This is a genomic window from Pseudomonas sp. CCI4.2, assembly GCF_034350045.1.
Lineage (GTDB): Bacteria > Pseudomonadota > Gammaproteobacteria > Pseudomonadales > Pseudomonadaceae > Aquipseudomonas.
Map to the genome: position 1 here is coordinate 1 of NZ_CP133781.1, position 115,343 is coordinate 115,343.

Sequence of the window (115,343 nt, forward strand, 5' to 3'; positions counted from 1 at the left end):
CCCCCCCCCCCCCCCCCCCCCCCCCCCCCCCCCCCCCCCCCCCCCCCCCCCCCCCCCCCCCCCCCCCCCCCCCCCCCCCCCCCCCCCCCCCCCCCCCCCCCCCCCCCCCCCCCCCCCCCCCCCCCCCCCCCCCCCCCCCCCCCCCCCCCCCCCCCCCCCCCCCCCCCCCCCCCCCCCGGTAAATCAAGAACAAGGACAAGCGCACTATTTTCCACTAACGTACTCACCGACAAATCCAAAACTGATAGATCCATCTTCAACAATAAGAACGTTTCCTGTTCTATTGACTGATTTCTCAATCAAACTTATATCGAGTGGATGTAACTGAGTTACACAAATTAATTCAGGTATATAATCTGTCTCATAAAAAAATAATTCAAGATTATCTGCAATGTGACGGGCTGATTCACCATAAGAGACGATTGTAATTGTTGGAGTGGCCCCTGTGGGGCTTAATTTCAAGGCTCCAAACGCCTTTTGCTCTCTAAATACACTATGGGTTGTAGTATCAGTCCATAAAAACTTACCGTAGTCACTCTTGCTTTCTAAAATCACCAATGGGCAATCAATATACTTAGTTTCCTCAATAACAAGCGCTGGATTTAGCAAAGAAGAAAGCGCAATCACTCCAACATTGTCAATTCCCAGCAAGTGCTTTTCCAATGACTGTGAATGTGTAGGTCCATATCCTCTTTTCCCGCCCATAGGCGTTCTAATCCTAAGCGGTACTGATGTCTGAAACGCATACATGTGATGCATTTTTGAAGCATTACTAATTAGCTGATCAAATGCGTGAGTCATGAAGTCGCCGAACATTATCTCGGCGAAACTTTTCGTACCCATCAACGCCATTCCCGTTGCAACCCCAATCAAACCAGCTTCACTTATAGACGAATTCCTAACGTAATCAGGAAACTCAGTTGACAAACCTTTTGTAACTTTAAATGCACCACCATAAGGGTCTGCTATATCTTCCCCTATATGAAATGATCCATCTAACAAGGTTTGTCTATACGCTTCGTTTAGAGCCTGAACCATTCTAATTTTTGGATTTAGGACTTGCCCTAACTTTGCCGTTGTATCTCTTGGCAACTGGTCCTTAGCATAATCACTATAATGAAGCGTTTTTCTTGGCGAACTATTAATATGGTTTTCTATTTTTATTGAAATCCCATTAGAAACATTTCTCCATTCTTCATCTTCTAAGAAAACATTCAAAAGATCTTTGGAATTGAAAAAATTTAGCTCATCCGCATCTCTATTGTCATCGCCTTTGGAATGCGGATTTAGTCTATAAGTTCTTATAATGAGAAAAGCAGGATTACCTTCGCGAACAAACTGAATTGCATCCTTAGCAACTCTAAACAATTTAGTAACATCCCAAGTATCAGCTTCAAATGTTCTAATACCAAAAGCCTCTGGTCTTTCTTTAATGTTTCCTGCTACGCCATCAGCTTGTGACGTTGATTGGGAATAGAAATTATTCTCACAAACGATTAGATGCGGTACTTTATATAACGATGCCAGATTAAAAGATTCATACAGAACCCCCTCCCCCAAAGTACCTTCGCCAATAAAGGATACAGCGATGCCTGGAAGCTTATTTAATTTTTTATGCAGTGCTATTCCTGTTGCCACAGGAACTAATGCGGCTTGAGGTCCATTAGACATGAACCCTTGCGCATACAAATGCTGACTACTCCCTATGCCTTTGCATACGCCACTTTCAAGACCCATTAATTCATCAACTAAACCTTGCCAATTTTTTGTTTTTGAGATGAAATGACCATGGCACCTGTGATTTGATGTTACCCAGTCATCTTCAGTTAATTGCCCGGCGACTGCAACTGCACTAAACTCCTGCCCAACGCAAGTATGAACAGTACCATTGACCCTACCTTTTGAAAATAAATCAAGGAATTTTTGCTCAACCAATCTAATCAATAAGGCTTCTTCAACAACGTGTTTAGGTATTAAAGAATGGTCACTATCTTTGTTTGCTAAATGTATAAGCTCGCTAAACTGCATTTTGATTCCTACCCAACTATTGTTACATTTTCGGACCATATTGCGAGCAACAACCCCTTGCTTTATATCATCAGGATCAAATCGCCATGATCCATCTACCTTGAAACCGCCCCCCTCTGCGCCATCTGAAGGTGTAGTTCATCAGCATCAGATATACAGCAAGGTCTTTAACTGTATGTCTGGGGTATTTCTTTAAATGCAGTTTATTCATCAATTCCTATAGCATACATGAAATTTTCGTAAATTAGTCCAAGTGAGTGCACGTTTAGCCCTAAAACGTCTCACAATCGTGAGTTTTTTATGATGGGACACCGCTTTGCAGACTGATAAAAATGACAAACTGAGGCCAGCACTATTGAACACATGAACTCTGTAAACCTGCACTTTTAGTGTTTCGAAGCCTCAAGCATTGATAACTTTAGTGCGCAACCCCCCACTAGCAGCGCTATAACTCAAGCAGGTAGATATGGCCTCACCTTTGTGAGTGATGGCCACCCTATGAGCAATGGTGCGTAGCTGGATTAAAGAACTGCACGAAGGCATGCGTCCGCAAGATGCAATGTCAGTATAGTCTAGCGCATACAATGTAAAAAAATGAATTGTAGGTGGCTGTATACATATGCGGATTAAGCAATGACATTTAACATGCTGCTATGGTCGACTGACACCAAGCAAGATACTCCCCATTTATTAATGCACTATTACAAAACTGCTAGACGTGACGGCTGACAACCCTAAACTTGCCGATCTGAATGGCACAGAAAAAAATACAAATTCGTACAACTTAGTGCGGGAAATGCATAAGCATATCTAAAATTTAATGGGATGGCGTTAAGTTTTAAATGATCAGGTACGAGCCAGTCATTACCACACGAAAAACGAATTGTCATTTCCCTTCGGCACCTTTCACCGTAAGGGGCAATACAAGATGGAATAGGCAGCGCAGCACCTTGATCGGTCAAAAACCCTTATAATCCTGCGTCTATTATCTTCAGATGCGAGAAATGCCGTGAGCTTACCGCCGTGCCCCAAATGCAATTCCGAATACACCTACGAAGACGGCACCCAATTCGTCTGTCCGGAATGCGCCAACGAGTGGACTGCTGACAGCGCAACTGACGTCTCTGACGACGTCAAAGTCATCAAGGATTCGGTAGGCAATACCCTACAGGACGGCGATACCGTTACCGTTATCAAAGACCTCAAGGTCAAAGGCTCGTCACTGGTGGTTAAAGTCGGCACCAAGGTCAAGAACATTCGCCTGGTTGACGGCGACCACGATATCGACTGCAAGATCGACGGCATCGGCGCTATGAAACTGAAATCGGAGTTTGTGAAGAAGGGTTGAGGCATCAGTTTTGAACTGAATAAAAAAGCCCGACGCAATGCGCCGGGCTTTTTTTATTCAGATATCACCAAAGAGTGCAGACCGAATGATCATTCCCACTCAATAGTCGCTGGCGGCTTGCTCGACACGTCGTAGGTAACGCGAGAGATGCCTTCGATTTCATTGATGATGCGGCCACTGACCACTTCCAGCAGTTCGTAAGGCAGGTGCGCCCAGCGTGCGGTCATGAAGTCGACGGTTTCAACGGCGCGCAGGGCGACGACCCAAGCATAGCGACGCGCATCACCGACCACGCCTACCGATTTCACCGGTTGGAAGACCACGAACGCTTGGCTGACTTTGTGGTACCAGTCCGCTTTGCGCAGTTCTTCGATGAAGATGTGGTCAGCACGACGCAGCAGGTCGGCGTATTCCTTTTTCACTTCACCCAGGATCCGCACGCCCAGGCCTGGGCCTGGGAATGGGTGACGGTAAACCATGTCGTACGGCAGACCCAGCTCAAGACCCAAGCGACGAACTTCGTCCTTGAAAAGCTCGCGCAGTGGCTCGACCAGTTTAAGGTTCATCTCGTCCGGCAAACCGCCCACGTTGTGATGCGACTTGATCACATGAGCCTTGCCGCTTTTCGCGCCAGCCGACTCGATCACGTCCGGGTAGATGGTGCCTTGGGCCAGGTACTTGATGTTGTCCAGCTTGCAGGATTCGGCGTCAAACACATCGATGAAGGTGCGGCCGATAATCTTGCGCTTCTTCTCTGGGTCGCTTTCGCCCGCCAGGTTGCCGAGGAACTGATCCGCAGCGTTGGCGCGAATCACTTTGACGCCCATGTTCTCAGCGAACATGGCCATGACTTGCTCGCCTTCATGCAGGCGCAGCAGGCCGTTGTCGACAAAGACACAGGTAAGCTGGTCGCCAATGGCTTTGTGCAGCAAGGCCGCGACGACGGAAGAATCGACGCCGCCAGACAGGCCGAGCAGTACGTTGTCGGTACCCACTTGCGCGCGGATGCTGGCGATAGCGTCGTCAGCGATGTGCGACGGCGTCCACAGCGCTTCGCAGCCGCAGATGTCGAGGATAAAGCGCGACAGAATGCGCCCGCCCTGCTTGGTATGGGTCACTTCCGGGTGGAACTGCACGCCGTAATAGCCGCGCTTATCGTCAGCCATACCCGCGATTGGGCAGCTTGGGGTGCTGGCCAACAGATGGAAGCCTTGCGGCATTTCAGTCACTTTGTCGCCGTGGCTCATCCACACGTCGAGGCCGAGAACGCCATCGAGGTCGATGTGGTCTTCGATGCCGTCGAGGATGCGGCTTTTGCCGACGACATCAACGCGAGCGTAACCGAATTCGCGCATCTCGGAGCCTTGCACGCGACCGCCTAGCTGTTCCGCCATGGTCTGCATGCCGTAGCAGATGCCGAAGATGGGAACGTTCAGGTCGAAACACGCTTGGGGTGCCCGTGGGCTGCCGGCTTCATGAACAGACTCTGGTCCGCCAGCGAGGATAATCCCGCGCGGGTTGAATTCGCGAATCGCTTCGTCGTCCATGTCGAACGGATGCAGTTCGCAATACACGCCGATCTCACGCACGCGGCGGGCGATCAGTTGGGTGTACTGGGAGCCGAAGTCGAGGATCAGGATGCGGTGGGCGTGAATGTCGAGGGCCATGACTCTTCTCGTTCTCGTCGGAAAATCAGGAACAACACGGGGCTGCTAGCAGCCCCGGATTAACTGTAGAAGCGAATTTATTCGGGAAGCGGACAACAGGGTCTGTCTGCTAGACCAGGTTGTCGCTTTCCCGAATGAATTCGGTCCCACAGGAACAGCTAAACAGCGCTTTTAGCCGACGCGGTAGTTCGGCGCTTCTTTGGTGATCTGCACGTCGTGGACGTGGGATTCAGCCATGCCAGCACCGGTGATACGCACGAATTCAGGCTTGGTGCGCATCTCTTCGATGTCGGCGCTGCCGGTGTAACCCATCGAGGAGCGCAGGCCACCCATCAGTTGATGAACGATAGCCGACAGCGAGCCTTTGTAAGCAACACGGCCTTCGATGCCTTCCGGCACCAGCTTCTCGGCGCCTTCCGAAGAATCCTGGAAGTAGCGGTCGGAAGAGCCTTGGGCCTGGGACATGGCGCCCAGCGAACCCATGCCGCGGTAAGCCTTGTAAGAGCGACCCTGGAACAGTTCGATTTCGCCTGGAGCCTCTTCGGTACCGGCGAACATCGAGCCCATCATGACGCAGGAAGCACCGGCGACGATGGCTTTGGACAGGTCACCCGAATAACGGATGCCGCCGTCGGCGATCAGCGGAACGCCCGTGCCTTCAAGGGCAGCAGCAACGTTGGCGATGGCGCTGATTTGCGGCACGCCCACGCCGGCAACGATGCGTGTGGTGCAAATGGAGCCAGGACCGATGCCGACCTTCACAGCGTCGGCGCCAGCGGCAACCAACGCTTTGGCAGCGGCGCCCGTGGCGATGTTGCCGCCAACGACCTGCACTTCAGGGAAGTTTTCTTTAACCCAACGGACGCGATCAATCACGCCTTTGGAGTGGCCGTGGGCTGTATCGACCACCACCACATCAACACCCGCCAGCACCAATGCGGCAACGCGCTCGCCGGTGTCTTTACCGGTACCGACCGCTGCGCCAACGCGCAGACGACCTTGGTCATCTTTGCTCGCCAGCGGATAGGCCTTGGCTTTTTCGATGTCCTTGACGGTCATCATGCCCTTGAGCGCGAAGTGAGCGTCGACGATCAGGACTTTTTCCAGGCGGTGTTTGTGCAGTAAATCACGCACTTCGTACTTGTCGGCGCCTTCACGTACGGTGACCAAACGCTCTTTAGGCGTCATCACTTCACGAACGGTGGCATCCAGACGGGTTTCGAAGCGCACGTCACGGGACGTCACGATGCCGACCAGGTCGCCATTGTGCAGCACCGGTACGCCGGAGATGTTGTGCATGCGCGTCAGTTCGAACAGGTCACGAACCGTGGCATCTGCCTCGATGGTGATCGGATCTTTGACGACGCCAGCTTCGAACTTCTTGACCTTACGCACTTCGGCAGCTTGCTGCTCGATGGTCATGTTCTTGTGGATAATGCCGATGCCGCCTTCCTGAGCCATGGCAATTGCCAATCGGGCTTCGGTAACAGTGTCCATTGCGGCAGAAACCAGCGGAATGTTCAGCTCGATGCCACGTGTCAAACGTGTCTTCAAACTAACTTCGTTAGGAAGTACCTCGGAATAACCGGGCACGAGGAGAATGTCGTCGAAGGTTAGAGCTTCTTGGCTGATACGCAGCATGCGGGGGCTCCCGAGCGGGAAATTGGAAGCGCGTTATTGTACCCAGACATGCCTGTCGGCTCAATGTAAACCTTAGGCTATTTTTACGACCGCAACCCACCCCTGCAGGAGCCAACTTATTGGCGAGCAGTTGTCGGGCAAGCCGCGTCAGAGCGGACATCGCCAACAAGTTGGCTCTACAGAGGTGTGGAGGTCAAAGCTCAACCTTGACCCAGGCCACCGGGCTGTCGAGCCAGTCAGCGAATTCGTCGATGAAACTCTGCTTGAACCCGGCTTCTGCCCAGTTATTGAAGATAAAGCCCAGGTTGGAAAACGCGCAGGGCTGCAAGAACAAGAACCCGTTGATGTCGTCTTCGTGCCCGCATTCCGGGCAGACGAAGTTGTCGGTGCGCCCCGGCATCCAGTCTTCAAGGCTTTCAAATAACGCCTCGCCCACTTCTTTACGGCATTCGGCGCAGCCCGCCTCTTCAAGAAATCCCTTAGCCGGGGTGTAGATGCAGCGATGGGTGATGATTTCCAGCCCGTTGATTGGCTCATTGAAAGGCAGCGCTTCGGGGTGCAGCACCACGCTGGCCGCACCCGGCGCAATGGCGTGGGCCATGCGATTGCCGCTTCGGCCGCAGGTAGTCGGCGCTTCTTCAACAATATTTTTGCGCACTAACCAACGTAAAATGGCCCGCGCCCGGGGCTCGTGAACGGCCAGCGTAGAAATCTTCGGGACAATAATGCTCTGCGAATTCATGGTACTGCCTGTTGCGACGCGTTGAGAACACGGCAGCTTAATCCCTCGCAGCATCAGGTCAAGTGCCAGCCGAAAGGGAAAAGTAGCGAGCAATCAGCGCAATTCCACTGGCCAATACCAACCAGGTGATTAACCGCACAAAGGCTTCACGGGACAGCTTCATGGTCAGCGAGCGGCCCACCCATGAACCAAGCACCATGGCCGGAAACAAACAGGCGGCCAACATCAATAAAGAAACGTCAGCGTAGACGCCCGCGATCAGAAACAAGCTTAAACGGACAATGGTGCTGCAACTGATCAACGCGGCTTGGGTCGCCCGCACTTGCTCTTTGGAGGTCAAGCGGCTGTTGAGGTAGATCGCATATAAAAAACCGCCGCTGCCGAACAGCGCCCCAAACAATCCTCCAACCGTACCCATTGGTATCGCCCACCCCGCCGCCAGTTGCGCCGGGCGCACTTTGACCAACAGGCTATAGAGCGCATAAACGGTGATGAACAGTCCCATCAACAACAGCAGCACATTGGATTTCAAATTAAGCAGAAACACCACGCCGACGGTGCAGCCAATCGCCATGCAGGGTAGCAAGCGCAGCAGCTCGGTTTTGACCACGGATTTGCGCGAGGGCAGCAGATTGCCGAACGCGGCGATGAAGTCCAGCAACACCAGTAACGGAATGATCCGCGACAGAGACATGAAGTTGATCAAGATCGGCCCAGCGATTAGCGCGGTGCCGAATCCGGCGATGCCAAACACGATGTACGCCGCCGTCGCGCCCAATTCGATCAACAGCCAATCCAGCGGCGAGAAGGCCAACTGATCGAACAACGTGGCGATATCGGAAAGGGCCATGGGTTCGCGTCCTGAATACCGGGGGGCTGACTTTAGCAAGCTTGAGCAACCTATCGACAGTGCGACGGTCCGGTTTAGCGATCCCACCCGCTCCGTGTATCATGCCCGCCATGATTAAAGACCCCTTCGCAAGACTCGGCCTCGACCGGGAAGTCCTCACCGTTAGCCAGCTCAACGGCCGTGCGCGCGTGCTGCTGGAGGATGTGTTCAGCAATATCTGGGTGGAGGGCGAAATCTCCAACCTGTCGCGCCCGGCCTCCGGCCACGTGTATTTCACCCTCAAGGACAGCGGCGCCCAAGTGCGTTGCGCGCTGTTCCGGCAGAACGCGGCACGGGTTCGGCAGGTGTTGAAAGACGGCCTGGCGGTGAAGGTACGGGGTAAGGTGTCGCTGTTCGAAGGGCGTGGCGACTACCAATTGATACTCGACACGGTTGAGCCTGCCGGCGAAGGTGCGCTGCGCTTGGCCTTCGACGCGCTGAAAGAAAAGCTTAATGCCGAAGGCCTGTTCAGCGCCGAGCGCAAAGTGCCGCTACCGTTGCATCCGCAGCGCATCGGGATTATCAGCTCGCCGACGGGCGCAGTGATTCGCGACATCATCAGCGTGTTCCGCCGCCGTGCGCCGCAGGTTCGGCTGACGTTGATCCCCACTGCCGTGCAAGGCCGCGAGGCCATTGCGCAGATCGTCCGAGCGCTGAAACTGGCCGACGCACGAGGTTTCGACGCCTTGATTCTGGCCCGAGGCGGCGGTTCGCTGGAAGACTTATGGTGCTTCAACGAAGAAGCCGTGGCCCGCGCAATTGATGCTTGCGTGACGCCCATCGTCAGCGCAGTTGGGCACGAAACCGATGTCTCGATCAGCGACTTCGTAGCAGACGTCCGCGCTCCGACGCCATCGGCCGCCGCAGAATTGCTTGCACCAGACTCCAGCGACTTGCATCGCCGGGTCGACAGCTTGAAACGCCGACTGGTCGCGCGAATTCAGGACCGGCTGATGCGAGACCGCTTACGCCTGGAAGGCATGTCTCAACGCTTGCGCCACCCCGGCGAACGTCTGCGCCAACAAGCACAGCGTCTGGATGATTTGGACATGCGCCTACGTCGAGCCTTCGAACAGCACGCGCACAAACGCGCGGTACGCTTGGCCCATCTGGAGACCCGACTTGCCGCACAACATCCGGGACGCACCTTGGCGTTTTTGAAGCAGCGGTTGGACGGTTTGTCCGAACGCTTGCCGCGTGCCATGCGTGAAACGCTTAAAACCCGCCGTTTACAACTGCAAAGTCAGGTCCAAACTCTGCACGTGGTCAGCCCGTTGGCAACCTTGAGCCGTGGTTACAGCATTTTGCTTGATGAACGCGGCCATGCCATTCGCAGCGCCGAACAAACCCATAACGGTCAGCGCTTGAAAGCACGGCTGGGTGAGGGTGAACTACATGTGCGGGTCGAAGATAACCATTTGGCGCCGGTTACCCTTTCCCTTTTGGATTGATCTACATGCTGCGTTTCATTGCACCGATTATTGCCTTGCTGCTGGCTCTACCCGCCCACGCCGCTTCTGACAGCTACATCGCGCGCCTGCTGAACAAACCCGTGCCCGGTGGCGTGGCCGTGGTTGACCTCGGTCCCAGCGCGCAAACGCCCAAGGCCAGCTATCAAGGCAAACCGGTGTTGGTGGTTAAACAACAAGACGCCCACTGGGTGGCGATCATCGGCGTGCCGTTGACGATCAAACCTGGCAACCAGCAAATCACTGCAAAGACCGCGAGCGGCACACACACCCTGCCCTTCACTGTCGGCAACAAGGCGTACCCAGAGCAACACATCACGCTAAAGAATCAACGTCAGGTCAACCCTAATCCGGCTGACTTGAAGCGCATCGACATTGAGCTTGCAGAGCAAATCCGAGCCTATCGCAGCTTTAGCCCGGGCACTCCAAGCAATCTGCAACTCGACAAACCGGTGAACGGACCGCTATCCAGCAAGTTTGGCGTGCGCCGGTTCTTCAATGGCGAAGAGCGCAATCCCCACGCAGGGCTCGACTTTGCGGTACCGGCTGGCACGCCGATCAAATCGCCAGCGGCTGGGAAAGTGATTCTGACCGGCAATTACTTCTTCAACGGCAACACCGTCTTTGTTGACCATGGCCAAGGGTTTATCAGCATGTTCTGCCATATGTCGAAGATTGACGTGAAGGTGGGAGACGTTGTGCCGCGCGGCGGTGTGGTGGGACGCGTGGGCTCAACCGGTCGGGCTACGGGGCCGCATATGCACTGGAACGTCAGCTTGAATGATGCACGGGTTGATCCGGCAATATTTATTGGGCAGTTTCAGCCCTAATGCCTTCCAAACCGTTTCAGGCGCTTCCACCTAAGAACCACCCACCGCAGAAACATGCGACCCGCTGGGTCGATGCGCAATAACAAAGCAGAATTTTGCTAAGTCGCGCTACAAAATTCTTTAAAAACCGAAAGATAGAGAATTTATCTCAATTTTTCAGCACAGCTTGCCAACGTTAACCCCAGTGGTTACGGTTGATGGCATGAAAACGCCAAATACCCTCATTCTGCTGCGCCAACACAGCTGCCTTAGCCTGGTCAGTGCACGACTGCCACGCTAATCGCTATGCCTCAGCCCTCTCATTCGTTTCAACGGTAGGCCGCCTTTTTCCGGCCCGGACACAAAAGGATTTCCCATGACTATGCTTAACGATCCGTCGACCAAGTACCGCGCATTCCCAATCATCGACCTGCCTGATCGTACATGGCCGTCGAAGACTATTACGACGGCGCCGATCTGGTGCAGTTCCGACTTGCGCGACGGCAACCAGTCGCTGATCGAGCCGATGGATGCAGTTAAAAAGCTGCGTTTCTGGAAGACGCTGGTGGCAGTGGGCGTGAAGGAAATTGAAGCATCGTTCCCGGCCGCATCGCAGACCGACTTTGATTTCGTTCGTACCCTGATCGAAGGCAATCACATCCCGGACGACACCACCATTCAGGTGCTGACCCAAGGCCGTGAAGACCTGATCGCACGCACCTTTGAATCGCTGCGCGGCGCGAAAAAAGCCATTGTTCACCTGTATAACGCTACGTCGCCGTCGTTTCGTCGCATTGTCTTTAATCAGGACAAAGCCGGCGTCAAAGAAATTGCCGTTAGCGCTGCCAAACTGTTCGTCAAGTTTGCCGCCGAGCAGCCAGAGACTCAGTGGACGTTCGAATATTCGCCGGAAACCTTCAGCGCCACCGAACTCGACTTCGCCAAAGAAGTCTGTGACGCGGTGATAGAGGTGTGGAATCCAACGCCGCAGAACAAGGTCATCCTTAACCTGCCGGCCACCGTTGAAGTGGCGACACCTAACATTTACGCCGATCAGATCGAGTGGTTCGGCCGTCATATCAACCGTCGTGACAGCGTGCTGATTAGCCTGCATACCCACAACGACCGTGGCACGGGCGTTGCGGCCACCGAGCTAGGCCTGATGGCAGGCGCGGATCGCGTCGAAGGCTGCCTGTTCGGTAACGGCGAGCGCACTGGCAACGTCGATCTAGTCACTGTGGCACTGAACCTCTATACCCAGGGCATCAACCCTCAGCTGGATTTCTCTGACATCGATGGCGTGCGTAAAGTCGTTGAAGAGTGCAACCAGATTCCGGTTCACCCGCGCCATCCGTATGTGGGCGATCTGGTACACACCGCGTTCTCTGGCTCGCACCAGGATGCCATCCGCAAGGGTTTCACTCAGCAACAGCCTGACACCTTGTGGGAAGTGCCTTACCTGCCAATCGATCCGGCTGACATCGGCCGTAGCTACGAGGCGGTTATACGGGTCAACAGCCAATCGGGTAAAGGCGGCATCGCTTACCTGCTGGAACAGGAATACGGCATCTGCCTGCCACGCCGGATGCAGATCGAGTTCAGCCAGGTGGTTCAAGGCGAAACCGACCGTCTAGGCTTGGAAATGAGCGCGCAGCAGATCTACAACTTGCTGCACCGTGAATACCTGCAAGCCAACGCCCCTTACGCCCTGCTCAGCCACAGGTTGCAGGAAGAGAATGGCAACAGCGCCGTCGATGCCGAAGTTCATTGTGAAGGCGAAACTCAGCACTGGCGCGGTAAGGGCAAAGGCGCGCTTGAAGCACTGGTCGCCGGTCTGCCGGTGTCCGTGGAAATCATGGACTACAACGAACACGCGATTGGTGCAGGGACCACGGCCAAAGCCGCTGCCTACATCGAGCTGCGCGTTAACGGCGACCGTGCGGTGCATGGGGTGGGTGTCGATGAAAACATCACCACTGCGAGCTTCCGTGCACTGTTCAGCGCACTGAACCGTTCGCTGTGCCAAGCCGAGGCCAAAGCGGCTTGATCTAAACGCCTTAAATAAAAATGGCCCCGAAGTGATCGCTTCGGGGCCATTTGTTGTCTGTTAGATTCAGACGCTTGTGCGGACGCCTTCGTCGGCAAGCCACAGACTCATAAGTCGATCACACTGTGGGAGCAGGCTTGCCTGCGAATGGAGCGACGCGGTTTGCAGGTAAACCGCATCGGCTGCTTCTCGACTCCCAGAAAAAAAACCTATCGCAGCTCAAACACATCCGCATCCAGATTCGCCGGAAAACGCGTGCGGTAGGCAGCTAACTCGGCGGCGTTCAGGCTGACGTGGAATACTCCATCGGCCTCACCCGCACTCAACAAACTCTCTCCCTGAAAATCAAACACGTGGCTGTCGCCGGTGTAGGCGAAGCCTTTGCCATCGACCCCAACGCGGTTAACCGCCGCGACGTAACATAGGTTTTCGATGGCGCGCGCAGGCAGTAACCGGTTCCAGTGCAAGCGCCGGGCGCCCGGCCAGTTCGCGGTGTACAGCAGCAAATCGGTGTCTTGGGCGTCGCGACTCCAGACGGGGAAACGTAGGTCGTAGCAAATCAACGGCCTGATCCTCCAGCCTTTCAATTCGAATTGAACCTGGCGCTCGCCCGGTGTGTAGTGTTTGTGCTCGCCCGCCATACGGAACAAATGGCGCTTGTCGTAATGCAGAAGCTCGCCATCGGGTCGCGCCCACAGTAGGCGGTTGCGATGGCTACCGTCGGCAGCACGGACGATGATGCTGCCGGTGATCACGGCGTTAAGCTTTTTCGCCTGAGCCAACATCCAAGTTACTGTCGGCCCCTGCTCAGGTTCTGCTTGAGCTTCGGACTCCATGGTGAAGCCGGTGGTGAACATCTCCGGCAACACCACCAAATCGGCGCCTAGGGCCTGATCAAGTAACAACTCGAAATGGTGGTGGTTGGCCTGGCGGTTATGCCATACCAGCGTGGTCTGAACCAATGCAACATTGAGATTAGGTAACTCGCTTAGATCGCGCATAGTTTTGTCGCTGCCTGACGCAGCGTCTCCTCGCGTTTGGCAAAGCACAGGCGAATCAGCCGCTGACCCTGCGGCGGGGACTGATAAAACACTGAAACGGGAATGCTTGCGACGCCATGCTCACGGGTCATCCACAACGACATGTCGACGTCATTCAAATCAGGACGAATGTTCGAATAATCCACTAACTGAAAGTACGTTCCGCCCACACGGTCGAAGGTAAAGCGCGAGGGTGCCAGCAAGTCGCAGAACAGGTCGCGCTTGGCTTGATAGAACGCAGGTAGCTCTTCCACGTGCTCGGGGCACTCGGCCATGAAGTCAGCCAACGCGTATTGCAACGGCGTCACACCACAGAAGCTCACGTATTGGTGGATCTTGCGCAACTCGGCAGTCAAGGCCGGTGGCGCAACGACGTAGCCGGTTTTCCAACCCGTGACGTGGTAGGTCTTGCCAAACGAACTGACCACGAAGGCGCGCTGATAAAGTTCTTCATGGGCCAGAACGCTGGCGTGTTTCACCCCGTCAAAAACCAGGTGTTCATAGACTTCATCGCTGACCAGGTAAATATCGCGGTTGGCGATCAGAGCGGCCAGTTGATCAAGTTCATCACGGGTAATCAACGCACCCGTTGGGTTATGCGGGCTGTTGAGGATGATCATCCGGGTGCGCGGACTGATGGCCTCGCCCAGTTTTTGCCAATCGATTGTGAAGTCATTGGCACTCAACTGAACATGCACACAACGCCCCCCGGCCAGTTCAACCGAGGGTTCATAGCTGTCATAGCACGGGTCGAACACGATCACTTCGTCGCCGGGGTTTATCACCGTCTGGATTGCACAAAAGATCGCTTGAGTGGCACCCGGAGTGATAGTGACCTCGGTGTCGGCATCGACCTGACGCCCGTAACTGCGGGCGATTTTGGCCGCAACTTGTTGGCGCAACGCCGGCAGTCCGGTCATTGGCGAGTACTGGTTGTGGCCTTCGGCGATATGGCGGCCCACTGCATCGCGCAGCGATTGCGGGCCATCGAAATCCGGAAAGCCCTGGGACAAGTTGATCGCACCCGTCTGGGTGGCGAGCTGAGACATGGTGGTGAAGATAGTGGTGCCGACGTTCGGCAATTTACTGATGATCATCGGCTATTTCCTTGCTGGCACCCGACTCTACGACGGCGTGAGAGAGAGCAGGATAGCCCATACCGCGCGCTTAAAAAAAGGCGCCATTGGCGCCTTTCTTGAGAAACTCCGTTACACAATCAGCGTTTATCTTTACGCTTTTTGTCGGCTTTCTTGTGGTGCGACATCATCCGACGCTTCTTGTTGACCTGACGGTCTGTCAGCGTGTTCTTGTTGCCTTCGTACGGGTTTTCGCCGCCTTTGAACTCTATCCGAATTGGCGTACCGACCAGTTTCAACACACGGCGATACGTGTTTTCCAGATAGCGGACATAAGACTTCGGTACTTTTTCAACCTGGTTACCGTGGATCACGATCAACGGCGGGTTGGCACCACCCAAGTGGGCATAGCGCAACTTGATCCGGCGGCTGCCAACCATCGGCGGGGCGTGCTCGCTAACGGCGTCTTCGAGGATCTGGGTCAAACGGTTAGTCGGCCAGCGGGTAACCGCAGACATGAACGAGTTCTGCACCGACTGGTAAAGATTACCTACGCCAGTGCCGTGCAAAGCAGAGATGAAGTGGATGTCGGCGAAGTCGACGAAGAACAACCGACGTTGTAGCTCGACCTTGACGTAGTCGCGCTCACTCGGCGTCATGCCATCCCACTTGTTCAGCGCGATAACCAACGCACGACCCGATTCCAGCACGAAGCCCAACAGGTTGAGATCGTGATCGACCACGCCTTCGCGTGAATCCATCACAAAAATCACGACGTTGGAGTCTTTGATCGCCTGCAGGGTTTTGACCACCGAGAACTTTTCAACTTCCTCGTGGACCTTGCCGCGCTTACGCACACCAGCGGTGTCGATCAGCGTGTATTTCTCTTCGCCGCGTTGGAACGGGATGTAGATGCTGTCGCGGGTGGTGCCTGGCTCGTCATAAACGATTACCCGGTCTTCACCGAGCATGCGGTTGACCAGTGTCGATTTACCGACGTTAGGACGGCCAATGATTGCGATCTTGATGCCGTCTTTTTCACTCGGGCCTGGAATGCGCTTGGCTTCCTGACCTTCTTCAACGTGTTCTTCGTCGATTTCTTCTTCAGGGTCTTTCGGGAAATCGCCCAAGGCGATTTCCAGCATCTGCGTGATGCCACGACCGTGTGCGCCAGCGATAGGAATTGCGTCGCCCATGCCCAACGGACTGAATTCTGCGCGGGCCATTTCCGGGTCGATGTTGTCGACCTTGTTGGCAACTACATAGGAACGCTTGCCACGCTTGCGCAAGTGTTCGCCGATCATCTGGTCGGCGGCGGTGAAACCGGCACGGGCGTCTACCAGGAACAACACAACATCGGCTTCTTCGATGGCCAGCAGCGACTGCTCGGCCATCTTTTCGTCCATGCCGTGCTCATCACCAGAGATACCGCCGGTGTCGACCAGAATGTAGGAACGCCCTTGCCACTTGGCCTCACCGTATTGGCGATCACGGGTCAGACCGGACAAATCGCCGACGATAGCGTCGCGAGTCCTGGTCAGGCGGTTGAATAAGGTGGACTTGCCGACGTTCGGTCGACCCACCAGGGCGATTACGGGAACCATGCGGCTCTCCACTTCGTTATTTCAGAAAATACAAAGGCCGCTGCAGAGCAGCGGCCGGTGTTCGGAGCGGCACTTGAAGTGCCGCGAGCCTTGCCGGAGCAAGGTTACGAGAGACCCTATGCGTCAACGCATAGACAGCGGCCTCACGCTTAGACAGTTACTGCTTGATCTTCAGGGCTTCCAACTTGCCGCTGTTACCAAACACGTAAATTGTGTCGCCATCCACCAATGGACGGGCGCGCAAGCCGTCACTGTCAATTTTTTCACGACCAACGAAACGCCCATCCACTTGGCTCAACAGGTGCAAATAGCCTTCCATGTCGCCAACCGCCACGTAGCTCGAAAACACTTCCGGCGCACCCAGTTGGCGACGAGCCAACAAGTCATTGCTCCAGAGAGCGGTCGTCGAACGTTCGTCGATGCCTTGAACAGTACCGTTTGCCAGGCTCACGTAAACGCTGCCAAACCCTTGGGCAACACCCGAGTAGCTTGATGCATCACGCTGCCAAAGTATGCGACCGCTTTCCAAGTCCAGAGCAGCAACGCGGCCCTGGTAAGTCGCGACGTAGAGCTTGCCGGCCGACAGCAGCAGACCGCCATCGATATCGACGACACGATCCAGTTCCGAGCGACCTTGTGGAATCGCTACACGCTGCTCCCAGATAGGCACGCCGTTGCTGGTGTCCAAAGCAACAACCTTACCCGTCGACAAACCGGCCAACGCGAGGTGGTTGGTGACGATGGGGGCGCCAGTGCCGCGCAGGGTCAGGAGTGCCGGGGTGCTCTCGTAGATCCAACGCTGGTTACCGGTAACGGCGTCATAGCCAATCACACGGTCATCCTGAGTCTGGACGACGACGACATCACCGTTAGTAGCTGGCGCTGACAATACCTCGCTAGTAGCGTGGGCACGCCATTTAATGTCACCGGTAGTGGCGTCCAATACGACGACTTCACCTTTAAGCGTACCGAGCATGATCAACCCGTAGCCCGTGCCAACGGCACCGGAAACAGGCAAATCAAGGTCTTTCTTCCAGACCACGTCACCGGTATTGCGGTCCAGCGACATAATCACGCCCTTCACGTCGGCAGCATAGATATGCTCACCGTCGATGGCTGGGGTCAGCATGTTATAGATCTCGCCTTGACCGTCACCGATCGAGCGGCTCCATTGCTTTTGCAAAACCACTTCTTCTTTGAAGTCAGTCAGCTCGGCTGGGGGCAATTCTTTTTTACCATTGCTGCTGCAACCCGCGGCCAAAAGGGCCAGAGCCAGCAATGCTGCATGTTTCCAACGCATCACGTCACGCATCCCCTTTCGCCAAGTCGTCGAGCTTCATTTGTAGGCCACCTACCGCCGCTTCTTCAGACAGCGCGGATTTGGCTTTTTCATAAGCAGCATGAGCGTCATCGGTACGGCCTAGCTGTACCAGCAAATCGCCTTTAAGTTCTTCGCGGCTGGCCAGGAATGCCTTGTCAGCATCGCCATCAAGCAGCTTCAGGGCGTCAGCAACCTTGTTCTGTGCCGCCAGGACGCGAGCCAAGCGCTGACGCGCCACTTCACCCAATGTCTCGCTCACTGGCTTGTCGACTATGCCCTTGAGTTCAGCCGCCGCATCATCCAGCTTGCCGGTATCGACCGCAACTTTTGCGACAAACAGGCTGCCATATTGGGCATACGCCGTGCCGCCAAACTCGCTTTTCAGCTTACTGGCAATGTCCGAAACGCGTGCGGCATCGGGCTGACCGTTTGGGGTCAACGTGGTTTCCAGCAATGCTTGATAAAGCATTGATGCGCCTTGTGACTGATTAGTTTGATACCTGTGCCAAGCCTGCCAGCCCAGCACCAAGATCGCCGCGACCAGACAGCCGGTGACCAAGGGTTTGCCGTTGCGCTGCCACCAGTCTTTCATCACTGCCAGCTCTTCATCTTCGGTACGCGACACCCCAATACTCCTTTTCGCTAAATCGGCTGTTTATCAGCTTCAACCCTGCACAATGCAGGAGGCCAGGTGCTCTGAGAGAGCATCCCAAGCAATATTTTGTTGTTCGCCCTGGCCACGCAGGGGTTTGACACCAACCACTTGCTGAGCCAACTCGTCGTCGCCCAGGATCAGTGTGTACAACGCACCGCTCTTGTCGGCTTTCTTGAATTGGCTTTTGAAACTGCCAGCGCCGGCATTGACCTGCAAACGCAGGTTCGGTAACTGGTCACGCACACGTTCGGTCAGCGTCAAGGCAGCCAATTCGGCAGCTTCACCGAAGGCACACAAATAAACGTCGACCTGACGCGAAATTTCTTCCGGGATCTGCCCGAGTGTCTCGAGGAGCAATACCAAGCGCTCGATGCCCATTGCAAAACCAACGCCGGTCGTAGGCTTGCCGCCCATTTGTTCGACCAATCCGTCATAACGACCGCCGGCACACACAGTGCCTTGGGCGCCCAGTTGGTCGGTGACCCACTCGAAGACGGTCTTGCTGTAGTAATCGAGCCCGCGTACCAACTTGGGATTGATCACGTAAGGAATACCGGCTGCATCCAGACGTGCCTTGAGGCCATCGAAGTGGATGCGCGACTCGTCGTCGAGGTAATCCACCAGTTTCGGCGCATCGACCAGCACCGCTTGAGTCTCGGGATTTTTGGTATCGAGAACGCGCAGAGGGTTGGTCTTCAACCGCCGCTGGCTGTCTTCGTCGAGTTCGCTCAAGCGCGCTGAAAGAAACTCCACCAAGGCATCACGATATCGGGCACGTGCGGCACTGGTGCCCAAGCTGTTGAGTTCCAGTTTGACGGCGCCGCGAATACCCAACAGGCCCCACAAGCGCCAAGTCAGAACGATCAGCTCGGCATCAATGTCTGGACCATCAAGGTTGAAAACTTCGACGCCAATTTGATGAAACTGCCGATAGCGGCCCTTTTGCGGACGTTCGTGGCGGAACATCGGACCGATGTACCACAATTTTTGCACCTGGCCACCACCGGTAATCCCGTGTTCCAGCACTGCGCGAACACACGCGGCAGTGCCTTCAGGGCGCAGGGTCAGGGAATCACCGTTACGGTCTTCGAAGGTGTACATCTCTTTTTCGACGATGTCGGTCACTTCACCGATTGAGCGTTTGAACAGCTCGGTGAACTCGACGATCGGCATACGAATCTGACGGTAGCCGTAATTATCCAGCAGTCGCGAAACCGTACTTTCAAAATAGCGCCACAACGGCGTCTGATCCGGCAGGATGTCGTTCATGCCGCGAATGGCTTGCAAAGACTTGCTCACAAAAAATCCTTAAAAACTAAATTAGCCGCACGTTTAGCCGCGCGCGATAAGCGCTGCGTCGGCTTCGACTTTCTCGGCCGCTCTCTGACGGATCAAGCGTTCAAGCTCATCCACCAGATTGTCATTGGTCAGTTTCTGCGCAGGCTTGCCGTCGATGTAGATCAGGTTCGGCGTACCGCCGGTAAGGCCGATATGCGCTTCTTTCGCTTCGCCGGGTCCGTTGACTACACAACCGATCACCGCGACGTCCAACGGCACCAACAAATCTTCAAGGCGCGTTTCCAATTCGTTCATGGTCTTGACCACATCGAAGTTCTGCCGCGAGCAACTCGGGCAGGCGATGAAGTTGATCCCACGGGAACGAAGGCGCAACGATTTGAGGATGTCGTAGCCGACTTTCACCTCTTCGACCGGGTCAGCGGCCAGCGAGATGCGGATAGTATCGCCAATTCCTTCGGCAAGCAGCATCCCGAGACCTACTGCGGATTTCACGGTGCCAGATCGCAAGCCGCCCGCTTCGGTAATACCCAGGTGCAGCGGCTGGATGATTTGTTTAGACAGCAACCGATAGGCTTCTACCGCCATGAACACGTCACTGGCTTTGACGCTGACCTTGAAATCTTGAAAGTCCAGACGATCCAGATGTTCCACATGGCGCAGCGCGGATTCGACCAGCGCGGCCGGTGTCGGCTCGCCGTATTTCTTCTGCAGGTCTTTTTCCAGCGAACCGGCGTTAACCCCAATACGGATCGGAATACCACGGTCACGGGCGGCGCTGACAACAGCACGCACACGGTCTTCGCGGCCGATGTTGCCTGGATTGATTCTCAGGCAATCAACGCCCAGTTCGGCAACGCGCAAGGCGATCCGATAATCAAAGTGGATGTCGGCCACCAACGGCACTTTCACCAACTGCTTGATTCGGCCAAAAGCTTCGGCAGCGTCCATGTCCGGTACCGAAATTCGCACAATATCGACGCCCGCCGCTTCCAGACGATTGATCTGGGCGACAGTGGCAGCCACATCGTTGGTGTCGCTGTTGGTCATGCTCTGCACGGCGATAGGTGCATCGCCGCCTACCGGTACGGAGCCGACCCAAATTTTACGCGTTTCGCGACGTTTGATAGGGGATTCGCCGTGCATGACTTATTGCCCTAGTTTAAGGCGAGCAGTTTCGCCGCTGGAAAAAGGAGCCAGATCAACGGCCTGGCCGTTATAGGTCACCTGAACACCGCGGGCGAAGCCCAACCGCACGGTAAATGGCGGCTTGCCGCTGACATCCAGGTTTTCGCCTTTACGCTTGACACCGCTCAGCAATACTTTTCCATTGCCATCGGTCACTTGGGTCCAGCAATCGGCCACATAATGCAGAGTGACCAGCCCGGCACCTGCCTCCGGTACCGACGGCACGCCTGCCGTAGTTACCGGCGTTGTGGTGGCGGGTGTCGGCGAAACGGTGGTTGCCGGTGTTACAGGCACAACATGGACTGGCGCTGCAGGTACGCCAGCACTCGGTGCTACGACTGGAGGAACAGTCGTAGCAGGCGCGACTTCAGCGGCTTGAGCACCGGCCGGAAGCGGCAATGCCGAGGTGGTGCCTTGAGCTTGCGCCACGGCCTGATCTTCCGGCTCATCCAGAGGATGAATCTGGGTCGTGCCGTCAGCACTTTCGACTTCGACATGCTCCAGATTGGTGTTGACCAATTCCTTGCCGCGCATCGACGCCTGGTCTTGCCACCAGAAGAAGCCGCCACCTACCAGCACCACCAGCAGCAACAAGCTGACGATGCGCAAAATATTGTGTGACAACCGCACGGGCTCTTCGATACGGCCCAGGCTGTGTACATTGCTGCCATGGGAGTCAGTCCCGGTGTAGTGATCGAACTGCTGAACAAGAGCGGTCTGATCGAGGCCGAGCAATTTGGCATAGGCGCGGATATAACCCCGAGCGAATGTATTGCCTGGCAGCTTCTCAAAATCGCCGTTTTCCACGTTGCCCAGAGAGGTCACGGTGAGGTTCAGCCTCGAAGCCACATCAGGCAGCGACCAATTTTTGCTCTCGCGGCCTTGGCGCAAGGTTTCGCCTGGGTTCACACGAGTGGCTGCTACAACTTCGGGATGCGCCGCTTTCATCATTGCTCCGACTGGTATTGCTGATATTCCGGCGAACCGGGATAGAGTCTTTTTAATTGCAACCCATAGCTGGCTGCTTTGTTGCGATCGTCATAACGTTTAGCCAATCGCGTACCGAGCAATAGACTACGTGCATTTTGATCGCTCAGTTGGCTAAAACGGTCGTAATAGTCACGCGAGGGCACATAATGCCCGTCTCCGTACGCTAACTCAGCCATTTCCAGCAATGTTCGCGGCTGCCGAGGATTAAGCCCCAAGGCTTTGGTGAAAAACGTCACGGCTTCGTCACGCTTCCCAAGCCTCATCGAGGTCATCCCCAAGCTCTCGAAAACCCTGGAGCGTTCTGGATACAAGGTATCGGCGGCGGCCTGCTGAAAACGCTCATAAGCGTCTTTATATCGCTTTTGATCGTAGAGAAAACTGCCGTAATTATTCAGGATTCGCGCGTCACCCGGACTTGCCGACAGCGCTTTTAGAAACTGTTTGTCCGCCAGTTCCGGCTCCATTTCGGCCTGAAAGACCAATGCTAACGCCGCGTTGGCATCAGGGTCGGAGCTGTCCATATCGAGGGCTTTTTTCAGCGGAACCTTGGCCAGTTCGGTCTGCCCTTGCTGTAGATAGCCAACCCCCAATTGCACGTACGCGGCGCGCGCATCGTCCCGGCCCTTGCTGGTACTCAACGGATTGATGTTGCCCGATGACACACAGCCGACCAGAACGTTAACCAAACATAGCAACAGCGCAGTGCGCAGACTCATGAACATAATCCCGATCAGTTCGACGTCGCGGTGCTTTGAACCACATCAGCCTCGGCACTCAACTCACGCACAGCGATATAACGCTCGCTGCGCCGAGTGCGGTCGTTGACCAGACCCACCAACTGGCCACATGCAGCGTCGATATCTTCGCCGCGAGTAGTGCGCACAGTGACGTTGTAGCCGGCCTGATGCAACTGATCCTGAAACCGGCGAATCGCATTGTTGCTCGGGCGTTCATAGCCCGAATGCGGAAACGGGTTGAACGGAATCAAGTTGATCTTGCAAGGGATGTCCTTGAGCAGCTCAGCCATTTCGATGGCGTGCTCAACCTTGTCGTTGATGTCTTTCAACAGGGTGTATTCGATGGTCAATACGCGCTTCTCGCCCAGCGATGACATATAGCGCTGGCACGACTCGAGCAAAACCTTGAGCGGGTACTTTTTGTTGATAGGTACCAGTTGGCTGCGCAGAGCATCGTTGGGCGCATGTAGCGACAAAGCCAGCGAAACGTCAACGTGCTTGGACAGCTCGTCGATCATGGGTACCACGCCAGAGGTAGACAACGTCACCCGGCGCTTGGAAATGCCATAACCCAAATCATCCATCATCAACAGCATGGCGGAAATGACATTGTCGAAATTGAGCAGCGGCTCGCCCATGCCCATCATCACTACGTTGGTGATAGCACGGTCGACCGTAGCGGGGATGCTACCGAACGATTTATTGGCAATCCACACCTGACCGATGACTTCGGCGGCGGTGAGGTTGCTGTTGAAGCCCTGCTTGCCGGTGGAGCAGAAACTGCAATCCAGCGCACAGCCGGCCTGGGACGAAACACACAAGGTGCCGCGCTTACCCTGGGGAATATAAACAGTCTCGACGCAGCTGCCAGACTCCACGCGCACGACCCATTTACGGGTACCGTCGGTGGAAATGTCCTCGCTGACGACTTCAGGACCGCGAACCTCAGCGCAGACCTTGAGCTTTTCGCGCAAGGCCTTGCTGACGTTCGTCATGGCGTCGAAATCTCCGACGCCAAAGTGGTGAATCCATTTCATTACCTGACCGGCACGAAAACGCTTCTCCCCGATCGAGTCGAAGAATTTTTCCATTTCCGGTTGAGTCAGACCCAACAGGTTGGTTTTGCCAGTCGATGTTGTCATTTTTTCACCCTCACTCGTTAGCATTAGGCGTTACGAGCGGTTACTTCGGTAGCGGCGAAGAAATACGAGATTTCACGTGCAGCAGCAGCTTCGGAATCGGAACCGTGTACAGCGTTGGCGTCGATGGAATCAGCGAAATCAGCACGGATAGTGCCAGCAGCCGCTTCTTTAGGGTTGGTAGCGCCCATCAATTCGCGGTTTTTGGCAATGGCGTTTTCGCCTTCCAGAACCTGAACGACAACCGGACCGGAAATCATGAAAGCAACCAGGTCGCCGAAGAAACCGCGAGCGCTATGCTCAGCGTAAAAACCTTCAGCTTCAGCTTTGGACAGCTGCTTCATTTTCGAGGCAACAACTTGCAGACCAGCTTTTTCGAAACGAGTAACGATTTCGCCGATTACATTTTTTGCAACAGCATCAGGCTTGATGATGGAAAAAGTACGTTGAACAGCCATGGTGAAACTCCAGAAACGGTGATTAAAGCGAAAAATTAAACCCGCGTATTGTACGCGGGTTTAGGGGTATTGCCTAACGCGCACTGTTGACTCAGTCCGCCTCATCGATCCAGGCGGCCTGAATGGCCTCAAGAACCTTCTCGCCGCCACGCGCCGGGTCATCGCTGAACTCTGGCAGGCTGATTACCCAACGCTGGAGTTCGACGAAGTTCACGTAACGCGGGTCCACTTCTGGCTTGCTTTCGGCCAGTTGGATAGCGATTTCCAGCACATCAACCCATTTAAGACTCATACAACTTCCTTGGATCAGTGCGCCGCTTCGGCCGCATGGTTGAGGGAGTATTTCGGAATCTCAACGGTCAGGTCTTCAGTCCCGACAATGGCCTGACAGGTCAGGCGCGACTGCGGCTCCAACCCCCACGCCCGATCAAGATAATCCTCCTCCAGTTCATCGGCCTCATTCAGCGAGTCAAAGCCTTCGCGAATGATGCAGTGACAGGTCGTGCAGGCGCAAACGCCACCGCAGGCGCTTTCGATCTCGATATGGTGGTCGTGCGCCACATCGAGAATCGATCGACCGGTCTCAGCCTCTACGACCATACCGTCCGGGCAATGCTCGGCGTGTGGCAGAAAAATGATCTGCGGCATCAGTTAATCCTCGATTTCATTCAGGTTGCGCCCCGCCAACGCGGATTTAACCGTCGAATCCAGGCGGCGAGCAGCAAAAGCGTCAGTCACGTGCGACAGACGCTTGGTCTGCAGCTCGATGGCGGGGCCATCCGTGCCTTGCATCAATTCATTCAGGTCCCGCATTTGCGCCTCGATGACGCTGCGTTCTTCTGTATCCAGCAAACGGTCACCGTCTGCATCCAGCGCGCCTTGGACTGCTTCCAGCAAGCGCTGAGCGTCAACCTGCTGCTCACGCAGTACGCGAGCCACCTTGTCGTCGCTGGCGTACTGAAACGAATCCTTGAGCATGCGGGTGATTTCGCCGTCGGTCAGGCCATAGGACGGCTTGACCTGAATGCTGGCTTCGACTCCCGAACCCAGCTCACGCGCGGCAACACTGAGCAGACCATCGGCATCGACTTGGAAGGTGACGCGAATCTTTGCAGCCCCCGCGACCATCGGCGGGATACCGCGCAGCTCAAAGCGCGCCAAGGAACGGCAGTCGCTGATGAGTTCACGCTCGCCTTGCAGCACATGAATCATCATCGCCGACTGACCGTCTTTGTAGGTGGTGAAATCCTGAGCACGAGCGACGGGGATGGTGGTGTTGCGCGGAATCACCTTCTCCATCAGCCCGCCCATGGTTTCCAACCCCAACGACAACGGGATGACATCAAGCAACAACAGCTCTTCACCGTCGCGCTTGTTGCCCGCCAACGTATCGGCCTGGATCGCAGCACCAATGGCTACCACTTGATCCGGATCGATTTCAGTCAACGGTTGACGACCAAACAGCTCGGCGACAGCCTCTCGCACACGCGGCACACGGGTCGAACCGCCGACCATGACCACGGCTTCAACGTCTTCGACTTCGATGCCCGCGTCGCGAATAGCGCGCCGACATGATTTGAGGCTGCGGGCCAGCATGGGTTCGAGCATCGCGTCGAACGCTTGACGAGTCAGTACCGAATGCCAGTCGCCGTGCACGACCTTGACCGAATCGACTTCAGTCAAGGCTTCTTTGGCAGCGCACGCAGTTTGCAGCAGGCTACGTTGGGCAGAAGGATCAAGGTCGGAGGAAAGCCCAGCCTCGCTCACTATCCAGCTGGCAATGGCGTGATCGAAATCATCGCCACCCAGCGCGGTGTCGCCGCCGGTTGCCAAGACTTCAAAGACGCCGCCCGTCAGACGCAAAACGGAGATATCAAAAGTGCCGCCGCCCAGGTCATAGATAGCAACCACGCCTTCGGCGTGTTGATCCAGGCCATAAGCAACCGCTGCGGCCGTAGGCTCGTTCAGCAGGCGCAGCACGTTGAGGCCGGCCAGCCGAGCAGCATCCTTGGTGGCTTGCCGCTGAGCATCATCGAAATAAGCCGGAACGGTAATCACCGCACCCACCAATTCGCCACCCAAGGTCGCTTCGGCGCGCTGACGCAGCACTTTGAGAATTTCTGCCGACACTTCTACCGGGCTTTTAGGCCCTTGAATCGTGTCAATAAAGGGCATGTGCGACTCGCCGCCGACGAAGCGGTAAGGCAGTTGCTCACCCAATTGCTTCACGTCGGACAATCCACGGCCCATCAGTCGCTTGACTGATAACACGGTGTTGAGCGGATCAAGCGCGGCGGCGTCTTTAGCGCCCTGCCCCACTTCAATCCGATCAGCGTGGTAGCGCACGGCGGACGGCAGGATAACCTGCCCTTCACCATCGGCGAGCGGTTCGGAAAGACCACTGCGTAAAGCAGCGACCAACGAATTTGTAGTGCCCAAGTCAATCCCAACCGCCAGACGACGCTGATGCGGTTGAGGACTTTGGCCGGGTTCGGCGATCTGCAGTAGGGCCATGCTTATCTGAATTTCACAGGCGTGCAGCCAAAGGCGGCACGGGGTTAGTCGTCGAGGCGCTCTTCCAGCTGGCGCACTTCGTAGGTGAGCTTGTCGAGGAACTGCATACGTCGCATCAGCCGTTCGGCCAGTTCGCGTTGTACAGCATCATCCCAACAGGCAGCGAAGCTTTCGTTCAGTTCATCCTGAGCGACTTTAAGCCGACGCTTGAATACCGCAACACCCGCCAAGTCGGCGTCATCCTGCAAATCCTCAAGCTCTTCGCGCCATTGCATCTGCTGCAGAAGAAATTCAGGGTCTTGCACGGTAACTTCCAACGGCATCTCATGACCGCCCAACGTCAGCAAATAACGCGCCCGTTTAGGAGCGTTTTTTAGCGTCTGATAGGCCTCATTGAGACTGGCTGATTGCTCTAGCGCCAACCGCTGCTCACGCTCGGAAGCATCAGCAAATCGGTCTGGATGTACGGTGCGCGCCAATTCACGGTAGCGCGTGGCCAACTGATCGAGATCCAAACGGAAATCCGGCTTGAGCTCGAATAAAGCAAAATGACAAGGAGTACCCACAATCAGCCTCAGATGTTGAAGCTTTCGCCGCAGCCACATTCACCGCGCGAGTTGGGGTTGTTGAACTTGAAGCCTTCGTTCAACCCTTCCTTGACGAAATCGAGTTCAGTGCCATCGAGATAAACCAGGCTTTTTGGATCGATGATCACTTTAACACCGTGTAATTCGTACACGGTGTCATCACTGCCCGCCGCATCGACGAACTCCAACACATAGGCGAGACCGGAACAGCCTGTAGTGCGAACACCCAGGCGAACCCCGTCACCTTTGCCGCGCCCTGCAAGGGAGCGACGTACGTGTTGAGCGGCAGCTTCTGTCATGCTGATAGACATCGAAACTCCTTAATTGAATCAAGCTTCGTAAAGGCTCTCCTCCCTCGGGGATTAGAGCAAGCCTTTCTTCTGCTTATAGTCGCGAACAGCTGCCTTGATGGCGTCTTCCGCCAGTACAGAGCAGTGGATTTTAACTGGAGGCAACGCCAGTTCTTCGGCCAGGTGAGTGTTTGTGATGGTCTCTGCTTCATCCAGAGTCTTGCCCTTCATCCACTCGGTAGCCAAGGAGCTGGAGGCGATAGCCGAACCGCAACCGTAGGTTTTGAACTTGGCATCTTCGATGATGCCGTGTTCGTTGACCTTGATCTGCAGGCGCATTACATCGCCGCAAGCCGGCGCGCCGACCATGCCAGTACCAACATCTGGATCTTCCGCGTCCATCTTGCCGACGTTGCGCGGGTTCTCGTAGTGGTCTATGACCTTTTCGCTATATGCCATGGTACTTAATCCTCACTCATCAGAAAGTCGCTCTTATTGGCGACTTGTCAGTGCGCAGCCCACTCGATCTTCGAGATGTCGACGCCGTCTTTGTACATGTCCCACAGCGGCGACAAAGCGCGCAGCTTGGTAACGGCCTCGCACACTTTCTGCGCGGCGTAGTCGATTTCTTCTTCGGTGGTAAAACGGCCGAAGGTAAAACGAATCGAGCTGTGCGCCAATTCGTCATTGCGGCCCAGGGCGCGCAATACATAAGAAGGCTCAAGGGAAGCCGAGGTGCACGCAGAGCCGGACGAAACCGCCAGATCCTTGAGCGCCATGATCAGCGATTCGCCTTCAACGTAGTTGAAGCTCAGGTTCAAGTTGTGCGGTACACGGGAGATTTGGCTACCGTTCACGTACAGCTCTTCCAAATGTTCAACCTGCTTGAAAAAACGGTCGCTCAAGGCTTTGATGCGGACGTTTTCAACCGCCATGTCTTCTTTGGCGACCCGGAACGCTTCACCCATACCAACGATCTGGTGAGTCGCCAGCGTACCGGAACGCATGCCACGCTCATGACCGCCACCGTGCATGGTCGCTTCCAGGCGAACACGCGGTTTGCGGCTCACGTAGAGCGCGCCGATGCCTTTAGGGCCGTAGGTTTTGTGAGCGGAGAACGACATCAGGTCAACTTTGAGGTTGGCCAGATCGATGTCAACTTTGCCGGTGGACTGTGCAGCATCAACGTGGAACAGCACGCCGCGCGAACGGGTCAGTTCACCAATGGCCGCGATGTCGTTGATGGTGCCGATTTCGTTGTTGACGTGCATGACCGATACCAGAATGGTGTCTTCGCGCAGCGCCGCTTCAACCATCGCCGGAGTGATCAGACCGTCTGTGCCTGGCTCGATGTAAGTGACTTCGAACCCTTCACGCTCCAGTTGACGCATGGTGTCCAAAACCGCTTTGTGCTCGATCTTGTTGGTGATGAGGTGCTTGCCTTTGCTGGCATAAAAGTGTGCAACACCTTTGATTGCCAGATTGTTGGACTCGGTGGCACCGGAGGTCCAGACAATTTCACGTGGGTCAGCGTTGACCAGATCAGCAACCTGACGGCGCGCATTCTCTACGGATTCTTCTGCTTTCCAGCCGAACACGTGAGAGCGCGATGCAGGGTTGCCGAAGTTTCCGTCAACCAGCAGGCATTCGCTCATTTTTTGCGCAACGCGAGGATCGACCGGAGTCGTCGCGGAGTAATCGAGGTAAATCGGCAATTTCATTGAATATCTCCTATCGGGCAGGCGCGCCGCTCATGCATCTACGGTCATTCGACGGCGGACGTTTCAATCTTATCCAACTGCGGTGTTCTGCATGCGTTGCGACGCAGATCCTGGCGCTGAGCGACTTCTTGTACCTCACGGCGAGTGACAAGGTCAGCCAGGCTTATACCGCTAAGGAATTCGTGAATTTGCTGACTGAGGTCGCACCATAAGTGGTGGGTCAGACAAGTATCGCCAGCATGGCAATCACCTAGCCCCTGGCAACGTGTCGCATCGACCGATTCGTTAACCGCATCGATCACCTGCGCGACCTGAATACCTTGCATGTCACGGGACAGCTGGTAACCACCACCTGGGCCACGCACGCTAGACACCAGATTACTGCGACGCAGTTTGGCGAACAGCTGTTCAAGATAGGACAGGGATATACCTTGCCGCTCTGAAATATCGGCCAGGGACACTGGCCCGCGCTGCGCATGTAACGCCAGGTCTAGCATGGCTGTTACAGCGTATCGGCCTTTTGTAGTCAGTCGCATGGCATGTACCGCGGAGGTTCGGAATGAGGGCGAGTATGCTATTCCCGAGTATTTAAGTCAACTATAAGACCTAGTAAATTAGTCGGGATTACCGGCAAAACCGCGGCAGCATCATAGCAAATGCCCAGGCGCGTTGGCACGCGCCGTAGGTCCTATGCCTTCCAGGGCGTCAGGGTTAGCCGACTTTGGTTTCGCTGCAGTCTTTCACGCACTCAAAAACCTCATCGCGTAGCGCCGGCAGCTCTTTAGCGCTGTAGTCGCAGCCAAGCTTATTAAGCGCTTCGCCCATGCTTTCGAGGCGCGCATCCACCGCTTGGATGTGATCAAGCAGTTGACCAATCGCTTTCGCAACCGGGTCCGGCATGTCTTCACTGATTCCGTAGGCGTCGAAGCCAAGCTTCTCGGCAATGGCCTTGCGCTTGGCGTCCACCTCATCATCAGACTTGATGATGATTCGCCCCGGAATACCGACAACCGTGGCACCCGCTGGCACGGCTTTGGTGACCACTGCATTGGAGCCGACCTTCGCGCCCGCACCAACAGTGAACGGCCCCAGCACCTTGGCGCCAGCACCGACGACCACCCCCGCCTCCAACGTCGGATGGCGCTTTCCCTTGTTCCAGCTCGTGCCGCCCAAGGTCACGCCTTGGTACAAGGTAACGTCATCGCCAATCTCTGCAGTTTCGCCGATCACAATGCCCATTCCGTGATCGATGAAGAAACGACGGCCGATAGTCGCCCCCGGATGAATCTCGATTCCGGTCATCCAGCGCCCGAAGTTAGAGACCACTCGCGCCAGCCATTTCCAGCCCAGATCCCACAAATAGCGGGACAGCCGGTGAAGCCAGATCGCGTGCATGCCGGGGTAGCAGGTCAACACCTCAAACGCATTGCGCGCCGCAGGGTCACGATGGAATACGCTTTGAATATCTTCTCGCAGACGCTCGAACATCATTGGTCCTTCCGCTTATGGGGCTCACCGCGCGCAACTTTCTGCGTCTCGGTGAGGATGCCGCGCAAAATATTCATTTCTGACCGGTACACAGCACTGCGCCCAAACAAACGTCGCATCCGAGCCATCAGATGACGCGGGTTTTCCGGATCTAGAAAACCGATAGCAACCAGGGTCGCTTCAAGATGGCCGTAGAACAGCTCCATCTCATCCATGGTTACAGGCTCAGAGCTACGCGTGGAGGTCACTTCGACCTTCTCGACTTTTGTCGGCTGACCTTGGGCGGCAAGCCACGACATCCGCACTTCGTAGCACAGCACCTGCACCGCAGCCCCCAGATTCAGCGAACTGAACTCGGGGTCAGACGGGATATGCACGTGGTAGTGACATCGCTGCAGCTCTTCATTGGTCAAGCCAGCGTATTCACGCCCGAACACTATTGCAATTTCAGCGCCGTCAGCTGCTTGCTCTGCCGCCATCACACCGCATTCACGCGGATCAAGCAGCGGCCAGGGAATTCGGCGATCACGGGCACTGGTGCCCAGCACCAGATTGCAGCCCACCAAGGCATCCTCTAGCGTCGCCACGACGTGGGCGTTCGCGAGAACATCACTGGCCCCGGACGCACGCGCCTCGGCCTCATGAGAAGGGAAATCCAACGGATCAACCAGCACCAAGCGTGAAAGCCCCATGTTTTTCATGGCGCGCGCAGCCCCGCCGATGTTACCGGGGTGACTGGTACCGACCAGGACAACGCGAATATTTTGCAGCAATGCAAGTTCTCACAGACGAGAGAAAGGGGAGCAAATCTTACAGAACCACCTCGATTAACGCTACGGACGCTATGCGCGCTGGAAATAATCGGTCCGTGCCCCTACAATGTTCGGCTTTCTTTAACGACCTAGGTGAAACGTCCATGCAGCCCATGCTGAATATCGCGCTGCGCGCCGCCCGCAGCGCCAGTGAATTGATTTTCCGCTCCATCGAGCGCTTGGATACCATCAAGGTCGACGAAAAAGAAGCGAAAGATTACGTCACCGAAATTGATCGCGCGGCCGAGCTGAGTATTATTACCGCCCTGCGAAAAGCCTATCCGACCCACGGCATTCTGGGCGAAGAAAGCGGCCTGCATGAAGGCAGCGGCGACGGAACCGACTACCTGTGGATCATCGACCCGCTCGATGGCACCACCAACTTCGTACGGGGCGTGCCGCACTTCGCGGTCAGCATCGCCTGTAAATACCGTGGCCGTCTTGAGCACGCCGTGGTTCTCGACCCGGTTCGCCAGGAAGAATTCACCGCCAGCCGTGGCCGTGGCGCCGCGCTTAACGGTCGCCGCCTGCGTGTCAGCCAGCGTAAAAGCCTGGAAGGCGCCCTGCTCGGTACCGGCTTCCCGTTCCGTGACGGCCAAATGGATAACCTGGAAAACTACCTGGGCATGTTCCGCAGCCTGGTCGGTCAAACTGCCGGCATCCGTCGCGCAGGCGCTGCCAGTCTCGACCTCGCTTATGTAGCGGCCGGTCGTTTCGACGCGTTCTGGGAGTCGGGCCTGTCTGAATGGGACATGGCCGCAGGTGCGTTGCTTATTCAAGAAGCAGGCGGTTTGGTGAGCGACTTTACCGGTGGCCACGACTTCCTTGAAAAAGGCCACATCGTTGCCGGTAACACCAAGTGCTTTAAAGCTGTGTTGACTTCGATTGCACCGCACTTGCCTGCCGCGCTAAAACGCTAAGTTTTATGCTGCACAAAAAAAAACCGGCAATAGCCGGTTTTTTTGTGCCTGCCCCTGTCGGAACGTTATTGCTGTGTAGTTTGTGGCGGCGGAGCGTCTTGACCCAACATTAGTTGGCCCTGTTTGTTCACCGGAATTTGATTACCGGGATCACGGTCCATACGGACCTGACCAACTTTACCGTTCAATTGATACTTCACGTCATAACCCACAACTTTATCGCTGATGTCATTGACGGTATTACACCGCGTTTGATTAGTGGTGTAAGTATCGCGCTCCTGCATGCCTTCCTGAACGCGGTTGCCGGCGTATCCACCACCCGCCGCACCGGCGACCGTAGCGAGGGTTTTACCTTTACCGCCGCCTACCTGGTTGCCCAACAAACCACCTGCTACCGCACCCAATACGCTACCCAATATCTGATGCTGGTCCTTGACCGGCGCCTGACGGGTAACCGCCACCTCTTTGCAGACTTGACGAGGGGTTTTTACTTGTTCTTTGATGGGCTGAACTCCCAGCACATCTGCATATTCGGGGCCGCTTTTAACCAAGCTATAGGTGGCGAATGCACCTCCGGCAGTGACGGCAACCGCACCCAATACCGTACCGACAAGCATCGACTTGTTCACTTGAACCTCCTGGCAGTAATGCGTGGCATTTATAAAATAGAAATGTCCGACGCTAATCCTAGCCTTGGAGTACAAAAAAGGGCATGAGTTCAACACTCACGCCCTTAATGGTCAATCGGCCGCCTCTAAGGACGATCATCAACCTTGTCTGTAATCACCGGAGGAATGAGGTCCTCAGTAGTTAGGCTCAGCCAAATAAGCACAACGTTAGCGATGTAGATCGACGAGTAAGTACCCGCCAGTACACCGATAAACAGCGCGACGGAGAAACCGTGCAAGCTGTCACCGCCAAAGACCCACAATGCGACAATCGCCAGCAACGTCGAAATCGAAGTTGCCATCGTCCGCAGCAGCGTCTGAGTGGTAGAAACATTGATGTTCTCGATCAACGTCGCCTTGCGCAAAATCCGGAAGTTTTCCCGAACCCGGTCAAATACCACAATGGTGTCGTTCAACGAATAACCAATGATCGCCAGTACAGCGGCGAGTACTGTCAGGTCAAACGTCACCTGGAAAAACGACAGGATGCCCACGGTGACCACCACGTCATGGATCAACGAGACGATGGCGCCGACGGCAAACTTCCACTGGAAGCGGAAGGCCAGGTAGATCAGAACGCCACCCAATGCCATCAGCATGCCGAGGCCGCCTTGGTCACGAAGCTCTGAACCCACTTGAGGACCAACGAACTCCACACGCTTGACGGTCACGGGGTTATCCGCACCGGTCTGGCGCAGCACTGCAGCAACCTGATTGCCCAACTGCGGATCTTCGCCTGGCATACGCACCAGCAAATCCGTCGTTGCGCCAAAGCTTTGAACGACTGCTTCGTGGTAACCCGCGGTTTCCAACTCCTGACGTACTTTCGGCAAGTCTGCCGCACGCTCGTAAGTCAGCTCAATGAGCGTACCGCCGGTAAAGTCCAAACCGTAGTTCAGGCCTTTATGAAAGAAGCTGAACAAAGCCAGCACCGTAAGGAGCATGGTGATAGCGAACGCAATATTGCGAACGCCCATAAAGTTAATGGTACGTAACATGGCAGCCCCTTAAATCCACAACTTCTTGAAGTCACGTCCGCCATAGATCAGGTTGACCATTGCGCGGGTCACCATGATGGCCGTGAACATCGAGGTAAAGATCCCGAGCGACATGGTCACCGCAAAGCCTTTGACCGGGCCAGTGCCCATCGCAAAGAGAATGCCGCCAACCAGTAACGTTGTCAGGTTGGCATCGAGGATCGCAGTGAATGCGCGCCCGAAGCCTTCGTTGATAGCGCGCTGTATGGTCATGCCCCCAGCGATCTCTTCACGTATTCGCGAGAAGATCAGCACGTTGGCGTCCACCGCCATACCCATGGTCAGGACGATACCGGCAATACCTGGCAGGGTCAGCGTTGCACCCAGCAAGGACATCAATGCCAGCAGCAGCACCATGTTCACCGCCAGTGCAACCGTAGCAATCAGACCGAAGAAACGGTAGATAGCCATAATGAACAGCGACACAAACAGCATGCCCCATAGCGATGCATGGATACCCTTGGTGATGTTGTCTGCGCCCAGGCTCGGACCAATGGTCCGCTCTTCAGCGAAGTACATCGGCGCAGCCAGACCGCCGGCACGCAGCAGCAGCGCCAGCTCGGAAGCTTCACCCTGACCGTTCAGCCCCGTGATGCGGAATTGACTGCCCAGCGGCGACTGGATAGTCGCCAGGCTGATGATTTTCTTCTCTTCCGTGAACGACTGCACCGGCACGTCTTTCTCGACGCCGTTGACCATCTGCTTGGTGTAAGTCGTTGTAGGCTTCTGCTCGATGAAGATCACCGCCATGCTACGGCCAACATTACTGCGCGTCGCACGGCTCATCAGATCACCGCCGTGACCATCAAGCTTGATGTTCACTTGCGGACGACCATGCTCGTCGAAACCCGCCTTGGCGTCAGTCACCTGGTCACCGGTGATGATCAGACCACGCTCAACCGGTGCCGCAGGGCGACCGCCTTCACGGAACTCAAACATTTCGGTAGTGGCTTTCGAATCGTCGGGACCTGCGCCCAGACGGAATTCAAGGTTGGCCGTCTTGCCCAGAATACGTTTGGCTTCAGCGGTGTCTTGGACGCCCGGCAGCTCAACCACAATACGGTTGGCGCCTTGACGCTGAACCAAAGGTTCGGCGACACCCAGTTCATTGACCCGGTTACGTACCGTGGTCAAGTTCTGCTTGATCGAGTATTCGCGGATCTCGGCAATTTTCGCCGGAGTCATGGCCAACCGCAGTACGAACTGATCGCCGCGCTCGCTGGTGGTCAAGGTGAAATCGTTGTTGTTCTTTTTAATCAGTGCGCTGGCTTGAGTGCGAGTATCGGCATCAGCGAAACCCAGCATGATTCCATTGTCGACCTGCGGCAGGCTGCGATAACGCAGACGCTCTTTGCGCAACAAGGTTTTGACTTCGCCGTCATAGACTTTCAGGCGCGCATCCAGTGCTTTGTCCATGTCTACTTCCAACAGGAAGTGAACACCACCAGACAAGTCCAGACCCATCTTCATCGGGCTTGCACCCAAGACACGCAACCATGTAGGTGTGGTCCGAGCCAGGTTCAGCGCAACGACATAATCATCGCCCAATGCCTTGCGTACGACATCCTTGGCAGGCAACTGGTCTTCTTGCTTGGTCAGACGTAACAAACCGCCCTTGCCATTCTCAGCCAGAGACGCGCCTTTGACCGTAATACCTGCGTCGACGAGCGCTTTGCTCACTCGGTCCAGGTCAGCCTGATTAATCTGCAACGCCGTGCTCGCGCCGCTGATTTGAATAGCCGGATCGTCAGGGTAGAGATTGGGTGCGGAATAAATAACACCGACCACCAGCACTGCCAGGATCAGTACGTATTTCCACAGAGGGTATTTGTTCAGCATCACGCCGCCCGCTTATAACGCGGGGCGCCTTGCGCGCCCCGTCGATTGGTAAAAGACTGAATCTTAGATCGCTTTCAAGGTGCCTTTAGGCAGCGTGGCGGCGATAGCGCCTTTCTGGATTTTCAGTTCAACCGTGTCAGAGACTTCAATAACCACGAAGTCATCAGTCACTTTGTTGATCTTGCCAGCGATGCCGCCAGAGGTGACTACTTCGTCGCCTTTCTGCAAGTTGCCCAGCAGGTTTTTCTGTTCTTTGGCACGCTTGGACTGTGGGCGCCAGATCATCAGATAGAAGATGACCAAAAAGCCGACCAGGAAAATCCATTCAAAGCCCGAACCAGCAGGACCAGCGGCAGGTAAAGCGGCGTCCGCAAAAGCGGCAGGGATAAAAAAGCTCATTTAGCACTCCAATTACAAAATTTTTAGAAATCAGCAAAAAATCGGTATTCAATCAATCCAACGGCGGCGTTGGCAGCCCGCGTTTGGCATAGAAGGCATCCACAAAGGCGGCCAATGTACCCTGTTGAATAGCCTCGCGCAAACCAGCCATAAGCACTTGGTAATGCCGCAAGTTATGAATGGTATTGAGCATACTTCCTAGCATTTCTCCGCACTTATCCAAGTGGTGCAAATAGGCGCGCGAGAAGTTCTGGCAGGTGTAGCAATCGCAGGTCGGATCCAACGACGAATCGTCATGGCGATGGAACGCATTGCGAATTTTCAGCACGCCGGTATCAATGAACAAATGACCGTTGCGCGCGTTGCGGGTAGGCATCACGCAATCGAACATATCGATACCGCGGCGCACACCTTCAACCAAGTCTTCCGGCTTGCCCACGCCCATCAAGTAACGAGGTTTGTCAGCCGGCATCATTCCCGGCAGGTAGTCCAGCACCTTGATCATCTCGTGCTTGGGCTCGCCCACCGACAGACCGCCAATGGCCAAGCCGTCAAAGCCGATCTCATCCAGACCTTCGAGGGAGCGCATGCGCAAATCCTGGTGCATGCCGCCCTGGACGATGCCGAACAGCGCAGCCGTGTTCTCGCCATGGGCGATTTTCGAACGCTTGGCCCAACGCAAGGACAGCTCCATGGAGATCCGCGCAACGTCTTCGTCGGCCGGGTACGGCGTGCATTCGTCGAAAATCATCACGATGTCCGAACCCAGATCACGCTGGACCTGCATCGACTCTTCCGGCCCCATGAACACTTTGGCACCGTCCACTGGAGAGGCGAAGGTAACGCCCTCCTCCTTGATCTTACGCATGGCACCGAGGCTGAACACCTGAAAACCACCGGAGTCAGTCAGAATCGGGCCGCTCCACTGCATGAAGTCATGCAAGTCCCCGTGACGCTTGATGACTTCAGTGCCAGGGCGCAGCCACAGGTGGAACGTGTTACCCAGAATCATCTGCGCGCCGGTGGCCACAATGTCCCGAGGCAGCATGCCTTTCACCGTGCCGTAGGTGCCGACCGGCATGAACGCAGGGGTTTCAACCACGCCCCGGGGAAAAGTAATGCGACCACGACGCGCTTTGCCATCAGTGGCCAGCAACTCGAAAGACATACGACTGGTGCGACTCATGCTTGATCCTCTGGGGCCGATTCCGATTCCTGCGGAGCGGTCGGCGCGGGATTACGCGTGATAAACATCGCATCCCCGTAACTAAAGAAGCGGTAACCATGCTCCACCGCTGCCGCGTAGGCAGCCATGGCTTCTGGGTAACCGGCGAATGCCGAAACCAGCATCAACAGCGTGGATTCCGGCAAATGGAAATTGGTGACCAAGGCGTCGACCACATGAAACGGCCGGCCTGGGTAGATGAAGATGTCGGTGTCGCCGCTGAACGGCTTCAACACGCCATCACGGGCGGCGCTTTCCAGCGAGCGCACGCTCGTAGTGCCCACCGCAATGACTCGCCCGCCGCGCAAACGACAGGCGGCGACGGCATCGACCACCTCTTGGCTGACTTCCAGCCATTCGTTGTGCATGTGATGGTCTTCGATGCGTTCAACACGCACCGGCTGGAACGTACCCGCGCCGACGTGCAAGGTGACGAACGCGGTTGAAACGCCCATCTGCGCAATCGCATCCATCAGCGGCTGATCGAAATGCAGACCAGCAGTGGGCGCAGCCACCGCGCCGGAGCGCTGGGCATAGACCGTCTGATAACGCTCGCGGTCAGCCGTGTCGTCTGGGCGATCTATATAAGGCGGCAACGGCATGTGGCCCACCCGATCCAGCAACGGCAAGACTTCCTCGGCAAACCGCAGCTCAAACAGCGTGTCGTGCCGCGCCAGCATCTCAGCCTCGCCACCACCATCGATCAAAATCATCGAGCCGGGCTTGGGCGACTTGCTGGACCGCACATGCGCCAACACCCGATGGCTGTCCAGCACGCGCTCGATCAGAATCTCCAGCTTGCCGCCAGAAGCCTTCTGCCCGAACAACCGCGCCGGAATCACCCGGGTATTGTTGAACACCATCAAATCACCGGGGCGCAAATGCTCCAGCAAATCGGTAAATTGTCGATGAGCCAGCGCGCCGCTAACCCCGTCCAGGGTCAACAAACGACTGCCGCGACGCTCAGCCAAAGGATGGCGAGCGATCAATGAATCCGGGAGCTCGAAGGTAAAGTCAGCAACGCGCATGATGGGGTTCGTTTAGCAGGGCCGTAGAGTCTAGCGGAAATAGCTAAAATTCACCAAGAAACAGTTGTTGACCAACGGTAGTCTCATCTCTATACTCCGCCGCCAACAAGCCCTGATGGCGGAATCGGTAGACGCGGCGGATTCAAAATCCGTTTTCGAAAGGAGTGGGAGTTCGAGTCTCCCTCGGGGCACCAAATAGCAGGAAGTACAGGTCTCTACCGGCTTGTATTAGATACACAAGAAGCCCGCGAAAGCGGGCTTTTTTGTGGGTGATTGGTTGGATTAGGGCGAAAGCTTGTTTGGTAGCTTTTGCATGCAGGCATTTCTGGATCAGTTGATTGCACTCAAGCCCTCCCTGATCCGTCTTGCTTAGTCAAATACAATCAAACCAACCTCACCTCCTCTCCTCAACCTTTTCATTCATCTGCCAAACTCTATATGATCGATTGCATACGAATGCAAAACTGAGGTCATCATGGTTGTGTCGAGCAATTTTTTTGGAATGCCGTCCTTTCGTCTGGACGGTAAAACAGCACTTATTACCGGCGCGGGCGGGGGCATTGGAGCGGGTATCGCTCATACGTTGAGTGCTGCGGGTGCTGGTGTGGTGCTGGTCGGAAGAACGGAATCCAGGCTGATTGAGGTCGCAGAGTTGATTTGCCTGGCTGGCGGCCAGGCGCGCACGGTGGTATGTGACGTGACGGACAGCGCGGCCATTAGGGCGATGATCAATGCACTGCCCAGCCTCGACATTCTGGTGAACAACGCAGGCACCAATTACCCAGAACCTATGTTGGAAATGCGAGATGAGCACCTAGACGAGATGCTGAATCTGAACATCCGGGCGTGTTATGTAGTGGCGCAGGCGGCTGTGGCGAAGATGCTGGAGCGCACGGGTCATGAGAGCGGTTCGGTGATCAACGTGTCTTCGCAAATGGGCCATGTGGGTGCGGCCAACCGGACGGCCTATTGCATGACCAAACACGCGGTTGAGGGTTTGACCAAAGCAATGGCCATTGAATTTGCAAGCCGCAATATCAGGGTCAACACGATTTGCCCAACGTTCGTGGATACGCCGATGATCCGAAAAATCGCCAGCGCACCAGGCGCCATTGAAAGCTTTGTCTCAAAAATCCCCCTGGGGCGCATGGCGCAGATGGAAGACATCGTTGGCGCGGCCCTTTACCTTGCGGGGCCAGCTTCGCGAATGGTGACCGGTACGTCGCTCAAGATCGATGGTGGGTGGACGGCTCAGTAGCAGGTTTATACTGTCGCCCGCCATACCCGCTCGCCATCAACGTCAGCAAACCCTGTCTCCGGCAACCGCGCACTTCCCCGAACGATCAGGTGCCCAGCGAGTACTTTTTGTATCGCGGGTGTGGCGCGGTTGGTCAATTGCGCTTCGATAATGTCGACGGCGTTTTGGACGAATTGGTCGAGAGGTTGACGATAAGTAGTCAGCGCGACTGCTGGCCAGGCTGCCATGGCGATGTTGTCGAAGCCTATGACCGAAATATCTCGCCCGGGGATCAGCCCATACTCTCGCTCAATCACGTTAATGGCGGCGATGGCCATTAAATCATTTGCACAAAAGATTCCGTCGGGGCGATTTTCGCGGGCGATAAGCCGCCGCGTAGCGTCCATTGCACCCTGAAACGTGTAGTCACCTACTTCTCGCAACGGTGCTTCATACCCGTGTTCCTCAAGCCGTTTTGTAAAGCTGTGCTCGCGGTCTCGACTGGTTGAGGAGCCATTAATGCCGGCGATGAAGGCCAGCGATTTATGGCCCGATGCAACCAGAAAATCAGCAATGACCGCTCCCCCTTCAGCGTTGTCACTGGTCACGCTGGACACCGCCAGGCTGTCGTTTTTTCGGTTGAGTAGCACGACCGGAAGACCGATTTGTTTGCACTCTTGCGCGAAATGCGACGACAGGCTAGAAGACACCAGAATGAGCGCATCTACTCGATGGCGCAGCACTTCTTCTAGTACGGGATCGGAGTCATCTTTACCAGCTGTGGAAAATAGCAACACACCGTATCCAGAAACTTCAAATGCCTTGGACAACGCTTCAAGCACATTGGAGTAAAACGGATTTTCCAGGCTGGGTACCACGACGCCGATAAGGTTCGAACGACGAGTGATGAGGGACCGAGCCACCAGGTTAGGCCGATAACCCAGTGCTGCCGATGCCGCCTCGACCTTCTCCCGAGTCTTCTGCCCCACGCTTGCGCCTTTGGTGTAGGTGCGTGACACCGCAGATTGAGAGACGCCCGCCAGCCTCGCTACATCGTGCGCAGTGACAGGGCGGCGAATGGTTTCAGCCATGAATGTTAAATCCTGCTCGACGACAATTGCGTCATCGTACCCATGTACCCCTTTCCAAACTACCCAACAGTCTTTTATGATAGATTGCATACGTATGCAATCACTCGTAAAAAATAAGTTCTGGAGAGCACCATGGCGAATTGGCTGAAGAGAAGCGTGGGGGTCGAGGCTGTTAAATCGGCTGACCGGCAGGTTCGTGAAACAGTTGAAACTATACTGGCCGACATTGAGGCGCGCGGCGACGCGGCGGTGAGAGAGCTCGCGTTCAAGTTCGATAAAATGGAGCGTGACAGCTATCGGTTAACGACTACCGAAATTGAGGCGTGTTATTCACAACTGACCAAACGAGACATCGCTGACATTGAGTTTGCCCAAACTCAGGTACGAAATTTCGCACAGCACCAGCGCAACAGCATCCACGACATTGAAGTTGAGACCCTGCCAGGCGTCATTCTTGGTCACAAAAATCTGCCCGTAAACGCGGCGGGGTGTTATGTGCCTGGTGGGAAATATCCTCTGCTGGCGTCTGCCCATATGTCCGTCATCACCGCAAAGGTAGCCGGTGTCCCGCGCATCATTACTGCTGCGCCGCCATTCAACGGCAAACCAGCCCACGCCATCGTCGCCGCCCAGCACATGGCGGGGGCTGATGAGATCTATTGCCTTGGGGGTATTCAGGCGATTGGTGCGATGGCGATCGGCACTGAGACCATATCCCCTGTGGATATTCTGGTCGGACCGGGTAATGCGTTTGTGGCTGAGGCTAAGCGTCAGCTGTTTGGCCGCGTGGGGATTGATCTGTTTGCCGGACCAACCGAGACGTTGGTAATCGCTGACGAGAGCGTCGATGGGGAGATTTGTGCGACGGATCTGTTGGGGCAGGCGGAGCACGGGCCGGACTCCCCCGCCATTCTGTTGACCACCTCACATTCGCTGGCCCTCGACACCATGGCTCATATTGAGCGGCTGTTGGCGATTTTGCCGACTGCGCCCATCGCCCGTAAAGCGTGGGAGAATTTTGGTGAGATCATCGTTGCGGACAGTGACGAAGAGATGTTGGACATCGCCAACAAGCTGGCATTTGAGCACGTGCAGGTGATGACCAAGGACCCAGACTGGTTCTTGGCGAACATGCGCAACTACGGCGCGCTGTTCTTGGGCCCGCGTACTAACGTGGCGTTTGGCGACAAAGTTATCGGCACTAACCACACGCTACCGACCAAAAAGGCGGCGCGTTATACCGGTGGATTGTGGGTCGGGAAGTTTCTAAAGACCTGTACGTATCAGAAAATAATGAATGACGAAGCCTCGGCAATGATCGGGTCGTATTGCTCTCGTTTGTGCGCGCTGGAAGGCTTTTCCGGACACGGAGAACAAGCCAATATCCGCGTCCGCCGCTATGGCCACAAAGATGTGCCTTACGCCGGTATTGCGGAATAATGATTGAAGTGCATCGTTGAGATTCGCAGCATCTGGTCAAGGGAATGACCAGCACTTCATTGCTTCTAACGCCTCACCGGGATAATCAACGCCCAGTGAGGAATAGCCTTCAGCGCAAAATCAGCCTCTGGCGGCCTTTACTTCCGTCGTCATGGCTGCCTTGAGCAGGTTGGCGTCGTGATTAGGCACAACAAAATGGAAACCTTGTGCCGCATACCGTGCGGCGACGGCGCCCGAGGTGCAAAAAATACCGATGTACTTTCCGGCCTCTACCGCCGCTTTTCGGCAAAGCTCAATGGCTTCGAGTACCTGAGGATCGACAGGGTCCCCAACCGGCCCTTTACCTAAGGCTAAACCCAGGTCGGCAGGACCGATAAAGATGCCTTGCAAGCCGTCGACCGCCAGGATCTCTTTCACCGCCTCCAGGCCCGGCAGCGTCTCGATCATGGCGAGCCGGACGATGGTTTGATCGGCGTGCTGAAAATAATCCGGGCCGCCGTAAAGCAGGCCGCGCGTTGGGCCGAAGCTGCGCAATCCAAGGGGCGGATAGTGGGTCGCACTGACAAATTCCTGCGCTTGCCCCGCGTTGTCCACCATGGGGCAAATCAGCCCATAAGCGCCAGCATCGAGCGCCTTCATCATGATCGTCGCATCACACGAGCCCACCCTGACAAACGGCGTCGCCGGTGTTGCCGAGATGGCCTGCAACATGCCGATCATTTGTTGGACGTCGGTCATGCCATGTTGCAGGTCCACGGTGACGCAATCCACCCCGCTCCATCCGACAATTTCCGCACTGTAGCTATTGCCGATGGCCAACCAACCGGATACTGCAGCACGACCGTCGGCCCAACATTCGAGCACTCTGTTAGGACGCATCAGATGTCTCCTTTGATTCAATAAAGTGAATGTCACGTGGTAATCCCCACGCGATCAACAAGGCAGCCACACCGCACACGGCTGCGATAGCGTACAAACCCATGGAGGCGCTGCCGGTCAAGTCTTTGACCCTGCCGACCATATAAGGCGCGAAAACACCGCCGAGCTGCCCGATGGAATTGATAAGCGCGATCCCCCCCGCTGCCGCTACACCGGTCAGCACACGAGGCGGATATACCCAGAACAGCGCAAAGGACGAAATCAGACCTGTCGTTGCAATGCTAAGGCCGATGACCAGCAGCACCGTGTTATCGCCGAAGGTGGCGCACACCACATAACCCAGCAGTCCGGCGAGCACACAGCCTACCAAGTGCCAGCGCCGCTCACCCGTCCGGTCCGAACTTCGGCCAATGAGCACAATACCTATAAGGGCGGCGAAGTACGGCAGCATGGTGATGATGCCGATCTCGAGCGGGTCCGCGTTGCCAGCGGTTCTGACTAACTGCGGCATCCAGAAAAAAATCCCGTAGATGCCCGCACACAAGCCCAAGTAAATGAGCGACAGCATGTAGGTGATAGGGTTACGCAACGCATCCTTGAGCGAATGCGATGAGTGCACCTTATGCTCACGACGGAGAAGGTCAGACAGCATGGTTTTTTCGGAAAGTTTAAGCCATTTTGCATCTTCTATTCGATCATCGAGCACACACAAAACTACAATGCCGAGAACGACCGACGGGATGCCTTCGAGGAGGAACAACCACTGCCAGCCCGACAGTCCGTGAATGCCGTTCAGGTACTTCATGATGCCGCCCGCCAGCGGTCCGCCCAGAATTCCGGACAAGGCGCTCGCGCCGAAGAAGAACGAGTTGATTCGACCCCGCTGCTTGGCGGGAAACCACTGCATGAAAAAGTACATGACGCCGGGAACAAAACCCGCCTCTAACACACCCAGTAGAAACCGCAGCACGTAGAACATGGCTTCGGTGTGGACGAACATCATCGCCGCCGATGCCGTGCCCCAGGTGACCATGATCCGTGCAATCCATCGACGCGCGCCGACCCGCACCAGAATCAGGTTGCTGGGAATCTCAAACAGCAGATAGCCGATGAAGAACATGCTGGCGCCCAATCCGTAGGCAGCATCACTCAGTCCTAACTCTGACTGCATCTGCAGCTTTGCGAAGCTGATATTGACGCGGTCAAAATACGCCACAACGAAGCAGGTCATAATCAGCGGGACCAGTCGCCACGCTACTTTTCGCAGCAGGTGTTGCTCTTCCTGCTCCATGGGCACTACAGGATTGCCTGCCAGTGATGGGTTTTGCATAGGTTTCCTCGTCTTATATTTATTGTTAGTTTCATTCGGCCCTGCGCCTACGCGGTAAGGTCCACCGCATTCATTGACTGAGCGTCATGGGCGGCAATCACGTGCAAAGAAGGATGGAATGCATACGTATGCATAGATGCCAAAGCTAGGCGGCTTGCCCCCCCTGTCAAGGGAAATGCTGACTACATTGACGCCACGTTTGGGGAACAACCTGTGGGAACCTGCTCACGAAGACAACGGCGCGGTATACCAGACACACCGCCACGGAAAATCGGGTTTTACTACGCTTTCTTCGCACGCCTCTAAGCTGACTTGGTGGTCGCAAAAAGAACCGAGCACGTCGCTTTGGTGTAGAAGAATCGCATCCGACGTGGCAAGCTGATTTTAATCCCTGCAACGGGTGCGGCTAAGACCGCGCTTAGGAACAACAAGATGCCCCTAAGGGTGCCTGGCCAGCGGCCTGAAATGCCACGCTTCCGTAACGTGGTGTGAGTGCCGCAGCCGACACTTTCGGACAATCGACAACCACTTGGTTCGCTCGTGGCCGTGAGGAATTGCTGTATGCCCGATGATATGTTGCACCTGCCGATGATCAATAGCGTGTTGGAGAGCCACAAGGGCTCACCCGGCGCACTGTTGCCGATCCTTCATGAGATTCAAGCGGGCTTTGGCTTCATCCCTGATGCCGCCGTCCCCGAAATCGCCCACGCCCTCAATCAGAGCCACGCCGAGATTCGCGGGGTGATCAGCTTCTACCATGACTTCCGTACTGCGCCCCCGGCCCGGCATATTCTGCGTCTGTGTCGGGCCGAGTCGTGCAAAAGCCGCGGCGCCGAACAGCTTGCAGCGCAGTTGCGCGAACGCCTTCAATTGGACGACCACGGCAGCAGCGCCGACGGCAATATCAGCCTGCGTCCCGTGTATTGCCTCGGAGCCTGCGCCTGCTCGCCAGCCCTGGAGCTGGATGGCCAGGTGCATGCGAGGATCGACGCCGAGCGCCTAAATGCCCTGCTCGACGCTTGCCAGGAGGACGCATGATGCCGTGCTTTTATGTGCCTGGTGATTCGCTTGCTTGCGCTGTGGGTGCCGATGAGGTCGCTGTGGCCCTTGCCGCTCTAGCCCTGAAACGCAACTTGCCGCTGGACCTGCAACGCACCAGTTCACGCGGCCTGTACTGGCTGGAACCGCTACTGGAAATCGACAGCCCGCACGGCCGCATCGGCTTCGGTCCGCTGACTGCTGCCGATGTGCCATCCCTACTCGATGCGCTGCAAAGCGAGGCGTCCGCCCATCCACTGGCCTTGGGCTTGGTGGAAGAGTTGCCTTATCTCAAGACTCAACAACGTCTGCTGTTCGCTCGCGCCGGCATTACCCGGCCGCTGTCCTTAGATGACTATCGGGCCAACGGCGGCTTTGAGGGTTTGACCCAGGCCATCGCGTTGGGCGGCGAGCAGACCGCCACCGCCGTGTTCGATTCAGGTCTTCGTGGCCGAGGTGGCGCGGCGTTTCCCGCCGGAATCAAATGGCGCACGGTGCGCGGCACCCAGTCTGCGCAGAAGTACATTGTGTGCAACGCCGACGAAGGCGACTCCGGCACGTTCGCCGATCGCATGTTGATGGAAGGCGATCCCTTTCTATTAATAGAAGGCATGGCGATTGCCGGTATCAGCGTCGGCGCCAACTACGGCTACATTTATGTGCGCTCGGAATATCCACAGGCCGTGGCCACATTGCGCGAGGCGCTGAATATCGCCCGGTCTGCTGGTTACCTCGGGGCCGATGTCGGCGGCAGTGGCCTGGCCTTCGATATGGAAGTGCGCGTGGGTGCGGGCGCTTATATTTGCGGTGAAGAAACTGCGTTGCTGGACTCGCTCGAAGGCAAGCGTGGGATCGTCCGCGCCAAGCCGCCCATCCCCGCCCTGAAGGGTCTGTTCGGGTTACCGACTCTGGTGCACAACGTGGTGACGTTAGCCTCGGTGCCGCTGATTCTGGCCAAGGGCGCGCAGTTTTATCGTGATTACGGCATGGGACGTTCGCTGGGCACCATGCCCTTCCAATTGGCGGGCAATGTTCGTCACGGCGGCTTGGTGGAACGGGCCTTTGGCCTGACCTTGCGCGAACTGGTGGAAGACTACGGCGGCGGTACCGCCAGTGGCCGACCATTGAAGGCCGCGCAAGTTGGCGGTCCCCTTGGCGCTTGGGTACCACCCGCGCAATTCGACACCCCGCTCGATTACGAAGCCTTCGCCGCCATGGGCGCCATGCTCGGGCACGGGGGTGTGGTGGTGGCCGATGACAGCCTGGACATGGCCCACATGGCGCGCTTCGCCATGCAGTTTTGTGCCGAGGAATCCTGTGGTAAATGCACCCCCTGCCGCATCGGTTCGACCCGGGGCGTGGAGGTGATCGACCGCCTGCTGGCCGCGCCAGACCAGAGTGGTCGTGATCAGCAGGCGATTATCCTTAGGGACCTGTGCGACACCATGCAATTCGGTTCGCTGTGCGCGCTGGGCGGGATGACCTCCTATCCGGTGACCAGCGCCCTCAAGTACTTCCCCGCCGACTTCGGTCTGCAGCCCTCGGAGGCCGACCAATGATCACCCTCTTTGACCCGAAAACAGATATCGCCCTAGGCACTCTTGACCTTGGAACCCCGGCCCGCGACAGCCAGGTGCAGATCACCCTGAACATCGACGGCCGCAGCATCAGCGTGCCCGAAGGCACTTCGGTGATGCGCGCCGCCGCACTAATGGGCACCACGATTCCCAAACTCTGTGCCACCGACAGCCTGGAGGCGTTCGGCTCGTGCCGTATGTGTTTGGTGGAGATCGACGGCATGCGCGGTTACCCGGCGTCCTGCACCACGCCGGTCAGCGAAGGCATGAGCGTGCACACTCAGACGCCGAAGCTCGCGACCCTGCGCCGTAACGTCATGGAGCTGTATATCTCTGATCACCCGCTGGACTGCCTGACCTGCTCGGCCAACGGCAACTGTGAGTTGCAAACCGTCGCCGGACAGGTTGGCCTCAGGGAGGTGCGCTACGGCTATGAAGGCGACAACCACCTGGACGACCAGAAGGACACTTCCAACCCCTATTTCGACTATGACCCGAGCAAGTGCATTGTCTGCAACCGCTGCGTGCGCGCGTGCGAAGAAACCCAAGGCACGTTTGCCCTGACTATTACCGGGCGCGGTTTTGAATCGCGGATCGCGGCGGCCGGTGGCGAGAACTTCCTCGATTCGGAATGCGTGTCCTGCGGTGCCTGTGTGCAGGCCTGCCCCACCGCGACCCTCATGGAAAAAAGCGTGGTTGAGCTGGGTCAACCGGAACGCAGCGTCATCACCACCTGCGCCTACTGCGGCGTGGGCTGCTCGTTCCGTGCCGAGATGAAAGGCGACACGTTGGTGCGCATGGTTCCAGACAAAAACGGCCACGCTAACCACGGCCACTCCTGTGTCAAAGGGCGCTTTGCCTGGGGCTACGCGACCCACCCGGATCGCATTACCAAGCCGATGATCCGCAAGCACATCAACGACCCTTGGCAGGAAGTCAGCTGGGATGAAGCGGTGACCTACGCCGCTGGCGAATTCCGTCGACTGCAGCAAACCTACGGTCGCGACTCCATTGGTGGCATCACCTCCAGCCGCTGCACCAACGAAGAAACCTATCTTGTGCAAAAACTGGTGCGCACCGCTTTCGGCAACAACAATGTCGACACCTGCGCGCGGGTCTGCCACTCGCCTACCGGCTACGGCCTGAAACAAACCCTTGGCGAATCCGCCGGCACCCAGAGTTTCGACTCGGTGATGCAGGCCGACGTGATCCTGGTGATGGGCGCTAACCCCAGCGACGCCCACCCGGTGTTCGCCTCACAGCTCAAACGCCGCCTGCGCGAAGGCGCGCGGCTGATCGTCATCGACCCACGTCGCATTGATCTAGTGGACTCGGTGCATGCCCGCGCCGACCTGCACTTGGCGCTGCGTCCGGGCACCAACGTCGCCATGCTCAACGCCTTGGCCCACGTCATCGTCACCGAAGGCCTGCTCGACCACGCTTTTATCGAGGCCCGTTGCGAGGGCAGCGATTTCGCCCGCTGGAGCGAATTCGTCAGCCGCGCGGAAAACTCGCCGGACATCCTCGGCGCCATCTGCGGTGTAGCGGCTGCCGACATCCGCGCCGCTGCTCGTCTGTATGCTGGCGCCGGTAACGCAGCGATCTACTACGGCCTTGGGATTACCGAGCACAGCCAAGGCAGCACCGCCGTCATGGGCATTGCCAACTTGGCGATGGTCACCGGCAACATCGGCCGTGAAGGCGTGGGGGTGAATCCGCTACGTGGGCAGAACAACGTTCAGGGCGCCTGCGACATGGGCTCCTTCCCCCACGAGCTGCCTGGCTATCGGCACATCTCCAACGACGGGGTGCGGGCGCAGTTCGAACAGGCCTGGAACGTCACCCTGCAACCCGATCCGGGCCTGCGCATTCCCAACATGTTCGAGGCAGCCCTGGGCGGCAGTTTTAAGGGCCTGTATTGCCAAGGTGAAGACATCGCCCAGAGCGACCCCAATACCCAGCACGTGACAGCGGCCTTGTCGGCCATGGAATGCGTGGTGGTGCAGGACATTTTCCTCAACGAAACCGCCAAGTTCGCCCATGTGTTTCTGCCGGGCAGCTCGTTCCTGGAAAAAGACGGCACCTTCACCAACGCCGAGCGGCGCATCTCCCGGGTGCGCAAGGTGATGGAGCCTCTGGGCGGCAAGGCCGACTGGGAGGGCACAGTGGCTTTGGCCAACGCGCTGGGTTATCCAATGAGCTATAAGCATCCTTCCGAAATCATGGATGAAATCGCCAGCCTGACGCCGACCTTCACCAACGTCAGCTATGCCGAATTGGACCGCCACGGCAGCCTGCAATGGCCGTGCAATGCGGCGGCACCCGATGGCACGCCGACCATGCACATCGACGAGTTCGTGCGCGGCAAAGGACGGTTCATGCTTACCGACTACGTGCCCACTGAGGAAAAGGTCAACGGTCGCTATCCCCTTTTGCTGACCACTGGACGCATCCTCAGCCAGTACAACGTCGGCGCTCAGACCCGGCGAACCGACAACGTCGCCTGGCACGCCGAAGACCGCCTGGAAATTCACCCGACCGACGCTGAGAGCCGTGGCATCAACGAAGGTGACTGGGTCGGCATCGGCAGTCGCGCCGGGCAAACCGTACTGCGTGCACGGGTCACCGAGCGGGTGGCGCCGGGGGTGGTGTACACCACGTTCCACTTCCCTGAATCGGGAGCCAACGTGATCACCACCGACAACTCCGACTGGGCCACCAACTGTCCGGAGTACAAGGTCACCGCCGTGGAAGTCAGCCGCGTTTACCACCCTTCCGAGTGGCAAAAGCGCTATCAGGAGTTCAGCGACAAACAACAAAGCCTGCTCAATGAGCGCCGCCAAGCTCGTACCGCCGTTACACCTCCCGGAGTACGCCGATGAGCACTGCCAATCTGATCAAAATGGTCAACCAGATTGCCCAGCACTTCGCCGGTGAACCCGACCAGGAGCAGGCGGTACTCAGCGTACGTAATCACCTGAAGATGTTCTGGACGCCGGGCATGCGCATGGAGTTGCTCGCGTGGCAAACAGCGCATCAGGGAGCGGACTTGCACCCACTGGCGCAGGCGGCGGTCAGTGGGGCGGGCTGGGAGGCTTAGGCTTAGGTTCACGTGCCCTCTGTTTCGCAAGCTCCGAGAGGGCACTCGTGGGAATGTATTCGCCACATCCTGCACTATGCCGACGCCTCATATTCATTAGGCGGTTAAACCAGAAACGTCCATGAGGAACAACTATCATCGCGCAGCAAAAATGCAGATTCCAGAAGGAGGGCAGAACCATGAAATATCATTTAAACGCTTTCAATAATAATGACAAAACTGAATTTTTAGCGTTTGAAGTTGAACTGCCCTCCGATTCAGAAGATCAGGGGATCACTATTTCGGGAGGCGGATTAAGTTGTAATCTGCTGGCAGTTAGCTGATTAGTCATGCTATTTAGCTAAGTCGCCCAATACAGACGGCTGCACATCCGCCTGAGCAGTATCGCTCCAAATGAGCCTTATTATAGAGCAGATAATCCGTTGGCTTGCAGGCCCCCCGCACCCGCTGGTAAATACGAAAAGAAACCTGTTATCAGTCCGGTTTTTCTGTGGGAAAAGATTATTGACCGGTCATCTGACACCCGTTAGTGGGAGCGTCAATTACCTGTTAGATTTGCCGTGTTTTCAGCTCTGGCACATTCAATATCTGGCACCCTAGCCCAGATCATCGAAACACCCCCCCGCCTGATTACTCTGAAATTTCGTGAAATTAAGTTAAACAATGCATTCGCATTTTGTAAACCTTGAAAAGTAGACCATAGTCGAATGAAGGGATTGAAAATAAATAACTTGCTTATTTTCAGCCCCTAATGACGTTTTTATACTACCGAAATAATCAATATAGTGAGTTATTACAAGGAGTTAAGTAACAGCAGCTGTTAGGCTGGTGCGAATCAACACTGTTTTTCTGCCATTCGCCTTTCCAGCCAAATGACAATATATGTCTTTTTGCCATCATTGAGAGTGTCAGAATTCTGACCGTGTATCGAAGAAAACAGGTTGTCCTACAATACGTGCTATTGTTTTGACATCGCCTTCTTGCGTATCGATGTGGTACTGGCGCACCTCGCCAGGTAAAGAGATGAGAAGTCATGTGGTTTACTCGTGTTAAAACCACTGCAAGCGGACACTTGGGCGTTGAATTCAGCCCTTCCGGCATTGCTTTAGCTAATGTTTTACAGCGTCCTAACGAACAGCCTCTTTTGCTCAACTGTCAGTTCCGCGAGTCTTCGCCGGAACGGCACGCTGCCGTTTTGAAAAACCTCATTGCCGAATTGGGTTTGGCGGGTTTGCCCGTTAATTTGGTGTTGCACCCTGCCGAATACCAGATGCTGCTGCTGGAAAGTCCTGACGTCCCTGCCGCAGAGCTGGGTGATGCCATGCGCTGGCGCATCAAAGACCTCATCAAAGAACCTCTTGAAGATGTCGCCGTGGACGCATTTGCCTTGCCGACCGACGCCTACCGTGGCCGGTCGCACATGGCGTACTGCGCCGTGCTGAACAAGGCTCGGCTGCAGGAGTGGTGCAACCTGATCAAACAAGCGAATCTGAACCTCGTCAGCGTCGATGTCACCGAAATGGCCTTCCGCAATATTGGATTGCTAGCGGGTGCTGACGAGCTGAATATCGCGGTCCTGCGCTTACGCGCCAGCGGCGGCTTGCTCTGTGTACAGCACGGTGCCGAGCTGTATATGGCCCGCGTTATTGAGCACGGTCTCGATTTGGCCGGGGCGAACATCTCTGCGGCCATGCTGGAAATTCAACGCACCCTTGATTATTTCGAAAGTCAACTGGGCAAAGGTCAGATCAACCGCCTGATGCTGCTGCCCATGAAACGCGATGGCGCAGAAGCATTGCAGGCGCTGGACGAACGGCTGACCGTTAATGTGAAGGCATTGGATTTGCGGCAACTATTCCCAGGCCAAGCGGCCGCCGATATCGATGAAGAGATGCAAGCCTCTTGCTTCACCGCCGTCGGCGCCGCGTTGCGTCAGGTAGGCCCATGATGCAGAACCTCAATCTCTATAAAGCAGAGAAAAAATCTGCTCGCCGCCCGCAAAAGCTTGAGTTTCTCGGTGGACTCGCAGTAGTCGCAGTGCTTTGCCTTTGCCACCTAGCCTGGCAAGGGTGGAATTTGCATGTGGGCGCACAGCGGTTGGCCAAAGCGCAAGTCCTCGAACAGCAGCAAGTGCGCAAGCTCGAAGAGGCGAAGGCTTCTTTTGTCCAGCCGGTCTTGGACCCTCAATTGCCTTTGCGGCTGGCCGACCTGGACGAGCAGAACCGGGCACTGGGACGTCTGATCGACTATTTGAAAGTGGTGGCAAACCAACAGCGCGTAGGTTTTGTTACGCCGCTTTTAGCGCTGGCGTCACAACATCCACCCAGCGGTCTGTGGCTTAACGTTATTTCCTTGCGCGACGGCGGCACACAGATGCGTTTGCAGGGCTTTAGCCAAAACCAACAGATGTTGCCGGAGTACCTGGGGCTGCTGGGTGAGAACGCGGCCTTCAAGGGGCGAGAGTTTGCGCGTTTCAACGTGCAACGCGGCGACGACAAATTGTTCCACTTTGACCTGTCTTCACGGGTTACCGATCCAAAGGACCACCCATGAATACTGAGCAATGGTTGGCCCGCTGGCAAATCCTCTCCCCTCGCGAGCAATGGCTGGCGTACGGCGCAGGCATGGCGTTGTGCGCCATTTTGTACGTCATGGCGCTGGGTAATTCCATGGCGACCGCGGCGGCCAAACAAACCACTGAATACCAGGCTTCCGAGGCCCGTGGCTATGAGGCCGTGACTGCGCTGGGCAAGTTGCGTGCAGCGCTTGAGGCGGACCCCAACATCCCGTACAACCGTGCCCTGTTGCTGGCGTCTACCAACAGCGCAAATTTGTTGGCGCAGATCGATCACAACACCAGCGAGTTGATCTCCCCGGACAAAATGCGCGCGGTGCTCCGAGACTTGCTTAAAGCCCAACCAGGCTTGCAGTTGTTGAGCATGGAAAGTTCCAGCGCCCCGGTGGAACTGCCCTCTACTGACCCGGTGGCCAAAGCGAAAGCCAAAACAGCCCCGAACGTCGTTGTCTTGTATCGGCACGGTGTGCAGTTGAAGTTGGAGGGTGGTTATTTCGACCTTCTGCATTACCTGCAATCGATTCAGGGCACCGAATGGAAATTGAACTGGGACAGCCTCGAGTATCGCGTCGGCGATGACGGTGCCGCCCACGCCCAGATCAGCCTTGAGCTGTACACCTTGAGTCGGTATGCGGGGTGGGTCGGTGTTTAAACTCCTTATTCTCAGCGCGCTGCTGTACAGCGCGACAGCCCAAGCCAGCCCGCAAGTGCCCATTGATCCGACTCAGCCGCCTGCCCGCTTTACGGCGGTCCGTCCGGGTGAACAGGTGCACATTCCGGTGCTGCAAGAAATCCTACTCGGCGCCCATGGCAGCCGAGCAGTCATTGATGGCCAGACCCTTCATGTCGGCGACAAACATGCCGACGCACGGGTCCTGGCTATTTATCCACAAACAGTCCTGATTGAACGCGACGGTAAGCGCGAATATCTGCGACTGGTCAATCCCGTTCTACAACCGAGCCGATGATGCCCATGATGAAGTTTCTGTCGGGCCCCGGCCTATTTTTCCTGATGTGTTTGCTGTCCGCCTGCCAGACGTTCAAAGGCGGCGACCAGGTGCTCTATGATCAGAGCAACAAGTTGCTCAGTGAAAGCATCCAGCAAGCGCAAACGCGCGTAGTGCCTCCTCCTTCGGTCCAGGCGGCGTTGCTGCCTCCCTATACCACCCAAGGCCCGTCCGCGAATGAAGCTCGTTTCGACGTGTCGGCTAAAGACATGCCTGCTCGCGATTTCTTCCTGAGCTTGATGCAAGGGGCCGGACAAAACATCGTGGTGAACCCGGATGTCACCGGCGATATCACCTTCAGTCTGCGTCGCGTGACGCTTGAAGAAGTGCTCGGTGCGGTACGAGACACCTACGGCTACGATTATCGTCGCACCAGCTACGGCTATCAGATTCTGCCCAACAGCGTGATTACACGCAGCTATGACCTCAACTACCTGAACCTGCAACGGGTCGGCAAAACTGACACCCGAGTCAGTGCCGGCCAAATGGTCAGCAACGGTAACCACGGGAACAACAGCAACGGCAACAACAACAGCAATAACGGTAATGGCGGCGATTACGGCAGCGGTGGCAACGGCAATGGACAAAACAACAGCAACTCGCAGTCCACCCTTAATGCCAGCCAAGTAACCACCACCAGTGATGCCGACTTCTGGAAGGAAGTGGGCAAGGTGGTCGAAATGATCGTGGGTGATGACCCCGGCAACAGCGTGATCGTCAACCCTCAAGCCAGCTTGCTGGTCGTGCGGGCTAAAAGCGCGGATCAAGAAAACGTCGCGCGTTTTCTCGATAAGGCCCAACGCAATCTGCAACGCCAAGTGGTTCTGGAAACCAAGATTCTTGAAGTCCAGCTCAACAAAAACTTCCAGGCGGGCATCAGCTGGACCAAATTGGGCGGCGATTTAGGCACTAGCTTAACGGGCGCGGCACTGACCGGCCCAACGGCGGTCGGCGGCGTGTTTAGCAGCACCATTAACGTGGGTGACTTCTCCGGTTTGATTCAGCTACTTGAAACTCAGGGAGAAGTTCGAGTGCTGTCCAGCCCGCGGATTTCCACACTTAATAACCAAAAGGCAGTGATCAAGGTCGGGTCTGACGAGTTCTTCGTGACCGACGTGTCGTCCACGTCGGGTACCACCACCGTCGCCGGCGTTACTCAGCCAACCCAAAACGTTACGTTGACCCCGTTCTTTTCCGGTATCTCGCTCGACGTGACACCGCAAATCGATCAGAACGACACCGTGACCTTGCATGTGCGCCCAACCGTCAGCCGGGTTACCGACCAAAATAAAACCATTACGCTGGGCGTGAACAACGTTTTGGAGCTGCCGCTGGCGCTGTCTACAACCCGCCAGTCTGACTCCATCGTCCGTGCCCACAGCGGCCAGGTAGTGGTCATCGGTGGCTTGCTGCAAAACTCGAGCGATGACAGCAACACGTCAGTGCCGTGGGCCAGCAAGTTGCCGATCATTGGCAATCTGTTCAAGCAACAACGTAACACGCTGCAAAAAAGCGAACTGGTGATCCTCATGAGGCCCCAAGTTGTTAACGACGATGTATGGCTGGGCGACTTGCGTAAAACCGCCGAAACATTCAAGGATTTGAAATAAACCCATGTACGAAGCGTACTTTGGCCTGCGCGAGAAACCGTTCGCGCTGACCCCAAATACAGAGTTTCTGGTCAAGCTGGCGCCCTATCAGGCATGCCTGAATTTGTTGCACGTCGCACTTGGGCAAGGCGAAGGTTTTATCAAGATTACCGGCGAGGTGGGGACGGGTAAAACCCTGATCTGCCGCACCCTGCTCAAGCAGTTGGACAGCGCGCGCTACCAGCTGGCGTACCTGCCCAACCCAGGGATGAGCCCGAGCGGGTTACGCCAGGCCTTGGCCCGTGAGTTACACATTGAAGACGTCGAAGAGCTTGATACTCAAGGCGTGCTGGATGCGTTGCATCGGCGCCTGATCGACCTGGCAAAAACCGGTAAAAGCACCGTGCTGTTGATCGACGAAGCCCAAGGGTTGCCCTACGTGACCTTGGAGGCTTTGCGGCTGCTGACCAACCTGGAAACCGAACAATCAAAATTGCTTCAGGTGGTGCTGTTCGGCCAACCCGAACTGGACACCACCTTGGCACGCAACGACCTGCGTCAGTTGCGCCAGCGCATTACGTTCTCCTATCGCCTGCGCACGCTGGACAGGGACGATACCACCCGATATCTAAACGAGCGCATGGCCGTTGCGGGCTACCGGGGCGAGCCCTTATTTGATCAGGGCGCTATACACCGACTGGTACACGACAGCGGCGGCATACCTCGGTTGATCAATATCCTTGCGCACAAAGCGTTGATGGTAGCTTACGGAGAGGGCCGACAACACGTTACCGCCAAGCACGTAAAACGGGCCTGGCATGACACTGAAGGTGCGCAACCTCTTGGGCAGCGAGACACCTTTTGGTCTCGGTGGCATGTGCTCATACTCGCATTGCTGCTGTTGATCACCGCCAGTTTTTGCCTCATGCACTACAGCGAGGTGCTGATATGAGCTTGGTCAATGACATGCTCCGCGACCTCGAAAAACGCCGTGCCGGAACTTCCGAACAGTTGCAGCAAGAAGGCCTGTCGGCCGTTGACGAAGCCGGGGCTGAGCGCCGCAAGCGCACTCGACGTCTTCAGAGAAACCTTATCGGCCTGGGGCTGGTCGTTATTGTCGGGCTGCCACTGGGCCTGCTCGTTGACCGGTGGGTCAAATCCCACGCCCCAGCTCAGAACTCGCTGGTTATTCCTTTGGTGCCTGTGGCGCCGGTACCGCTGGCCATCGTGCAAGCGCCCACGTCCGTGCACATTATGGAAGTACTGCCGCAAAACGACGGCAACGGACTCATCCTTCAATTATTGATGGACCGCTCAGCGGCCTACCAGCGCCGTGATGAAAACGGCTCAGTCACCCTCGACCTTCTAGGCGCCACACTGAACACCCCGCTTGGCGTCGCGATACGCGAAGGTCGATTGCAACGCGACGGCCGCAGCCTGTCTTGGAGAGTTCAAACTCAAGGGCAGAACGTGCAAGTGCTGTTGACCGGCCTGGGTGACAACCTGCAAGTGCGCGATCAGTTGGAGCCCGCCGGCAAGGATTGGCTGTTGAGGATTGAAGTGCCCATGCCGGTAAAGGCAGCCATTGCCGATGCGGCGAATACACCCATGGGCATCGACAATTCGGCCGCAAACGAACCGGCCACGGTTGATAGCGCGACGGCCGAGGCGCCTTTGCCCGCTTGGGCTAACGCCCCTGTTCCGCCAGCCGACAAGCAGCCTCGTAACGCTGCCGTGGTTGCGGTGGTAAAACCGCTTCCGGTCAGTGGCCCGCCGCAAATGAAAATCACGCCGTACCAGCCAGATGCGCTGAGCTTAGCCCAGCAAGCCATCCAAAGCGGCGACTACCCGCGCGCCATCAGCGACCTGAAAAAACTGCAACTGTCTCGACCGAACGACGTGGATGTTATCCGTACCTTGGCCCGTGCCTACTTGGCCAACGGCCAACAAGCGCTGCTGCTGACATGGCTGCCGTCTCAACTCAAGCAATGGCCAAACGACAGCGAATTACGCCTGTTGTTTGCCCGCTCGCAACTGCAATCCGGTGACGCCCGGGGTGCAGTGGCAACGCTGGAGCAGAACCCTCCGGCGCTGGCCCAGGAACCTACGTATTACGCCCTGCTCGCGGCCAGCTATCAGCAAACCGCACAGTGGCAAAAAAGTGCTGGCCTGTATGAGCAGTTGACCCAATTGCGACCCGCTCAAGCCGCCTGGCAGCTGGGGCTGGGAATCGCCTTGGAACGACTGGCGCAACCCGTCGAAGCGGCGCGCCATTACCGCTTTGCTGAGCGGGGACAAGGTCTGGATGACGGTGCCCGGCGATTCGCTAGCGAGCGTGCCGTCGCACTGGGAGGTAAGTGACAATGTGGTTAGCTCTGATGTGGGTAAGGCTGTATGGATAAGGAAGAGATACGTCGTGGCAAGGTGCGTCTCGGCGATTTGCTGATCGACGCCGGATTGCTCAACGACCTCCAGTTGCAACGGGCGCTGCAGGAACAAAAGCGCACGGGCTTCAAGCTTGGGCGCACGGTCGTTGACCTGGGCTTCATCGATGAACAGCGCCTGCTGACAGCACTGTCCGAGCAATTAAAGATTTCATTTATCGAACTGAAGAACTTCAAGTTTGATAAAGCGCTGGTCCAGATGTTGCCGGAAACCCTGGCAAGGCGCTTCCGCGTTATTGTTTTATCCCAAGCAGCGGACGGCCTTGTAGTCGGCATGAGCGACCCGCTCGACCTGTTCGCGCTCGATGAGATGGAGCGTGTGTTGCGCACGCCGGTTCGCCCCGCCGTCGTACGCGAAGCCGAAATGCTCAAGGCGCTCGATATGCTGTACCGGCGTACCAGCGAATTGGACACCATTGCTGGCGAGCTGGAAGGGGACCTTAAAGACAGCGACTTCGACCTGTCCGCGCTGGGCGCCACCAATAACAGCGACGCCCCCGTGGTACGCCTGCTGCGGACCCTGTTTGAAGACGCCGTGCAGATGAACGCGTCAGACATTCACATCGAGCCAGGCGACGGCATTTTGCGCATTCGCCAGCGCATCGACGGTGTGCTCAACGAACATATTTTGAAGGAACCGCGGGTGGCCTCCGCGTTGGTAATGCGCCTGAAAATCATGTCAGGCCTGGACATCTCCGAAAAACGTTTACCGCAGGATGGCCGCTTCAATATCCGGGTCAAAGACCACACCATCGACGTCCGTATGTCGACGATGCCGGTGCAGCATGGCGAATCAGTGGTCATGCGTTTGCTGGATCAAACCAATGGCATCACCGATTTGGACAAAGGCGGCATGCCCACGCAGATGCTTGCGCGTTTTCGCCAATTGCTGCAACGCCCTTTCGGTCTGGTGCTGGTCACTGGCCCCACTGGTTCGGGCAAGACCACTACGCTGTATGCCGGGCTCAGCGAGCTAAACAGCCCGCAGAAGAAAATCATCACCGTCGAAGACCCGGTTGAATACCGACTGGCACGGGTGAACCAGGTACAGGTCAACGCCAAGATCGACCTGACCTTTTCCCGTGTTTTGCGCGCCGCCCTTCGACAGGACCCGGACATTCTGCTGATCGGGGAAATACGTGACCACGAAACGGCTGAAATCGGCCTGCGTGCGGCCATGACCGGCCACTTGGTGTTGTCCACCCTGCACACCAACGATGCCCCGACCACCGCCATGCGCCTGATCGATATGGGTGTCGAACCGTTTTTGGTGGCCACCGCCTTGAGCGCCGTTTTGGCCCAGCGACTGATTCGTCGAGTCTGCGAAAGTTGCCGCGCGGTCCACGTCCCCGAACCGCATCAGCTCACCTGGATGCAAAACCTTTACGGTGGGTCATTGCGCGGTCAGCTTTTCTACCAAGGCGTCGGTTGCCACAACTGCCATAACACCGGCTACCTCGGGCGGTTAGGCGTGTACGAATTGCTGGAAATGAACGACGAAATGATTGCCGCGCTGCGCAGTAATGACCCACAAGGGTTTGCTGACGCAGCTCTCGCCAGTCCCCTCTATCGACCTCTGGCGACCTGCGCGCTGGACTTTGCGATGAAGGGGCTAACCAGCGTCGAGGAAGTGCTGAAGGTCAGTATTTCCAGGACTGACGAGGTGCTGAGCTAATGCGCGTTTTTTTGCATGCCGTTAAAGGTGACGCTCAAGCGCAGAGCTTTCGAACTGAGGGCGTGGGCCAATGACTATATTCCGATTTACTGGCCGGGACGCCCGTGGCGTCCAGGTGAGCGGCAATCGCGACAGCAACTCGGCAGAAGCGCTTGCCAGCGAATTGCTGTCACAGAGCATTGTTCCGCTGACCATTGTTGAGCATGTCGAACCGGTCGGTGACGTGGTGGAACAGCTGACCGAGCGTTTGCGCAGTAAGAAAGTCGAGCTGCTCGAACTGATCATCTTCTGTCGGCAAATGCACAGTTTGAGCAAAGCCGGTGTGCCGATCATTCGCGCTATCGGCGGTTTGGCCGAATCGAATTACAACAAGCATTTTTGCTCGATATTGAACGAAGTGCGCAGTGACCTTGATGCCGGTATGAGCTTGGCCGTGGCCTTCAACTCGCACCCGAAGGTGTTCAATACGCTGATGGTAAGCATGATCAGTGTGGGCGAAAACACCGGCCAACTCGATCAAGCCTTTCGCCAGTTGGCGATTTATTTGGAGCTGGAGCGCGAAACGCTTAAGCGCATCAAGCAAGCCACGCGCTACCCCATGTTCGTGTTGATCGCCATGGGCATCGGGCTGACCGTGATCAACATGGTGGTAATCCCGGCTTTCTCCCGAATATTCGCGCAATTTCACGCGCAATTGCCTCTACCCACCCGATTTTTGATCGGCATGTCCCAGTTCTTCCAGGATTACTGGTGGGCAATGGGTTTGATAGTGGTTGGCGGCGTTTATAGCTTTTCCAAATGGACTCAAACCGATGCCGGCGCACTGCGGTGGGATCAGATCAAGCTGCGCCTGCCGATTGTTGGCGGGCTCTTTGAGCGCATCGCCTTGGGTCGCTTCACCCGGACATTCGCGATGATGTATCGCGCAGGTGTGCCACTGCTGCAAACCTTGTCAATCAACAGCGTAACCGTGAGCAACCGCTATATCGGTCGGGCCATCCTCGATATGCGCGAAGGCGTTGAGCGCGGCGAATCCTTGACCAACACCGCCACCGCCAGCGGACTGTTTACCCCGCTGGTGCTGCAAATGATGGGCGTTGGTGAAGAAGCCGGTGCCTTGGACGACCTGTTTGTCGAGGTCGCAGATTTTTACGAACAAGAGGTGGATTACGACCTCAAGCAACTCGCCGATGCCATCGAACCGATTCTGATAGTGGCCATGGGCTTAATGGTGCTGATTCTCGCATTGGGGGTTTTTCTTCCCATGTGGGATTTGTCAGCGGCCGCAAAGGGACATGGATGAGCACGGGCTACCACTGCCGTTTCACATCGATCAAACAACAAGACGCCAATACCGGCGACGTTTCAAACAGCAACAATCTGAACCTCATTTTGCATAAGGTAGTAAAAACATGAAAAGACAACAAAGTGGTTTCACCCTGATCGAACTCGTCATGGTGATCGTGATCATCGGCGTTCTGGCCGCATTCGCACTTCCGCGTTTCGCTAACCTGACTGGCGATGCAAAAGCGGCGACCCTCAATGGCGCAGCAGGTTCCATGCGCTCAGCCTCGGCGATCGCGCATTCGGCATGGCTTGCCGAAAACGGCGGCTCAGCCGTAATACTTGAAGGTCAGTCCATCGCAATGAGTTTCGGTTACCCAACGGCAGCTGGCATTCAGACCGCAGCAAATGTCACGTTGCCTGACTACGTTATCACTCCCACCGGCAGCGGCACGTCCTTAACAGTCAGTCCTAAAAACGCTTCAGACGCTACGAATTGCATCTTCACCTACGCAGAAGCAACGTCTACAAGCGTCCCTCCAACGATTTCCACCCCCGTGATTACCGGCTGCTAATGCCTGACATGCGCGGTTTCACGCTGGTCGAACTGGTTTTGGTGATTGTTATCATCGGGATCATTTCGGCTGTTGTAGGACCACGCTTCTTTGATCGACAGGTGTTCAACGAGCGCCTGTTTTTCGAAGAGAGTACGGCCGCCGTACGCTATGGGCAGAAACTTGCCCTGGCCAGCGGTTGCCTGACTCAAGTCAGCCTCGATACCAACGGATACCACCTGCGCCAAGCGGTTAACTGTACGAGCGGCGCTTATAGCCTCGAAGTCCAGAGCCCGGATGGCGATGCAACCTTTGCCGCTGCAGCGCCCACTGATGTGACGCTGGTAGCGGCCAATTTTCCCGTTGTATTCGATTCCCTGGGCCGTCCGTCCAGCGCAGCGAGTGCAACTATCGGCACCTTGAATGGCGGCCACTCGTTCAGCGTGACCGCTGACACAGGTCTGGTGCAATGAAGCGCGAACGGGGGGTGACCCTGGTTGAGCTCGTGCTCACCATTGCGATCATCGGTATCGCCGCCGCCGCACTGTTCACCGCCATGGCGGCCATCACCAGTCAATCGGCTGACCCGCTACTGCGACAGCAAAGCCTGGACATCGCCAGTGCCTACCTTGAGGAAATCCTGTTGAAGGATTACGTCGATGCCAGCGGTAACGTTTGCACCACGCCACCCAGTAGCCGTAGCCAGTACCAACGGGTCTGCGACTACGCCGGGCTAAACGACAACGGTGCCCACGACGCCGACGGCAACGCTATCTCAACCCTGGCGAGCTATCAGATCAGCGTCACCGTTAACCCTCAAGCATGGGCGGGGCTGAACTCAGCCAACGCGCTGTACATCGAAGTCACCGTCACCGATCCCGCTAACCAAAAGTTAGTGCTGGGCAGCTATCGGACGCGCTATTGATGAACAGACCAGCGCTGACACGCGGCTTCACCCTGGTCGAGCTGGTGCTCGTCATTGCCTTGTCCGGCGTCATCGTGGTGGTGATCAGCACGGTGTTTGCGCACCCGCTGCAGGGCTTGATGGACCAGAGCCGTCGCGGCGTTCTGGTGGAACAAGCAGCGGGCGCCATGAACCGATTGACCCGCGACGTACGCCTCGCGATCCCCAACTCCCTGCGGGCTTCGGCAGACGGCCAAGCCGTGGAACTCATGCTGATTCAAAGTGCGGCGCGTTATCGCCCGAACCGTACGGACACCGACGGTCTGCGATTCTCCACCGACCTTAAGGGCACGTGCGGCAGTTCCACCCTCGATACTCGCTGTGACGAAGTGCAGCTATTGGACGGGTCAGTCGACACCGCCGGCGCACTCTGGATGGTGATGTACAACATTGGCGCCGAGTCGGGCGGTGTACCCGTGCCCGGCAGTAATGTTTGGGCACCCGCAAACCCTGGGGTTATCACCCCGACCGGCACCACGTTCACCCAACTGTCGGGACCACCCCCCGGTGAAAGCCTGATCACCCTGGGCAATTTGCCCGTGGGCGGATTTCGCTTCGCCTATGCGTCACCGCAATACCGCATGTACATGGCGCAGTCAGTAGTGGGTTACCGCTGTGAAAACAACCAACTGATTCGCTACAGCTACAACACCCTATATTCCGCGATACCGTCCGTGCCACCGGCGGGCTCCAATCCTGAGCCACTGGCATCAGACGTCGACTGCTCGAAAACGAATTTCACCTATCAAGTGGGCAGCACCCAGCGCGGCGGCTTGTTATCCCTGACGTTGCAGATCTCCATCGGCAACGAAAGCTTCAACCTCTTGCAACAGGTCCACGTCGACAATGCGCCCTGACCGCCGCTGGCCCCAACGCGCCCAGGGATTTGGCCTGGTGGCTGCGATGTTTTTGCTGATAGTGGTCACCCTGGTGGTGATGGCCATGGCGCACCTGTCTGCCGCACAACACGGTTCCAACAGCCTTGCGATCCAGCAGGCCCGAGCCTACCAATCGGCCAACTCCGGGTTGGAATGGGCCATCACCCAATCGATCAGTTCAGGCCTGTGCACCCAAGGGAGCCCGAGTCTTTCCGCAAGCAACCTGGCCGAATTCAGCGTCAATGTCGCGTGTACCAGCAACAACTATTTGGACAACAACGGTTCGCCACTGCAGATCTTTCACTTCACCTCGACCGCACAGAACGGCAGCACCGGTAGCCGTCCCGATTACGCCTACCGCCAACTCACAGCAACTATAGAAAAAGGCACTCCATGAGCAAGCACGTAGTGAAGCAAAGCTGCCTTTGGGTGGCGCTTTTGGGTGGCCTGTTGCTGTCGGATACGGCCAGTGCCGCCACGGCTTATTCCTTCAGCCTGCTTGGGACAAACGCACCCTGCACGGGTCTTTGGAGCAGCACCGGTAATACGTTCACCTGTACCGGCGAAGTGATCCTCGGTGCTGGCGACTCATTGGTCGTGGGTACGTTGATCGTCGGCAATATCACGGTCGTGGCGGTCCAAGGCTATTCTCTGGACACCAACACGATTGGTACCAGCGGCAACACCGTGACCTTGGTTTCGACGGCTGGCGCAATCACCGTTGCAGGAACAAGCAATACCTTCAGCGCATCGATCAACTCCACCGCCGGGGTGATTAATCTGTCCAACGCGACGGTGGCCGGCTCAGTCCAGACCACCAACGGCACTATGACCCTTGCTGGCAGCACCATCGCCGGTGATGCTCAGGCGGGTGGCGCGATCACCGCCGCCAACACCAAGGTCAGCGGCAATCTGATCAGCACGACAGGCGCCATTACGGCGGCTACTGTCACCGTTGGCGGCTATGTCCAGGCATCAGGGGCGATCACCCTCAAAACGGGCTCCGCGATTACCGGATCGGTGACCAGCAGCGCCGGGGCACTGACCTTTACCGACTCCAGCGTCGGTGCCGACGTTCTGGGTTATGGCGCAGCCACCTCCTCCGATACCGCGATCAAAGGCAATCTGACCAGCAGCACCGGCGCAATCACAATTGTCCGGGGCAGCATCGCCGGGGCCGTTGTTGCTGAGGGTGCTATCACCTCGACCGGCGCACCGATAACCGGCAATGTAACCAGCAAAGCCGGGGCAATCACCCTGACAGGCGGCTCCGTGGGCGGTGACATTACGGCATTCGGCGTGGTGACCATGACCGACACCCCCATCACCGGCAACATCAACACAAAAGCAGCGGCGACCTTGGTCCGCGGAAGCGTCTCGGGCAACGTCATCGCCGACGCAGTGATTACCACCACTGACACCTGTATCGGTGGCGACGTAAACGGGGGCGCTGCGATGACGCTCACCCGCACCAGCGTAGGCGCGGGCGTCAAGTCAGCAGCGGCGATGACCCTGACCGGTGCGACTATTATTAAAGACGCCATCTCGGGCGCCGCTCTGACCGCCACTGACACCTGCGTCGGCGGCACCACTCAAGCAGTGGGCGCACTGTCCATCACTGGCGGATGTAGCACCAGCCCGGCCCATGCCTCCTGCGCGGCCCCAGCCCCTCTTCCGCCGGTGGCCGTTATCGACCATTTCGCCTTCAGCTACGCGAGCGCGGCACTGACCTGTAATCCACAACCGGTGACCATCACCGCGTGCGCCACTGCCAGTTGCAGCCCGTTTGCCAATCCTGTCAGTGTCACGCTGAGTCCGTCCAGTGGCTGGACAGCCGCCTCACCCGCCATAATGAACGGCAACACGATTACCTTCAGCGGTGGCAGCGCACAAGCGTATTTGAGCAGCGGCAGCCCGGGCAACGTAAGCGTGGGAGTGAGTTCGTCCATTCCGGGGAGCAATGGCCAGACCGTGTGTTCGACCGCCGGCTGCACCATCGCCTATGCCGACAGCGGCTTTGTTTTTGATGTACCGACCCTGATCGCGGCTCGACCACAAAGCGGCATTTCTCTGCGTGCGGTGAAGAAAAGCGACACCTCACAAGCGTGTGTGCCAAGTTTCTCCAACGTCACTCGTACTTTGAACTTCAGCTCGGCCTACGTCAGCCCCATTTCTGGCAGCAAGCCAGTGATCGTCAATAACACATCGGTAACCAGCACACCCACCAGCCTTAGCTTGGCGTTTGACAGCACCGGCAGAGCGTCCTTGACCGTTCAATATGACGACGCCGGACAGATGATGCTCACGGCCACATATCTGGGCAGCACCGCCAACAATGATGCCGGATTAAGCATGAGCGGCAGCGACCTGTTCGTCTCCAAACCCTACGGCCTGTGCATTCGAACCGACTCGGCGTGTACCGTCGCAGGCGTCAGCTCCGACTGCAAAGCGTTGCCCGGCGTGCGAGCGGGGGATAACTTTCCAATTCGTGTCCAAGCGGTTGGCTGGCGTGCCGATGGTGATCCACTGACCGCCGCATCGTTGTGCAATGCCAGCCGGGTCACCGCCTCCAACTTTGAGCTGTCCAACATTCCCCTCGCCAGCGTACTGGTTGCGCCTGCTGCGGGCGACGCCGGCACACTGTCCCCGGCTCAGTACAGCCAAGTGCTGGGTAACCAGACCACGGCCACGACGTCGATTTCCGAAGTCGGCGTGTTCCAGCTGACAGCGACCCCGGCGGCTAACGCCTACTTCGGCGAAACCGTCAGCGGCGGCGAAAGTGGCCTGGTCGGACGCTTCATTCCGGCTTACCTGGGCGTGCAGGCCAGTGCGAGCCTGACACCGAGCTGCGGGACTTCCTTCAGCTATCAGGGTCAACCGATGGCGTTTGCTGTTGGGCACGAACCTGACCTCATCGTCACCGCGTTTAACCGCAACAAAGGCATCACCTACAATTACGACCGCGATGCGTTTTGGAGACTGGCAACACCGGTCCGGGATGCGTACACCTCAATCACCGGCAAAGTCAGCCTGGACGTCGCCGGTCGCCTGACCAACAGCGCCACCGCTACCGTGGCGCAAACCGGTGCCAACGATGGTGACGGTGCCGAGAGTTTCCGCTGGAGCGGTGACACCCTGCGATACACCCCGGCAGCCCTGCCGTTGGCCGATGACTATCCGTTTGCCGCAGCGATTCGTCAGAACTTCAGCGCCACCACCTTGACCGACGCCGATGGCGCCTGTTACGGCGACGGCACCGCGTGTACTGCCTACAGCTATGACTTCAGCAGCACCCCCGGCAGCGAAGTACGATTGGGGCGGTTGCGCCTGGAAAATGCCCACGGCTCTGAATTGGAAGAGCTCGACCTGGCGCTGAGCATTGAGACGTGGCAAAACATCGCGGGGGGCAGCTTCCACGCCGAAGGTCTTGATACCTGCACCACCGCCGCCGTTCTACAGGCGCCAACGGTGAGCAGTTATACCGGGCAACTTACCGCGGCAAACTACGCCAATAGCAACATCTCGATGATTGCACCCGTCGCCGGTGTAGGCCTGTTGAAGCTGCAGCCTCCCGGCATCAGCGGTTCAGTACTCGGCAGCCTGCCCGCCACCCCGTCATGGCTTTTCTATGACTGGAACGGCACCGGTCGCCAGGCGGCGGCTGGGGTTGCTCGATTTGGCATCTACCAAGGCCCGTCACCGATGATCTTCCGCAGAGAGATCTATCGCTAAAAGCGGGATCCTGCATACCGTTCAGATAGGCTTATGGCCTATCTGAGCGCAGCCCCTACGATTTCGTATCTACCCAAGTCTCTGTGGGCGTTGGCTTGCCAACGAAGCGTCAACGCAGGCGACCCAGGTTTCAAGTCAACATTAGCGGTGCAATTACAGGCCTCTTCGCAGGCAAGCCTGCTCCCACACATTCGGTTCTGCTATGCCATCGCTGAGCTCGTGCGGACCCAAATCACCCCGTGGGAGTTGGCTTGCCAACGAAGCGTCAACGCAAGCGCCCCAGGTTTCAAGTCAACATTAGCGGTGCAGTTACAGGCCTCTTCGCAGGCAAGCCTGCTCCCACACATTGGTTCTGCAATGCCATCGCTGAGTTCGTGCGGACCCAAATCACCCCGTGGGGGGCTTGCCAACGAAAGCGTCAACGCAGGCGCCGTAGGTTTCGGGTCAACATCAGCGGCGCGATTACCGGCCTCTTCGCAGGCAAGCCTGCTCCCACAGCGCCCCTTTCCGCAATTTAGGGATGCTTCCTACGCACTCGTCGCTTTAGAATGGCGGCGAATTTCAACACCCGCTCCACCTCCGCCCTATTCCAAATACAGAAAGGTAAAGCAATGACAGGTGAAGACCTGACGCCAGGCTTGCTCAAGCGTGGCTTGAAAAACCGCCATATTCAGCTGATTTCGCTCGGTGGCGCGATTGGGACCGGGCTGTTTCTTGGCTCTGCTGGCGTCCTCAAATCCGCCGGGCCGGCGATGATTTTGGGTTATGCCATTTGTGGTTTCATTGCGTTTTTAATCATGCGCCAGCTGGGCGAGATGATTGTCGAGGAGCCAGTGGCCGGCTCTTTCAGTCACTTCGCGCACAAGTATTGGGGCGGCTACGCAGGCTTCTTGTGCGGATGGAACTACTGGGTACTGTATGTGCTGGTGGGCATGGCTGAGCTAACGGCCGTCGGCAAATACGTCCAGTTCTGGTGGCCGGATGTACCGTCCTGGGTCAGCGCTGCGGTTTTTTTCGTGTTGGTCAATTTGATCAACCTGACCAATGTCAAAGTCTTCGGCGAGACCGAGTTCTGGTTTGCGATCATCAAGGTGGTCGCCATCATCGGCATGATTGTACTCGGCGGTTATCTGCTGATCAGCGGCACCGGTGGACCTCAGGCATCGTTCAGCAACCTCTGGACACACGGCGGTTTCTTCCCGAACGGGATGAGCGGGCTGTTGATGTCACTGTGCTTCATCATGTTTTCGTTCGGCGGGCTGGAGTTGGTCGGGATTACCGCCGCAGAGGCGAGTGAGCCACGCAAAGTCATTCCTAAAGCAATTAATCAGTTGGTGTTCCGCATCCTGATTTTCTACGTCGGCGCGCTGACTGTCCTGCTGGCGTTGTACCCCTGGGATTCGTTGCTGCAGACCCTCGGCGCATCCGGCGATGCCTACAGCGGTAGCCCTTTTGTCCAGATTTTCGCGTTGATCGGTAACGATACAGCGGCGCAAATTCTTAACGTCGTGGTGCTGACGGCGGCGCTGTCGGTCTATAACAGCGGCGTCTACTGCAACAGCCGCATGCTCTTCGGCCTGGCTGAACAAGGCGACGCCCCTAAAGCGCTGATGAAACTGAATAAACAAGGCGTTCCCGTACTGGCCATTGGCGTCTCGGCGCTGGTGACCCTGCTGTGTGTCGTGGTCAATTACGTCGCGCCCCACGAAGCATTGGAATTGCTGATGGCGTTGGTCGTCGCGTCCCTGATCATCAACTGGGTCGTGATCAGCCTGACCCACCTGAAGTTTCGTAAAGCCATGATCGAGCAAGGCGTAGTGCCTGGGTTCAAGGCGTTCTGGACCCCTTTCAGCAACTACCTGTGCCTGGCCTTCGTGGCCTTGATTTTGATTATGATGTTGATGATCCCCGGAATCGCCATTTCGGTGTACATCATGCCGGTATGGATTTTGTTCATCCTGGGTCTGTACCGACTGCGCATGGGGCGGCGGGTAGCGAAGACGGCTTGAGGACCGCGGGCTTGATCAGCTGGGCGGCTTGAGTTGCAGTTGCACTTGAGGTGTTCGCCATTCCGGCTGTTTGAAGGCCCGATCACCGCCAGAAAGGGTCACGGCTATCCGGTTGAGCACGCTCTCGGCGGTGTACTTGGTGGTCGTGGCGTTGAACGCCATGAACGAAATTCCAAGCACTAAGGCGGCCAGGGGGATTTTACGGATTTCGAGACCGTCCACGCTGTACAAGAATGAAATCGCGGCTACGGTCCCGAGAAGAGCCCCCGCAACGGCTTCTTGCAGCGGATGAACGAACGGCGCCACGCAGTAAGTGGCAAACCACCAGCCGAAGATCAGTCCCACCCCAGCCGCCGGCCAACGCAACCGTGGATCAATTTGACGCGCGAGCAAACTCAGGACCACGGGCAACACCAGGCAGGTGTGCATGGCGTGACCGCTGATGACCGAAATATTGAGGCTGTGCAGGCCAATGCCCCAGCCCTTGAACAAAATTTTACTTATCCCAACGATCACGTAGACCGACAGCATTGTCGCCAACCATATCAATGCTGAGCGTTTGGAGCCGGATACGTAAAGCCAGATGCCAACGACAATCGCGGCAGGAAGCATAACTGTGATGCCACCATATTGAGCAAGATGTGCCAGCGTCATTCCAACCCCTGCTCCACGTTGCGCTCATTGATATAGCGGATGAACCCGTCAATATCCGCACTGCACAAGGTTCTCGCCATCGCCTTGACCTCCTCGATCGGCCATTCCCACCATGCCGATTGCAGAAGTGTTGCACGGGTTTCTTCGTCAAAACGCCAGCGAATGAACTTACATGGGTTGCCGCCGACCACTGAGAAGGGTGCGACGTTTCGGTTCACCATAGCGCCAGCGGCAACGATAGCGCCATGACCGACGGTAACGCCGGAAAGAATCATTGCATCGGTGCAAATCCAGCAGTCGCTCCCGATGACCACGTCGCCCTTGGTGGTCGAGAAGTCGAGGATATCGTTGACCTCGCTGATCATCGCCGGAAATGGATAAGTGGTCACCCAGTCGGTGCGATGCTCACCCCCCAGCAAGATTTTCACCCCCGTGGCAATTGACGTATAGGCGCCGACTGTCAGAACGGCGCCCTGACCGAACCGGATAACCTCAGGGATACCGTAAGTGCCGACACCGAACGAGTACTTCGGGTAGCGCAATCTGATTTTCTCGGGTAACCGATGAAGCTTGTCCATGCCGCTGAGCTTTTTTCGCGTCCGCCTTTCTTTTAAAAAATCAAGAAATCCCATGGACGTGCCCCTCTCAGATGGCAGTGAGACCGGGAACATTTAGCTAAAGTTCCAAGCAGCGGCGGCGCGCGATTAGCGGTGTAGCAACAACCGTTTCAATCGGCGAAAGGTGGTTTTGTTGAAGCGGCGAAGGGGAATGGCTCGCAATAAACGCCAGGCGTCTTTTTTATCCGTCACGACCGCGTATTTAAGCGCTTTATTGAGGATAACCGTCCTGCCTTTCTCGTACCCAGGGTGCGACTGATAAGGGCTGATTGCTTTCATGTCCGCATCCAGCAGAACTTTGTAGCGACGAGACAGGTTGTTCGGATGACGTCGATACCGAGTGACACTGATGGGCAGTACATGTATCTGATAACCCTGATCGGCTATCTTCAACGTCATCTGAAAGTCTTGCACTTTGATGCTCGGCTCGTAAAACCCAGCCGCCCGGAGAGCGTCCATTCGGTACAACGAGACCGGGGCACCCACCACAATGGCGTTGCTTAAAATCTCGTCAAAACCCAAACGCTGAATTTCCGCCAGCTTCTGCGTTTTGACGTTATTGCCCTCACTGTCCATGTAGACGACCAAAGCGCCAACACAGCCCACTTCAGGATGTTTATCCAGGTAGTCAGCCCTCACCCGCACGGACTCCGGAAGCATGATGTCATCCAGGTCCGGGGTTGACACATACTTACCATTTGCGTATTTCAGGCCGTGATTAAGGGCTGCACTTACACCTTGGTTCGTCTGGGTAAAGAGCTGGAAATCGTAAGTATTTTGTAGCGCCTCTAACATGGCATAGCTGTTATCGGTCGATCCATCGTCGACGATAATAACTTCTACATTGGTGTAGTCCTGAGAAAAAATACTCTTGAGCGCCTCCTCCAGGTATTTTTCTGCGTTGTAGCAGGGCGCAACAATGGAGACCAGCGGACTGAGATCCGCTGCTTGTTCTTTTCTGGGTGTAAGTTGTTCAGTCATCATTCGATGTTTCTACTGGTGTCCATCGACAGCGACGCCCGAGAAGGCGGCTCTGCAGTCATTTCAGGGTCCACTCTGTGCCGGCCGTCAGGCCAGACAACATTTCGGAGCAGCGGCGCAACCGTTTTCTCACAGGCCTTAATCGCGCATATCATGCTGCAACGCGATAGCTTTGGCTATCGCCTCATTGCCAGTTTTACAGCTCGCACGTTTTGCGCGAAGTCAATTGGACGGATCGTTACCCCATCAGATCCAAAAAAAAACGCCCCTCTCCTTAGCAGAGCGGGACGTTTCTGTTCGAGTGCCTGCGTTATTTCAACGTGCGTAAGTGACCAACAACTCAGCGGGCACTTGAAAATCCACCGACATCATCACGCTCAGGGCGGTGATGGTGAGGATCGAGAACACAAACAGCTTGCGTGCCCAAACAGTGTCATCCACCGCCTTGTAGCCCGTCCAAGCCATGTACAACCAGTACATGCCCATGCCTGCCGCGACGGCCAGGTAACTGAAGCCCGCATAACCACCGATGGTCAGCATCAGCGTCGCCACGAGGAACGCCAGGATGTAGATCAAGATGTGCCGTTTGGCGACAACGATACCGCGCAACACCGGAAGCACCGGGATCGACGCAGCTCGGTAATCGTTGAAACGGAAAATCGCGATGGCATAGGAGTGCGGCATCTGCCACAAACTGAACATCACCAACAACGTCAGTGCCGCCAGATCGAAGCTGTTGCTCACCGCGACGTAACCAATCACCGGCGGCATAGCCCCCGACAGACTTCCGACCAGGGTGCCATGCACCGATTTGCGCTTCAGGTACAGGCTGTAAAAGCCGACGTAAATCACAAAACCGATGACCGCAAACAGCGCTGCCAATGGATTGGCCTTGGTGTAAAGCAAGCCCACCCCGGCGATGCCCAGAACAGTGGCGTAGATCAGGGCCAGTTTCAGCGAAACCAGTCCTTGCACCAACACCCGATTCTTGGTCCGCTCCATCTTCACGTCGATGTCGCGGTCGATGCAGTTGTTAAAGACACAACCGGACGCTACCACCAACGAGGTGCCTATCACCGCAGCCAAAAACACGCCGAAGTCGACATGCCCTTTAGAAGCGAGGAAGAAGCCACCTGCCACCGAAAGCACATTACCGAAAATGATCCCCGGCTTGGTGATTTGGATAAAGTGCTTAAGGGACATTCAGATTCCTCAGTGCGCCATCATGTTCGTGTGGATGCTGTACATCACCCACAACGACAGGCCAACCACGATCACGATGATCAGGATGGTGAAGGCAAAAGCGACGATGTTCCAACGCTGTTCGGACGACCTGTTCATGTGCAGGAAAAACACAAGGTGAACAAAGATCTGCACCACGGCGAACAACACGACGATAGCCAATGTGACCGGCTGCGCGAAGATCGGGTGCATCAACAGACCGAACGGAATAACCGTCAGGATTACTGACAGGAAAAAGCCGATAGCGTAGGACTTCAGGCTGCCGTGGTCGGCACCGGCGCTGCCGACATGAGCATGTTCGGCGCCAGCATGGCTGATATTAGCGTGATCCATTTACAGTGCTCCCATCAGGTAGACAACGGTGAACACGCAGATCCAGACCACGTCCAGAAAGTGCCAGAACAAACTCAGGCAGCTCAAGCGGGTCATGTTGGTTGCGGTCAAACCTTTCTTCTTGACCTGGAACATCAACACGGCCATCCAGATCAAACCGGAGGTCACGTGCAGACCGTGGGTCCCGACCAGCGTGAAGAAGCCGGACAAGAAGGCGCTGCGATCAGGACCGAAGCCTTCAGCGATCAGGTGATGGAATTCGTTGATTTCCATACCGATGAAGCCGAGACCCAGTAAGAAGGTCACTGCCAACCAGCTGATAACGCCCTTCTTGTTACCCTTGTGCATCGCCAGCATGGCGAAGCCGTAGGTGATACTGCTGAACAGCAGGCAGAACGTTTCTACCAACACGTACGGCAGTTCGAAGATGTCTTTGCCCGACGGGCCACCTGCGACGTTGTTGCTTAGCACCGAGTACGCGGCGAAGATCGTCGCGAACAAGATGCAGTCGGTCATCAGGTAGATCCAGAAGCCGAACACGGTCATTGACCCGGCATCCTCGTGCCCATGCTCCTCAGCATGGGCAATCTGGCTTTCTAATACTAAGTTCGACATGGTTTAAGCCTGCTTAGCCATAAGTTGAAGGCGTTCGTTTTCAATTCGCGCAACTTCTTCGGCAGGGACGTAGTAGTCGATGTCGTCGTCGTTCGAGCGAATGATGAAGGTTGCCACCATCCCGACCAGACCGATCGCAGCCAGCCACCAGATGTGCCAGATCAAAGCAAAGCCAAAGATCAGGCTGCCAAAGCCAATGTAGAAGCCCACACCGGTGTTGCGCGGCATGTGGATTTTCTTGTAATCAGCTGCGGTTTTGGTCTGGATGCCGCGCTCTTTCATTTCCCAGTACGCGTCCAGGTTGTCAACGACCGGCTGCTCGGCAAAGTTGTAGAACGGTGGCGGCGAAGAAGTTGACCACTCCAGGGTCCGGGCATCCCACGGATCGCCAGTCAGATCACGGTTCTTCTCACGGTCACGGATGCTGACAACCAGTTGAATGAGCTGGAACGCGATGCCGACCATGATGATCAACGAGCCCAGGAAGGCAGCGATGAGCCAAGGTGTCCATTGCGGGTTATCGGTGTGGTTCAGGCGACGAGTCATGCCCATGAAGCCCAAAACATAGAGCGGCATGAAAGCCAGGTAGAAGCCGACGAGCCAGCACCAGAACGCGTACTTGCCCAGGCGCTCGTTCAGCGAGAAGCCGAACGCTTTCGGGAACCAGTAGGTGAAGCCTGCCAGGTAACCGAAGACCGCACCGCCGATGATCACGTTATGGAAATGCGCGATCAGGAACAGGCTGTTGTGCAACACAAAGTCCGCGCCCGGCACCGCCAGCAGTACGCCAGTCATGCCGCCGATAGTGAAGGTTACGATAAAGCCCAACGTCCATAGAACCGGGGTGGTGAATTGAAGCCGACCGCGGAACATAGTGAACAGCCAGGTGAAGATCTTCACTCCCGTGGGAACGGCAATGATGATCGTCATGATCCCGAAGAACGCGTTGACGTTGGCACCCGACCCCATGGTGAAGAAGTGGTGCAGCCAAACAACGAACGATAGAATGGTGATTGCGATGGTCGCGTAGACCAACGATTTGTAGCCGAACAGGGTTTTCTTGGCAAACGTCGAGGTCACTTCCGAGAACACACCGAATGCCGGCAGGATCAGGATGTACACCTCAGGATGGCCCCAAGCCCAGATGAGGTTGACGTACATCATCGGGTTACCACCAAGCTCGTTGGTGAAGAAGTGCATGCCCAGGTAACGATCAAGCGTCAGCAGAATCAGGGTGGCGGTGAGGATCGGGAACGACGCCGCGATCAAGATCGCGGTGCACAGGCAGTTCCAGGTGAACACCGGCATTTTCATCAAGGTCATGCCAGGCGCACGCATTTTCAGGATGGTGACAATGAAGTTCACCCCCGTCAGCAAAGTCCCTAACCCGGATAACTGCAAGGCCCAGATGTAGTAATCGACCCCGACGCCCGGACTGTAAGCCAGGCCGGAGAGCGGTGGATAGGCAACCCAACCGGTACGGGCGAACTCGCCGACACCCAGTGACAGGTTAACCAGAACCGCACCGACGACGAACAACCAGAAGCTCAACGAGTTGAGGAACGGGAACGCAACGTCGCGAGCACCAATCTGCAGCGGTACGACGATGTTCATCAGGCCGACCATGAAAGGCATCGCCATGAAGAAAATCATGATCACACCGTGGGCGGTGAAGATCTGGTCGTAGTGTTCCGGCGGCAAATAGCCTTCGTGACCGGCGCTGGCCAAGGCCAACTGTGAGCGCATCATGAGGGCGTCGGCAAAGCCGCGCAGCAACATGACCAGCGCAACGATGATATACATCACCCCGATTTTCTTGTGGTCAACCGAAGTCAACCATTCAGACCACAGATAAACCCATTTACGGTTGTAGCTAATTAGAGCGATCACTCCCGCACCAATCAGAGCGATGACGCACAGCGTCACCATCACTATCGGAACATGGAAGGGAATCGCGTCCAGCGTTAATTTACCGAACATCTGTTACTCCTCTGCCCCGGCAGCCGAATGCTTAGTCATATCCATACCCGTCATTTCGCTCTTCTCACCCGCTTCGTGCTTCATACCGGTGCCTTTGTTCATGCCTTCATACTTATCGATGATGGTCTGGAACAGATCTGGCTGAACGGTGGCGAAGTATTCGACAGGGTGTTTCACGCTAGGCTTGGCGAGTTCGTTGAATTGCGCCAGGTCGAGCTGATTAGGTGCTTTCTTGGCAGCGGCAACCCAAGCGTCGAAATCAGCCTGTGAAGTGGCGTATGCCTTGAATTTTTGGTCGGAGAATCCTTCGCCGGTCAGGTTGGCCGCCATCCCGTCGTACACATGATTCTCGTTGGAGATCAGGTGTAATTTGGTTTCCATACCGGCCATGGCGTAGATCTGACCGCCCAGGCCTGGAATGAAGAACGAACCCATGGTGGCGTCGGAAGTGATCCGAAAGTTAACCGGTACGTTGGCCGGAAACTTGATTTCGTTGACCGTAGCGATGCCCAGGTCCGGATAGATGAACAGCCATTTCCAATCGATCATCACCACTTCAATGGTCACCGGCTTGATGGCCGAGTCCAGCGGTTTGTAAGGGTCGAGGTCGTGACTGGATTTCCAGATCAGTATGCCCAACGCGATAACGATAACGGTCGGAACGCCCCAAACAATGGCTTCGATTTTATGCGAGTGAGCCCAGTTCGGTGCGTAGGTAGCGTTGGTGTTCGAAGCGCGGTATTTCCAGGCGAACACGAACGTCATGATGATTACGGGCACAACGACCAACAACATCAGCACGGTAGCGGTGATGATCAGGTTTTTCTCGTCAATGCCTATCTGCCCTTTGGGATCAAGGACGGACATGCCGCAACCACTGAGCGCGAGCGTGCTCAAAAAGGCCAAGAAGCCTAATAATCTGGGGTACCCTTTTCTACTCATCTCACGACCTCTAAAGCAGCTTGCGCAGTCAGTTGGAATTCGAGCGCCGACACTAAAGCCTGCCGGTGTTGGCGTATTTTTTTGATCTGAATAAGGGCCTGCCAAAGCAGCTCAAGAGCCGATCGACAAATCCGAAATTATCTGTGGTTTCTTATTTGAATGGTGGCAACGGCCTGGTTAGCAGACCAATTCCATTTGGTGCGGGTGTTCTGAGGTGTCAACGCCTGATGCTGGCGCTGTCTACTAAGGTCGTAGAGACGCTGGGGGCATCGTTTCTTGCTACTGCGAGCGGTGCTGACTGGTTAATGCTGGCGATTGTAGATATGTAACCATTTGCTGACTATGACTTATTCAGCAACAGTTCATATCAGATTCTGCAAAAATCAAATACCGGGCTAAACCCGGTACAGATAAACGCCCTATATCCACAGATAATGTAGGGCATTTGAATTCTATCCTTGAAGCTCACCGAGCGCTACGGCGGTTACTCATTATTCCCAACGGAACGAGGACTATCGTTAATACAAACGCCACCAACGCCCACTGCGCCAATGACAAACCAAGTATTGGCGGATAGGGCGTGGTGCAGAAGCCATCCACTTGGAAACCCAGCGGAAACAAATACGCCAGCGGCAGGCTGTCGACGATCGGTTGAAGCACATCGATACCGCAGCTTTCGGTCGGGTGCGCAAGAATATAAGCATGACGCCCGGCCACCACCGCGCCACCTATGGCGCTGAGCATCACAAACCCCTCGAACACCGTTGTGCTAAGGCGGCCCGGCATCCACGCGCCAATGAACGCAAAAATGGCGATGAACAACAACGCATAGCGCTGCAAGATACACAGCGGGCACGGCGCCTCATCCAGCACCACCTGCATGTACAACGCACCACCAATCATCGCGAGGCAAATCACCCCCAGCAGCACCAGAAATTTCTTCTCTCGTCTCAGGTACATCAAGTTGTCGCTCATCCCTTTACCCTTCGAATGGTGTGGCACGGAGTGTAAAGGCTCAACGGCTTGATCGCCCAAGATAATCATGGGCAGTCGTTTCCAGCTCAAGCGCACAACCGCTGCCACCGGATCTGTAGGAGGGTTCGCTACATCTTCGATACCGCGCTGTCGAGCAGCAAACGCGGAACAAGTGTGGAGCGGACAAGCCTGCGCTTACAATTCCAGCGCGGCCGCAGGGCCGAAAAACTCGTAACGACTTTGCTGCTCGGGCACGCCCGCTGCCTTGAGCTGGCGCTTGATCGAGGCCATAAATCCTTTCGGACCCAAGAAGTAAGCATCTAGGTCACGGTCTTCAGGCAACCATTGCTCCAGTTGTTGTTGGTCGAGCAAACCGACTGCTTGCGCTTGGGGGCTAACGCCGTCGTCCTCGGCGTAGCAATAAAAGTGCTTCAACTGCGGATGAAGGCTCGCCAAGTCATTAACCCAATCCCGGAACGCATGCACGCCGCCATTACGCGCGCAGTGAATAAAATGCACGGGGCGCGAGGTCGACAGCGCGGTTTCAAGCATGGCCAGTGTCGGCGTAATGCCAACCCCACCGCTGATCAATACCAGCGGTTTGATACTATCGACCAAGGTGAACTCCCCCGAGGGTGTAAACAGATTGATGCGCTCGCCAACGTGCACGTGGTCATGCAGAAAATTCGACGCCACACCATGGGGTTCGCGCTTAACGCTGATACGGTACTGAATGCCATCGGCTATCGCCGACAACGAATAGTTGCGGCGCGTTTCCTCACCGTTGATAAAAAGCTGCAAGCCAATGTATTGGCCTGCGGTGTAATCCAGAACCGCCTCACCGTCGACAGGCACAAAATAGAACGAGGTAATTTCAGTACTTTCATCAACGCGACGAGCCACTTCAAATTCCCGAGCCCCGCGCCAACCGCCAACCGCCTCGGCTTTCTCCTCATAAATAACTCGCTCAGCGCCAATCAAAATATCCGACAGCTGTTTATAGGCATTGCCCCACGCCTGTAAAACTTCAGGGGTTGCGATGTCGCTGCCCAGCACCTCTTCGATGGCGCGAATCAGACAGGTGCCGACGATGGGGTAATGGTGCGGCAAGATCTGTAGCGCAACGTGCTTATTGATGATTTTCGCAACCAAATTGCCCAACTGTTCCAGCTCGTCAATGTGCCGTGCGTACATCAAAACGCCATTGGCTAGCGCACGAGGCTGATCACCACTGGCCTGGTGAGCCTGGTTAAAGAGTGGACGCACCTCGGGGTATTCCCGCAGCATCATTTGGTAGAAATACGTGGTTAAAGTTTCGCCACCGCTTTCGAGGAGTGGCACAGTGGATTTAACAATGGCACGATCATGAGCGTTCAACACGGTATGACTCCTGAGCCGCAAGGCTTTTTAACGGGTTACCTTGACTTATCAGCTTTCGTGCCATGTATTAATCCTATATAAATCAACACCTTGAATATAACGTGTCAAATTGACACTTCCAGAATCGAAGTCAAAAAGACGCAGGCGTGTCTTAATGACTACAGATGCAACGCACCACCGATGACCTTGGGCGCAAATGCTCCTCAAGCCTGCTCCAGGCAAGTCGATAACCCGGCATCGAAAGCTGTTCGCCGCTCATGTACAGCGACGCCTTTAATTCCAGAAGGTTTATATGTCCTCGAATAAAGCCCGCGCAGACTCTCTATCGTTGCTGCTGTTTACCTTGCGCAGCGGCAAAATGATGGCGATCAACTTGCTCAAAGTCAGCGAAATCATCCCCTGCCCTCCCCTGACCCGTTTGCCCGAATCCCACCCACACGTTCAAGGCGTCGCGGTCTTGCGCGGCTTGTCGTTGTCGGTGATCGACCTCAGCCGAGCCATCGGTGAGCAACCGCTGTTGGACCCGTCGGGTGGATGCCTGATCGTCACCGACGTGAGCCGTTCCAAGCAGGGCCTGCATGTCCAGGCGGTGAGCAAGATTGTCCATTGCCTGACCACCGACATCCGCCCCCCACCTTACGGCTCCGGCAACCGATCATTTATCACCGGCGTCACCCAAGTCGATGGCGTGCTAGTACAGGTTTTGGACATCGAAAAAGTCATCCACGGCATTGCTCCGGCAAAAATTGTCACTGAACCCGCTCAATTGAGCGAAGACGAAGCCCGGGTTTTGTCCAAGGCCAATATTCTGCTGGTGGACGACAGTCAGGTGGCCTTGCAGCAATCCCTGATTACACTGCGCACCCTTGGGGTTCATTGCCACACGGCACGCAGCGCCAAAGAAGCCATCGATCAACTGCTTGAACTACAAGGCACCGCCGAGCAGATCAATGTGGTGGTTTCTGACATTGAAATGTCGGAGATGGATGGCTTTGCATTTACCAGAACGTTGCGCGAGACACCGGATTTCAAGGATTTGTACGTGCTGCTGCACACCTCCCTAGACAGCAAAATGAACAGCGACAAAGCCAGCGCTGCCGGGGCGAACGCTGTGCTGACTAAATTTTCTTCTCCCGAGTTGACTAAATGCTTGATTCAAGCGGCCCGTACGGTCGAGGCCCAAGGCATCTAAACCCAGCCGACTCAGAAGAAGCGTCCGTAACGCTGAGTCATAATTGCGGCCCGTACTGTTGGCTAATGCGGCGTGACGTCCGTCAAGCCAGCAGTCCCCGGCAATGGCCCGGCAGCAGCCATCGAGTCAGGTTCAGCGCAGACATCGCGCCGCAGTTACACGCGCTTTTAGTCATCGGTTACCAACACGGCGGCGGCAGCGTTGCGCCGTATGAGGCTTGGAGCAGTAAGTGCGCTACGGGGCCGGAGTCAGACCCTTCGCTGTGGATAATTGCCGCGGATGAACACGGTTTGATCGGCGCGGCGCACTGCTGGACCAGCGCCTTCATCCGCGATCTGGTGGTCCACCCCCGCGCTCGGCGCCAAGGGCTGGCGCAAGCCTTGCTGAGTCACGCTTTTCATCAATTCCACCTGCGCGGCGAAGCCAGTGTCGACCTCAATGTGCTGGAGACCAATCACGCCGCTCGATGCCTGTATGAAACATCCGGCATGAGTTATGTCCAACGCTCCGCCGTTGACTAACGAGCCCCCACCGAGCCTGTCTGCCATAATTTGGCATTCAATGGACACTGCTCAAAGAGGAACCCGACATGAAAGCATCCCTGCTATTGCTCACAGGCCTTATGGTCATTGGCGCCCAAGCCAATGCATCCAGCGACCAAGCGTGGAGTGATTTGGATAAAGCAATCATCGCCAGCTGTGTGAAAGCCAGCCAACTCAAAGACGTGAAACCGGCAGGCACCGCAGCGCTGTTCGACGACAGCATCGGCTACAGCGCGCTGCTGCTCAAAGGTCACTACCCACAAGCGCACATGAAAAACAAAGTCGGCACCGAGCTGTGCCTGTATCAGCGCCAAAGCCAAACGGCGGTGGTCACCGAATGGGACTCAATGCTAACTCCCGCGAAAAAGTAAGCGCGACCTCTGATTCGCCGCACACACGATCTGATCGGGGCGGTCGCCAAAATATGCCTAACTAGCCACCGCCTTGCCAGCATGGTTTAAACAGCTCACGCGCGCCCCCCCGTACCAACCCCGCTTCAATGGCGTACAACTTGCTACAAACCTGCTTCGGCAGTGACGGTGCGGGTAAATCTGTCACCCTCATCACGCGCTCTAATTTGGCTTTCCACTTCAATGAATACTCAATTTTCTTGTGTAGGGTGCGGCAAGTGCTGCACTGACCATCACGTCCCCCTGACATTGCTCGAAGCCAGACAATGGGCGGCCGATGGCGGTTCGGTGATCGTATTGGCCGAGGCTTTTCTTGAAGATGGATACGGCGTATCAGCGCTGCAACGTACCCACGCACAGCGTCGCTCATGCCAGGTTCCCAGCGGCAGCGCGAGTGTTTACGTGGCCATCACCTTCGCCGCGTATAACCTGGGACCTTGCCGGAATCTTGACGCAGAAAACCTGTGCCGCATCTATGACCGTCGCCCGCTGGTGTGCCGGATTTATCCAATGGAGATCAATCCCCAGATCCCGTTACGACCCGAGGCCAAAGACTGCCCGCCCCAAGCGTGGGAACAGGGACCGGACTTCATCCTCGGAGGCCAAGTGGTGGACGCTCAACTGATAGCTCTCATCGAACAATCGCGGCAGGCAGACCGCGATGAGGTGGCCACCAAAGACGCCATCTGCAAGGTACTGGGGATTCGCACCGCCGCACTCAAGGGCGATGGCTTCACCGCTTATCTGCCGGACATGGCTGCCTTCGCCGCCGCCCTGCAAAAAATCGGCGAGGCCGCTACGTTGCCGCAACTGTCCGCCGAGTCGGGTTGGTCATTTCACGTGTCAGGCCCGCAAATCGCCGATACCCTAAGATCGGCTGGCGCTCAGGTGGTCACCCGTGAGCCCCTGAACTACACCTTCATCTCCTTACAACAGACGTGAACGATCATCAATGAAGAGCGTGGCGATTGTGATTTTTCCCGGCGTCCAGTCATTGGACGTCGCCGGGCCATTGGATGTGTTCGCTGAAGCTAACCGTTTTGTCCCGGCGGCCAGCAGCTACCGCATCGTGACAATTGGCACCGCGCCCTTTCCGATCATGGCGTCCAACGGCATGCCGCTGGGTGCCGAGTTCGCGATCGAAGATGCTCCCTATGCCTTTGATGTAGTGCTGGTGCCGGGTGGTCCGCTGTTGCCGGAAACCGCGGCCCTCCCGGCTATAACCGCCTGGTTACGCAAAGCGGTGCCGTTGGCCGGGCGCTATGGGTCGATCTGCACCGGCGCATTTATTTTGGGACACGCCGGACTGCTCGATGGCAAACAGGCGGCAACGCACTGGAGCCACGCGCACCAACTGTCCGAGCAATTTCCTTTGGCGCGTGTCGAACCTGACCGGATTTATGTGCGCGATGGCCGGCTCATGACCTCCGCGGGGGTTACCGCCGGGATCGACATGGCCTTGGCATTGGTCTCGGAAGACCACGGGGCCGCAGTGGCATTGTTGGTGGCCAAGCGTTTGTTGGTGGTAGTGCAGCGCCAGGGCGGGCAATCGCAGTTCAGCCCGTATCTGATAGCGCCCGACGATGACAGCTCACCGGTGGCGAAAATCCAGCGCTACGTCATGGAACACATCGCCGAGCCATTCTCCGTGGAGCGGCTGGCGGAAGTGGTCGCCATGAGTCCGCGAAGCTTTGCGCGAATCTTCGCCCGAGACGCGAAAGTGACCCCAGCTGAGTTCGTGCAACGGGCGCGGATCGACGCCGCGCGTCATTTGCTCGAAGGCAGCCAATTAGCGATCAAGGCGGTGGCCTATCACTGCGGCTTTGGCAGTGCCAGCCGCATGCGCCTGATTTTCAGCCAGCGCCTGGGGGTAACGCCGACCCAGTACCGCGAACGCTTTCAGCAGCATGCCTAAGCGCTAAACACGCTAAGGGATCAGCGTTTGCCCATGGACTTGCGCGTGCCATGCGGCGCAGCACCAGGAATCTTGTTGTGGCTGGCTTTGCCGGACTTCTTGTAATACGGCTCTTCCAAGGTCTTCACCGGCGCAAAGTCAGCAGGTTTGAACGAAAACTTGAAGTCGGGAATGATCGCAGCTTTCTTACCTGCGACGATCTCGGTGCCCGGCTCGGCGACGGCTTCAGGAGCTGGCGTGTGTACGGGGGTAGTCATGGAAGCTCCAAAAGTATCGAGTCAGTCGTGTGGCGAATGATGGGCAGTCGCCCAAGGTCGCGCAGCATACCTGAATCCCAGCCGGCCCGCCGCCACCGCCTCCAACCTCCCATCGCCTTCTATTTGTAAAACAAGTCGATGATGACTTCGGCCTCAAACGCACCTGCTTTGGGGTTGGGGGTTTGCCAGACTAATTCAGCATCGAAATCAGCTTTGGCGGACGCGTCATTTCCCAGCAGATCGGCCAGATGGAACGGCTGGTTATACGGCAGCGTGGCCCCATTGCTGGCATTGACGATGCGGATGCCAACACCGTCGTTGGCCACTGGCACCAGAAAATCCCCCGACACGATGCCCGAGACCGGTTTGAACTGCGCGCCGAGGCTGAAAGGCGTGTCACAGGTGCGGTTGGTCACCAACGAAAACGGCCGCCGATCAATCACCCGGCCCACCGCCACCTGCTGAATACCTATCGCGCCAAACTCGACGGTCTCCGGAATGACCTGCAGTTGGGCATCACAGGCGATAAACCGCAGGCCGTTCAGGTTGTTGATGACGTAACTGAGGTTATAACCGGGCAACGGGTTCAGCCCCGCCGCGCTGTCCAATTGCAGCAAGCGGTAGTCCAACAATTGGCTGGCCACGCCCGAAGGCGGCGTCGGACCGAATTTTTCGATGAATACCGATAAGGCCAAATTGAAGCTGATACGCGGACATGCGCCAATGTTCGCATCCCCTTCGCTGCACACCGGCAGGCTTTGGCCAGTGCTGAACCGGCCACTGTTTTGGAGATAGTCGACACCATTGAGGGTCAGTCCAGCCCGGATACCCTGCCCGATCAGCCGGTTGTCCGGGTTGAGGTAAATGAAAACCTCTTCCTGCTGAGCCTGCAAACCATCTTTGTAGCACTCGACCTGAACGTTGAACTGCTCCGAGCGCCAGACAATCGTGCCCTCTGGAGCCGACGCAGGGATAGCGACCGTGCTGCCGAGATCAGCCTGGATCACGGAAGCCCCCGTTCCCTTGTCTTTGCACACCAACGCGAAACAGGTCGCCGGAATGAACAGTAATAACGCCAATAGGGAGCGGATCCGTCGGGTGTAGGTCATGGTTGAACATCCTTGAGAGAAGCGGCGGCCGGCCGCAAACGAGCGTTGAACGGCGAACGCCCTTCAACCTCAGCGCTGTAATAACGCTGACCGCCATAGTCGGTGAGTGCCGTGAAGGACAAGTGATGCCACCCTGGATTGCCGGGCGCGACAGCACCCAGTGGCAAGTTGTGGGTCATCCCCGGTGGCAGCAATTGATAATCGCTGACGAGCTGTTTCCCCGCCGTGCCGTCGAGTTGCAGGTGTTGTAACGAGACGTGGTAAGCCGTGGGATTACTGACCCGCAGAAAACTCGCACCGTCCTCGTCACGCATCAGACTCCACAGCAACGCCTCGGCAGTTTGTGCCGGGTCGCCAGACAAACCCTGCGGTCGATAAAACACGTTGATGCGTTGGCGAATCGCAATGCTTAGCTGGTTCTCACCCTCCACCCGCCGGGGAATTTCCATCACGTACAAATGCAGCAGAGACTCGCGCGTCTGGGGCCTGCCGACGCCTTCATACAGAAGACGCAATGCCTGCTTGCCGTTGGCCGACAGTTGAGACAAATGCGGCGTCAGCGCAAAAGGCAAGTTGTGAGACTGATCGGCGTCGAGATCTTCTGCGTCGCTGAGCCACGCCTGGAGCAGCACCTCATGATTGCTACGATTAACCACCTCAATGCTGACTTCGCGAAATGCACCGTCGAAGATCAATCGCGTTCCGCTCAACGACACAGCGGCCTGTGCAGCACTGACGGTGAGCAACAGGCCCATCCACAACCAACTTGATCGAATCATTGGCAGGTGACCTTTAGTCGTTCATAGGCCCGGGCCGGGTCTTTAGGCGGCAAGCGGTAAGGTACTTGGCAGCTTTGATCGGACCACTTGACCCGCAGCACGCCCGCGTCCTGATCGCTCAAAACCAGTGCGCGACTGGTGGGATCGACCACCGCCAACGGCTTGCCTTGTTCATCTTCAACCGTGGCGCCCAGCGGCACTTTGCTGCCATCGGCACGCACCAGTTCGAATTGCACCCGGCGCCCTATGGACGCGTTGAAATGCACCACACTCACCGCGCCGCGCCTGGGCACCACCTGAACGATGGCGTCTTCGACATCGATGTCGGCGCCCAAACGCCGCGTATCCAGTGCAACCCAATTCGTGCGATAGGGCTGGGCATAAGGCAGCACGGCATAACCATTGGCCGACGTTTCAACGTTGTTGTAGTTGGTCAGCTTCGCGCCTTTGACCTGTGGCACTTGCACCAGCGCGAAGGTTTCACCCAAGGGTTGCCCGAAGTTAATCCCGCCGCTGTGGCCCACCAATGAACCGGAAGCCCCGAGGCTCATTGCATCGTAATCACGGCCTTGGCTATACCCTGCTTCGAAACGGCCATACGGCTTCGTGGTCGTGAGTTTTCCCGAGCCAAACGAGCCAGCGCTACGGTCGTGTCCGGCCTGGACCGAGTAGAAGCTATTTCGGTCTTCCAACATTTGGCCATTGAGCCCCGCTTGGGCGTTGTAATCGCCGCCGCTGTCGCGAACCAGATTGAACGAAGCCCTCGACGATGTTGAGCTTGACCCCAACGGCACTGTCACGCCCACAGAGAGGCGATGGTCAGTGTTCGCTTGCCCATCCGCATTCATCTGCTGATTACGCTCGACCGACAGACTGTAACTGATGGTTTTCCACGCGGCGTTGTACGACAAAAAAAGCTGACGGGTTTTACCTGGCAAGTTCCAATAGCGCTGATCGCTGGCGGTGAGGCTCAACGAGCCTGACTGCGCGGGCAACGATTGACTGATGTTGACTTCCAGCCGGTCTTTTGCCCGACCGACCACGGTTTGACCAATACGCTCGGCCTGTTCATCAACGTGGTCTTCCAGCGTGCGAAATTGGTCCGTGGAATAACGGTAGCCTGCGACGGCAAAGGTGGTGCGGGTCATATCCAGGGTGTTGGCGTAACGCAGGCGAACGCTTTGCCCTTTTCGGGATTGCGCGCGGATCTCACTGATGGACTGCGTGAGGTCCGCCGAAAAAGCCCCCACTGGCGAGTTGATACCGGCGCCAAGGTTGCCCGCCTGATAATCCTGCGCCCATTGCACACCCCCAAAACCGGTTAGCCGCTCGGACACTCCATAAACCAGCGTGCCAGTGGTGAACGCGGGTGTTGCCTGGTAGTCGCTATTGCTGTCGTATTGCCCAAGGGCGAAACTGTAGCGCAGGGCCCCCTGCGGAATCATGATCGGTAACGACGCAAACGTCTGAGTGAATGAACGCGTACTCCCATTCGCTTCGACGACGGTGACCAAAAGGTCGCCATTGGAACCGCTGGGGTAAATGTCACTGATTTCGAACGGACCGGGGGAGACGGTGCTGCTGTACAACAAATAACCGTTTTGACGGACTTCCACCGTGGCATTGGTTTCGGCAATACCCCGAATCGTTGGCGCATACACCCGCTCACTGTCGGGCAGCATGCCGTCATCCGAATCAATCGCCGCGCCTCTAAACCGCACACTGTCGAAAATCAATGAATTTGAATAGACCTCACCGAGGGTGAGCTGGCTCCTGAGCGCCGTCAGGTCACGCTGGGCGTAGGTACGATTGCTAGCGAACCGATAAGGCTGATTGCCGCCATAGGTCAGCGAGGATTCATTGCGCAGGCGCCACGCGCCGAGGTTAAAACCGTTGCGCAGCCCCAAATAATATTGGTCAGTCTGCTCTTGCTGATTGTGCCGGCGCACCGCACTGAAGTTGTAATTGATAAACGCGGCGGTATCGCCCTCGTCCCACAGTTCTGGTTCCACGTAACCCCGAGCGCTACGCGCCATCGCGGCCTGGGGCACGCTGATGGACAAGCGCAGGCTATTGGGTTGGTATTCGACGCGTGCGAACTGCAGGTGTGTTGGTAAATCAAAACACGCCGTTGGTAGTCCGTCGCTTACTGAGTCAGAAGCCTGCTGCAAGCGCTCAATGTCGAGACCAAAACTCTGGAGCATGTCCAGCGTCAGGCAAGGCTCCACCTTCTTCGATGTCGGGCTTTGCACAAAACGGATGTCACGACGCCCGGCCAAGGTGCGATTGACGTAGACGTCGATACTGTAGGTGCCGGGCAACACGCTGTTCCCACGTAAAAACTCTTCGAGGTCCGCCGGCTCGTTGGTGCCCTGAATAAAAGCAGTATTAAAGGTGACGGGAGCGCTCGGCGAAGAGGTGCTGGCTTGATCGGCTGTTGCGGTCAGCGCAGTCATCGACGCCATGGCGACGCCGACACTGAGCGCACTCAGCTTGCTCGATGCACGCTCTGAAAAATGGCTTGCGAAAAATCGTTTGCTGTTAAGCGGGTACCGTTCCATGTGCAGTTATCACTCAATCCTTGGAGTACAGTCGCGCTGCAGAGTCCTTTCGCACAGGCGCAACCCGCCGAGGATGCGCACAGGTCGCAACTCGGATTGCTCGGTATATGAAGAGGTTTTTAATCGCTATTGGGGAGCGCGATCGTTTTTTTGGAGCACGACGGCACTGGCGATTTCACGCCCGTTTAAGGTGGCGCGATATTGCACCTGCCCACCGAAGTCATTGATGCTGATGAAGCTGACGGACACCGGTCGGTCCCCTGACGGTTTGCTCAGCGTAATGTCCAGCGAATGTTTCGGAGCCAGCATATGACTCTCCTTGTTCATCACCTGAGTGGCGCCGTCATGGGCCTCAATTCGGACCATGGACACGTGGTATGAACCTGGATTACTCACCCGCAGCACGTCATTGCGTAAAAGCTGCCATCGCAGCGTTTGCGGTGCCTCGGCAGGTACATCCCTTAATCCCTGAGGGCGGAAAAACACTTTGATGCGCTGACGAATAGCGATCTGCAAAGCGTTGGCCGCGGCGGTCTGCGGGATCTCTTGAACATTGAGCCAGAACACCGACTCGCGATCCTGAGGCATGTCTGAACCGGCATACATGATCCGCAACAGTTGCTTACCGTCGCCCGGCATGCGAGTTAAGGCAGGGGTGATGACGAACGGCAAATTACCCGTCTCTTCGGCAGTGGCTTCAAGCCAGGATTGCAAAAGGATTTCCCCGCCGCCGCTGTTGTGTACGCCGAAACTGACTTCTTTGTCCTGTGCGGGATAAATGATGCGGGTGGTGTTGAGCACAATGCCCGCTTGAACGCCGGCGGCCGTTATGAGCGCCAGCAATAAGCAGGCGTATCGAATCGGGGTGTAAACCATGATGGCAGTCGCCTGAAAACGAAGTGTGACGGAGTGAGAAAACTCACCCCGTCAATGCTGTTACTCGTAGTCCAGTACGAAAGGCATGAAGCCGTCCGCGTTACCTGGATTGGTCGGCGTGCCGTTAAGCACGTAGACCGCACCGAAATTCAGCTCAGCCGTTGCGCCTCCAGCACCATCCTTGATCAATGGCTTGTCGATGGTTTCGGTACCGCTCAAGTCCATGATCTGGTTCTGAGCGTTCAGCAGGCCAATACCCACGCCATCCGCAGCGCCCGTAGTGCGCAACAGTTTGGAGTCGTTGTTATCCAAACCGCTGCCGGAGCGGGCAACGAAGCGCATTTTTACCGTGCTGTATTGCTCAACGCCCGCACTGCAGTTGACCAGTAACTGAACTGGCGTAGCGGTTTCCAGCTTGGTATCGCTTGCAGCGCCAATATCAGAGAACGATACGTTGCCCAGATCAACGTTGATGTCCCCATTAGGACCCGCGCCAACGCCAGCGCCCGGGCCGACTGCGCAGGAAATGTTCGTCAGCGTGCCGTTGAACACCAATTTCCCGTTATTTGCAGCGTTTGCAGTGCTCATTGCACCCAAACCAACAGCGCCCAGTACAGCTAATGCGAGAGAGAGTTTTTTCATAAGAATAACATTCCTTGTGTGTGTTCATGTTTGCCCATCACTGGACGAGCTGAACTATAACGATCCGATCCAAAGGCCGCTGTCAGAATAACCATCTTATTGATAACGACTTGGCAACAGTGGATGCAGGCCTTTTCCGTAGGCAAATTCAGATTAATGATTAAACACCCAAAAAACCGGGGCTTACAGCGCGGACACAACATGTAAAACCTTGGCAAAGGTAGGAATTACGAATAGGTAACTTAGAGAGTGTATGAAGCTGAAACCATTTTTAGGGTGAGTTACTGACTATTGATAGGTCACGATGACAACTCCGACGGCGGATGTGTCATTTTTAGCGGCGCCGCCGAATGACACATTGAAGGCCGCGTCATCGCCGCTGCAAGCATTGCGATAGCGGTCCAGGCCCACGATGACAGGGGGTGAAACCCGAATCAGCTGTGTCTGCCTCAAGGATTTCATGTCAACCAACCGCCGGACCTCGCACGATGATCTGACAACCTGGCCTTTGAATTTAATACCGTCACCATTGGCGACAACTTCGGCGCTGAAAGCCAGAATCACTATAGAAAACAGGATAAAACCCACTGTTTTTTTGCTCATCGCACTGCTCCGCCTGAAGCGTTTCACTCTAAGAAAGGAAAGCTTCATGTAGGAACTTTCCTATCTTTTCTTTCAGCAACCTTTCAACACGCGTTCAATCATTTACATTAAAAAACAATATTCGCAACTTCGGATCTCTATTATTTTTATCGGCAGAAACAGTCGTGCCTTGAGTTTTTCCAAGATCCCTCAGCGTTTGCTGACAATTCTGTCAGTTAGCCGTCAGTTTGCTGACCCTATGGGAGGGCTATAACGAAAGAGCTGACTCCTGGATGCTCGACCCACCTTTCGAGCCCCCTTCTTCTTGACCTGCCCCGGCGACAATCCAGCATGCGTAAACCGACCCGAACCGTATTCGCCGCCCTCATCGTCATCGCGCTCATCGCGCTGATTGGCTGGTTTTTCATTCGCCCGGCTGCCGCCAAGGTCTCAGCACCCTCTGCTATCCCGGTACGGGTCATCAGCGTGGTCAAAGAAGACGTGCCGCGTTATGTCAGCGGCATCGGATCAGTGTTGTCGTTGCACAGTGTTATCGTCCGTCCGCAGGTAGACGGCATCCTGACCAAGCTGCTGGTCAAGGAAGGACAGCAAGTCAAAGCCGGTGATCTGTTGGCAACCATTGATGACCGCTCGATACGCGCCACGCTGGCCCAAGCCCAGGCCGAACTGGCACAAAGCCAGGCGCAATTAGACGTGGCGCAACTCAACTTGAAACGCTATAGCTTGCTGACCACCGACAACAGCATTTCCAAGCAGACTTTCGACCAGCAACAGGCGCTGGTGCATCAGCTTGAAGCCACGTCACTGGGCAATAAAGCATCGATCAGTGCCTCCCAAGTTCAACTGTCCTACACCCAGATTCACTCACCGGTGACCGGGCGCGTCGGTATTCGTACCGTCGATGAAGGTAATTTCCTGCGGGTAAGTGACACCGACGGTTTGTTCTCTGTGACGCAAATTGACCCGGTGTCCGTCGAGTTTTCTTTACCGCAGCAAATGCTGCCGACCTTGCAGGGTCTTGTTCACGCCACGACCCCAGCGGTGGTTAACGCCTATATCGGCGACGGCGATAACGGCACGTTGTTAGGCCAAGGCACGTTGACCTTGATCGACAATCAGGTCGCGGCCAATACCGGCACCATTCGCGCCAAGGCCGAATTCAGCAATCCAGACGAAAAGCTCTGGCCGGGCCAGTTGGTGACGATCAGGATTCAAACCGCTGTAGACCGTGACGCGCTTAAGGTTCCGCCCCAGGTGGTCCAGCGCGGCATCGACAACCATTTCGCCTACCGGGTGAACGGCGGAAAAGTCGAAGTGGTGCCGGTTGAAGTGCTGTATCAGGACAGCAACCTGACCCTGATCAAAGGCCCGAACGCGGGTGATGTACTGGTCAGCGACGGCCAGTCGCGACTAAAACCAGGGTCGCGCGTTGATATTCTCGGCAATCAACCGGCCAGCCAAGACGCCGCGCTGGAGAACGCACGATGAAAGGTAAAGGCTCACCTTCTGCATGGTGCGTCGATCATCCGGTCGCAACCTTGCTGCTGACATTCGCCATGGTGCTGCTCGGTCTGATCGCCTTTCCGCGCTTACCGATAGCGCCGCTGCCGGAAGCTGAGTTCCCGACGATTCAGGTCACCGCCTCCTTGCCCGGCGCCAGCCCGGAAACCATGGCGTCTTCGGTTGCTACACCGCTGGAAGTCCAGTTCAGCGCCGTCCCCGGCATCATCCAGATGACGTCCAGCAGCGCGCTGGGTTCCACCAACTTGACACTGCAATTCAGCCTCAATAAAAGCATCGACACCGCCGCGCAAGAAGTTCAAGCAGCAATCAACACCGCGGCAGGCAGGCTGCCCGCCGACCTGCCAAGCTTGCCCACGTGGCGCAAAGTAAACCCGGCAGACAGCCCGGTGCTGATTCTGAGCGTCAGCTCCAACCTGATGCCCGGTAACCAGCTCAGTGATATCACCGAATCGCTGCTCGCTCGCCAACTCAGCCAGATTGACGGCGTAGGATTGGTCAACATTACCGGTCAGCAACGTCCGGCGATTCGAGTGCAGGCCGCACCGGAGAAGTTGGCGGCCCTCGGTTTGACCCTTGCCGACATTCGCGTGGCGCTGCAACAGACCAGCTTGAACCTGGCCAAAGGCGCGCTCTACGGCAAAAACAATGTATCGACCATTTCGTCCAACGATCAGCTGTTCCAGGCCCAAGACTACGAACCGCTGATCATTTCCTATAAAAACGGCGCCCCCGTACACCTGAAGGACGTCGCCCGGGTAATCAACGGTTCGGAAAACGCCTACGTCAAAGCCTGGACCGGCGATCAACAGGGCGTGAATATCGTGGTCTTCCGTCAGCCCGGCGCGAACATTGTCGACACCGTAGACCGCATCCAACGCGAATTGCCGCGCCTGCAAGAAATGCTACCGGCCTCGGTGGACGTTTCGATTCTGGTGGACCGAACCAAAACCATTCGCGCCTCGCTGCATGAGGTCGAAATCACCCTGTTGATCGCCATCCTGTTGGTGGTCGCGGTCATGGCCTTGTTCCTGCGCCAATTGTCCGCAACGCTGATCGTCAGCGCCGTATTAGGCGTATCGCTGATTTCCAGTTTCGCGATGATGTACGTCGCCGGTTTCAGCCTGAACAACTTGACGCTGGTGGCGATCGTGGTGGCCGTGGGGTTTGTGGTCGATGATGCGATTGTGGTGGTGGAAAACATCCACCGTCACCTCGAAGCGGGCGACGGCATGCGCGAAGCCGCGATCAAAGGGTCAGGCGAAATTGGTTTCACCGTGGTCTCCATCAGCTTCTCGCTGGTCGCAGCGTTCATCCCCCTGCTGTTCATGGGCGGCGTGGTCGGGCGGCTGTTCAAGGAATTTGCGCTGACGGCCACTGCGACCATTTTGATTTCAGTGGTGGTGTCCCTGACGCTGGCGCCGACCCTCGCAGCGTTGTTCATGCGTGCGCCTAAACACGACCCTCACGCCAAACCCGGTTTCGGCGAGCGTTTAGTAGCGCTGTATGAGCGTGGCTTACGCAAGGCGCTGGCTCACCAACGGGCAATGCTGAGCATTTTCGGCATCACCTTGGTGCTCGCCATCGTCGGTTATGTGTTCATTCCCAAGGGCTTCTTCCCGGTGCAGGATACGGCGTTCGTGCTGGGCACCAGCGAGGCCGCTGCCGATATTTCCTACCCGGACATGGTCGAAAAACACTTGGCGTTGGCGAAAATCGTCGGCGAAGACCCCGCCGTTCAAGCGTTCTCGCATTCGGTGGGCGTCACCGGCAGTAACCAGACCATCGCCAACGGGCGCTTCTGGATTGCGCTGAAAAACCGCAGTGATCGCGACGTTTCCGTCAGCGAGTTCATCGACCGTTTGCGACCGAAACTGGCCAAAGTGCCGGGCATCGTTTTGTACTTGCGGGCGGGCCAAGACATCAACCTCAGTTCGGGGCCGAGTCGCGCTCAATACCAGTACGTGCTCAAGAGCAATGATGGCCAACTCCTCAACACCTGGACCCAACGCCTAACCGAAAAACTGCGCGAAAGCCCGGCGTTTCGTGACCTGTCCAACGACTTGCAACTGGGTGGCAGCATTACCCATATCAGCATTGATCGCACCGCCGCAGCCCGCTTTGGCCTGACCACCAGCGACGTCGATCAGGCGTTATACGATGCGTTCGGGCAGCGGCAGATTAATGAATTCCAGACCGACATCAACCAATACAAAGTGATTCTCGAACTCGCTGCCGAGCAACGCGGCAAAGCCGAGAGCCTGAATTATTTCTACCTGCGCTCGCCCCTCAGCGGCGAAATGGTCCCACTGTCAGCGTTGGCCAAGGTCGATCCACCGAGCGTGGGACCGCTGTCGATCAGCCATGACGGCATGTTCCCGGCCGCCAACCTGTCCTTTAACCTCGCACCAGGCGTGGCGTTGGGCGATGCGGTGCTAATGCTCAATCAGGCCAAAGCCGACATCGGCATGCCAGACGCCATCATCGGCGCCTTCCAAGGCGCGGCGCAGGCGTTTCAGAGTTCATTGGCCAACCAACCCTGGCTGGTATTGGCGGCGCTGGTTGCGGTGTACATCATCCTAGGCGTGCTATACGAAAGCTTTGTCCATCCGCTGACGATCATCTCCACGCTGCCATCCGCAGGTATCGGCGCACTGTTGCTGCTGTGGTTGATGGGTCAGGATTTCTCAATCATGGCCTTGATCGGCATCGTGCTATTGATCGGTATCGTCAAGAAAAACGGTATCCTGCTGGTCGACTTTGCTCTCGATGCACAACGCAATCGTGGGCTAAACCCTGAAGACGCCATCTTTGAAGCCTGTCTGACGCGTTTTCGACCGATCATCATGACCACCTTGGCGGCCTTGCTCGGCGCCTTACCGCTAATGCTCGGCTACGGGGTCGGCGCGGAGCTGCGCCAACCGTTGGGTATCGCGGTGGTTGGGGGTTTGCTGGTCAGTCAGGTACTAACGCTATTCACCACACCCGTGATTTATCTGCAGCTTGAACGGCTGTTTCACCGGCGCGAGCCAAAACCTGCGGCTGGGCCAGCGCCGGTTCTGGCCATAGACAAGTGAGTGTCGCCCATGCGCGTGCTGATCATTGAAGACGAAGAAAAGACCGCTGATTACCTGCATCGCGGCCTGACCGAACAAGGCTACACCGTGGACCTGGCCCGCGAGGGTATCGAAGGCCTGCACCTGGGCTTGGAGAGTGACTACGCGGTGATTATCCTCGACGTCATGCTCCCCGGCCTGGATGGTTTCGGCGTGTTGCGCGCGTTGCGTGCCCGCAAGCAAACGCCGGTGATCATGCTCACTGCACGGGAAAACGTTGACGACCGCATTCGCGGCTTGCGTGAAGGCGCCGACGATTACCTGGGCAAGCCGTTCTCCTTTCTCGAACTGGTTGCACGCCTGCAAGCCCTGACCCGGCGCAGTGGCGGGCACGAACCCGTCCAGATCAGCATTGCCGACCTGTGGGTGGACTTGATAAGCCGCAAAGCCAGTCGCCGCGGATTGCGCCTGGACTTGACCGCCAAGGAATTTTCACTGCTCAGTGTGTTGGCGCGTCGCCAAGGCCAGATTCTTTCGAAGACCTCGATTGCCGAGATGGTCTGGGACATTAATTTCGACAGCGACGCCAACGTCGTCGAGGTTGCGATCAAACGCCTGCGGGCCAAGCTGGATGGGCCGTACGAGGAAAAACTGCTGCACACCATTCGCGGCATGGGCTACGTCTTGGAGAGCCGCAGTGGCGACTAACTCCATCGCCCTACGCCTGAGTAGCATGTTTGCGCTAGTCGCCTTGTTGGTGTTCTTGCTGATTGGCTGGGCCTTGTACCTGCAAGTCAACAAAGGTCTCGGCCAATTACCCGCCGCGGAAGTGGACGCGCGTTATAGCGTGTTGCAATCAACGCTTACACGCTTCGGCACGCCAGAGCATTGGGCGAAGATCAGCGCCAAACTCAAGCTGCTCAGCGAAGACGACAAGCGCATTCGGTTTTGGGTAACCAGTGACAACCCGGCCTATGAATTTGGTAACCCCACCGAGGCGATTCGCGATTTTGCAAAAGGCCCGCTGGGCATGCGCGACATGACCCTGGCTGATCATGAATACCCGTTCAAAGTGTTGGTGAGCCAATTTCCGGCGAAGGATGAACGTCCGCCTCTGCGCTTTTTGATCGGCATTGATACCGATACGTTTTGGCATACCCAACACGCGTTATTGCTCGCGCTGATCAGCCTCGCGGCCATCGGCATTGTCTTCGCGTCGGTGTTGGGGTATTGGGCGGCGCGGATCGGCTTGAAACCCTTGGTCAGCCTGTCGCTGGAAGCGCAAAAACTGGCACCCCCCCGGTTATCGGGGCGCTTACAGTTATCGCCATTGCCGCCCGAACTGGATCAATTCGTCAGCTCTTTCAATTCCACGCTAGAGCGCGTCGAGCAGGCTTATTCGAGGCTCGAATCGTTCAATGCCGATGTGGCCCATGAGCTGCGCTCCCCTTTAACCAATCTGATTGGCCAGACACAGGTGGCGTTGACGCGCGGGCGCTCGGCAGAACATTACTTCGAGGTGCTGCAATCGAACCTTGAAGAACTTGAACGATTACGTTCGATCATCAACGACATGCTCTTTCTCGCCAGCGCCGACCAAGGCAGCAAAGCCACCGCACTGACCTGCACCTCAATGGCCGAAGAAGTCGCCACCACTCTGGATTATTTGGACTTCATCCTCGAGGACGCGCACGTACGCGTCGAAGTGGTTGGCGATGCCAGCGTTCGGATTGAAAAAGCCCACCTGCGACGGGCACTGATCAACCTGCTGCACAACGCCGTGCAGCACACGGCTGCGGGCCAAGTGATCCGGGTCGACATCCAGACTGAAGGTGACCACGTTAGCATCGGCGTCGCGAACCCTGGTGCCGAAATTGCCAGCGAACACCTGCCGATGTTGTTCGAGCGCTTCTACCGCGTCGACGCCTCCCGCAGCAACAGCGGCGCAAACCATGGCCTGGGTCTGGCCATCGTCAAAGCCATCGCACTGATGCACGGCGGTACTGTCTTTGTAAGCAGCCAAGAAGGCATCAACACCTTCGGCATCAACCTGCCGTTCCCGGAGCTATAGGAGACGCCCCAGCGTCTCCAACGCAGCGCTGTCGCGCAGCAAACTGGTTGGCACTGTGTGTTGTTTGAAATTGCAGCGTGTCAGGACCGAAGCCTTCCCGAATAAATTCAGTCCCACGGTTCTGGCGATGTACATATTTTTTTAAAACACTGTTTTATTACCGTTCCCGCAACAGTTCATTGAGCACATGTCTCTTTTTCAAATGCCCCCCGCCCTATATTTTCGTCGCACTTATTTAGCACTTGCCAGCAAGAAGGTTTTAAAAATGTCATCCGGTATGGGTATCGCCAGCATTTTCGTTTTGTCCTCATTTCTGTTGTCCGCATAGGCATCTGCCGAAGAGTCTCAGTCGTTCGCCGCGCAAAACGCTGCCCGCCACGCGTCGATCGAGAAGTCCCAAGCCGAAATGACCGCGAAGATCCCAAGCAAAGAGCAGACACAGGAAAAGTCGGTGGAACGTGATAATTCCGACACGACGCGAAAGAGCTGATCACTGGTTAAACCATTTCCCTCGACAGTCGATTGGACTTCACTCTTGATCGACTGTTTTTATGGCCACTGTCACCAGTGGCTTTTTTTTGCGTAACGTTTAACGAATGTCCCGCCTTTACGCCCTTTCGAGGCGTCTTTTTCGCCAGCCGACATGCAATCGCACACTCTTTAAAGACATGTCCGACTTGCAATAATTGTAAAAAAGAACTCTGATTCAACCCCGCGAAACGCACTGTGTATAAAAAACATTTACGTTTATTCAAAACACTTAATCGATTTTATCTATTTCTTTTAAATCAATAAGTTATGAAATCTGCTGTTGTTTATTCACTCAGACCTCAAAAATGAACTCAACGTTTCCTCACTATGCAAGCTCAGGCAATAGGTCCAGGCCGGAAAATATTTTGATTTTCGGTAGCACGCTGGCGGTCATCGCTATCGTGGCCATTGTCACGTCATTGCTCATCCGCGAACGTGCCAGCGCGAGGGATTTCGCTGCCCGCTCGGCGTCTAACATCGTTCAGTTGATCGACGCGGATGTACAACGCAACGCAGAGCTTTATGACACATCGTTGCTGGGCATGATTTCCGCGTGGCAACGGCCTGAGGTGCGTAATCTCACGGCGGCCATGCGCCAACTGGTGTTGTTCGACCGCTCTACGGCGGCGCCGTATAAAGGTGAATTGTTACTGCTCGACAAAAACGGGGACACCCTGGCCGACTCGCTGTCGATCATACCCAGAACCGTGAACCTCGCCGACCGGGCTCACTTTCAGGCGCATCGGGACAATCCTGACCTTGGCCTGCTGATCAGCGACCCATTTAAACTACACACGGGCTATCGCGATTGGTGCATCAGCTTCAGCCGTCGAATGTCTTCTCCCACCGGCGAGTTCATGGGCGTTGCGTCGGGAGCAATGCGCTTGGTGTATTTCAAAGAGCTTTTCAAAAGCTTGGACGTCGGCCGGGACAGTAGCGTCAGTCTGATCAATACCAGCGGTTTTCTCCTGGCACGGCAACCCGAAACAGACAGCACAAATTTGGTCGGTGAGAACTTCGGTCAGCGGCCCAACTTCAAGCGTTTTATCCAAGAAGGCACCGGCACGTTCATTAGTGTCTCCAGCATCGACAGCCAAGAGCGCCTGTATACCTTTGCCAAAGTCGGGGACTTGCCTCTTATCGTGGTCGTCGGGCAATCGATCAACGAGGTCTATGCCATCTGGCTGCGCAACACCTGGCTGGTGGGCGGCGCTACCGGCATCTTGTGCATTGGCATCTTCTGGCTGACCTTCTTGCTGTGCCGGGAATTACGCTTACGCCAAAACGCCGAACATGAATTAGCACAATTGGCGGCCACTGACAGTTTGACCGGTCTGGCCAACCGCCGGCGGCTGGACCAAGTGCTAAAAGCGGAATGGTCGCGGGGCCTGCGTTCAGGCCAACCCATGTCGTTGTTGATGATCGACGTTGACCACTTCAAGGCGTTCAATGACCGTCACGGCCACCACGGCGGCGACGAAGCTTTGCGCAACGTGGCCGCAGCGATACTGAGCAGCATTCGGCGCCCTGGTGACCTTGCCGCACGGTATGGGGGCGAAGAGTTTTGCGTGGTATTGGCGGAGACGCCGCTCGCTGGCGCGCGAATCATTGCCGAGTCAATCCGTGCCACCATCGAAGCACTACCACGGTTCGCCAATGACGAGCAACCCATCACCGTCAGCATCGGCATCGCTTCCCAGCTCAATCAGCCCGATGACACCCTCGCAAGCCTGACCAGCATCGCGGACAAGGCGCTTTACCAGGCGAAACGTAAAGGACGCAACCGCGTTGAATGCGGAATCGCCCCTATTTTCCCTGTTTCGCTAACCGCCCAACTCGGCGATTCACCGCCCTAAAAAAACGCCAGACTGACTGGCGTTTTTGTATCACTGCACGCTGATTAGCTGCGAGCACGAGCCTGATCACGCAGGGCTTTTACCTGGTCGTGATTGCGTTGTGTGCCCATCAGTTGTTCTTGAATGAGCGCGACAACGCTGGAAGGCAAGTTCTTCGAAGTGGCTTTTTCCAGAGCCTCTTTATAGGCTTTGAGCGCATGGTCTTCACCGCGCTCTACTTCATTGAGAATGGCCTCATCGCTTTTACCGGTAACGGCAGATTTCAAGTCAACCCACGCACGGTGCAGTGATGCACCTACGCTAGAGCTGTCATCTGGATCACCACCGAGTGTGCGAACTTCAGCCTGAAGTTTACGAACTGCTGCGGCGCATTCCTGCGAACGGGTGATAAAAAAGCCCTTCACGGTCGGATTCTTAATGTCCTCGGCGCTGGTATGAAAACCTTTCTCACCGTCTTTGCTGGTTTCGATCAGATCGTTAAGCACTGAAACGGCTTCTTTATTGATGTCGGTCATTTCCAATTCCTCTTTGGTGGATGATGACAATAGAGAGAGCAGCGACCGTGCCAGCTTTTATTTCAAATAATAATTGTTTAATTTCAATAGGTTATGAATTAAAAAGATCACGAAAATCGCTCTTTCTGCAAGAACTGTCGTTTGGCCTGCATGCAGAATGCACGTATCGTACGCGACATCACCGCGTGTTCGGCCCAGAGCACATCCAACTAAATGGGCGCACACATGAACCCTGAAAAACTAGAGTTACTGGTTACCCGAGAAATGCCCTACGGCAAATACAAAGGCCGACTTATCGCTGATCTGCCGGGACAGTATTTGAACTGGTTCGCTCGGGAAGGATTTCCCAATGGCGAGTTGGGCGCATTGTTGGCCCTGATGCATGAAATTGATCACAACGGCTTGGGCGCATTACTGGACCCGCTGCGCAACAGTAAACGACCCTTTCGCCCTGAATGACCAGGCTATAAAGCAGGTTCGTGCGGCCAAAAAAAACACGGGGAACCCGACCAAGGCACCCCGTGAAAAACCGTACAACAACCACCCGTAATGAATAATTAACCGAACAACGCTAACGCCTCGGCACTGGCCGCTTGAACACGGGCCCAATCACCGTTTTTGATCCAGGCGTTGTCGAGCATCCACGATCCGCCAACGCACATCACGTTAGGCAAGGCCATGTAGCTTTGCAGGTTGGCTGGGCTAACGCCGCCAGTCGGGCAAAAGCGTACGTCGACAAACGGGCCACCGAGGGCTTTGATGGCTGCAACGCCACCACTGATCTCCGCCGGGAACAGTTTGAAGCGGCGGTAGCCCAAGGCATAGCCGACCATGATTTCTGACGCGCTGCTGATGCCAGGCAACAGGGGCAGCTCAGATTCGGTGCCTGCCAACAGCAAATCATGAGTGCAGCCGGGAGTTACAATAAATTGCGCACCGGCAGCCTCTGCGTCTGCCAGCATCTTACGGTCCAAAATGGTGCCGGCACCGACACACAATTCCGGTCGCTGCTCACGCAAAACGCGAATCGCGGTCAGGCCAAACGCTGAACGCAGAGTCACTTCCAGCGTGGTCAAACCGCCAGCGGCCAAGGCATCCGCCAACGGCAGAATGTCTTGTTCGCGAGCGATAGTAATTACCGGCAAAATCTTCGCTTTAGCGCAGAGTTCGTCGATTTGGGCAATCTTGTTCGCCATGCTATTGAGCGGCAGGTTGCTTTCGATTGGCTTCATGGCGGCGGATCCTTTGCTTATGGGCACCAGTAAATCTCTAACGAGGAGTTGAGGAAGGCACGGATCGGCATTTGAGCGAGGTCATCGCCCGCCAACGCCGTGCGCAACGTGTCCAGTTTGGCCTGCCCGGAAATAGACAGAATCGGCAGACGGGCCGACGCCAACAATTGGCGAGTCAGGGTCAATCGCTGATGCGGTACCGTCGGCGCCAGCATTGGCAAGCAACGGCGCTGACCATCAAGGTTTAGTGCGTCACGCAAGTTCGGGCTGTTCGGGAACAGCGACGCGGTATGGCCGTCATCGCCCATGCCTAACACCAGCACATCAATTGCTGGCAGTTCTGCCAGCGCTAGGTCAGCGGCCTGCGCTGCCTCTTCCAGATTCGCTGCGGCGCTGTACAAGCCGACAAAGCGCGCCTTGGCGACCGGACCTTGCAATAAATAGCGCTTGAGCAAGCCGGCGTTACTGTCCGGGTGTTCCACCGGTACCCAGCGTTCATCCGCAAGGCTGATTACCACTTTCGACCAGTCCAGCACGTGCGCGGCCAGGCTCTGAAAGAACGCCACCGGGCTGCGCCCTCCTGACACCACCAAGGTGGCTACGCCATTGGCCGCAATTGCATTGATTAACTGCTCAGCCACCGCAGCGGCCAATTCATTAGCCAATTGCGCCGGCTTTGTGAACTCGTGGGCAACAAGGCCCACTGGCAGTCCAAGTTCATATATCGCCATACCATGCCCTCCCATCGCGAGTAATCAAGGCAATGGAGCTCATTGGCCCCCAGGATCCGGCGGCGTATGGCTTGGGCGCATCGCCCGCCTTTTTCCAGCCTGCGATCAGTTGGTCACACCATTGCCATGCGGACTCAATTTCATCTTTACGGACAAACAGGTTCTGGTTGCCTCGCATGATTTCCAGCAATAACCGTTCGTAGGCATCGGGGGTCCGCGCGCTGCGATAGGTGTCGGAAAAATCCAGTTTCAAAGGACCGCTGCGTAACTGCATGCCCTTGTCCAAACCCTGATCTTTGGTCATGACCTGCAAGGAAATGCCTTCATCAGGCTGCAAGCGAATGATCAATTTGTTACTGATCTGCATCCGTTGTTCAGGGGCAAAAATATAGTGCGGCGGTTCTTTGAAATGGATCACGATCTGTGACAATTTTTGCGGCATGCGTTTACCAGTACGCAAGTAAAACGGCACGCCGGACCAGCGCCAGTTACGAATATCAGCGCGCAGGGCAACAAAGGTTTCTGTGTCGCTCTGGGTATTGGAGTTCTCTTCTTCGAGGTAACCCGGTACCGATTTGCCTTCGCTGTAACCGGCGATGTACTGACCGCGTACGACTTGAGTTGCGAGGCGTTCTGCGGTGAACGGTACCAAGGCCTTGAGCACTTTGACCTTCTCGTCACGAATACTGTCGGCAGACAGGTCGCTTGGCGGGTCCATGGCAATCAGGCAAAGCAGTTGCAGCAAATGGTTCTGGATCATGTCGCGCAGCTGCCCGGCCTGATCGAAATAGCCCCAACGGCCTTCAATCCCGACCTGCTCCGCCACCGTAATTTCCACGTGGGAAATGTGATTCTGGTTCCACTGGGTTTCGAACAAGCTGTTGGCGAACCGCAGGGCAATGAGGTTCTGAACCGTTTCTTTGCCTAGGTAATGGTCGATCCGGTAGACGCGGTTTTCCGGGAAATACTGCGCCACCGCGTCGTTGACCCGACGCGAAGAAGCCAGGTCGTGACCGATCGGTTTTTCAAGCACCGCACGGGTGCGCCCAGTCAAGTTCACCGAGGCTAGGTTCTCGCAGATCGCGCCATAGACCGAAGCCGGCGTGGCGAAATAAGCGATCATCGTCTCGGCGTTGCCCACCCGTTCGGCCAGTGCGACATAATCGTCAGCCTTGAGAAAGTCGACGTGCAGGTAGCTCAAACGCGCCTGAAAACGGCTGACCACTTCTTCGTTCAATTCTGCTGCCGGCACGAAGCGGCGCAGGTGACTGTCGATGTTCGCCAAATGGTGCTGTTCGTCGCCAGGTTCACGGGCCAGCGCCAAAATGCGCGTGTCCGCGTGCAGCAGTCCGGCTTGGTCCAGTTGATACAGAGCAGGAAACAGCTTGCGCAACGCCAAGTCGCCCACGGCGCCAAACAAGGCAAAGGTGCACGGTTCAACCGTTATCAGAGGCATAATGTTTGTTCTTTTATCAAGTTAGGCTACAAATACCTTTTTTAAAGGCAGGACTCAAGGCCAAATGTAGTAATAACCACAACATTTCGTCAAAAACCAGATTCCAGTGGTGATCGACGAGGCCCATCAGTACGATAGGCCACCTTTGCCCGCACTTGGAAGACTCTCGATGACAGGCAGCCATCAGGCCCGTCTGACGCTGGCCAGACAAGGATATTAAATGGACCGCACGCGTAATCTCCTGGAGCACATTCAGGGTCGGCTTGACGATTTGAACAAGGCTGAGCGCAAGGTCGCCGAGGTGATCTTGCTCAACCCGCAACAAGCAACGCGGTTGAGCATCGCTGCGCTGGCACAGGCCGCGAAGGTCAGCGAGCCCACCGTCAACCGCTTCTGCCGCTCGTTTGGCGTCAGCGGCTACCCCGAATTGAAACTGCAACTGGCGCAAAGCCTGGCCAGCGGTGCGGCGTACGTCAGTCGCGCCGTGGAAGCTGACGATGTTCCCGAGGCTTACACCCGGAAGATTTTCGGCAGCGCCATCGCCTCGCTGGACAGCGCCCTGCAACAACTTGATCCGAACCTGATCAGCAAAGCCGTGGACCTGTTGATTCAGGCCCGGCAAATTCACTTCTTCGGCCTCGGCGCCTCGGCCCCGGTAGCGCTCGATGCGCAACACAAGTTCTTTCGCTTTAACTTGGCCGTCACCGCCCACGCCGACGTGCTGATGCAACGCATGATCGCCTCCGTGGCCCATACCGGTGAGTTGTTCGTGATCATTTCCTACACCGGGCGTACCCGAGAGCTTGTCGAAGTGGCGCGCATCGCCCGCGAGAACGGCGCATCGGTATTGGGACTGACTGCCGAGGGTTCACCACTGGCCAAGGCCAGCACCTTGAGCCTGAACATTCCGTTGCCCGAAGACACCGACATCTATATGCCCATGACTTCGCGGATCATCCAGCTCACGGTGCTCGATGTCTTGGCAACCGGCATGACCCTGCGCCGAGGCGTGGATTTCCAACCACATTTGCGCAAAATCAAAGCAAGCCTGAATGCGAGCCGGTACCCGATTGATGATGAGTTGATCTAGCATTTGGGAGGTCCGCCGCGCTGTCGCACAGCAAACACTGATCAATTGTAGGAGCGCGCCTGCCCGCGATCGGTTCAATGCACCGACCGCGCCTGCAAGCTCAAATGCGCTTGCTCCCCCGGCGCCAGGCTCAGGCTGTTGGAGCCTCCTGACGCGGCTTCGACGCAGACGAAACCCAGCGCTTCGTTACCACCGACGCCCATTAGCGGCCGATTGCCGGGGTGCCAGACGACGGTGCTGGTGCTGTCACTGGTGTCGATGCATAAGTTGCGCTGCCACGCTTGGTCTTGAAGCTGTAACTCACCGGCATGGCTGAACACTCGCTGACAGCCGCCATCGACCCGTAGTTCGCCTTTTTGCAGGCAGGCCTTTCGATTCAGTTGATCGTAGCCACGGGCGCCATCGAGCCCGCCCAGGGCCACATCGGCCACATCGCTGATGCGCCAGTAAGCGTGCAAGGCGTGGCTGAACAGACAGGGTTCGGTGTCTTGGTGCTGGGTGCTCAAGCGCAGCTCCATACCTTGACCCAAGTCGGCGTGAAGATCGACCTGCCAATCCCACAACTTCAAGCGCCACTGCAGATGAACGCCTGCCTCGTCTTCGGTGCTGTCGATCAGTTTCCAATCCAGCAACCGTGCCCAGCCATGGGAGGGCCACACACCCTCGGCGGGATGGCGACCATACCAAGGCCAGCAAATCGGCACGCCGCCACGGATAGCGCCGACCTGCGGCCAATGCGCAGCGCACCAAAGCCAAGGGTGCTGACCACGAGGCTGAAAGTGCAGTAACTGCCCGCCTTGGCGACTGAATACCGCTTGGCACCGAGGGTGATCAATCAGCAACACATCACGCTGTTGATAACGTTCCCATTGAAACGTTGGCCTGGCCCGCGACGAGGTAAAAAAACGCTGTAGCGGGTGCTCAAGCATATGCCACAGTCCTGAAAATCATGTCGCCCAAACCTTTGGTGAAGAGGTGGTAGCAGGCTTGCCCGCTGCCACCCCAGTTTCTGCACGGTTTCCCAAAAAAAAGCGGATAGCCATGGCTATCCGCAAGATGGACGCAGAGAGGAGCAGCTCATCGCAACAGCGTTAGAACACCGTCTGAATTTTCAGGCCAGCCACAACCGCGTTGTCAACTTTGTCCACGCCACCTGGGTGGGTGATGTATTGCAGGTTAGGACGCACGGTCAACCAGTTGGTCACGTGAAAGCCGTAGTTGAGTTCGTAGTTGTACTCGGTGCTGCGCAGCGGGGCGTACAACGGATTGTCGTAGTCGGTGACGCCATTGCTGGCATTGAGCAACTCGGCGTTTTTCTTCACGTCATCGTTAACATGGATACGCGCAAAACCGATCCCCATGTCATCCTTCGGACGCATATCGAACGGCCCTTTGTACACAAACATCAGCGACTGATAGTTGTCGATGAAGTTGGTGTCCTTGTCGTGGAACGTTACGTTGGCCGCGACTTGCAGACCGCGGGTAGGGTCACCGTTGTGGGTGGTGAGTTGCTGTTGTATTACGCCCCAGTAGCCGTGCTTGCTGCTGTGAACTTTGTAGCTGTTACCGGTGGTCGCTGCGTTATTGCCGTTGTCGTCCTCAAGAACGTCATTGGCGTTGGCTGAGCTCTTGTAGTAACCCACACGGTACTCGCCCGGCAGACCGTTGGGGTTCGGCGACCAGACCAGTTCGACCGGTATGAGGGCACCCTTGGTCCCACTGCCGCTGAGCTTGAAGCCGTTGCCGTGTTCCAACTGCGATGGGTTCTGGTCGTACACACCGATCTGAGCATAAAACTCAGGGGTAATGTTGTACTTCACGCGCAAAGCGGCCTGCATGACTGGCCAGTTGTACCAAATGTTCGTCGCCCAGTTACCCGCTTGAGAACCGCAGAACGCCAGGTTCTGGAATTCGCAAGGGAACGTGTTGAAGTCTTCACCTTCACCGAAGTAACCGGCTTTGATGTCCAGCTTGTTGTCGAGGAACTGATGCTGAATCCACAATTGGGTCAGACGCACCATGTGGCCACGGCCGTAAACTTCTTGGGAAGAACTCAAAGTGCCAGCACGCGGATCGCCAACACGGTCATTGGAGATGTTTTGACCATTACGATTGGTCAGCTGGATCTTGGCCTGGGTGTTATTCCAGCCCACCAGCTTTTGCAGGTCTAACGCGACGCCCAGACCAAACTGGTCAGAGTAACGCGCGGTCTTGTCGTTGTTGTAGCCACCGCTCAGGTTGCCGCCTACTTCACCGACGTAGTCCGCCTTGATGTCGATACCCTGCTCGATCAGCTTGGTCCGCTCGCCGCCCCAGTCGCCAGTCATCCATTTGGAATCGGCGCTGAAAGCCTCGTCTGCCATCGCGTTGGCAGAAAGAACCAGCGCTGCAACCGCTGTCAGCTTGCAGAGCAAACGGGTGTTGTTGCGTTGCTTTTTCATCCCTAAATCCTCATTTTATTTTTATTAGCTTGTTAGTACGTGGTCTGCAGCATTTGCTCCGTATTGCTGGCCGACCGCCCTTCACGGCAGAATCGATCAACCAACTGTGCTCAAGCAGCCGTCACTGGCTACGGTTTATCTGTGTGACATTACCCACACGCTCAGTGGGTTGTGGCTTTCCCAAGACACCCAAACGTTCACCGCTCTTGGCGTCGAACAGCAGGACTTTGGACGGATCGAACTGCAAGGTCAGCGACTCGCCCACCTGCGGTGCGACATCGGGTGCCAGGCGGCAGCAGACCTTGCTGCCATTCAGCAAAACGAATACCAGGGTGTCAGGCCCGGTTGGCTCGGTGACCTGAACTTCAGCGCGAATAGTCGGTAACCCATTGGCTTCAACGGGCGCCAGAACGATCTGCTCCGGGCGCATGCCGAGAATCACTTCACGATCCTCAAGCCCTGCGTCGAGCATGGACAACGGCAGTTCGCAGCGTGCTTGCCCGCTGTCCAATAGCGCCAACAGGCGTCCGTCTTTGCGCTGAAGACGCAATGGGATGAAGTTCATGGGTGGCGACCCGATAAAGCTTGCCACGAACAAGTTGGCCGGATCGTTATAGATCTGCTGCGGCGTACCGAACTGCTGGATTATCCCGTCTTTCATCACGGCGACTTTATCGCCCAAGGTCATGGCTTCAATCTGGTCGTGGGTAACGTAAACGGTGGTGGTCTTGTTGCGCTGGTGCATCAATTTCATTTCGGTGCGCATCTCAACCCGCAACTTGGCGTCGAGGTTGGACAGCGGCTCATCGAACAGATTGATTTTAGGCCGACGCGCCAAGGCACGACCCATGGCCACACGCTGTTGTTGGCCGCCAGACAGCTGCCCAGGTTTGCGGTTAAGCAAGTGCTCGATTTGCAGCAGTTTGGACACCCGGGCGACCTCTTCCTCGATCGCCGCGGGGGACATTTTGCGGATCTTCAGACCAAAGGAAATGTTTTCGCGTACGGTCATGGTTGGATACAGCGCGTAGGACTGGAACACCATCGCGATGTCACGATCCTTGGGGCTCATGCCGCTGATGTCAGCATCGTCGATCAAAATCGACCCGCCACTGATGCTTTCCAGCCCGGCGATGCAATTCATCAACGTCGATTTACCGCAGCCGGACGGACCCACCAGGATCAAAAACTCGCCGTCATTGATCTTCAGCTCGATATTTTTCAAGGTGTCCGGCAAACCGCTGCCGTAGGTCTTGTTGACGTTACGTAATTCTAGAGTTGCCATGCCTTACCCCTTGACCGCGCCGGCCGTCAGGCCACGCACGAAATACTTGCCAGCGACGATGTACACCAACAGCGTTGGCAGGCCGGCGATCATCGCAGCGGCCATATCGACGTTATATTCCTTGGCGCCGGTGCTGGTGTTGACCAGGTTATTCAGCGCCACGGTGATCGGTTGCGAATCGCCGCTGGAGAACACCACACCAAACAGGAAGTCATTCCAGATTTGAGTGGATTGCCAGATCAGGCAGACCATGATGATCGGCGTCGACATCGGCAGGATGATCTTCATGAAAATAGTAAAAAAACCGGCGCCGTCAAGCCGCGCGGCCTTGACCAGCGCATCCGGGATGCTCACGTAGTAGTTGCGGAAGAACAGCGTGGTGAAGGCCAGGCCATAGACGATGTGTACGATCACCAGCCCAGTGGTGGTGCTGGCCAGGCCCATTTTCCCGAGGGTAAAGGACGCCGGCAGCAGTACGGTCTGGAATGGCAGAAAGCAACCGAACAGCAATAAGCCGAAAAACAATTGCGAACCGCGAAAGCGCCACATCGACAGTACGTAACCGTTCAGCGCACCAATGGCCGTAGAGATCAACACCGCCGGAACGGTGATTTTGATCGAGTTCCAGAAATAGCCATCCACAGTCGCCCAGGCTTTGACCCAGCCAATGGCAGTCACCACGGTTGGCCAACTCAACAAGTTGCCGTTACTGATGTCTTCTGGTGTTTTGAAGCTGGTCAGCAACATCACTACCAAAGGCACCAGGTACAGCAAACATGCAAAAATCAGGACCGCGTGAATCGCGATCCTGCTAAGACTCAGAGATGGTTTATTCGCCAGACTACTCATCGCGCTTGGCCCTCAATTCGGAATACAGATAAGGCACCACGATGGCGAGAATCGCCCCGAGCATCAGCATCGCACTGGCAGAGCCCATGCCCATTTGGCCGCGACTGAACGTGAACGAATACATAAACATCGCTGGCAGGTCAGAGGAATAACCGGGACCACCGGCGGTCATCGCGGCTACCAGGTCAAAGCTCTTGATAGCGATGTGCGCCAGGATCATCACGGCGCTGAAGAACACCGGACGCAGGCTTGGCAGAACGACTTTCAGGTAGATGTGCGGCAAGCTGGCGCCATCAATCTGCGCAGCCCGAATGATCGATTGATCGACGCCGCGTAATCCGGCGAGGAACATCGCCATGATGAAGCCCGACGCCTGCCAGACCGCTGCAATGACCAGGCAATAAACCACGCGATTCGGATCAACCAACCAGTCCAGCCGAAAGCCTTCCCAACCCCAGTCCCGCAGCATTTTATCCAGGCCCATGCCGGGATTGAGCAGCCATTTCCAAGCGGTACCGGTGACGATCATCGAGAGCGCCATCGGGTAAAGATAAATAGTGCGAATAAACCCTTCACGGCGAATGCGCTGATCAAGGAATACCGCCAACACAACGCCAACCACCAGACTAATGGCAATGAACATGCTGCCAAATACAGCCAGGTTTTTACTCGCAACCCACCAGCGATCGTTATCGAACAGGCGCGCGTACTGAGCCAATCCGGCCCATGTATAGGAAGGCAGAAAGGTAGAGGTGGTGAACGACAACACAAACGTCCACAGGATATAACCGTAAAAGCCGACCAATACGACGAACATGCTCGGCGCCAGCACCAACTTCGGTAACCAGCGTTGAAGCACGTCGAGCGGCGAGGCTTTGCTGATCACAGCGACAGAACTCATCGAAAAACCCACGTCAGACACATCAATTCCAGTTCGCAGCCGGGCCTGAAACCAAACTCGGTTTCATCAGCACGAACTGCGGCTGGGGTTAACCGCTGGCGAACCAGCGGTGGTTGGATTCAACAGCTTATTTGGCCGATTTGATTGCAGACGCCAATTGGGTCGCTGCTTTCGCAGGATCGGCTTTAGGGTCATTGATGTAGTTGGTGACCACATCGAAAATCGCGCCTTGTACAGCCAGCGTAGTCGCCATGTTGTGCGCCATGCTCGGCTGCAGACCGCCGGTTTTCGCGTCAGCCAGGAAGTCTTTGGCGGCCGTTTGGGCACAAGAGTCAAAACCGTACTTGCTCATGTCGTTCAGCATGTCGAGACGAACCGGGATTGAGCCTTTGTTGATGCTGAAGACTTTCTGGAAGTTTTCACCCAACGCGACCTTCGCCAAGTCCTGTTGAGCTGCAGTTGTGCCCTTGTCCTTTTGCTTGAACATGGCAAGGGAATCGATGTTGTAGGTGAAGGAATGCTCGGTGCCGGGGAACGGAACGCACTGATAATCCTTGCCCGCGACCTTATGCGCCGCCGTCCATTCACTTTTGGCCCAGTCGCCCATCATCTGCATACCGGCCTTGCCATTGATAACGTCGGCAGCCGCGAGGTTCCAGTCACGGCCCGCACGGTTAGGGTCCATGTAGGTGGCGACTTTCTTCAGTTCAGTGAAAGACTTGACCATTGCCGGGCCGGTGAGGGTTGCCGGGTCGAGATCGACGAACGCTTTCTTGAAGCCATCAGCACCCATGACCGAGAGCACGACGTCTTCAAAAACGGTGCTGTCCTGCCATGGTTGACCACCGTGAGCCAAGGCGATGAAGCCGGCAGCCTTGAGCTTGTCACCGGCGGCGTAGAATTCTTCGAGGGTGGTAGGGGCTTTAGCGATACCGGCTTTCTTGAAGACTTCGGGGTTGATCCACAGCCAATTCACACGGTGAATGTTCACCGGAACGGCCACGTAGTTACCTTCGTACTTCACTGTGTCGGACACTTTCTTGTCCAGCAGGCTGTCCCATTTCTCTTCTTTGGCCACGTCTTTCAGGACGTCGGTATCCAGTAACCCGGTAGAGGCCCACTCCTGAATATCCGGGCCCTTGATCTGGGCAGCGCCCGGCGGATTACCGGCGACCGCGCGACTTTTCAGCACAGTCATGGCAGTGGAACCGCCACCACCCGCCACAGCGCCGTCTTTCCAGGTGAAACCATCTTTTTCAACTTGGGCTTTCAACACATCGACCGCAGCTTTTTCGCCACCAGAGGTCCACCAATGCACCACTTCAACGGTACCTTTGGAATCAGCAGCTTGAGCACTCAGAGGGAACAACGAGGCGAGAGAAATGACGACGGCGAGGCGGGAAATTGAATTCATCTGATTACCTTTTCTTGTTGTTATGCATGAGCAAGTCTGGTGCTTGCGCTGCATGGATTCTAACCAAGGGATTAGGCAACACCGTAACGAAGGGACGCGCAATGGTCACAGAGTGGTTACATTCATACTAAATGGTACAAGCCGGTCTATAGGGGGCTCGCGGGAGACGCCGAAGATTCTGTGGGACCGAATTCATTCGGGAAGCGGTCAATCAGACGGATCGCGTCAAACCATTCGCGAATGAATCCGCTCCCACAGAATTCAGGGAAGCAGATATTGATCAATCAACCGTCCGAGGTAAGCGCAACGTTACCCGCAGGCCGCCTTCGCGCAGGTTTTGCAGGCTGACTTCACCGCCATGGCTGTGGGCGATGTTGCGGGCGATACCCAATCCCAGCCCATAGCCTTGCTGTTGCTTGCCGGCTAAACGGAAGTGCGGTTCGAATACTTGTTCAAGGCGTTGCTCCGGTACACCGGGGCCTTCGTCGTCGACGTGCAGGACAAACGCATTGATGTCGTCGGTCACGTGCAGGTGCGCCCTTTGTCCGTACTTGAGGGCGTTGTCGATCAGGTTACCCATGCAACGCTTGAGCGCCAGCGGTTTGCCCAAGAACAGTGCACCCGCTTGACCCTGCTGGGTCACGCGGCCATTACCGGCCGGCGAGACGTAGGGTTCGACCAAGCAATCCAACACATGATTGAGGTCCACCGGTTCGATGTTTTCGTGAATATCGGTGTCTTTCACGCATTGCAGGGCGCCTTTGACCAGCAGTTCCAGCTCATCAAGGTCTCGGCTGAACTTAGCCTGAACACTTTCGTCTTCCAGCAGTTCAACCCGTAACCGCAGTCGAGTAATAGGCGTTCGCAAGTCATGGGAAATGGCGCTGAACAATTGGCTACGTTCGGACAGGTAACGGCTGATGCGTTCGCGCATGGCGTTGAATGCCCGGCTGACTTCAACCACTTCACTGCCGCCGCCCTCGATAACCGGCTCGACCACCGTCCCCAATGACATCTCCCGCGCAGCCCGTGCCAACCGTTTGAGTGGCCGACTCTGCCAATGCACCAACAGGCCAATAAACAGCAGCAGAAAACTACTGGTCAACCCAATGAACCACACCTGCTGCGTCGGCAGATTCTGTTCTTCGAGCGTGGTATAGGGTTCGGGCAACAACGACGCGATGTACAGCCATTCGCCGGGTGACAACTCGATTTGCGTGACCAGCACCGGCGGATTGATCGGCTCCAGGCTCAACGCGTAATGCGCCCACGAACGGGGCAATTCATCGAGTTTAAGCCCGCCGTTGAAAATCCTTAGATCTTCAGGTCGTACAAAGGTCACCGAAATCGTCGGCTCGCTGCCCAAATGTTGCCGCAGCACTTCTTCGACGGCGGTCAACACCGCGTCCTTACGCGGCGTGGGACCAAGGACTTCCATTTCCAGGGGTTTATCGTTGAGGGAGACGACAAATCGGGTGCCGCCCATGCTACGCAGTTGATCAAGCACCAGCGGGCGATAGGCAACCGGCAGCGAACGAAAGTAACTGACGCTGGCGGCCATGGAGTGGGCGAGGCTGCGCGCACTGGTGATCAGGCCTTCCATTTGCGTCGCGCGCAACTGCGAGACCCAAATGACACTGGACAGCCCTTGCGCCAACAACACCACCAGCAACGTCAGCAGCAACATGCGACCGAGCAGCGAGCGTGGCATCGGAAAACGCCAGCGCTTGGTGTCAGTAGCCATTGCTGGCCTGAAAGGTCACGTTCGCCGCCAACAAATACCCGCTGCCGCGCACGGTGCGGATCAGACGCGGCGCTTTGCCGGTATCGCGCAAGCGCTGACGCAGACGACTCACCGCCATGTCGACGATACGCTCCAGCGGCATCAACTCGCGGCCACGGGTGGCATTGCCGATGGTGTCGCGATCAAGAATTTGTTGCGGGTTATCCAGGAACAATTTGAGCAGCGCAAAATCTGCCCCGGAGAGGATGACTTCTTCACCGTCACGGTGAAACAGTCGATGGCTGACCATGTCCAACCGCCAGTCATCGAACACCAACACGTCGCCGCTGACCCGTTCATGACCAAACTGCGCGCGGCGCAATAACGCCTTGATGCGCGCCTGCAATTCACGCGGGCTGAACGGCTTACCCAGATAGTCATCGGCGCCCAATTCCAGACCGATCACCCGGTCGGCTTCGTCGGAACTGGCGGTAAGCATAATGATGGGGACTTGGGCATAGCGCGGATGTTGCCGCACCCAACGGCACAGGCTGAAGCCGTCTTCGTCGGGCAGCATCACATCGAGGATGACCAGATCGCTGGGCTCATCGTTGAGCGCCTGGCGAAAACTGGCACCATCGCCAACGGTGCGCACAACAAAGCCACAACGACTCAAATAGGTTTGCAGCAATTCACAAATTTCCTGGTCGTCGTCGACCAGCAAAATTGATTTACTGACTGAACTCACGAGGGCGTCCTTGTTATCAATGAAACCTGTTTCTTATAGTTGAGGCCGGGTGAGTTAAACCTGACCAAATGCTTGCTGCAATGCTACTCCGGCACCCATAAGCCCTGGATACTCAGCTGTTACCAGCCACACCGGTACGCCCTTGAAGTAGTCCTTCATCAAACCCTTTTCAGCGAACGATCGGGCAAAACCACTGGCCATGAAAAAATCAGAGAAGCGCGGTATGACACCACCGCAGATGTAGACACCGCCGCGCCCCCCAACGGTCAATACATTATTGCCCGCCACGCGACCCAACCAGCAACAGAACTGTTCCAGCACCGCAGCCGCTATCGGATCGCCTGCCACGGCCGCCGAGGTAATAGCCGCCGGTGACTTGAGCGTGGGTTCGAGGTTATCCAGCGAGCAGCTTGTTTTATAAAGCAATAACAGACCCGCACCGCTGAGTATGGTTTCAGCACTGACGTGTTCGTGTTCGGTCATCAACCGCGCCCAGATCTGCGCTTCCCGAGGGGTACCCAGCGGAAGATCGACGTGCCCTCCTTCACCTGGCAATGCCAACCAGTGGTTATCCGCCAGACCGATCAACGTGCCGACGCCTAATCCGGTTCCGGGGCCGATCACTACCCGGGGACGCCCCTCTTCCGGTATGCCGTGGCACACCGTCAGGTACTCGTCGTCTTTCAAGCGGGTCATGCCCAGCGCCATCGCGGTGAAGTCGTTAACCATCAGCAGGTTATCGACCTTGAGATGAGCGCAGAATTCCGAACGGCTGATGCGCCAGTGGCTGTTGGTGAAATGAAATTCGTCGCCGCCCACCGGTCCGGCAACGGCCAGGCAGACGGAGCCGACTTCACCCGGATGCAGGTCCAAGTCCTCGAGGTAAACCTCAAGGGCCTTTTCCGGGCTGGCGTAATCAATGGTCGGGAACACCCGGACCGAATGCAACGTATCGTCTTCCCAGATGGCAAAACGCGCATTAGTGCCGCCGATATCACCCACCAAAGCCAATTTCACTTAAGCGTCTCCAGACTTGAGGTAAAGGCGCTTGCCCCTTGCTCTGCCGAGCTAAAGGCCATGCGCATGAAGCCAAACAATTCGCGTCCACACCCGACACCGTTGTCGAGCAGACCGATTGCAGGTTCTCGGGCGGCCAGTTCTGCCGGATCCACCAGAACGTGCAATGTACCCTTAACGCCGTCGAGACGGATAATGTCTCCGTCACGAATCAGCGCCAGCGGTCCGCCGTCGAACGCTTCAGGGCAGACGTGGATCGCTGCCGGGATCTTACCGGACGCGCCGGACATACGCCCGTCAGTGACCAATGCCACTTTGAAACCTCGGTCCTGCAGCACACCAAGGAACGGCGTCATTTTGTGCAGTTCTGGCATGCCGTTGGAGCGCGGCCCCTGGAACCGCATAACCGCAATGAAATCACGTTCCAACTGGCCGGCCTTGAATGCGTCCGCCAAGTCTTGCTGATCCTGAAACACCAGCGCTGGCGCTTCGACGATTTGATGTTCAGCGGCGACCGCAGACACTTTCATCACCCCCCGGCCGAGGTTACCTTCCATCACGCGCAAGCCGCCCTCGGCGGAGAAAGGCCGAGCGACTGGACGCAAAATGTCTTGATCGAGGCTTTCGATCGGTCCGTCGCGCCATACCAGCGTGCCATTTTCGAGGAACGGCTCCTTGGTGTAACGGCTAAGGCCGAACCCGGCGACGGTGTTGACGTTTTCGTGCAACAAACCGGCTTCCAGCAATTCACGGATCAGGAACGACATTCCACCGGCCGCCTGGAAGTGGTTGATATCCGCTTTACCGTTTGGATAAACGTGGGTCAGGGTCGGCACCACGTCTGACAAATCGGCCATGTCTTGCCAGGTCAAAATAATCCCGGCGGCCATGGCGATGGCGGGCATGTGCAGCGTGTGATTGGTCGAGCCGCCCGTCGCGTGCAGCGCCACAATCGAGTTCACCAGCGAGCGCTCGTCGACAATTTCGCCCAGCGGCATGAACTGCCCGCTTTGCTTGGTCAACCGAGTGACTTGGTGCGCCGCTTCGCGGGTCAGTGCATCGCGTAACGGGGTGTAGGGATTGACGAAGGATGCGCCCGGCAAATGCAGGCCCATGACTTCCATCAGCAATTGGTTGGTATTGGCGGTGCCGTAAAAGGTGCAGGTGCCAGGGCTGTGGTACGACTTCATCTCCGTTTCCAACAGCTCTTCGCGGGTAGCTTTACC

Annotated in this window: 106 protein-coding genes and 1 tRNA gene (1 of these 107 running past the window's edge); 41 read left to right on the top strand and 66 right to left on the bottom strand. The window is 56.4% G+C overall.

What is annotated here, in order from left to right; all coding sequences use genetic code 11:
* Positions 1–204 precede the first annotated feature (204 nt).
* Positions 205–2,028 (bottom strand): alpha-ketoacid dehydrogenase subunit alpha/beta, encoded by a 1,824-nt coding sequence (locus tag RHM65_RS00005; protein ID WP_322184140.1) that lies wholly within the window; start codon positions 2,026–2,028, stop codon positions 205–207.
* Positions 2,029–3,037: 1,009 nt separating this feature from the next.
* On the opposite strand from RHM65_RS00005, the gene RHM65_RS00010 reads away from it, so the two are divergent.
* Positions 3,038–3,376 carry a zinc ribbon domain-containing protein YjdM gene (locus RHM65_RS00010; protein WP_322167982.1) on the top strand — a complete coding sequence of 113 codons (339 nt, stop codon included), beginning with the start codon at positions 3,038–3,040 and terminating at the stop codon, positions 3,374–3,376.
* Between the two features lie 89 nt (positions 3,377–3,465).
* On the opposite strand, the gene guaA is transcribed toward RHM65_RS00010, so the two are convergent.
* From guaA to RHM65_RS00030, 4 genes are all read right to left on the bottom strand, one after another.
* Positions 3,466–5,043: a glutamine-hydrolyzing GMP synthase gene (guaA, locus tag RHM65_RS00015; protein WP_322167981.1), complete on the bottom strand. Its 1,578-nt coding sequence runs from the start codon at positions 5,041–5,043 to the stop codon at positions 3,466–3,468.
* 171 nt (positions 5,044–5,214) lie between these two features.
* Entirely contained in the window at positions 5,215–6,684 is a 1,470-nt protein-coding gene (gene guaB, locus RHM65_RS00020) for an IMP dehydrogenase (RefSeq protein ID WP_322167980.1), read from the bottom strand.
* Between the two features lie 193 nt (positions 6,685–6,877).
* Complete coding sequence (locus RHM65_RS00025; RefSeq protein WP_322167979.1) at positions 6,878–7,426, bottom strand: sugar ABC transporter ATPase; 549 nt, start codon at positions 7,424–7,426, stop codon at positions 6,878–6,880.
* Between the two features lie 58 nt (positions 7,427–7,484).
* The gene (locus RHM65_RS00030; RefSeq protein ID WP_322167978.1) at positions 7,485–8,276 is read right to left on the bottom strand and encodes a sulfite exporter TauE/SafE family protein; all 792 of its coding nucleotides are present in this window, start codon (positions 8,274–8,276) and stop codon (positions 7,485–7,487) included.
* Between the two features lie 110 nt (positions 8,277–8,386).
* Between RHM65_RS00030 and xseA the strand changes: the two genes are divergently transcribed.
* The 3 genes from xseA (at position 8,387) to leuA (ending at position 12,640) form a co-directional block, all read left to right on the top strand.
* Entirely contained in the window at positions 8,387–9,766 is a 1,380-nt protein-coding gene (xseA, locus tag RHM65_RS00035; RefSeq protein ID WP_322185376.1) for an exodeoxyribonuclease VII large subunit, read from the top strand.
* Between the two features lie 5 nt (positions 9,767–9,771).
* Positions 9,772–10,614, top strand: a complete 843-nt coding sequence (locus RHM65_RS00040) for a peptidoglycan DD-metalloendopeptidase family protein (protein ID WP_322167977.1) — start codon at positions 9,772–9,774, stop codon at positions 10,612–10,614.
* A 355-nt stretch (positions 10,615–10,969) separates the two neighbouring features.
* Positions 10,970–12,640, top strand: coding sequence for a 2-isopropylmalate synthase (gene leuA, locus RHM65_RS00045; protein WP_322184143.1), 1,671 nt, complete (start codon positions 10,970–10,972; stop codon positions 12,638–12,640).
* Between the two features lie 209 nt (positions 12,641–12,849).
* On the opposite strand, the gene RHM65_RS00050 is transcribed toward leuA, so the two are convergent.
* From RHM65_RS00050 to trmJ, 21 genes are all read right to left on the bottom strand, one after another.
* Positions 12,850–13,641 carry an amidohydrolase gene (locus tag RHM65_RS00050; protein ID WP_322167976.1) on the bottom strand — a complete coding sequence of 264 codons (792 nt, stop codon included), beginning with the start codon at positions 13,639–13,641 and terminating at the stop codon, positions 12,850–12,852.
* Positions 13,629–14,777 carry a pyridoxal phosphate-dependent aminotransferase gene (locus tag RHM65_RS00055; RefSeq protein WP_322167975.1) on the bottom strand — a complete coding sequence of 383 codons (1,149 nt, stop codon included), beginning with the start codon at positions 14,775–14,777 and terminating at the stop codon, positions 13,629–13,631. Before RHM65_RS00055 ends, RHM65_RS00050 begins: the two co-directional genes overlap by 13 nt.
* Before the next feature lie 119 nt (positions 14,778–14,896).
* Positions 14,897–16,360, bottom strand: a complete 1,464-nt coding sequence (der, locus tag RHM65_RS00060) for a ribosome biogenesis GTPase Der (RefSeq protein ID WP_322167974.1) — start codon at positions 16,358–16,360, stop codon at positions 14,897–14,899.
* Between the two features lie 157 nt (positions 16,361–16,517).
* Entirely contained in the window at positions 16,518–17,672 is a 1,155-nt protein-coding gene (gene bamB, locus RHM65_RS00065; RefSeq protein ID WP_322167973.1) for an outer membrane protein assembly factor BamB, read from the bottom strand.
* Positions 17,665–18,306: a tetratricopeptide repeat protein gene (locus tag RHM65_RS00070; protein WP_322167972.1), complete on the bottom strand. Its 642-nt coding sequence runs from the start codon at positions 18,304–18,306 to the stop codon at positions 17,665–17,667. Before RHM65_RS00070 ends, bamB begins: the two co-directional genes overlap by 8 nt.
* A 39-nt stretch (positions 18,307–18,345) precedes the next feature.
* A complete protein-coding gene (gene hisS / locus RHM65_RS00075) occupies positions 18,346–19,635 on the bottom strand; it encodes a histidine--tRNA ligase (RefSeq protein ID WP_322167971.1) in 1,290 nt (429 codons plus the stop codon).
* A 33-nt stretch (positions 19,636–19,668) separates the two neighbouring features.
* Entirely contained in the window at positions 19,669–20,778 is a 1,110-nt protein-coding gene (gene ispG, locus RHM65_RS00080; RefSeq protein ID WP_322167970.1) for a flavodoxin-dependent (E)-4-hydroxy-3-methylbut-2-enyl-diphosphate synthase, read from the bottom strand.
* A gap of 3 nt (positions 20,779–20,781) precedes the next feature.
* Positions 20,782–21,768, bottom strand: coding sequence for a RodZ family helix-turn-helix domain-containing protein (locus RHM65_RS00085; protein ID WP_322167969.1), 987 nt, complete (start codon positions 21,766–21,768; stop codon positions 20,782–20,784).
* Complete coding sequence (pilW, locus tag RHM65_RS00090; RefSeq protein WP_322167968.1) at positions 21,768–22,526, bottom strand: type IV pilus biogenesis/stability protein PilW; 759 nt, start codon at positions 22,524–22,526, stop codon at positions 21,768–21,770. The genes RHM65_RS00085 and pilW overlap by 1 nt, the downstream gene beginning before the upstream one ends.
* 14 nt (positions 22,527–22,540) lie before the next feature.
* Positions 22,541–23,689, bottom strand: coding sequence for a 23S rRNA (adenine(2503)-C(2))-methyltransferase RlmN (gene rlmN / locus RHM65_RS00095; protein WP_322167967.1), 1,149 nt, complete (start codon positions 23,687–23,689; stop codon positions 22,541–22,543).
* 23 nt (positions 23,690–23,712) lie between these two features.
* Positions 23,713–24,144 carry a nucleoside-diphosphate kinase gene (ndk, locus tag RHM65_RS00100; RefSeq protein ID WP_322167966.1) on the bottom strand — a complete coding sequence of 144 codons (432 nt, stop codon included), beginning with the start codon at positions 24,142–24,144 and terminating at the stop codon, positions 23,713–23,715.
* A gap of 91 nt (positions 24,145–24,235) precedes the next feature.
* Positions 24,236–24,436, bottom strand: coding sequence for a Fe-S cluster assembly protein IscX (gene iscX, locus RHM65_RS00105; RefSeq protein WP_322167965.1), 201 nt, complete (start codon positions 24,434–24,436; stop codon positions 24,236–24,238).
* A 14-nt stretch (positions 24,437–24,450) separates the two neighbouring features.
* The gene (gene fdx, locus RHM65_RS00110) at positions 24,451–24,792 is read right to left on the bottom strand and encodes an ISC system 2Fe-2S type ferredoxin (protein ID WP_322167964.1); all 342 of its coding nucleotides are present in this window, start codon (positions 24,790–24,792) and stop codon (positions 24,451–24,453) included.
* Between the two features lie 3 nt (positions 24,793–24,795).
* Positions 24,796–26,658 (bottom strand): Fe-S protein assembly chaperone HscA, encoded by a 1,863-nt coding sequence (gene hscA / locus RHM65_RS00115; protein ID WP_322167963.1) that lies wholly within the window; start codon positions 26,656–26,658, stop codon positions 24,796–24,798.
* A 44-nt stretch (positions 26,659–26,702) separates the two neighbouring features.
* A complete protein-coding gene (hscB, locus tag RHM65_RS00120; RefSeq protein WP_322167962.1) occupies positions 26,703–27,224 on the bottom strand; it encodes a co-chaperone HscB in 522 nt (173 codons plus the stop codon).
* 8 nt (positions 27,225–27,232) lie between these two features.
* Positions 27,233–27,556 (bottom strand): iron-sulfur cluster assembly protein IscA, encoded by a 324-nt coding sequence (gene iscA, locus RHM65_RS00125; protein ID WP_322167961.1) that lies wholly within the window; start codon positions 27,554–27,556, stop codon positions 27,233–27,235.
* A 51-nt stretch (positions 27,557–27,607) separates the two neighbouring features.
* The gene (gene iscU, locus RHM65_RS00130; RefSeq protein ID WP_322167960.1) at positions 27,608–27,994 is read right to left on the bottom strand and encodes a Fe-S cluster assembly scaffold IscU; all 387 of its coding nucleotides are present in this window, start codon (positions 27,992–27,994) and stop codon (positions 27,608–27,610) included.
* Positions 27,995–28,041: 47 nt separating this feature from the next.
* Positions 28,042–29,256, bottom strand: coding sequence for an IscS subfamily cysteine desulfurase (locus tag RHM65_RS00135; protein ID WP_322167959.1), 1,215 nt, complete (start codon positions 29,254–29,256; stop codon positions 28,042–28,044).
* Positions 29,257–29,300: 44 nt separating this feature from the next.
* Positions 29,301–29,792: a Fe-S cluster assembly transcriptional regulator IscR gene (gene iscR, locus RHM65_RS00140; RefSeq protein WP_297833141.1), complete on the bottom strand. Its 492-nt coding sequence runs from the start codon at positions 29,790–29,792 to the stop codon at positions 29,301–29,303.
* 175 nt (positions 29,793–29,967) lie between these two features.
* The gene (gene cysE, locus RHM65_RS00145; RefSeq protein ID WP_322170767.1) at positions 29,968–30,744 is read right to left on the bottom strand and encodes a serine O-acetyltransferase; all 777 of its coding nucleotides are present in this window, start codon (positions 30,742–30,744) and stop codon (positions 29,968–29,970) included.
* On the bottom strand, positions 30,744–31,517 hold the full coding sequence (gene trmJ / locus RHM65_RS00150; RefSeq protein WP_322167958.1) for a tRNA (cytosine(32)/uridine(32)-2'-O)-methyltransferase TrmJ: 774 nt from the start codon (positions 31,515–31,517) through the stop codon (positions 30,744–30,746). Before trmJ ends, cysE begins: the two co-directional genes overlap by 1 nt.
* 143 nt (positions 31,518–31,660) lie before the next feature.
* Between trmJ and suhB the strand changes: the two genes are divergently transcribed.
* Positions 31,661–32,476, top strand: a complete 816-nt coding sequence (gene suhB, locus RHM65_RS00155) for an inositol-phosphate phosphatase (protein ID WP_322167957.1) — start codon at positions 31,661–31,663, stop codon at positions 32,474–32,476.
* Between the two features lie 65 nt (positions 32,477–32,541).
* Here suhB and RHM65_RS00160 read toward each other — a convergent pair whose 3' ends face one another.
* The 6 genes from RHM65_RS00160 to queA form a co-directional block, all read right to left on the bottom strand.
* A complete protein-coding gene (locus RHM65_RS00160; protein ID WP_322167956.1) occupies positions 32,542–33,105 on the bottom strand; it encodes a glycine zipper 2TM domain-containing protein in 564 nt (187 codons plus the stop codon).
* A gap of 125 nt (positions 33,106–33,230) precedes the next feature.
* Positions 33,231–34,142 (bottom strand): protein translocase subunit SecF, encoded by a 912-nt coding sequence (gene secF, locus RHM65_RS00165; RefSeq protein WP_322167955.1) that lies wholly within the window; start codon positions 34,140–34,142, stop codon positions 33,231–33,233.
* 9 nt (positions 34,143–34,151) lie between these two features.
* Positions 34,152–36,020, bottom strand: a complete 1,869-nt coding sequence (secD, locus tag RHM65_RS00170) for a protein translocase subunit SecD (protein ID WP_322167954.1) — start codon at positions 36,018–36,020, stop codon at positions 34,152–34,154.
* Positions 36,021–36,083: 63 nt separating this feature from the next.
* Positions 36,084–36,419: a preprotein translocase subunit YajC gene (gene yajC / locus RHM65_RS00175; protein ID WP_322184146.1), complete on the bottom strand. Its 336-nt coding sequence runs from the start codon at positions 36,417–36,419 to the stop codon at positions 36,084–36,086.
* Between the two features lie 52 nt (positions 36,420–36,471).
* The gene (gene tgt / locus RHM65_RS00180) at positions 36,472–37,587 is read right to left on the bottom strand and encodes a tRNA guanosine(34) transglycosylase Tgt (RefSeq protein ID WP_322170764.1); all 1,116 of its coding nucleotides are present in this window, start codon (positions 37,585–37,587) and stop codon (positions 36,472–36,474) included.
* A 14-nt stretch (positions 37,588–37,601) separates the two neighbouring features.
* Positions 37,602–38,672: a tRNA preQ1(34) S-adenosylmethionine ribosyltransferase-isomerase QueA gene (queA, locus tag RHM65_RS00185; protein WP_322167952.1), complete on the bottom strand. Its 1,071-nt coding sequence runs from the start codon at positions 38,670–38,672 to the stop codon at positions 37,602–37,604.
* Positions 38,673–38,781: 109 nt separating this feature from the next.
* Between queA and RHM65_RS00190 the strand changes: the two genes are divergently transcribed.
* Positions 38,782–38,866: transfer RNA gene (locus RHM65_RS00190), tRNA-Leu, on the top strand.
* A 308-nt stretch (positions 38,867–39,174) separates the two neighbouring features.
* Entirely contained in the window at positions 39,175–39,930 is a 756-nt protein-coding gene (locus RHM65_RS00195; RefSeq protein ID WP_322167951.1) for an SDR family NAD(P)-dependent oxidoreductase, read from the top strand.
* A gap of 5 nt (positions 39,931–39,935) precedes the next feature.
* Here RHM65_RS00195 and RHM65_RS00200 read toward each other — a convergent pair whose 3' ends face one another.
* Positions 39,936–41,000 (bottom strand): LacI family DNA-binding transcriptional regulator, encoded by a 1,065-nt coding sequence (locus tag RHM65_RS00200; protein ID WP_322167950.1) that lies wholly within the window; start codon positions 40,998–41,000, stop codon positions 39,936–39,938.
* A 132-nt stretch (positions 41,001–41,132) separates the two neighbouring features.
* On the opposite strand from RHM65_RS00200, the gene hisD reads away from it, so the two are divergent.
* Positions 41,133–42,440, top strand: a complete 1,308-nt coding sequence (hisD, locus tag RHM65_RS00205; RefSeq protein ID WP_322167949.1) for a histidinol dehydrogenase — start codon at positions 41,133–41,135, stop codon at positions 42,438–42,440.
* A gap of 120 nt (positions 42,441–42,560) precedes the next feature.
* Here the strand turns inward: hisD and RHM65_RS00210 are convergent, their stop codons facing one another.
* The gene (locus tag RHM65_RS00210; protein ID WP_322167948.1) at positions 42,561–43,319 is read right to left on the bottom strand and encodes an HpcH/HpaI aldolase family protein; all 759 of its coding nucleotides are present in this window, start codon (positions 43,317–43,319) and stop codon (positions 42,561–42,563) included.
* Positions 43,309–44,610, bottom strand: coding sequence for an MFS transporter (locus RHM65_RS00215; RefSeq protein WP_322167947.1), 1,302 nt, complete (start codon positions 44,608–44,610; stop codon positions 43,309–43,311). Before RHM65_RS00215 ends, RHM65_RS00210 begins: the two co-directional genes overlap by 11 nt.
* Positions 44,611–45,210: 600 nt before the next feature.
* Between RHM65_RS00215 and RHM65_RS00220 the strand changes: the two genes are divergently transcribed.
* The 21 genes from RHM65_RS00220 to RHM65_RS00320 all read left to right on the top strand — a co-directional run bounded on the left by RHM65_RS00220 (position 45,211) and on the right by RHM65_RS00320 (position 69,075).
* Positions 45,211–45,687: a formate dehydrogenase subunit gamma gene (locus RHM65_RS00220; protein ID WP_322167946.1), complete on the top strand. Its 477-nt coding sequence runs from the start codon at positions 45,211–45,213 to the stop codon at positions 45,685–45,687.
* On the top strand, positions 45,684–47,246 hold the full coding sequence (locus RHM65_RS00225) for a formate dehydrogenase beta subunit (protein WP_322167945.1): 1,563 nt from the start codon (positions 45,684–45,686) through the stop codon (positions 47,244–47,246). The genes RHM65_RS00220 and RHM65_RS00225 overlap by 4 nt, the downstream gene beginning before the upstream one ends.
* Complete coding sequence (fdhF, locus tag RHM65_RS00230) at positions 47,243–50,146, top strand: formate dehydrogenase subunit alpha (protein WP_322167944.1); 2,904 nt, start codon at positions 47,243–47,245, stop codon at positions 50,144–50,146. The genes RHM65_RS00225 and fdhF overlap by 4 nt, the downstream gene beginning before the upstream one ends.
* Positions 50,143–50,364: a formate dehydrogenase subunit delta gene (locus RHM65_RS00235; protein WP_322167943.1), complete on the top strand. Its 222-nt coding sequence runs from the start codon at positions 50,143–50,145 to the stop codon at positions 50,362–50,364. Before fdhF ends, RHM65_RS00235 begins: the two co-directional genes overlap by 4 nt.
* Positions 50,365–50,543: 179 nt before the next feature.
* Entirely contained in the window at positions 50,544–50,687 is a 144-nt protein-coding gene (locus RHM65_RS00240) for a hypothetical protein (RefSeq protein WP_322167942.1), read from the top strand.
* 710 nt (positions 50,688–51,397) lie between these two features.
* A complete protein-coding gene (locus RHM65_RS00245) occupies positions 51,398–52,312 on the top strand; it encodes an MSHA biogenesis protein MshI (protein ID WP_322167941.1) in 915 nt (304 codons plus the stop codon).
* Complete coding sequence (locus RHM65_RS00250) at positions 52,309–52,917, top strand: PilN domain-containing protein (RefSeq protein WP_322167940.1); 609 nt, start codon at positions 52,309–52,311, stop codon at positions 52,915–52,917. Before RHM65_RS00245 ends, RHM65_RS00250 begins: the two co-directional genes overlap by 4 nt.
* Entirely contained in the window at positions 52,914–53,591 is a 678-nt protein-coding gene (locus tag RHM65_RS00255; protein ID WP_322167939.1) for a type II secretion system protein GspM, read from the top strand. The genes RHM65_RS00250 and RHM65_RS00255 overlap by 4 nt, the downstream gene beginning before the upstream one ends.
* Positions 53,584–53,907, top strand: coding sequence for a Type II secretory pathway component (locus tag RHM65_RS00260; RefSeq protein ID WP_322167938.1), 324 nt, complete (start codon positions 53,584–53,586; stop codon positions 53,905–53,907). Before RHM65_RS00255 ends, RHM65_RS00260 begins: the two co-directional genes overlap by 8 nt.
* Positions 53,908–53,912: 5 nt before the next feature.
* Entirely contained in the window at positions 53,913–55,556 is a 1,644-nt protein-coding gene (locus RHM65_RS00265; protein WP_322184148.1) for a secretin N-terminal domain-containing protein, read from the top strand.
* A 4-nt stretch (positions 55,557–55,560) separates the two neighbouring features.
* On the top strand, positions 55,561–56,487 hold the full coding sequence (locus RHM65_RS00270; RefSeq protein ID WP_322167936.1) for an ExeA family protein: 927 nt from the start codon (positions 55,561–55,563) through the stop codon (positions 56,485–56,487).
* Positions 56,484–57,896, top strand: a complete 1,413-nt coding sequence (locus RHM65_RS00275) for a tetratricopeptide repeat protein (RefSeq protein ID WP_322184150.1) — start codon at positions 56,484–56,486, stop codon at positions 57,894–57,896. Before RHM65_RS00270 ends, RHM65_RS00275 begins: the two co-directional genes overlap by 4 nt.
* A gap of 33 nt (positions 57,897–57,929) precedes the next feature.
* Positions 57,930–59,654, top strand: a complete 1,725-nt coding sequence (locus RHM65_RS00280) for a GspE/PulE family protein (protein WP_322167934.1) — start codon at positions 57,930–57,932, stop codon at positions 59,652–59,654.
* Positions 59,655–59,724: 70 nt separating this feature from the next.
* On the top strand, positions 59,725–60,957 hold the full coding sequence (locus RHM65_RS00285; protein ID WP_322167933.1) for a type II secretion system F family protein: 1,233 nt from the start codon (positions 59,725–59,727) through the stop codon (positions 60,955–60,957).
* Between the two features lie 109 nt (positions 60,958–61,066).
* The gene (locus tag RHM65_RS00290; protein WP_322184152.1) at positions 61,067–61,513 is read left to right on the top strand and encodes a type II secretion system protein; all 447 of its coding nucleotides are present in this window, start codon (positions 61,067–61,069) and stop codon (positions 61,511–61,513) included.
* Positions 61,513–61,965 (top strand): prepilin-type N-terminal cleavage/methylation domain-containing protein, encoded by a 453-nt coding sequence (locus RHM65_RS00295; RefSeq protein ID WP_322167931.1) that lies wholly within the window; start codon positions 61,513–61,515, stop codon positions 61,963–61,965. Before RHM65_RS00290 ends, RHM65_RS00295 begins: the two co-directional genes overlap by 1 nt.
* Positions 61,962–62,417, top strand: coding sequence for a prepilin-type N-terminal cleavage/methylation domain-containing protein (locus RHM65_RS00300; protein WP_322167930.1), 456 nt, complete (start codon positions 61,962–61,964; stop codon positions 62,415–62,417). Before RHM65_RS00295 ends, RHM65_RS00300 begins: the two co-directional genes overlap by 4 nt.
* Positions 62,417–63,313 (top strand): prepilin-type N-terminal cleavage/methylation domain-containing protein, encoded by an 897-nt coding sequence (locus RHM65_RS00305; RefSeq protein WP_322167929.1) that lies wholly within the window; start codon positions 62,417–62,419, stop codon positions 63,311–63,313. The genes RHM65_RS00300 and RHM65_RS00305 overlap by 1 nt, the downstream gene beginning before the upstream one ends.
* The gene (locus RHM65_RS00310; protein ID WP_322167928.1) at positions 63,303–63,731 is read left to right on the top strand and encodes a hypothetical protein; all 429 of its coding nucleotides are present in this window, start codon (positions 63,303–63,305) and stop codon (positions 63,729–63,731) included. Before RHM65_RS00305 ends, RHM65_RS00310 begins: the two co-directional genes overlap by 11 nt.
* The gene (locus tag RHM65_RS00315) at positions 63,728–67,066 is read left to right on the top strand and encodes a DUF6701 domain-containing protein (RefSeq protein ID WP_322167927.1); all 3,339 of its coding nucleotides are present in this window, start codon (positions 63,728–63,730) and stop codon (positions 67,064–67,066) included. The genes RHM65_RS00310 and RHM65_RS00315 overlap by 4 nt, the downstream gene beginning before the upstream one ends.
* A 611-nt stretch (positions 67,067–67,677) precedes the next feature.
* Positions 67,678–69,075 carry an amino acid permease gene (locus tag RHM65_RS00320; protein WP_322167926.1) on the top strand — a complete coding sequence of 466 codons (1,398 nt, stop codon included), beginning with the start codon at positions 67,678–67,680 and terminating at the stop codon, positions 69,073–69,075.
* A 15-nt stretch (positions 69,076–69,090) separates the two neighbouring features.
* Here RHM65_RS00320 and RHM65_RS00325 read toward each other — a convergent pair whose 3' ends face one another.
* The 10 genes from RHM65_RS00325 to hmpA all read right to left on the bottom strand — a co-directional run bounded on the left by RHM65_RS00325 (position 69,091) and on the right by hmpA (position 78,794).
* A complete protein-coding gene (locus tag RHM65_RS00325; protein WP_322167925.1) occupies positions 69,091–69,729 on the bottom strand; it encodes a hypothetical protein in 639 nt (212 codons plus the stop codon).
* The gene (locus RHM65_RS00330; protein WP_322167924.1) at positions 69,726–70,361 is read right to left on the bottom strand and encodes a CatB-related O-acetyltransferase; all 636 of its coding nucleotides are present in this window, start codon (positions 70,359–70,361) and stop codon (positions 69,726–69,728) included. The genes RHM65_RS00325 and RHM65_RS00330 overlap by 4 nt, the downstream gene beginning before the upstream one ends.
* Positions 70,362–70,433: 72 nt before the next feature.
* Complete coding sequence (locus tag RHM65_RS00335; protein WP_322170761.1) at positions 70,434–71,327, bottom strand: glycosyltransferase family 2 protein; 894 nt, start codon at positions 71,325–71,327, stop codon at positions 70,434–70,436.
* A gap of 315 nt (positions 71,328–71,642) precedes the next feature.
* Positions 71,643–72,530, bottom strand: a complete 888-nt coding sequence (gene cyoE / locus RHM65_RS00340) for a heme o synthase (protein WP_322167923.1) — start codon at positions 72,528–72,530, stop codon at positions 71,643–71,645.
* A gap of 9 nt (positions 72,531–72,539) precedes the next feature.
* A complete protein-coding gene (gene cyoD / locus RHM65_RS00345; protein ID WP_322167922.1) occupies positions 72,540–72,902 on the bottom strand; it encodes a cytochrome o ubiquinol oxidase subunit IV in 363 nt (120 codons plus the stop codon).
* A complete protein-coding gene (locus tag RHM65_RS00350; protein ID WP_322167921.1) occupies positions 72,903–73,517 on the bottom strand; it encodes a cytochrome o ubiquinol oxidase subunit III in 615 nt (204 codons plus the stop codon).
* A gap of 3 nt (positions 73,518–73,520) precedes the next feature.
* Positions 73,521–75,497, bottom strand: a complete 1,977-nt coding sequence (gene cyoB, locus RHM65_RS00355; protein ID WP_322167920.1) for a cytochrome o ubiquinol oxidase subunit I — start codon at positions 75,495–75,497, stop codon at positions 73,521–73,523.
* Positions 75,498–75,500: 3 nt separating this feature from the next.
* Entirely contained in the window at positions 75,501–76,439 is a 939-nt protein-coding gene (gene cyoA, locus RHM65_RS00360) for a ubiquinol oxidase subunit II (RefSeq protein WP_322167919.1), read from the bottom strand.
* 465 nt (positions 76,440–76,904) lie between these two features.
* Positions 76,905–77,414 (bottom strand): disulfide bond formation protein B, encoded by a 510-nt coding sequence (locus RHM65_RS00365; protein WP_322167918.1) that lies wholly within the window; start codon positions 77,412–77,414, stop codon positions 76,905–76,907.
* A gap of 195 nt (positions 77,415–77,609) precedes the next feature.
* The gene (gene hmpA / locus RHM65_RS00370) at positions 77,610–78,794 is read right to left on the bottom strand and encodes an NO-inducible flavohemoprotein (RefSeq protein WP_322167917.1); all 1,185 of its coding nucleotides are present in this window, start codon (positions 78,792–78,794) and stop codon (positions 77,610–77,612) included.
* A gap of 292 nt (positions 78,795–79,086) precedes the next feature.
* On the opposite strand from hmpA, the gene RHM65_RS00375 reads away from it, so the two are divergent.
* The 5 genes from RHM65_RS00375 (at position 79,087) to RHM65_RS00395 (ending at position 82,853) form a co-directional block, all read left to right on the top strand.
* Entirely contained in the window at positions 79,087–79,986 is a 900-nt protein-coding gene (locus tag RHM65_RS00375; RefSeq protein ID WP_322167916.1) for a chemotaxis protein, read from the top strand.
* A 65-nt stretch (positions 79,987–80,051) separates the two neighbouring features.
* Complete coding sequence (locus RHM65_RS00380; protein ID WP_322167915.1) at positions 80,052–80,507, top strand: GNAT family N-acetyltransferase; 456 nt, start codon at positions 80,052–80,054, stop codon at positions 80,505–80,507.
* A 68-nt stretch (positions 80,508–80,575) separates the two neighbouring features.
* Positions 80,576–80,899 carry a hypothetical protein gene (locus RHM65_RS00385; RefSeq protein ID WP_322167914.1) on the top strand — a complete coding sequence of 108 codons (324 nt, stop codon included), beginning with the start codon at positions 80,576–80,578 and terminating at the stop codon, positions 80,897–80,899.
* Positions 80,900–81,121: 222 nt separating this feature from the next.
* A complete protein-coding gene (locus RHM65_RS00390; RefSeq protein ID WP_322167913.1) occupies positions 81,122–81,880 on the top strand; it encodes a YkgJ family cysteine cluster protein in 759 nt (252 codons plus the stop codon).
* A 10-nt stretch (positions 81,881–81,890) separates the two neighbouring features.
* On the top strand, positions 81,891–82,853 hold the full coding sequence (locus tag RHM65_RS00395) for a GlxA family transcriptional regulator (RefSeq protein WP_322167912.1): 963 nt from the start codon (positions 81,891–81,893) through the stop codon (positions 82,851–82,853).
* A gap of 20 nt (positions 82,854–82,873) precedes the next feature.
* Here the strand turns inward: RHM65_RS00395 and RHM65_RS00400 are convergent, their stop codons facing one another.
* The 7 genes from RHM65_RS00400 to RHM65_RS00430 form a co-directional block, all read right to left on the bottom strand.
* On the bottom strand, positions 82,874–83,110 hold the full coding sequence (locus tag RHM65_RS00400; protein ID WP_322167911.1) for a hypothetical protein: 237 nt from the start codon (positions 83,108–83,110) through the stop codon (positions 82,874–82,876).
* A gap of 119 nt (positions 83,111–83,229) precedes the next feature.
* Positions 83,230–84,219 carry a fimbrial protein gene (locus tag RHM65_RS00405; protein WP_322167910.1) on the bottom strand — a complete coding sequence of 330 codons (990 nt, stop codon included), beginning with the start codon at positions 84,217–84,219 and terminating at the stop codon, positions 83,230–83,232.
* Entirely contained in the window at positions 84,216–84,998 is a 783-nt protein-coding gene (locus RHM65_RS00410; RefSeq protein WP_322167909.1) for a molecular chaperone, read from the bottom strand. Before RHM65_RS00410 ends, RHM65_RS00405 begins: the two co-directional genes overlap by 4 nt.
* Positions 84,995–87,454: a fimbria/pilus outer membrane usher protein gene (locus tag RHM65_RS00415; RefSeq protein ID WP_416194784.1), complete on the bottom strand. Its 2,460-nt coding sequence runs from the start codon at positions 87,452–87,454 to the stop codon at positions 84,995–84,997. Before RHM65_RS00415 ends, RHM65_RS00410 begins: the two co-directional genes overlap by 4 nt.
* 231 nt (positions 87,455–87,685) lie before the next feature.
* Positions 87,686–88,435 (bottom strand): molecular chaperone, encoded by a 750-nt coding sequence (locus RHM65_RS00420; RefSeq protein ID WP_322167908.1) that lies wholly within the window; start codon positions 88,433–88,435, stop codon positions 87,686–87,688.
* Between the two features lie 60 nt (positions 88,436–88,495).
* The gene (locus tag RHM65_RS00425) at positions 88,496–89,077 is read right to left on the bottom strand and encodes a fimbrial protein (protein WP_322167907.1); all 582 of its coding nucleotides are present in this window, start codon (positions 89,075–89,077) and stop codon (positions 88,496–88,498) included.
* 288 nt (positions 89,078–89,365) lie between these two features.
* Positions 89,366–89,728 (bottom strand): hypothetical protein, encoded by a 363-nt coding sequence (locus RHM65_RS00430; RefSeq protein ID WP_322167906.1) that lies wholly within the window; start codon positions 89,726–89,728, stop codon positions 89,366–89,368.
* Positions 89,729–90,010: 282 nt separating this feature from the next.
* On the opposite strand from RHM65_RS00430, the gene RHM65_RS00435 reads away from it, so the two are divergent.
* The 5 genes from RHM65_RS00435 (at position 90,011) to RHM65_RS00460 (ending at position 98,715) form a co-directional block, all read left to right on the top strand.
* On the top strand, positions 90,011–91,168 hold the full coding sequence (locus RHM65_RS00435) for an efflux RND transporter periplasmic adaptor subunit (protein WP_322167905.1): 1,158 nt from the start codon (positions 90,011–90,013) through the stop codon (positions 91,166–91,168).
* Positions 91,165–94,278 carry a multidrug efflux RND transporter permease subunit gene (locus tag RHM65_RS00440; RefSeq protein ID WP_322167904.1) on the top strand — a complete coding sequence of 1,038 codons (3,114 nt, stop codon included), beginning with the start codon at positions 91,165–91,167 and terminating at the stop codon, positions 94,276–94,278. The genes RHM65_RS00435 and RHM65_RS00440 overlap by 4 nt, the downstream gene beginning before the upstream one ends.
* A 9-nt stretch (positions 94,279–94,287) precedes the next feature.
* Positions 94,288–94,965, top strand: a complete 678-nt coding sequence (locus tag RHM65_RS00445) for a heavy metal response regulator transcription factor (protein ID WP_322167903.1) — start codon at positions 94,288–94,290, stop codon at positions 94,963–94,965.
* The gene (locus tag RHM65_RS00450; protein WP_322167902.1) at positions 94,955–96,328 is read left to right on the top strand and encodes a heavy metal sensor histidine kinase; all 1,374 of its coding nucleotides are present in this window, start codon (positions 94,955–94,957) and stop codon (positions 96,326–96,328) included. The genes RHM65_RS00445 and RHM65_RS00450 overlap by 11 nt, the downstream gene beginning before the upstream one ends.
* 836 nt (positions 96,329–97,164) lie before the next feature.
* Complete coding sequence (locus tag RHM65_RS00460; RefSeq protein WP_322167901.1) at positions 97,165–98,715, top strand: sensor domain-containing diguanylate cyclase; 1,551 nt, start codon at positions 97,165–97,167, stop codon at positions 98,713–98,715.
* Between the two features lie 44 nt (positions 98,716–98,759).
* On the opposite strand, the gene RHM65_RS00465 is transcribed toward RHM65_RS00460, so the two are convergent.
* Positions 98,760–99,230: a PA2169 family four-helix-bundle protein gene (locus RHM65_RS00465; RefSeq protein WP_322167900.1), complete on the bottom strand. Its 471-nt coding sequence runs from the start codon at positions 99,228–99,230 to the stop codon at positions 98,760–98,762.
* 225 nt (positions 99,231–99,455) lie between these two features.
* On the opposite strand from RHM65_RS00465, the gene RHM65_RS00470 reads away from it, so the two are divergent.
* Positions 99,456–99,689 carry a DUF3820 family protein gene (locus tag RHM65_RS00470; protein ID WP_322167899.1) on the top strand — a complete coding sequence of 78 codons (234 nt, stop codon included), beginning with the start codon at positions 99,456–99,458 and terminating at the stop codon, positions 99,687–99,689.
* Between the two features lie 98 nt (positions 99,690–99,787).
* Here RHM65_RS00470 and RHM65_RS00475 read toward each other — a convergent pair whose 3' ends face one another.
* Genes RHM65_RS00475 through zwf form a run of 3 tightly spaced genes read right to left on the bottom strand, consistent with a single transcriptional unit; the run spans position 99,788 to position 102,649 of the window.
* Positions 99,788–100,462, bottom strand: a complete 675-nt coding sequence (locus tag RHM65_RS00475; protein ID WP_322167898.1) for a bifunctional 4-hydroxy-2-oxoglutarate aldolase/2-dehydro-3-deoxy-phosphogluconate aldolase — start codon at positions 100,460–100,462, stop codon at positions 99,788–99,790.
* 17 nt (positions 100,463–100,479) lie between these two features.
* The gene (pgl, locus tag RHM65_RS00480) at positions 100,480–101,193 is read right to left on the bottom strand and encodes a 6-phosphogluconolactonase (protein WP_322167897.1); all 714 of its coding nucleotides are present in this window, start codon (positions 101,191–101,193) and stop codon (positions 100,480–100,482) included.
* Positions 101,180–102,649 (bottom strand): glucose-6-phosphate dehydrogenase, encoded by a 1,470-nt coding sequence (gene zwf / locus RHM65_RS00485; protein ID WP_322167896.1) that lies wholly within the window; start codon positions 102,647–102,649, stop codon positions 101,180–101,182. Before zwf ends, pgl begins: the two co-directional genes overlap by 14 nt.
* A gap of 220 nt (positions 102,650–102,869) precedes the next feature.
* Here zwf and RHM65_RS00490 point away from each other — a divergent pair, with 220 nt between their 5' ends.
* Positions 102,870–103,739 carry a MurR/RpiR family transcriptional regulator gene (locus RHM65_RS00490; RefSeq protein WP_322167895.1) on the top strand — a complete coding sequence of 290 codons (870 nt, stop codon included), beginning with the start codon at positions 102,870–102,872 and terminating at the stop codon, positions 103,737–103,739.
* Positions 103,740–103,813: 74 nt separating this feature from the next.
* On the opposite strand, the gene RHM65_RS00495 is transcribed toward RHM65_RS00490, so the two are convergent.
* From RHM65_RS00495 to edd, 10 genes are all read right to left on the bottom strand, one after another.
* Positions 103,814–104,668 carry a D-hexose-6-phosphate mutarotase gene (locus RHM65_RS00495; protein WP_322167894.1) on the bottom strand — a complete coding sequence of 285 codons (855 nt, stop codon included), beginning with the start codon at positions 104,666–104,668 and terminating at the stop codon, positions 103,814–103,816.
* 162 nt (positions 104,669–104,830) lie between these two features.
* Positions 104,831–106,180 (bottom strand): carbohydrate porin, encoded by a 1,350-nt coding sequence (locus RHM65_RS00500; RefSeq protein ID WP_322167893.1) that lies wholly within the window; start codon positions 106,178–106,180, stop codon positions 104,831–104,833.
* A 121-nt stretch (positions 106,181–106,301) separates the two neighbouring features.
* Positions 106,302–107,465, bottom strand: coding sequence for an ABC transporter ATP-binding protein (locus RHM65_RS00505; protein ID WP_322167892.1), 1,164 nt, complete (start codon positions 107,463–107,465; stop codon positions 106,302–106,304).
* 3 nt (positions 107,466–107,468) lie between these two features.
* Positions 107,469–108,314: a carbohydrate ABC transporter permease gene (locus RHM65_RS00510; protein ID WP_322167891.1), complete on the bottom strand. Its 846-nt coding sequence runs from the start codon at positions 108,312–108,314 to the stop codon at positions 107,469–107,471.
* A complete protein-coding gene (locus tag RHM65_RS00515; protein ID WP_322167890.1) occupies positions 108,307–109,215 on the bottom strand; it encodes a sugar ABC transporter permease in 909 nt (302 codons plus the stop codon). Before RHM65_RS00515 ends, RHM65_RS00510 begins: the two co-directional genes overlap by 8 nt.
* Positions 109,216–109,342: 127 nt before the next feature.
* Positions 109,343–110,629 carry an ABC transporter substrate-binding protein gene (locus RHM65_RS00520; protein WP_322167889.1) on the bottom strand — a complete coding sequence of 429 codons (1,287 nt, stop codon included), beginning with the start codon at positions 110,627–110,629 and terminating at the stop codon, positions 109,343–109,345.
* A gap of 280 nt (positions 110,630–110,909) precedes the next feature.
* On the bottom strand, positions 110,910–112,373 hold the full coding sequence (locus tag RHM65_RS00525; protein ID WP_322167888.1) for an ATP-binding protein: 1,464 nt from the start codon (positions 112,371–112,373) through the stop codon (positions 110,910–110,912).
* Positions 112,363–113,100, bottom strand: a complete 738-nt coding sequence (locus RHM65_RS00530; protein ID WP_322167887.1) for a response regulator transcription factor — start codon at positions 113,098–113,100, stop codon at positions 112,363–112,365. Before RHM65_RS00530 ends, RHM65_RS00525 begins: the two co-directional genes overlap by 11 nt.
* A 54-nt stretch (positions 113,101–113,154) precedes the next feature.
* A complete protein-coding gene (locus tag RHM65_RS00535) occupies positions 113,155–114,117 on the bottom strand; it encodes a glucokinase (protein WP_322167886.1) in 963 nt (320 codons plus the stop codon).
* Positions 114,114–115,343, bottom strand: the 3' portion of a protein-coding gene (edd, locus tag RHM65_RS00540; protein WP_322167885.1) for a phosphogluconate dehydratase. Its footprint extends 597 nt past the window's final position; the window shows 1,230 of its 1,827 coding nt (coding positions 598–1,827); the start codon falls outside the window, past its right edge; the stop codon is at positions 114,114–114,116. The genes RHM65_RS00535 and edd overlap by 4 nt, the downstream gene beginning before the upstream one ends.

Excerpts from the sequence above, each read along its gene's own strand:
- RHM65_RS00005 (WP_322184140.1), bottom strand. The coding sequence starts at position 2,028 with ATGCAGTTTAGCGAGCTTATACATTTAGCAAACAAAGATAGTGACCAT.
- guaA (WP_322167981.1), bottom strand. The coding sequence starts at position 5,043 with ATGGCCCTCGACATTCACGCCCACCGCATCCTGATCCTCGACTTCGGC.
- guaB (WP_322167980.1), bottom strand. The coding sequence starts at position 6,684 with ATGCTGCGTATCAGCCAAGAAGCTCTAACCTTCGACGACATTCTCCTC.
- RHM65_RS00025 (WP_322167979.1), bottom strand. The coding sequence starts at position 7,426 with ATGAATTCGCAGAGCATTATTGTCCCGAAGATTTCTACGCTGGCCGTT.
- RHM65_RS00030 (WP_322167978.1), bottom strand. The coding sequence starts at position 8,276 with ATGGCCCTTTCCGATATCGCCACGTTGTTCGATCAGTTGGCCTTCTCG.
- xseA (WP_322185376.1), top strand. The coding sequence starts at position 8,387 with ATGATTAAAGACCCCTTCGCAAGACTCGGCCTCGACCGGGAAGTCCTC.
- RHM65_RS00040 (WP_322167977.1), top strand. The coding sequence starts at position 9,772 with ATGCTGCGTTTCATTGCACCGATTATTGCCTTGCTGCTGGCTCTACCC.
- leuA (WP_322184143.1), top strand. The coding sequence starts at position 10,970 with ATGACTATGCTTAACGATCCGTCGACCAAGTACCGCGCATTCCCAATC.
- RHM65_RS00050 (WP_322167976.1), bottom strand. The coding sequence starts at position 13,641 with ATGCGCGATCTAAGCGAGTTACCTAATCTCAATGTTGCATTGGTTCAG.
- RHM65_RS00055 (WP_322167975.1), bottom strand. The coding sequence starts at position 14,777 with ATGATCATCAGTAAATTGCCGAACGTCGGCACCACTATCTTCACCACC.
- der (WP_322167974.1), bottom strand. The coding sequence starts at position 16,360 with ATGGTTCCCGTAATCGCCCTGGTGGGTCGACCGAACGTCGGCAAGTCC.
- bamB (WP_322167973.1), bottom strand. The coding sequence starts at position 17,672 with ATGCGTGACGTGATGCGTTGGAAACATGCAGCATTGCTGGCTCTGGCC.
- ispG (WP_322167970.1), bottom strand. The coding sequence starts at position 20,778 with ATGCACGGCGAATCCCCTATCAAACGTCGCGAAACGCGTAAAATTTGG.
- RHM65_RS00085 (WP_322167969.1), bottom strand. The coding sequence starts at position 21,768 with ATGAAAGCGGCGCATCCCGAAGTTGTAGCAGCCACTCGTGTGAACCCA.
- pilW (WP_322167968.1), bottom strand. The coding sequence starts at position 22,526 with ATGAGTCTGCGCACTGCGCTGTTGCTATGTTTGGTTAACGTTCTGGTC.
- rlmN (WP_322167967.1), bottom strand. The coding sequence starts at position 23,689 with ATGACAACATCGACTGGCAAAACCAACCTGTTGGGTCTGACTCAACCG.
- ndk (WP_322167966.1), bottom strand. The coding sequence starts at position 24,144 with ATGGCTGTTCAACGTACTTTTTCCATCATCAAGCCTGATGCTGTTGCA.
- iscX (WP_322167965.1), bottom strand. The coding sequence starts at position 24,436 with ATGAGTCTTAAATGGGTTGATGTGCTGGAAATCGCTATCCAACTGGCC.
- fdx (WP_322167964.1), bottom strand. The coding sequence starts at position 24,792 with ATGCCGCAGATCATTTTTCTGCCACACGCCGAGCATTGCCCGGACGGT.
- hscA (WP_322167963.1), bottom strand. The coding sequence starts at position 26,658 with ATGGCCCTACTGCAGATCGCCGAACCCGGCCAAAGTCCTCAACCGCAT.
- iscA (WP_322167961.1), bottom strand. The coding sequence starts at position 27,556 with ATGTCTATCAGCATGACAGAAGCTGCCGCTCAACACGTACGTCGCTCC.
- iscU (WP_322167960.1), bottom strand. The coding sequence starts at position 27,994 with ATGGCATATAGCGAAAAGGTCATAGACCACTACGAGAACCCGCGCAAC.
- RHM65_RS00135 (WP_322167959.1), bottom strand. The coding sequence starts at position 29,256 with ATGAAATTGCCGATTTACCTCGATTACTCCGCGACGACTCCGGTCGAT.
- iscR (WP_297833141.1), bottom strand. The coding sequence starts at position 29,792 with ATGCGACTGACTACAAAAGGCCGATACGCTGTAACAGCCATGCTAGAC.
- cysE (WP_322170767.1), bottom strand. The coding sequence starts at position 30,744 with ATGTTCGAGCGTCTGCGAGAAGATATTCAAAGCGTATTCCATCGTGAC.
- suhB (WP_322167957.1), top strand. The coding sequence starts at position 31,661 with ATGCAGCCCATGCTGAATATCGCGCTGCGCGCCGCCCGCAGCGCCAGT.
- secF (WP_322167955.1), bottom strand. The coding sequence starts at position 34,142 with ATGTTACGTACCATTAACTTTATGGGCGTTCGCAATATTGCGTTCGCT.
- secD (WP_322167954.1), bottom strand. The coding sequence starts at position 36,020 with ATGCTGAACAAATACCCTCTGTGGAAATACGTACTGATCCTGGCAGTG.
- yajC (WP_322184146.1), bottom strand. The coding sequence starts at position 36,419 with ATGAGCTTTTTTATCCCTGCCGCTTTTGCGGACGCCGCTTTACCTGCC.
- tgt (WP_322170764.1), bottom strand. The coding sequence starts at position 37,587 with ATGTCTTTCGAGTTGCTGGCCACTGATGGCAAAGCGCGTCGTGGTCGC.
- queA (WP_322167952.1), bottom strand. The coding sequence starts at position 38,672 with ATGCGCGTTGCTGACTTTACCTTCGAGCTCCCGGATTCATTGATCGCT.
- RHM65_RS00195 (WP_322167951.1), top strand. The coding sequence starts at position 39,175 with ATGCCGTCCTTTCGTCTGGACGGTAAAACAGCACTTATTACCGGCGCG.
- RHM65_RS00200 (WP_322167950.1), bottom strand. The coding sequence starts at position 41,000 with ATGGCTGAAACCATTCGCCGCCCTGTCACTGCGCACGATGTAGCGAGG.
- hisD (WP_322167949.1), top strand. The coding sequence starts at position 41,133 with ATGGCGAATTGGCTGAAGAGAAGCGTGGGGGTCGAGGCTGTTAAATCG.
- RHM65_RS00210 (WP_322167948.1), bottom strand. The coding sequence starts at position 43,319 with ATGCGTCCTAACAGAGTGCTCGAATGTTGGGCCGACGGTCGTGCTGCA.
- RHM65_RS00215 (WP_322167947.1), bottom strand. The coding sequence starts at position 44,610 with ATGGAGCAGGAAGAGCAACACCTGCTGCGAAAAGTAGCGTGGCGACTG.
- RHM65_RS00220 (WP_322167946.1), top strand. The coding sequence starts at position 45,211 with ATGCCCGATGATATGTTGCACCTGCCGATGATCAATAGCGTGTTGGAG.
- RHM65_RS00225 (WP_322167945.1), top strand. The coding sequence starts at position 45,684 with ATGATGCCGTGCTTTTATGTGCCTGGTGATTCGCTTGCTTGCGCTGTG.
- fdhF (WP_322167944.1), top strand. The coding sequence starts at position 47,243 with ATGATCACCCTCTTTGACCCGAAAACAGATATCGCCCTAGGCACTCTT.
- RHM65_RS00235 (WP_322167943.1), top strand. The coding sequence starts at position 50,143 with ATGAGCACTGCCAATCTGATCAAAATGGTCAACCAGATTGCCCAGCAC.
- RHM65_RS00240 (WP_322167942.1), top strand. The coding sequence starts at position 50,544 with ATGAAATATCATTTAAACGCTTTCAATAATAATGACAAAACTGAATTT.
- RHM65_RS00245 (WP_322167941.1), top strand. The coding sequence starts at position 51,398 with ATGTGGTTTACTCGTGTTAAAACCACTGCAAGCGGACACTTGGGCGTT.
- RHM65_RS00250 (WP_322167940.1), top strand. The coding sequence starts at position 52,309 with ATGATGCAGAACCTCAATCTCTATAAAGCAGAGAAAAAATCTGCTCGC.
- RHM65_RS00255 (WP_322167939.1), top strand. The coding sequence starts at position 52,914 with ATGAATACTGAGCAATGGTTGGCCCGCTGGCAAATCCTCTCCCCTCGC.
- RHM65_RS00265 (WP_322184148.1), top strand. The coding sequence starts at position 53,913 with ATGATGAAGTTTCTGTCGGGCCCCGGCCTATTTTTCCTGATGTGTTTG.
- RHM65_RS00270 (WP_322167936.1), top strand. The coding sequence starts at position 55,561 with ATGTACGAAGCGTACTTTGGCCTGCGCGAGAAACCGTTCGCGCTGACC.
- RHM65_RS00275 (WP_322184150.1), top strand. The coding sequence starts at position 56,484 with ATGAGCTTGGTCAATGACATGCTCCGCGACCTCGAAAAACGCCGTGCC.
- RHM65_RS00280 (WP_322167934.1), top strand. The coding sequence starts at position 57,930 with ATGGATAAGGAAGAGATACGTCGTGGCAAGGTGCGTCTCGGCGATTTG.
- RHM65_RS00285 (WP_322167933.1), top strand. The coding sequence starts at position 59,725 with ATGACTATATTCCGATTTACTGGCCGGGACGCCCGTGGCGTCCAGGTG.
- RHM65_RS00290 (WP_322184152.1), top strand. The coding sequence starts at position 61,067 with ATGAAAAGACAACAAAGTGGTTTCACCCTGATCGAACTCGTCATGGTG.
- RHM65_RS00295 (WP_322167931.1), top strand. The coding sequence starts at position 61,513 with ATGCCTGACATGCGCGGTTTCACGCTGGTCGAACTGGTTTTGGTGATT.
- RHM65_RS00300 (WP_322167930.1), top strand. The coding sequence starts at position 61,962 with ATGAAGCGCGAACGGGGGGTGACCCTGGTTGAGCTCGTGCTCACCATT.
- RHM65_RS00305 (WP_322167929.1), top strand. The coding sequence starts at position 62,417 with ATGAACAGACCAGCGCTGACACGCGGCTTCACCCTGGTCGAGCTGGTG.
- RHM65_RS00310 (WP_322167928.1), top strand. The coding sequence starts at position 63,303 with ATGCGCCCTGACCGCCGCTGGCCCCAACGCGCCCAGGGATTTGGCCTG.
- RHM65_RS00315 (WP_322167927.1), top strand. The coding sequence starts at position 63,728 with ATGAGCAAGCACGTAGTGAAGCAAAGCTGCCTTTGGGTGGCGCTTTTG.
- RHM65_RS00320 (WP_322167926.1), top strand. The coding sequence starts at position 67,678 with ATGACAGGTGAAGACCTGACGCCAGGCTTGCTCAAGCGTGGCTTGAAA.
- RHM65_RS00325 (WP_322167925.1), bottom strand. The coding sequence starts at position 69,729 with ATGACGCTGGCACATCTTGCTCAATATGGTGGCATCACAGTTATGCTT.
- RHM65_RS00330 (WP_322167924.1), bottom strand. The coding sequence starts at position 70,361 with ATGGGATTTCTTGATTTTTTAAAAGAAAGGCGGACGCGAAAAAAGCTC.
- RHM65_RS00335 (WP_322170761.1), bottom strand. The coding sequence starts at position 71,327 with ATGACTGAACAACTTACACCCAGAAAAGAACAAGCAGCGGATCTCAGT.
- cyoE (WP_322167923.1), bottom strand. The coding sequence starts at position 72,530 with ATGTCCCTTAAGCACTTTATCCAAATCACCAAGCCGGGGATCATTTTC.
- cyoD (WP_322167922.1), bottom strand. The coding sequence starts at position 72,902 with ATGGATCACGCTAATATCAGCCATGCTGGCGCCGAACATGCTCATGTC.
- RHM65_RS00350 (WP_322167921.1), bottom strand. The coding sequence starts at position 73,517 with ATGTCGAACTTAGTATTAGAAAGCCAGATTGCCCATGCTGAGGAGCAT.
- cyoB (WP_322167920.1), bottom strand. The coding sequence starts at position 75,497 with ATGTTCGGTAAATTAACGCTGGACGCGATTCCCTTCCATGTTCCGATA.
- cyoA (WP_322167919.1), bottom strand. The coding sequence starts at position 76,439 with ATGAGTAGAAAAGGGTACCCCAGATTATTAGGCTTCTTGGCCTTTTTG.
- RHM65_RS00365 (WP_322167918.1), bottom strand. The coding sequence starts at position 77,414 with ATGAGCGACAACTTGATGTACCTGAGACGAGAGAAGAAATTTCTGGTG.
- RHM65_RS00375 (WP_322167916.1), top strand. The coding sequence starts at position 79,087 with ATGTCCTCGAATAAAGCCCGCGCAGACTCTCTATCGTTGCTGCTGTTT.
- RHM65_RS00380 (WP_322167915.1), top strand. The coding sequence starts at position 80,052 with ATGCGGCGTGACGTCCGTCAAGCCAGCAGTCCCCGGCAATGGCCCGGC.
- RHM65_RS00385 (WP_322167914.1), top strand. The coding sequence starts at position 80,576 with ATGAAAGCATCCCTGCTATTGCTCACAGGCCTTATGGTCATTGGCGCC.
- RHM65_RS00390 (WP_322167913.1), top strand. The coding sequence starts at position 81,122 with ATGAATACTCAATTTTCTTGTGTAGGGTGCGGCAAGTGCTGCACTGAC.
- RHM65_RS00395 (WP_322167912.1), top strand. The coding sequence starts at position 81,891 with ATGAAGAGCGTGGCGATTGTGATTTTTCCCGGCGTCCAGTCATTGGAC.
- RHM65_RS00400 (WP_322167911.1), bottom strand. The coding sequence starts at position 83,110 with ATGACTACCCCCGTACACACGCCAGCTCCTGAAGCCGTCGCCGAGCCG.
- RHM65_RS00405 (WP_322167910.1), bottom strand. The coding sequence starts at position 84,219 with ATGACCTACACCCGACGGATCCGCTCCCTATTGGCGTTATTACTGTTC.
- RHM65_RS00410 (WP_322167909.1), bottom strand. The coding sequence starts at position 84,998 with ATGATTCGATCAAGTTGGTTGTGGATGGGCCTGTTGCTCACCGTCAGT.
- RHM65_RS00415 (WP_416194784.1), bottom strand. The coding sequence starts at position 87,454 with ATGACTGCGCTGACCGCAACAGCCGATCAAGCCAGCACCTCTTCGCCG.
- RHM65_RS00420 (WP_322167908.1), bottom strand. The coding sequence starts at position 88,435 with ATGGTTTACACCCCGATTCGATACGCCTGCTTATTGCTGGCGCTCATA.
- RHM65_RS00425 (WP_322167907.1), bottom strand. The coding sequence starts at position 89,077 with ATGAAAAAACTCTCTCTCGCATTAGCTGTACTGGGCGCTGTTGGTTTG.
- RHM65_RS00430 (WP_322167906.1), bottom strand. The coding sequence starts at position 89,728 with ATGAAGCTTTCCTTTCTTAGAGTGAAACGCTTCAGGCGGAGCAGTGCG.
- RHM65_RS00435 (WP_322167905.1), top strand. The coding sequence starts at position 90,011 with ATGCGTAAACCGACCCGAACCGTATTCGCCGCCCTCATCGTCATCGCG.
- RHM65_RS00440 (WP_322167904.1), top strand. The coding sequence starts at position 91,165 with ATGAAAGGTAAAGGCTCACCTTCTGCATGGTGCGTCGATCATCCGGTC.
- RHM65_RS00445 (WP_322167903.1), top strand. The coding sequence starts at position 94,288 with ATGCGCGTGCTGATCATTGAAGACGAAGAAAAGACCGCTGATTACCTG.
- RHM65_RS00460 (WP_322167901.1), top strand. The coding sequence starts at position 97,165 with ATGAACTCAACGTTTCCTCACTATGCAAGCTCAGGCAATAGGTCCAGG.
- RHM65_RS00465 (WP_322167900.1), bottom strand. The coding sequence starts at position 99,230 with ATGACCGACATCAATAAAGAAGCCGTTTCAGTGCTTAACGATCTGATC.
- RHM65_RS00470 (WP_322167899.1), top strand. The coding sequence starts at position 99,456 with ATGAACCCTGAAAAACTAGAGTTACTGGTTACCCGAGAAATGCCCTAC.
- RHM65_RS00475 (WP_322167898.1), bottom strand. The coding sequence starts at position 100,462 with ATGAAGCCAATCGAAAGCAACCTGCCGCTCAATAGCATGGCGAACAAG.
- pgl (WP_322167897.1), bottom strand. The coding sequence starts at position 101,193 with ATGGCGATATATGAACTTGGACTGCCAGTGGGCCTTGTTGCCCACGAG.
- zwf (WP_322167896.1), bottom strand. The coding sequence starts at position 102,649 with ATGCCTCTGATAACGGTTGAACCGTGCACCTTTGCCTTGTTTGGCGCC.
- RHM65_RS00490 (WP_322167895.1), top strand. The coding sequence starts at position 102,870 with ATGGACCGCACGCGTAATCTCCTGGAGCACATTCAGGGTCGGCTTGAC.
- RHM65_RS00495 (WP_322167894.1), bottom strand. The coding sequence starts at position 104,668 with ATGCTTGAGCACCCGCTACAGCGTTTTTTTACCTCGTCGCGGGCCAGG.
- RHM65_RS00500 (WP_322167893.1), bottom strand. The coding sequence starts at position 106,180 with ATGAAAAAGCAACGCAACAACACCCGTTTGCTCTGCAAGCTGACAGCG.
- RHM65_RS00505 (WP_322167892.1), bottom strand. The coding sequence starts at position 107,465 with ATGGCAACTCTAGAATTACGTAACGTCAACAAGACCTACGGCAGCGGT.
- RHM65_RS00510 (WP_322167891.1), bottom strand. The coding sequence starts at position 108,314 with ATGAGTAGTCTGGCGAATAAACCATCTCTGAGTCTTAGCAGGATCGCG.
- RHM65_RS00515 (WP_322167890.1), bottom strand. The coding sequence starts at position 109,215 with ATGAGTTCTGTCGCTGTGATCAGCAAAGCCTCGCCGCTCGACGTGCTT.
- RHM65_RS00520 (WP_322167889.1), bottom strand. The coding sequence starts at position 110,629 with ATGAATTCAATTTCCCGCCTCGCCGTCGTCATTTCTCTCGCCTCGTTG.
- RHM65_RS00525 (WP_322167888.1), bottom strand. The coding sequence starts at position 112,373 with ATGGCTACTGACACCAAGCGCTGGCGTTTTCCGATGCCACGCTCGCTG.